At 59.4% G+C, this 115,343-nt stretch carries 101 protein-coding genes and 3 tRNA genes (2 of these 104 cut by a window edge); 42 read left to right on the plus strand and 62 right to left on the minus strand.

Features of this window, described 5'->3' with window-relative positions; genetic code table 11:
- Nucleotides 1-95, minus strand: the start of a protein-coding gene (locus tag H8F23_RS03110; protein WP_194933399.1) for a Nif3-like dinuclear metal center hexameric protein. The gene continues 664 nt to the left of window position 1, outside the view; 95 of the gene's 759 nt are visible here — the first part of the coding sequence; its start codon is at nucleotides 93-95; the stop codon falls past the left edge of the window.
- A gap of 103 nt (nucleotides 96-198) precedes the next feature.
- Here H8F23_RS03110 and algW point away from each other — a divergent pair, with 103 nt between their 5' ends.
- The 3 genes from algW (at nucleotide 199) to H8F23_RS03125 (ending at nucleotide 4,282) form a co-directional block, all read left to right on the plus strand.
- On the plus strand, nucleotides 199-1,356 hold the full coding sequence (algW, locus tag H8F23_RS03115; RefSeq protein WP_093436001.1) for a Do family serine endopeptidase AlgW: 1,158 nt from the start codon (nucleotides 199-201) through the stop codon (nucleotides 1,354-1,356).
- 88 nt (nucleotides 1,357-1,444) lie between these two features.
- Complete coding sequence (locus H8F23_RS03120) at nucleotides 1,445-3,550, plus strand: TonB-dependent siderophore receptor (RefSeq protein WP_194933400.1); 2,106 nt, start codon at nucleotides 1,445-1,447, stop codon at nucleotides 3,548-3,550.
- 12 nt (nucleotides 3,551-3,562) lie between these two features.
- The gene (locus H8F23_RS03125; RefSeq protein ID WP_194933401.1) at nucleotides 3,563-4,282 is read left to right on the plus strand and encodes a DUF4198 domain-containing protein; all 720 of its coding nucleotides are present in this window, start codon (nucleotides 3,563-3,565) and stop codon (nucleotides 4,280-4,282) included.
- Between the two features lie 194 nt (nucleotides 4,283-4,476).
- Here the strand turns inward: H8F23_RS03125 and hisC are convergent, their stop codons facing one another.
- From hisC to H8F23_RS03175, 10 genes are all read right to left on the minus strand, one after another.
- The gene (gene hisC, locus H8F23_RS03130; protein WP_194933402.1) at nucleotides 4,477-5,529 is read right to left on the minus strand and encodes a histidinol-phosphate transaminase; all 1,053 of its coding nucleotides are present in this window, start codon (nucleotides 5,527-5,529) and stop codon (nucleotides 4,477-4,479) included.
- 3 nt (nucleotides 5,530-5,532) lie between these two features.
- Nucleotides 5,533-6,870 (minus strand): histidinol dehydrogenase, encoded by a 1,338-nt coding sequence (hisD, locus tag H8F23_RS03135; RefSeq protein ID WP_194933403.1) that lies wholly within the window; start codon nucleotides 6,868-6,870, stop codon nucleotides 5,533-5,535.
- Between the two features lie 125 nt (nucleotides 6,871-6,995).
- Nucleotides 6,996-7,631: an ATP phosphoribosyltransferase gene (gene hisG, locus H8F23_RS03140; RefSeq protein WP_007912384.1), complete on the minus strand. Its 636-nt coding sequence runs from the start codon at nucleotides 7,629-7,631 to the stop codon at nucleotides 6,996-6,998.
- Between the two features lie 124 nt (nucleotides 7,632-7,755).
- Nucleotides 7,756-9,021, minus strand: coding sequence for a UDP-N-acetylglucosamine 1-carboxyvinyltransferase (gene murA, locus H8F23_RS03145; protein WP_007912385.1), 1,266 nt, complete (start codon nucleotides 9,019-9,021; stop codon nucleotides 7,756-7,758).
- A gap of 22 nt (nucleotides 9,022-9,043) precedes the next feature.
- The gene (locus tag H8F23_RS03150; RefSeq protein WP_008085051.1) at nucleotides 9,044-9,283 is read right to left on the minus strand and encodes a BolA family protein; all 240 of its coding nucleotides are present in this window, start codon (nucleotides 9,281-9,283) and stop codon (nucleotides 9,044-9,046) included.
- 115 nt (nucleotides 9,284-9,398) lie between these two features.
- Nucleotides 9,399-9,704 (minus strand): STAS domain-containing protein, encoded by a 306-nt coding sequence (locus H8F23_RS03155; RefSeq protein WP_194933404.1) that lies wholly within the window; start codon nucleotides 9,702-9,704, stop codon nucleotides 9,399-9,401.
- A complete protein-coding gene (locus H8F23_RS03160) occupies nucleotides 9,701-10,348 on the minus strand; it encodes an MlaC/ttg2D family ABC transporter substrate-binding protein (RefSeq protein WP_007912390.1) in 648 nt (215 codons plus the stop codon). The genes H8F23_RS03155 and H8F23_RS03160 overlap by 4 nt, the downstream gene beginning before the upstream one ends.
- A gap of 11 nt (nucleotides 10,349-10,359) precedes the next feature.
- Nucleotides 10,360-10,827 carry an outer membrane lipid asymmetry maintenance protein MlaD gene (gene mlaD / locus H8F23_RS03165; protein WP_007912400.1) on the minus strand — a complete coding sequence of 156 codons (468 nt, stop codon included), beginning with the start codon at nucleotides 10,825-10,827 and terminating at the stop codon, nucleotides 10,360-10,362.
- Entirely contained in the window at nucleotides 10,827-11,624 is a 798-nt protein-coding gene (gene mlaE, locus H8F23_RS03170; protein ID WP_003221704.1) for a lipid asymmetry maintenance ABC transporter permease subunit MlaE, read from the minus strand. Before mlaE ends, mlaD begins: the two co-directional genes overlap by 1 nt.
- Nucleotides 11,624-12,433 (minus strand): ATP-binding cassette domain-containing protein, encoded by an 810-nt coding sequence (locus H8F23_RS03175; protein ID WP_007912403.1) that lies wholly within the window; start codon nucleotides 12,431-12,433, stop codon nucleotides 11,624-11,626. The genes mlaE and H8F23_RS03175 overlap by 1 nt, the downstream gene beginning before the upstream one ends.
- A gap of 275 nt (nucleotides 12,434-12,708) precedes the next feature.
- On the opposite strand from H8F23_RS03175, the gene H8F23_RS03180 reads away from it, so the two are divergent.
- The 10 genes from H8F23_RS03180 (at nucleotide 12,709) to H8F23_RS03225 (ending at nucleotide 19,734) form a co-directional block, all read left to right on the plus strand.
- Nucleotides 12,709-13,683, plus strand: a complete 975-nt coding sequence (locus H8F23_RS03180; protein ID WP_007912405.1) for a KpsF/GutQ family sugar-phosphate isomerase — start codon at nucleotides 12,709-12,711, stop codon at nucleotides 13,681-13,683.
- Entirely contained in the window at nucleotides 13,683-14,207 is a 525-nt protein-coding gene (locus H8F23_RS03185; RefSeq protein WP_095049755.1) for a KdsC family phosphatase, read from the plus strand. The genes H8F23_RS03180 and H8F23_RS03185 overlap by 1 nt, the downstream gene beginning before the upstream one ends.
- 8 nt (nucleotides 14,208-14,215) lie before the next feature.
- Nucleotides 14,216-14,788, plus strand: coding sequence for an LPS export ABC transporter periplasmic protein LptC (lptC, locus tag H8F23_RS03190; protein ID WP_038357537.1), 573 nt, complete (start codon nucleotides 14,216-14,218; stop codon nucleotides 14,786-14,788).
- Complete coding sequence (gene lptA, locus H8F23_RS03195) at nucleotides 14,775-15,320, plus strand: lipopolysaccharide transport periplasmic protein LptA (RefSeq protein WP_034154485.1); 546 nt, start codon at nucleotides 14,775-14,777, stop codon at nucleotides 15,318-15,320. The genes lptC and lptA overlap by 14 nt, the downstream gene beginning before the upstream one ends.
- Complete coding sequence (gene lptB / locus H8F23_RS03200; protein ID WP_008085069.1) at nucleotides 15,320-16,045, plus strand: LPS export ABC transporter ATP-binding protein; 726 nt, start codon at nucleotides 15,320-15,322, stop codon at nucleotides 16,043-16,045. Before lptA ends, lptB begins: the two co-directional genes overlap by 1 nt.
- 186 nt (nucleotides 16,046-16,231) lie before the next feature.
- Nucleotides 16,232-17,725: an RNA polymerase factor sigma-54 gene (locus H8F23_RS03205; RefSeq protein WP_194933405.1), complete on the plus strand. Its 1,494-nt coding sequence runs from the start codon at nucleotides 16,232-16,234 to the stop codon at nucleotides 17,723-17,725.
- Between the two features lie 73 nt (nucleotides 17,726-17,798).
- A complete protein-coding gene (gene hpf / locus H8F23_RS03210) occupies nucleotides 17,799-18,107 on the plus strand; it encodes a ribosome hibernation-promoting factor, HPF/YfiA family (protein ID WP_008085073.1) in 309 nt (102 codons plus the stop codon).
- Nucleotides 18,108-18,118: 11 nt separating this feature from the next.
- A complete protein-coding gene (gene ptsN / locus H8F23_RS03215) occupies nucleotides 18,119-18,583 on the plus strand; it encodes a PTS IIA-like nitrogen regulatory protein PtsN (RefSeq protein ID WP_095049754.1) in 465 nt (154 codons plus the stop codon).
- 2 nt (nucleotides 18,584-18,585) lie between these two features.
- Complete coding sequence (gene rapZ, locus H8F23_RS03220; RefSeq protein WP_038357533.1) at nucleotides 18,586-19,443, plus strand: RNase adapter RapZ; 858 nt, start codon at nucleotides 18,586-18,588, stop codon at nucleotides 19,441-19,443.
- 15 nt (nucleotides 19,444-19,458) lie between these two features.
- The gene (locus H8F23_RS03225; RefSeq protein WP_134174602.1) at nucleotides 19,459-19,734 is read left to right on the plus strand and encodes an HPr family phosphocarrier protein; all 276 of its coding nucleotides are present in this window, start codon (nucleotides 19,459-19,461) and stop codon (nucleotides 19,732-19,734) included.
- Nucleotides 19,735-19,813: 79 nt separating this feature from the next.
- On the opposite strand, the gene H8F23_RS03230 is transcribed toward H8F23_RS03225, so the two are convergent.
- The 6 genes from H8F23_RS03230 to pmbA all read right to left on the minus strand — a co-directional run bounded on the left by H8F23_RS03230 (nucleotide 19,814) and on the right by pmbA (nucleotide 25,179).
- On the minus strand, nucleotides 19,814-20,707 hold the full coding sequence (locus H8F23_RS03230) for a ZIP family metal transporter (protein ID WP_194933406.1): 894 nt from the start codon (nucleotides 20,705-20,707) through the stop codon (nucleotides 19,814-19,816).
- Between the two features lie 30 nt (nucleotides 20,708-20,737).
- A complete protein-coding gene (locus H8F23_RS03235; RefSeq protein WP_194933407.1) occupies nucleotides 20,738-21,349 on the minus strand; it encodes a superoxide dismutase in 612 nt (203 codons plus the stop codon).
- 1 nt (nucleotide 21,350) lies between these two features.
- Nucleotides 21,351-21,791: a hypothetical protein gene (locus H8F23_RS03240; RefSeq protein WP_016984162.1), complete on the minus strand. Its 441-nt coding sequence runs from the start codon at nucleotides 21,789-21,791 to the stop codon at nucleotides 21,351-21,353.
- A 27-nt stretch (nucleotides 21,792-21,818) separates the two neighbouring features.
- The gene (locus tag H8F23_RS03245) at nucleotides 21,819-23,195 is read right to left on the minus strand and encodes a class II fumarate hydratase (protein WP_194933408.1); all 1,377 of its coding nucleotides are present in this window, start codon (nucleotides 23,193-23,195) and stop codon (nucleotides 21,819-21,821) included.
- Nucleotides 23,176-23,583 carry a FagA protein gene (locus tag H8F23_RS03250; RefSeq protein ID WP_194933409.1) on the minus strand — a complete coding sequence of 136 codons (408 nt, stop codon included), beginning with the start codon at nucleotides 23,581-23,583 and terminating at the stop codon, nucleotides 23,176-23,178. The genes H8F23_RS03245 and H8F23_RS03250 overlap by 20 nt, the downstream gene beginning before the upstream one ends.
- Nucleotides 23,584-23,832: 249 nt before the next feature.
- Nucleotides 23,833-25,179, minus strand: a complete 1,347-nt coding sequence (gene pmbA, locus H8F23_RS03255) for a metalloprotease PmbA (protein ID WP_093435945.1) — start codon at nucleotides 25,177-25,179, stop codon at nucleotides 23,833-23,835.
- A 108-nt stretch (nucleotides 25,180-25,287) separates the two neighbouring features.
- Here pmbA and yjgA point away from each other — a divergent pair, with 108 nt between their 5' ends.
- Nucleotides 25,288-25,812: a ribosome biogenesis factor YjgA gene (gene yjgA, locus H8F23_RS03260; RefSeq protein WP_007915377.1), complete on the plus strand. Its 525-nt coding sequence runs from the start codon at nucleotides 25,288-25,290 to the stop codon at nucleotides 25,810-25,812.
- A gap of 51 nt (nucleotides 25,813-25,863) precedes the next feature.
- On the opposite strand, the gene tldD is transcribed toward yjgA, so the two are convergent.
- The 8 genes from tldD to mreB all read right to left on the minus strand — a co-directional run bounded on the left by tldD (nucleotide 25,864) and on the right by mreB (nucleotide 37,044).
- Complete coding sequence (gene tldD, locus H8F23_RS03265; protein WP_034154473.1) at nucleotides 25,864-27,306, minus strand: metalloprotease TldD; 1,443 nt, start codon at nucleotides 27,304-27,306, stop codon at nucleotides 25,864-25,866.
- Between the two features lie 4 nt (nucleotides 27,307-27,310).
- A complete protein-coding gene (locus H8F23_RS03270) occupies nucleotides 27,311-28,171 on the minus strand; it encodes a carbon-nitrogen hydrolase family protein (protein ID WP_194933410.1) in 861 nt (286 codons plus the stop codon).
- A 58-nt stretch (nucleotides 28,172-28,229) separates the two neighbouring features.
- Complete coding sequence (locus H8F23_RS03275) at nucleotides 28,230-32,036, minus strand: YhdP family protein (RefSeq protein ID WP_194933411.1); 3,807 nt, start codon at nucleotides 32,034-32,036, stop codon at nucleotides 28,230-28,232.
- A gap of 75 nt (nucleotides 32,037-32,111) precedes the next feature.
- Nucleotides 32,112-33,569, minus strand: a complete 1,458-nt coding sequence (rng, locus tag H8F23_RS03280; protein ID WP_007915369.1) for a ribonuclease G — start codon at nucleotides 33,567-33,569, stop codon at nucleotides 32,112-32,114.
- A gap of 58 nt (nucleotides 33,570-33,627) precedes the next feature.
- The gene (locus H8F23_RS03285; protein ID WP_194933412.1) at nucleotides 33,628-34,224 is read right to left on the minus strand and encodes a Maf family protein; all 597 of its coding nucleotides are present in this window, start codon (nucleotides 34,222-34,224) and stop codon (nucleotides 33,628-33,630) included.
- Between the two features lie 37 nt (nucleotides 34,225-34,261).
- A complete protein-coding gene (gene mreD, locus H8F23_RS03290) occupies nucleotides 34,262-34,753 on the minus strand; it encodes a rod shape-determining protein MreD (RefSeq protein WP_034154468.1) in 492 nt (163 codons plus the stop codon).
- Entirely contained in the window at nucleotides 34,753-35,865 is a 1,113-nt protein-coding gene (gene mreC / locus H8F23_RS03295) for a rod shape-determining protein MreC (RefSeq protein WP_194933488.1), read from the minus strand. Before mreC ends, mreD begins: the two co-directional genes overlap by 1 nt.
- Before the next feature lie 141 nt (nucleotides 35,866-36,006).
- A complete protein-coding gene (mreB, locus tag H8F23_RS03300) occupies nucleotides 36,007-37,044 on the minus strand; it encodes a rod shape-determining protein MreB (protein WP_002555108.1) in 1,038 nt (345 codons plus the stop codon).
- A gap of 211 nt (nucleotides 37,045-37,255) precedes the next feature.
- On the opposite strand from mreB, the gene gatC reads away from it, so the two are divergent.
- The 6 genes from gatC to H8F23_RS03330 all read left to right on the plus strand — a co-directional run bounded on the left by gatC (nucleotide 37,256) and on the right by H8F23_RS03330 (nucleotide 42,472).
- Nucleotides 37,256-37,543 carry an Asp-tRNA(Asn)/Glu-tRNA(Gln) amidotransferase subunit GatC gene (gene gatC / locus H8F23_RS03305; protein WP_007901429.1) on the plus strand — a complete coding sequence of 96 codons (288 nt, stop codon included), beginning with the start codon at nucleotides 37,256-37,258 and terminating at the stop codon, nucleotides 37,541-37,543.
- Between the two features lie 16 nt (nucleotides 37,544-37,559).
- On the plus strand, nucleotides 37,560-39,011 hold the full coding sequence (gatA, locus tag H8F23_RS03310) for an Asp-tRNA(Asn)/Glu-tRNA(Gln) amidotransferase subunit GatA (protein ID WP_093435926.1): 1,452 nt from the start codon (nucleotides 37,560-37,562) through the stop codon (nucleotides 39,009-39,011).
- Nucleotides 39,012-39,021: 10 nt separating this feature from the next.
- Nucleotides 39,022-40,467 carry an Asp-tRNA(Asn)/Glu-tRNA(Gln) amidotransferase subunit GatB gene (gene gatB, locus H8F23_RS03315; RefSeq protein WP_123451664.1) on the plus strand — a complete coding sequence of 482 codons (1,446 nt, stop codon included), beginning with the start codon at nucleotides 39,022-39,024 and terminating at the stop codon, nucleotides 40,465-40,467.
- Nucleotides 40,468-40,615: 148 nt separating this feature from the next.
- Nucleotides 40,616-40,990 carry a septal ring lytic transglycosylase RlpA family protein gene (locus tag H8F23_RS03320; protein WP_093435918.1) on the plus strand — a complete coding sequence of 125 codons (375 nt, stop codon included), beginning with the start codon at nucleotides 40,616-40,618 and terminating at the stop codon, nucleotides 40,988-40,990.
- Nucleotides 40,991-41,036: 46 nt separating this feature from the next.
- Nucleotides 41,037-42,098 carry a calcium/sodium antiporter gene (locus tag H8F23_RS03325; protein ID WP_194933413.1) on the plus strand — a complete coding sequence of 354 codons (1,062 nt, stop codon included), beginning with the start codon at nucleotides 41,037-41,039 and terminating at the stop codon, nucleotides 42,096-42,098.
- Entirely contained in the window at nucleotides 42,095-42,472 is a 378-nt protein-coding gene (locus H8F23_RS03330) for a carboxymuconolactone decarboxylase family protein (protein ID WP_007915345.1), read from the plus strand. Before H8F23_RS03325 ends, H8F23_RS03330 begins: the two co-directional genes overlap by 4 nt.
- 84 nt (nucleotides 42,473-42,556) lie before the next feature.
- On the opposite strand, the gene H8F23_RS03335 is transcribed toward H8F23_RS03330, so the two are convergent.
- The 5 genes from H8F23_RS03335 to kdgD all read right to left on the minus strand — a co-directional run bounded on the left by H8F23_RS03335 (nucleotide 42,557) and on the right by kdgD (nucleotide 49,355).
- Entirely contained in the window at nucleotides 42,557-43,498 is a 942-nt protein-coding gene (locus H8F23_RS03335) for an AEC family transporter (RefSeq protein ID WP_194933414.1), read from the minus strand.
- 385 nt (nucleotides 43,499-43,883) lie between these two features.
- Nucleotides 43,884-45,437, minus strand: a complete 1,554-nt coding sequence (gene garD, locus H8F23_RS03340) for a galactarate dehydratase (protein ID WP_034154460.1) — start codon at nucleotides 45,435-45,437, stop codon at nucleotides 43,884-43,886.
- Between the two features lie 11 nt (nucleotides 45,438-45,448).
- Nucleotides 45,449-46,813 carry an MFS transporter gene (locus H8F23_RS03345; RefSeq protein WP_194933415.1) on the minus strand — a complete coding sequence of 455 codons (1,365 nt, stop codon included), beginning with the start codon at nucleotides 46,811-46,813 and terminating at the stop codon, nucleotides 45,449-45,451.
- A gap of 109 nt (nucleotides 46,814-46,922) precedes the next feature.
- Nucleotides 46,923-48,368 carry an aldehyde dehydrogenase family protein gene (locus H8F23_RS03350; RefSeq protein ID WP_108226156.1) on the minus strand — a complete coding sequence of 482 codons (1,446 nt, stop codon included), beginning with the start codon at nucleotides 48,366-48,368 and terminating at the stop codon, nucleotides 46,923-46,925.
- Nucleotides 48,369-48,443: 75 nt separating this feature from the next.
- Entirely contained in the window at nucleotides 48,444-49,355 is a 912-nt protein-coding gene (kdgD, locus tag H8F23_RS03355; RefSeq protein ID WP_016984321.1) for a 5-dehydro-4-deoxyglucarate dehydratase, read from the minus strand.
- Nucleotides 49,356-49,652: 297 nt separating this feature from the next.
- Here kdgD and H8F23_RS03360 point away from each other — a divergent pair, with 297 nt between their 5' ends.
- Both H8F23_RS03360 and H8F23_RS03365 read left to right on the plus strand, forming a co-directional pair.
- Nucleotides 49,653-50,033, plus strand: a complete 381-nt coding sequence (locus H8F23_RS03360) for a hypothetical protein (protein ID WP_194933416.1) — start codon at nucleotides 49,653-49,655, stop codon at nucleotides 50,031-50,033.
- A gap of 152 nt (nucleotides 50,034-50,185) precedes the next feature.
- Complete coding sequence (locus H8F23_RS03365) at nucleotides 50,186-50,542, plus strand: hypothetical protein (protein WP_194933417.1); 357 nt, start codon at nucleotides 50,186-50,188, stop codon at nucleotides 50,540-50,542.
- Between the two features lie 3 nt (nucleotides 50,543-50,545).
- Here the strand turns inward: H8F23_RS03365 and H8F23_RS03370 are convergent, their stop codons facing one another.
- From H8F23_RS03370 to H8F23_RS03385, 4 genes are all read right to left on the minus strand, one after another.
- Entirely contained in the window at nucleotides 50,546-51,295 is a 750-nt protein-coding gene (locus tag H8F23_RS03370) for a FadR/GntR family transcriptional regulator (protein WP_194933418.1), read from the minus strand.
- 186 nt (nucleotides 51,296-51,481) lie between these two features.
- Entirely contained in the window at nucleotides 51,482-53,209 is a 1,728-nt protein-coding gene (locus H8F23_RS03375) for an ABC transporter ATP-binding protein/permease (RefSeq protein ID WP_194933419.1), read from the minus strand.
- Nucleotides 53,210-53,305: 96 nt separating this feature from the next.
- A complete protein-coding gene (locus H8F23_RS03380; RefSeq protein WP_003221630.1) occupies nucleotides 53,306-53,866 on the minus strand; it encodes a response regulator transcription factor in 561 nt (186 codons plus the stop codon).
- A complete protein-coding gene (locus tag H8F23_RS03385) occupies nucleotides 53,859-55,121 on the minus strand; it encodes an ATP-binding protein (protein ID WP_038357512.1) in 1,263 nt (420 codons plus the stop codon). Before H8F23_RS03385 ends, H8F23_RS03380 begins: the two co-directional genes overlap by 8 nt.
- 247 nt (nucleotides 55,122-55,368) lie before the next feature.
- Between H8F23_RS03385 and H8F23_RS03390 the strand changes: the two genes are divergently transcribed.
- Entirely contained in the window at nucleotides 55,369-56,085 is a 717-nt protein-coding gene (locus H8F23_RS03390; RefSeq protein WP_194933420.1) for an SIMPL domain-containing protein, read from the plus strand.
- Between the two features lie 170 nt (nucleotides 56,086-56,255).
- On the opposite strand, the gene H8F23_RS03395 is transcribed toward H8F23_RS03390, so the two are convergent.
- Nucleotides 56,256-56,612, minus strand: a complete 357-nt coding sequence (locus tag H8F23_RS03395) for a DUF6124 family protein (protein ID WP_127925817.1) — start codon at nucleotides 56,610-56,612, stop codon at nucleotides 56,256-56,258.
- 972 nt (nucleotides 56,613-57,584) lie between these two features.
- On the opposite strand from H8F23_RS03395, the gene H8F23_RS03400 reads away from it, so the two are divergent.
- The 9 genes from H8F23_RS03400 (at nucleotide 57,585) to H8F23_RS03440 (ending at nucleotide 70,218) form a co-directional block, all read left to right on the plus strand.
- Nucleotides 57,585-59,186, plus strand: coding sequence for an ABC transporter substrate-binding protein (locus H8F23_RS03400; protein ID WP_194933421.1), 1,602 nt, complete (start codon nucleotides 57,585-57,587; stop codon nucleotides 59,184-59,186).
- Nucleotides 59,187-59,446: 260 nt separating this feature from the next.
- The gene (locus H8F23_RS03405) at nucleotides 59,447-61,072 is read left to right on the plus strand and encodes an ABC transporter substrate-binding protein (protein ID WP_077571094.1); all 1,626 of its coding nucleotides are present in this window, start codon (nucleotides 59,447-59,449) and stop codon (nucleotides 61,070-61,072) included.
- Between the two features lie 301 nt (nucleotides 61,073-61,373).
- Nucleotides 61,374-62,972 (plus strand): ABC transporter substrate-binding protein, encoded by a 1,599-nt coding sequence (locus H8F23_RS03410; protein ID WP_093435865.1) that lies wholly within the window; start codon nucleotides 61,374-61,376, stop codon nucleotides 62,970-62,972.
- Nucleotides 62,973-63,148: 176 nt separating this feature from the next.
- A complete protein-coding gene (locus H8F23_RS03415) occupies nucleotides 63,149-64,564 on the plus strand; it encodes an OprD family porin (protein WP_194933422.1) in 1,416 nt (471 codons plus the stop codon).
- Nucleotides 64,565-64,641: 77 nt separating this feature from the next.
- Nucleotides 64,642-66,237, plus strand: coding sequence for an ABC transporter substrate-binding protein (locus H8F23_RS03420; protein WP_194933423.1), 1,596 nt, complete (start codon nucleotides 64,642-64,644; stop codon nucleotides 66,235-66,237).
- A gap of 73 nt (nucleotides 66,238-66,310) precedes the next feature.
- Entirely contained in the window at nucleotides 66,311-67,321 is a 1,011-nt protein-coding gene (locus tag H8F23_RS03425) for an ABC transporter permease subunit (RefSeq protein ID WP_008085273.1), read from the plus strand.
- A gap of 11 nt (nucleotides 67,322-67,332) precedes the next feature.
- A complete protein-coding gene (locus H8F23_RS03430; RefSeq protein ID WP_194933424.1) occupies nucleotides 67,333-68,259 on the plus strand; it encodes an ABC transporter permease subunit in 927 nt (308 codons plus the stop codon).
- 10 nt (nucleotides 68,260-68,269) lie between these two features.
- Nucleotides 68,270-69,238 carry an ABC transporter ATP-binding protein gene (locus tag H8F23_RS03435; protein ID WP_186623100.1) on the plus strand — a complete coding sequence of 323 codons (969 nt, stop codon included), beginning with the start codon at nucleotides 68,270-68,272 and terminating at the stop codon, nucleotides 69,236-69,238.
- Nucleotides 69,238-70,218: a peptide ABC transporter ATP-binding protein gene (locus H8F23_RS03440; RefSeq protein WP_007917625.1), complete on the plus strand. Its 981-nt coding sequence runs from the start codon at nucleotides 69,238-69,240 to the stop codon at nucleotides 70,216-70,218. Before H8F23_RS03435 ends, H8F23_RS03440 begins: the two co-directional genes overlap by 1 nt.
- 209 nt (nucleotides 70,219-70,427) lie before the next feature.
- On the opposite strand, the gene H8F23_RS03445 is transcribed toward H8F23_RS03440, so the two are convergent.
- The 3 genes from H8F23_RS03445 to H8F23_RS03455 all read right to left on the minus strand — a co-directional run bounded on the left by H8F23_RS03445 (nucleotide 70,428) and on the right by H8F23_RS03455 (nucleotide 74,480).
- The gene (locus H8F23_RS03445; RefSeq protein ID WP_007917627.1) at nucleotides 70,428-70,691 is read right to left on the minus strand and encodes a hypothetical protein; all 264 of its coding nucleotides are present in this window, start codon (nucleotides 70,689-70,691) and stop codon (nucleotides 70,428-70,430) included.
- A 160-nt stretch (nucleotides 70,692-70,851) separates the two neighbouring features.
- Entirely contained in the window at nucleotides 70,852-72,051 is a 1,200-nt protein-coding gene (locus tag H8F23_RS03450) for an MFS transporter (RefSeq protein ID WP_194933425.1), read from the minus strand.
- 845 nt (nucleotides 72,052-72,896) lie between these two features.
- A complete protein-coding gene (locus H8F23_RS03455; RefSeq protein ID WP_007915312.1) occupies nucleotides 72,897-74,480 on the minus strand; it encodes a peptide chain release factor 3 in 1,584 nt (527 codons plus the stop codon).
- A 449-nt stretch (nucleotides 74,481-74,929) separates the two neighbouring features.
- Here H8F23_RS03455 and H8F23_RS03460 point away from each other — a divergent pair, with 449 nt between their 5' ends.
- The 5 genes from H8F23_RS03460 to H8F23_RS03480 all read left to right on the plus strand — a co-directional run bounded on the left by H8F23_RS03460 (nucleotide 74,930) and on the right by H8F23_RS03480 (nucleotide 80,158).
- The gene (locus H8F23_RS03460; RefSeq protein WP_169844036.1) at nucleotides 74,930-75,619 is read left to right on the plus strand and encodes an ABC transporter permease; all 690 of its coding nucleotides are present in this window, start codon (nucleotides 74,930-74,932) and stop codon (nucleotides 75,617-75,619) included.
- A 20-nt stretch (nucleotides 75,620-75,639) separates the two neighbouring features.
- On the plus strand, nucleotides 75,640-76,533 hold the full coding sequence (locus tag H8F23_RS03465) for a glycine betaine ABC transporter substrate-binding protein (protein WP_038357501.1): 894 nt from the start codon (nucleotides 75,640-75,642) through the stop codon (nucleotides 76,531-76,533).
- 12 nt (nucleotides 76,534-76,545) lie between these two features.
- Nucleotides 76,546-77,199, plus strand: coding sequence for an ABC transporter permease (locus tag H8F23_RS03470; protein WP_007915307.1), 654 nt, complete (start codon nucleotides 76,546-76,548; stop codon nucleotides 77,197-77,199).
- The gene (locus H8F23_RS03475; RefSeq protein WP_016986352.1) at nucleotides 77,196-78,353 is read left to right on the plus strand and encodes an osmoprotectant ABC transporter ATP-binding protein OsmV; all 1,158 of its coding nucleotides are present in this window, start codon (nucleotides 77,196-77,198) and stop codon (nucleotides 78,351-78,353) included. Before H8F23_RS03470 ends, H8F23_RS03475 begins: the two co-directional genes overlap by 4 nt.
- 641 nt (nucleotides 78,354-78,994) lie before the next feature.
- Entirely contained in the window at nucleotides 78,995-80,158 is a 1,164-nt protein-coding gene (locus tag H8F23_RS03480) for a type III PLP-dependent enzyme (RefSeq protein WP_007915304.1), read from the plus strand.
- 251 nt (nucleotides 80,159-80,409) lie between these two features.
- Here the strand turns inward: H8F23_RS03480 and H8F23_RS03485 are convergent, their stop codons facing one another.
- Together H8F23_RS03485 and H8F23_RS03490 are read right to left on the minus strand one after the other, a co-directional pair.
- A complete protein-coding gene (locus H8F23_RS03485; protein ID WP_194933426.1) occupies nucleotides 80,410-81,162 on the minus strand; it encodes a tetratricopeptide repeat protein in 753 nt (250 codons plus the stop codon).
- Nucleotides 81,159-81,839 (minus strand): Fe2+-dependent dioxygenase, encoded by a 681-nt coding sequence (locus H8F23_RS03490; RefSeq protein ID WP_194933427.1) that lies wholly within the window; start codon nucleotides 81,837-81,839, stop codon nucleotides 81,159-81,161. The genes H8F23_RS03485 and H8F23_RS03490 overlap by 4 nt, the downstream gene beginning before the upstream one ends.
- Nucleotides 81,840-82,046: 207 nt before the next feature.
- Between H8F23_RS03490 and H8F23_RS03495 the strand changes: the two genes are divergently transcribed.
- Nucleotides 82,047-84,368 (plus strand): TonB-dependent receptor, encoded by a 2,322-nt coding sequence (locus H8F23_RS03495; RefSeq protein WP_194933428.1) that lies wholly within the window; start codon nucleotides 82,047-82,049, stop codon nucleotides 84,366-84,368.
- 149 nt (nucleotides 84,369-84,517) lie between these two features.
- Nucleotides 84,518-87,046: a PepSY domain-containing protein gene (locus H8F23_RS03500; protein ID WP_194933489.1), complete on the plus strand. Its 2,529-nt coding sequence runs from the start codon at nucleotides 84,518-84,520 to the stop codon at nucleotides 87,044-87,046.
- 193 nt (nucleotides 87,047-87,239) lie between these two features.
- Here the strand turns inward: H8F23_RS03500 and H8F23_RS03505 are convergent, their stop codons facing one another.
- The 4 genes from H8F23_RS03505 to ptsP all read right to left on the minus strand — a co-directional run bounded on the left by H8F23_RS03505 (nucleotide 87,240) and on the right by ptsP (nucleotide 94,504).
- Nucleotides 87,240-88,781, minus strand: coding sequence for an alkaline phosphatase D family protein (locus H8F23_RS03505; RefSeq protein WP_194933429.1), 1,542 nt, complete (start codon nucleotides 88,779-88,781; stop codon nucleotides 87,240-87,242).
- Nucleotides 88,782-88,956: 175 nt separating this feature from the next.
- Complete coding sequence (locus H8F23_RS03510) at nucleotides 88,957-90,690, minus strand: PTS fructose-like transporter subunit IIB (RefSeq protein WP_194933430.1); 1,734 nt, start codon at nucleotides 90,688-90,690, stop codon at nucleotides 88,957-88,959.
- A gap of 11 nt (nucleotides 90,691-90,701) precedes the next feature.
- Nucleotides 90,702-91,643, minus strand: coding sequence for a 1-phosphofructokinase (gene pfkB / locus H8F23_RS03515; protein WP_194933431.1), 942 nt, complete (start codon nucleotides 91,641-91,643; stop codon nucleotides 90,702-90,704).
- Nucleotides 91,643-94,504 (minus strand): phosphoenolpyruvate--protein phosphotransferase, encoded by a 2,862-nt coding sequence (ptsP, locus tag H8F23_RS03520; RefSeq protein WP_194933432.1) that lies wholly within the window; start codon nucleotides 94,502-94,504, stop codon nucleotides 91,643-91,645. The genes pfkB and ptsP overlap by 1 nt, the downstream gene beginning before the upstream one ends.
- Nucleotides 94,505-94,812: 308 nt before the next feature.
- On the opposite strand from ptsP, the gene cra reads away from it, so the two are divergent.
- Both cra and H8F23_RS03530 read left to right on the plus strand, forming a co-directional pair.
- Nucleotides 94,813-95,808: a catabolite repressor/activator gene (gene cra / locus H8F23_RS03525; protein ID WP_034154432.1), complete on the plus strand. Its 996-nt coding sequence runs from the start codon at nucleotides 94,813-94,815 to the stop codon at nucleotides 95,806-95,808.
- Nucleotides 95,809-95,811: 3 nt separating this feature from the next.
- Nucleotides 95,812-96,588 carry a TatD family hydrolase gene (locus tag H8F23_RS03530; RefSeq protein ID WP_194933433.1) on the plus strand — a complete coding sequence of 259 codons (777 nt, stop codon included), beginning with the start codon at nucleotides 95,812-95,814 and terminating at the stop codon, nucleotides 96,586-96,588.
- Here H8F23_RS03530 and H8F23_RS03535 read toward each other — a convergent pair whose 3' ends face one another.
- From H8F23_RS03535 to H8F23_RS03555, 5 genes are all read right to left on the minus strand, one after another.
- A complete protein-coding gene (locus tag H8F23_RS03535; protein ID WP_093435799.1) occupies nucleotides 96,589-96,978 on the minus strand; it encodes a hypothetical protein in 390 nt (129 codons plus the stop codon).
- Between the two features lie 247 nt (nucleotides 96,979-97,225).
- Complete coding sequence (locus H8F23_RS03540) at nucleotides 97,226-99,256, minus strand: methyl-accepting chemotaxis protein (protein WP_194933434.1); 2,031 nt, start codon at nucleotides 99,254-99,256, stop codon at nucleotides 97,226-97,228.
- Nucleotides 99,257-99,483: 227 nt separating this feature from the next.
- Entirely contained in the window at nucleotides 99,484-100,323 is an 840-nt protein-coding gene (gene ampE / locus H8F23_RS03545) for a regulatory signaling modulator protein AmpE (RefSeq protein ID WP_194933435.1), read from the minus strand.
- Complete coding sequence (gene ampD / locus H8F23_RS03550; protein ID WP_194933436.1) at nucleotides 100,320-100,880, minus strand: 1,6-anhydro-N-acetylmuramyl-L-alanine amidase AmpD; 561 nt, start codon at nucleotides 100,878-100,880, stop codon at nucleotides 100,320-100,322. The genes ampE and ampD overlap by 4 nt, the downstream gene beginning before the upstream one ends.
- Before the next feature lie 64 nt (nucleotides 100,881-100,944).
- Nucleotides 100,945-103,125, minus strand: coding sequence for a DUF1631 domain-containing protein (locus tag H8F23_RS03555; RefSeq protein ID WP_194933437.1), 2,181 nt, complete (start codon nucleotides 103,123-103,125; stop codon nucleotides 100,945-100,947).
- A gap of 386 nt (nucleotides 103,126-103,511) precedes the next feature.
- Between H8F23_RS03555 and nadC the strand changes: the two genes are divergently transcribed.
- The gene (gene nadC / locus H8F23_RS03560) at nucleotides 103,512-104,360 is read left to right on the plus strand and encodes a carboxylating nicotinate-nucleotide diphosphorylase (protein ID WP_095125372.1); all 849 of its coding nucleotides are present in this window, start codon (nucleotides 103,512-103,514) and stop codon (nucleotides 104,358-104,360) included.
- 51 nt (nucleotides 104,361-104,411) lie between these two features.
- On the opposite strand, the gene H8F23_RS03565 is transcribed toward nadC, so the two are convergent.
- The 13 genes from H8F23_RS03565 to tpiA form a co-directional block, all read right to left on the minus strand.
- Complete coding sequence (locus H8F23_RS03565) at nucleotides 104,412-104,711, minus strand: DUF6388 family protein (RefSeq protein WP_093435776.1); 300 nt, start codon at nucleotides 104,709-104,711, stop codon at nucleotides 104,412-104,414.
- A gap of 242 nt (nucleotides 104,712-104,953) precedes the next feature.
- Nucleotides 104,954-105,029, minus strand: a tRNA-Thr gene (locus tag H8F23_RS03570).
- Nucleotides 105,030-105,157: 128 nt separating this feature from the next.
- Entirely contained in the window at nucleotides 105,158-107,263 is a 2,106-nt protein-coding gene (gene pnp / locus H8F23_RS03575; RefSeq protein ID WP_007915263.1) for a polyribonucleotide nucleotidyltransferase, read from the minus strand.
- Nucleotides 107,264-107,456: 193 nt separating this feature from the next.
- Nucleotides 107,457-107,726, minus strand: coding sequence for a 30S ribosomal protein S15 (gene rpsO / locus H8F23_RS03580; protein WP_011332409.1), 270 nt, complete (start codon nucleotides 107,724-107,726; stop codon nucleotides 107,457-107,459).
- A gap of 142 nt (nucleotides 107,727-107,868) precedes the next feature.
- A complete protein-coding gene (gene truB / locus H8F23_RS03585) occupies nucleotides 107,869-108,786 on the minus strand; it encodes a tRNA pseudouridine(55) synthase TruB (RefSeq protein ID WP_093435771.1) in 918 nt (305 codons plus the stop codon).
- A 4-nt stretch (nucleotides 108,787-108,790) separates the two neighbouring features.
- Nucleotides 108,791-109,192 carry a 30S ribosome-binding factor RbfA gene (gene rbfA, locus H8F23_RS03590; protein ID WP_016986495.1) on the minus strand — a complete coding sequence of 134 codons (402 nt, stop codon included), beginning with the start codon at nucleotides 109,190-109,192 and terminating at the stop codon, nucleotides 108,791-108,793.
- A 159-nt stretch (nucleotides 109,193-109,351) separates the two neighbouring features.
- On the minus strand, nucleotides 109,352-111,883 hold the full coding sequence (gene infB, locus H8F23_RS03595; protein ID WP_095119526.1) for a translation initiation factor IF-2: 2,532 nt from the start codon (nucleotides 111,881-111,883) through the stop codon (nucleotides 109,352-109,354).
- A 27-nt stretch (nucleotides 111,884-111,910) separates the two neighbouring features.
- Nucleotides 111,911-113,392 carry a transcription termination factor NusA gene (nusA, locus tag H8F23_RS03600; protein ID WP_093435760.1) on the minus strand — a complete coding sequence of 494 codons (1,482 nt, stop codon included), beginning with the start codon at nucleotides 113,390-113,392 and terminating at the stop codon, nucleotides 111,911-111,913.
- Nucleotides 113,393-113,439: 47 nt separating this feature from the next.
- Nucleotides 113,440-113,898, minus strand: a complete 459-nt coding sequence (gene rimP / locus H8F23_RS03605) for a ribosome maturation factor RimP (RefSeq protein ID WP_007915250.1) — start codon at nucleotides 113,896-113,898, stop codon at nucleotides 113,440-113,442.
- Between the two features lie 139 nt (nucleotides 113,899-114,037).
- A tRNA-Met gene (locus H8F23_RS03610) sits at nucleotides 114,038-114,114 on the minus strand.
- Between the two features lie 97 nt (nucleotides 114,115-114,211).
- A tRNA-Leu gene (locus H8F23_RS03615) sits at nucleotides 114,212-114,297 on the minus strand.
- Nucleotides 114,298-114,318: 21 nt separating this feature from the next.
- Nucleotides 114,319-114,705: a preprotein translocase subunit SecG gene (gene secG, locus H8F23_RS03620; protein WP_016986497.1), complete on the minus strand. Its 387-nt coding sequence runs from the start codon at nucleotides 114,703-114,705 to the stop codon at nucleotides 114,319-114,321.
- Nucleotides 114,706-114,709: 4 nt separating this feature from the next.
- Nucleotides 114,710-115,343, minus strand: partial view of a triose-phosphate isomerase gene (tpiA, locus tag H8F23_RS03625; RefSeq protein WP_194933438.1) — the 3' portion only. 122 nt of this gene lie beyond the right edge of the window; 634 of the gene's 756 nt are visible here — the last part of the coding sequence; the start codon falls outside the window, past its right edge — the gene reads right to left on this strand; the stop codon is at nucleotides 114,710-114,712.

Genomic DNA, 115,343 nt, shown 5'->3' on the forward strand with positions numbered 1-115,343 from the left:
TCGACCTGCAAACCATTGGGGCAATAATCGGCAATTTTCGAGCTGCTGAGGTAACGGTCGGCTTCTTCGACGAGGGTGCTGAGGGCAACGGCCATGAAAGACTCCTAAATATCCCGTTCAGAGGCGCGCGCGGCCTCGTATAATGCGCGACATTATGGGCGGTCTGACCCCGCCTGCAACTTTTCCAGGACGTGCTTAATGCTCAAGGCGCTGCGTTTTTTCGGCTGGCCGTTGTTGGCCGGTGTGCTTATCGCTCTGTTGATTATTCAGCGTTACCCACAGTGGGTCGGGCTTCCGAGCCTCGACGTCAACCTGCAACAGGCCCCGCAAACCACCAGCGTGCAACAGGGCCCGGTGTCCTATGCCGACGCGGTGACCATTGCCGCGCCTTCGGTGGTCAACCTCTACACCACCAAAGTCATCAACAAACCGGCGCATCCGCTGTTTGAGGATCCGCAGTTTCGGCGCTTCTTCGGTGACAACTCGCCGAAGCAGAAACGCATGGAATCGAGCCTCGGTTCCGGCGTGATCATGAGCCCGGAAGGCTACATTCTGACCAACAATCACGTGACCAGCGGCGCGGACCAGATCGTGGTCGCCCTGAAAGATGGCCGCGAAACCCTCGCCCGCGTCATCGGCAGCGACCCGGAAACCGATCTCGCGGTGTTGAAAATCGATCTGAAAACCCTGCCGGCCATCACTGTCGGCCGCTCCGACAACATTCGCATCGGCGACGTTGCATTGGCCATCGGCAACCCGTTCGGCGTTGGCCAGACCGTGACCATGGGCATCATCAGCGCCACCGGGCGTAACCAGTTGGGCCTGAACAACTACGAAGACTTCATCCAGACCGACGCGGCGATCAACCCGGGTAACTCCGGCGGAGCGCTGGTCGATGCCAACGGCAACCTTACCGGCATCAACACGGCGATCTTTTCCAAGTCCGGTGGCTCGCAGGGCATCGGCTTTGCGATTCCGGTGAAACTGGCAATGGAAGTGATGAAGTCGATCATCGAGCACGGTCAGGTAATTCGTGGCTGGCTCGGCATCGAGGTGCAGCCGCTGACCCAGGAACTGGCCGAGTCGTTCGGCTTGTCCGGGCGTCCGGGGATTGTCGTCGCGGGGATCTTCCGCGATGGCCCGGCGCAGAAGGCCGGCCTGCAACTGGGTGACGTTATTCTGAGCATCGATGGCGAGCCGGCCGGAGATGGTCGCAAGTCGATGAACCAGGTCGCGCGGATCAAGCCGACCGACAAAGTGACGATTCAGGTGATGCGCAACGGCAAAGAACTGAAGCTCACCGCGGAAATCGGCCTGCGTCCGCCACCGGCGCCGGTGAAAGAAAAAGAAGAATAAAACTTCGTTCGCGCCAAGCGCGCTAATAAAAGACACTCTCAACAGGCATGTTATATTGTTTCAATTCTAAGAATTGGAACAACATAACATGTCGTCTCGAACAAAGGCTTCCCTGCTCGGCCTGAGCCTTGGTCTGCTGGTCGATCCAGCCTTCGCCGAAGAACCCAAGCCGCTTGAACTCGACGCCATCAGCGTCATCTCCGACTACGAATCGCCGACCGGCCCGGTCAAAGGCTACCGCGCCACGCGCTCGTCCAGCGCGACCAAAACCGACACGGCGATCCGTGATATCCCGCAGGCGATCAGCGTAATACCCGTCAGCGTGCTCAAGGATCTGGGCAGCAGCAGTGTCGAGCGCGCGCTGGATTTCGCCGGGGGCGTATCCAAGCAAAACAACTTCGGCGGCCTGACGCTTTACGAATACAGCGTGCGCGGCTTCACCACGTCGGAGTTCTACAAGGACGGCTTCAGCGCCAATCGTGGTTATCCGAGCACGCCGGACGCGGCGAATATCGAGCGCATCGAAGTGCTCAAAGGCCCCGCCGCCAGTCTGTATGGTCGAGGCGATCCCGGCGGCACAGTGAACATCGTTACCAAAAAACCGCAGCCGGAAGCCTTCACCACTCTGCAAACCAGCGCCGGCAGTTGGGATCGATATCGCACCGCGCTGGACGTCAACACACCACTGGATGATGAGGGTGATGTGCTGTCGCGGATCAACCTCGCGGTTGAGGACAACCACAGTTTTCGCGATCACGTCGACAGCCAGCGCGTGTTTGTCGCGCCCTCGATCAGTTGGCAATTGAACCCGGACACGTCGCTGCTGGTGGAAAGCGAAATCGTCCGCCACAGCTCGACCTTTGATCGCGGTATCGTCGCGCCCAACAATAAATGGAGCGGTGTTTCGCGCTCGACCTTCCTCGGCGAACCCAACGACGGCAACATCGATAACCACAATAATCTGCTTCAGGCCACGCTGGAACATCACCTCAACGACAGCTGGAAACTGCGTCTGGCCAGTCATTACAAGGAAGGCAAACTCTGGGGCGATGCTTCGGAAAGTCGTCCATTGAACGCCGACGGCCACACCGTCAATCGCCGCTATCGCGAGCGCGACACCAATTGGCACGACAGCATCACCCAACTGGAACTGCGCGGCCTGTTCGATCTTGGCCCGTGGCAACACGAATTGCTGATTGGCACCGAGTACGAAAACTTCCGCAAGAACGAGCGCGTCACCACTATTGCTGGCGGCCCCTACGCCATCGACATCTACAAGCCGATCTACGGCCAACCGAAACCCAACGGCGCGCGCTCGGGCACTGACTTCTTCGAACAGGTCGAAAGTCATGCACTGAACCTGCAGGACCAGATCGTCTTCACCGACAAACTGCGCGGGATGATCGGCGCGCGCTTCGAGCATTTTGATCAGCACATCGACGATCACAGCCGCAACGCCAGCAGCAACCAACGCCACGACGCGCTCACCCAGCGGGTCGGCCTGCTCTATCAACTGACACCGGAAACCGGGTTGTTCGCCAACGCCTCGACCTCGTTCAAACCGAACAATGGCCTCGACGCCACCGGCAAATCCTTCGACCCGGAAGAAGGCGTCGGCTACGAAGTCGGGATCAAGAACGAGCTGTTCGACGAACGCCTGAGCAGCACCCTCGCCTTCTTCCACATCGACAAAGAAAACGTTCTCGCCCTCGACCCGGCCACCGACACCAGCCGCGCCATGGGCAAGGCACGTAGTCGCGGCTTCGATTGGCAGGTCAGCGGGCAAGTCACCGATGCGGTGCGGGTCATCGGCGCCTTAGCCTACATCGACGCTGAAGTCACCAAGGGCGACGCGGTGATTCCCACCGGCAGCCGCATTCTCGGCGTGGCCAAACGCAGCGGCAGTCTGCTCGGGGTTTATGAATTTCAGGATGGCCATTTGCGTGGCTCGGACGTTGGCGCGGCGTTCACCTACGTTGGCGATCGCTCGGGAGAATCCGGCAGCGACTTCGAATTGCCGGCGTATCACACCGTCGACCTGCTGGCGCATTACAAGGCCAGCGACAACGTCACTGTCGGCCTGAACCTGAACAACCTCTTCGACGAGAAGTATTACGAGCGCTCCTACAGCAACTACTGGGTCAACCCCGGTGAGCCGCGCAATTTCACCGTCAGCCTGACTCTCAACCTGTAAAAGGACGTCACCATGCAATACGGCAAATCCCTTGTACTTATCGCCGCGCTGTTCGCCGGTCAGGTCTCGGCCCATGGACTGTGGACTGAGCAACGGCGCGGCAATATCGAAGTGGTCTACGGTCATGGCGCTGAGGACAACGCGTTCAAGGCGCAGAAGATCAGCGGCGCGTGGGCTTACGACGCGAGCGGGAAAATGATCCCGGTCAGCGTCGAGCGCCTGGCCGACCACGCACGACTGAAACCACTGAAGGCCCCCGCTGTGATGGCGGTAGCCCTGAACAATGGCATGTGGTCGCAGACGGCTGACAAAAAGTGGGTCAACGAAGGCCGCAGCAAAGTGCCCGGCGCTGTCGAGGCAACCGAAACGTTCAAGTACAGCCTGGCGATTTATCAGCCGGGGGCGAAGTTGCCCAAGCTTGATCAGATCAAGTTGCTGATTTTACCGGAGGTCGATCCGTTGACGGTGGGACCGGGCAAGTCTTTACCAGTGCGGGTGTTGCTTGATGGCAAACCGGCGGCTGGGGTGAAGTTGATTGGCGACTATCGCAATGCGCCGAACACGTTGAGCACCGAGACTGACAAGGATGGTCGGGCGCAGGTGTTGGTGAGGAATGAAGGGTTGAATGTGATTGCGGCGCAGATTGAAGTGCCGGTGAAGGACAGCGTGGATGTGGATAGTCGTGGGTTGTTTACCTCACTGACGTTCCTCGGCGAACCGCATCACGAATAAGTGGTGTATTCGAGATACTCGTTAAATCCGAAAATCCCCCCTCACCCCAACCCTCTCCCCCAGGGGGGCGAGGGGGAAAGGGGGCAGATTTGTTTACTCTTCAAACCAGAGTTCGACTCGATATCTCAAGTCGGTGTATCTCTAAAGTGCGCCTCGGTCAGTCCCCTCTCACTTTGGGAGAGGGGCTCTTGCCTTTAAAGCTCGCCGAGACCATCGATCAGCGCCTGATTCTGCTCCGGCGTGCCAATCGAAATCCGCAGGAACTGCGCAATCCGTTCCTGCTTGAAGTGCCTGACAATCACGCCCTGCTCACGCAATTTAGCCGCCAGCCCTGCCGCATCATGCTGCGGATGCCGGGCGAAGATGAAGTTCGCCGCCGACGGCAGCACTTCAAAACCCTTGGCCTGCAACTGTGCAATCACCCACTCACGGCTCTCGATGACCAGACGGCAAGTCTTGTCGAAATACTCACGATCCTCAAATGCGGCAGCCGCACCGACAATCGCCAGACGATCCAGCGGATAGGAGTTGAAGCTGTTCTTGATCCGCTCCAGCGCCTCGATGAGATCGGGATGGCCGACCGCCAGACCAACGCGCAAACCCGCCAAAGAGCGCGACTTGGACAAGGTCTGCGTCACCAGCAGGTTCGGATAACGGTCCACCAGACTGATCGCGGTTTCGCCGCCGAAGTCGATATACGCCTCGTCCACCACGACCACCGAATCCGGGCTGGCCTTGAGGATCTGCTCGACCGCATCCAGCGCCAGCAGGCAACCGGTTGGCGCATTCGGATTCGGGAAAATGATTCCGCCATTCGGTTTGGCATAGTCCGCCGGATCAATCTGGAACTGCGCGTCCAGCGGCACCGCGTCGTACTGGATGCCGTACAACCCGCAGTAAACCGGATAGAAGCTGTAACTGATGTCCGGGAACAACAGCGGCTTATCGTGTTGCAGCAAACCGTGGAAAATGTGCGCGAGCACTTCGTCCGAACCGTTGCCAAGGAACACCTGATTGCTCTGCACGCCGTAATACTGGGCGACAGCAGTTTTCAGCAGATCACTGTTCGGGTCCGGGTACAGGCGCAGGTTGTCATTCAGTTCGACCTGCATCGCTGCCAAGGCTTTTGGCGAGGGGCCGTACGGATTTTCGTTGGTGTTGAGCTTGACCAGTTTGGTCAGCTTCGGCTGTTCGCCCGGCACGTACGGCACCAGATCTTTAACGAACGGGCTCCAGAATTTGCTCATCGCTCAGTTCCCCTGCCCTTGTAGAAAGTCTTCGTCTTTGATGCGGTATTCAGCGCTGCGCGCGTGGGCGCTCAGCGATTCGCCACGGGCCAGCACCGATGCAGTTTTCCCCAGTTCGGAAGCTCCGGCCTCCGAGCAGAAGATGATCGACGAACGCTTCTGGAAGTCGTACACGCCCAGCGGCGAAGAAAACCGCGCGGTGCCGGAGGTCGGCAGCACGTGGTTCGGGCCAGCGCAGTAATCGCCCAACGCTTCGGAGGTGTGACGGCCCATGAAGATCGCGCCGGCGTGGCGGATCTGCGGCAGCCAGGCTTGCGGATCGGCGACCGACAGTTCCAGGTGCTCAGGGGCAATGCGATTGGCGACTTCGATGGCTTGGGCCATGTCCTTCACGTGAATCAACGCACCACGACCATTGATCGAGGTTTCGATGATGGTGGAGCGATCCATGGTCGGCAGCAGCTTGTCGATGCTCGCAGCGACCTTGTCGAGGAATTCGGCATCCGGGCTGACCAGAATCGCCTGGGCGTCTTCGTCGTGCTCGGCTTGCGAGAACAGGTCCATGGCAATCCAGTCCGGATCGGTCTGGCCGTCGCAGACCACGAGGATTTCCGAAGGGCCGGCGATCATGTCGATACCGACCTGGCCGAACACGTGGCGCTTGGCGGTGGCGACATAGATATTGCCCGGGCCAACGACTTTGTCTACTTGCGGAACACTTTCGGTGCCGTAGGCCAATGCAGCGACGGCTTGCGCACCACCGATGGTGAACACCCGGTCTACGCCAGCGATGCATGCGGCCGCCAGCACCAGTTCGTTGATTTCACCGCGCGGGGTCGGCACGACCATGACCACTTCGGTCACGCCGGCGACCTTGGCCGGAATCGCGTTCATCAGCACCGACGACGGGTAAGACGCCTTGCCACCCGGCACATACAGGCCTGCGCGATCCAGCGGCGTGACCTTCTGGCCCAGCACGGTGCCGTCGGCTTCGGTGTAGCTCCAGGAATCCTGCTTCTGTTTTTCGTGATAGCTGCGCACACGGGCCGCGGCTGTTTCCAGGGCTTCGCGCTGGGGCACGGTGATGCGGGTCAAAGCCAGTTCCAGACGCTCACGCGGCAGGATCAGGTCAGCCATCGAAGCGACTTCAAGGCCATCAAACTTCTGGGTGAACTCGACCAGCGCCGCGTCGCCGCGTTCGCGCACAGCCTTGATGATGTCCAGCACGCGCTCATTGACCGAGTCGTCAGACACACTTTCCCAGCTCAGCAGATGATCCAGATGATGCGCGAAATCCGGGTCAGCAGCGTTGAGTCGGCGAATTGCAGTCGGTGCGGTCATAGCGAGAGCCTCATAGGAATGGCAAAAACTCAGGCGCCCTAACTTAGCAGTCGTTTCCGCTTGGGCACCTGAGATTCTGGCTATGAGGCGGATAGACGGGCGCGACTTAACGTCGCGCAGGTGAATCAGCCGCGGTGTCGCGATTCCACTGCGTTGCGCAGGGTATCGATCAACGCCTGGATTCGGGCGTGTTGCATTTTCATCGAAGCCTTGTTGACCACCAGGCGCGAGCTGATCGTGGCAATCAGTTCCTGAGGTTCCAGGCCGTTGGCGCGCAGGGTGTTGCCGGTGTCGACCACGTCGATGATCTTGTCAGCGAGACCGATCAGCGGCGCCAGTTCCATCGAGCCGTAGAGCTTGATGATGTCGACCTGACGGCCCTGCTCGGCGTAGTAACGCTTGGCCACATTGACGAATTTGGTCGCCACGCGCAGACGGCCTTTTGGCTCCGGCGCGCCGATCTTGCCGGCGGTCATCAGCTTGCACTGGGCGATCTGCAGATCCAGCGGCTCGTAGAGGCCCTGGCCGGTGTATTCCATCAACACGTCTTTGCCGGCAACGCCGAGGTCGGCCGCGCCATGCTCGACGTAAGTCGGCACATCGGTGGCACGCACGATCAGCAGACGAACGTCGTCCTGGGTCGTGGGAATGATCAGCTTACGGCTCTTGTCCGGATTCTCGGTCGGCACGATGCCCGCTTCGGCAAGAAGCGGCAGGGTGTCGTCAAGGATGCGGCCCTTGGACAGTGCGATGGTCAACATGGGAAACGTCAGTCCTTATCAAGGTACTCATGTCCGGTCGCAATCGGCGCCGGACACACATCGAGCCGGAAACCGGCTCGACTCTTAAAATCAGTGGACACGTCCCTGTGTCCCAATGCAGCAATCAGCCCGGAACGCGACGGATCTTGGCGCCCAGCATCTGCAGTTTTTCTTCGATGCACTCGTAACCACGGTCGATGTGGTAGATGCGGTCGATCAGGGTATCGCCTTCGGCAACCAGAGCCGAGATCACCAGGCTGGCCGAAGCGCGCAGGTCGGTCGCCATGACTGGCGCGCCTTTCAGAACTTCAGTACCGGTGACGATGGCGGTGTTGCCTTCGACCTGGATCTTGGCGCCCATGCGGTGCAGTTCGTACACGTGCATGAAACGGTTTTCGAAGATCGTCTCGATCACGGCACCGGTGCCTTCGGCAATGGCGTTGAGCGAGATGAACTGTGCTTGCATGTCAGTCGGGAACGCCGGGTACGGCGCGGTGCGCACGTTGACCGCTTTCGGACGCTTGCCGTGCATGTTCAGCTCGATCCAGTCTTCACCACAGGTGATTTCTGCGCCGGCTTCACGGAGCTTTTCCAGAACGGCTTCGAGAATGGTCGGATCGGTGTCCTTGACCTTGACGCGGCCACCGGTCACGGCAGCGGCAACGAGGTAGGTGCCGGTTTCGATACGGTCAGGCATGACCTTATAGAAGGCCGACCCCAGACGCTCGACGCCATCAATAGTGATGGTGTCAGTACCAGCGCCGGACACCTTGGCGCCCATGGCGTTGAGGAAGTTCGCCAGGTCAACCACTTCAGGTTCACGGGCGGCGTTCTGCAACACGCTGCGACCCTTGGCCAGAGCAGCGGCCATCATGATGTTCTCGGTACCGGTCACGCTGACGGTATCGAAGAAGAAGTGCGCACCGCGCAGGCCACCTTCAGGCGCCTTGGCCTTGATGTAGCCGCCTTCGACGTCGATCACCGCGCCCATGGCTTCGAGACCACGGATGTGCAGGTCGACCGGACGCGAACCGATGGCGCAACCGCCAGGCAGTGCCACTTCGGCTTCACCGAAACGGGCAACCATCGGGCCCAGTACCAGGATCGACGCACGCATGGTTTTCACCAGTTCGTACGGTGCGATCAGGGTCTTGATGGTGCGCGGGTCGATTTCGACGCTGAGTTTTTCGTCGATCACAGGCTCAATGCCCATGCGACCGAACAACTCGATCATGGTGGTGATGTCGTGCAGGTGCGGCAGGTTGCCAACGGTCACCGGGCCATCGCACAGCAGGGTGGCCGCCAGGATCGGCAGGGCGGAGTTTTTTGCGCCGGAAATGCGGATCTCGCCATCAAGACGAGCGCCACCGGTAATAATCAATTTATCCATAAGAATCTCGACGCCCTTAGGCTCAGGTGCGCTCGGCCCAGGCCGCGCTGCTGAAAAATTTCATAGTGACCGCATGGATGCTGCCATCGGTGATCCATGGGTTCAAATGGGCATAGACCTGCTGCTGACGCTTCACCGGGCTCAACGCCGCCAGTTCATCGCTAATCACGTTCAGCTGGAAATTGCAGCCTTCGCCCTCAACTTCTACCAACGTTCCGGGCAGCTTTCCTTCAAGGAAGCTCTTCACTTCTACGGCCTGCATGCTCAACCTCAATCGGCGCCCTGTGCGCACGGGTCGGACATCATACAAAAAAGCCCCGCGCCTGCGAACCCCGCATGGCAGGACTCTGACGGGGGGCTTCTTTATAGATGTGGGTTCAGGGGTGCGCCAACAGTTCGGTCAGTTCACTGACCTGAGCAATTTCGCGCATGTCTTCGGGCATCGCACGGATGCTGACAGCCTTGCCGGCCGCATTCGCATCGCGCATGAAGCACAGCAGCAACGATAAACCGACGCTGCTGGACTTCTTCACCGCCGAGCAATCGATCACCAGCGAAGAGGCCTTGCTGGACTTGATCAGCGTCTGGCCTTGCTTGCGCAGGTCGGCGCCGGTGCGATAGTCCAGCACTCCGCTGAGCAGTAGCTCGTCGATATCACTCATACGAACTGCGGCCTCATTCATTGCGCGGGGTTCTTTTCGGTGGCTTCTTTGGCCTTGGCCACTTCACCGGCCCAACCATTGATGGTCTTGTCCAGATCGTTGCCATTGCGCTGCATCGCGTCGGCGAACTGATCACGGAACAGTTTGCCGATGTTGATGCCGTTGATGATCACATTGCGCAGTTTCCACTCGCCGTTGATCTTCTCCAGCGTGTACTGCACTGGATAGATTGCACCGCTGCTGCCTTTGACGGTCATGTTGACGCTGGTGCGATCACCCGATTCGTCCTTGGCAGGGTCAACGGTGATGCCCTGGTTGTTGTACTCAAGCAGAGCGTTGCCGTAGAACTGGAACAGGCCTTTCTTGAAGTTTTCCTGGAAGGTCTGCATCTGCGCAGGCGTGGCCTTGCGCGAGTACTTGACCGTCATGATGCTCTTGGAAATACCTTCGGCATCCACCACGGGCCCGACGATGTTGTTGAGCGCCGTGTAGAAATCAGTCGGGTCCTGCTTGTATTTCTCTTTGTTGGCAGCCAGGTCGGCCAGCAACCGGGTGGTCGTGTCCTGAACCAGATCATGGGCCGAAGTCGCAGCAGCCACGGCGTTACCCATCAACGGCAGGGCCGCCAACAGCACCAACAGGCTGCGTCGCAAGATAGAGATCATTCAAAAGCTCCTCATTTGGCGTCTTTGCTAACGGTATTGAGCAGGAATTTACCGATCAGGTCTTCCAGTACCAGTGACGACTGGGTGTCGTGGATGGTTCCGCCATCCTTCAGCGGTTTGTCTTCCCCGCCTACGCTGATACCGATGTACTTCTCGCCCAGCAGACCAGCGGTCAGGATAGACGCTGTGGAGTCGGTCGGCAGGTTGTCGACCTTTTTATCCACTTGCAGAGTGACCCGACCGGTGAAGCTGTCGCGATCCAGATCGATCGCCGTGACCTTGCCGATGGTCACACCGGCCATGGTCACTTTGGCTCTGACCGTCAAACCGGCGATATTGTCAAAGTAGGCATAAAGTTTATACGTGTCGGTGGTCGACGTCGGAGACAGACCACTGACCCGCAAAGCAAGCAGCAACAAGGCCAGGATCCCTGCCAGCAGGAACAGGCCGACACCGATTTCCAGGGTGCGGTTTTGCATCAGAAATCTCCAAACATCAAAGCGGTCAGAATAAAGTCCAGGCCGAGCACTGCCAGCGAGGCAAACACCACGGTCTTGGTGGTAGCACGACTGATGCCCTCGGAAGTGGGCTCACAGTCATAGCCTTGGAATACGGCAATCCAGGTCACTACAAAGGCGAAAACGATACTTTTGATCACGCCATTGAGCACGTCACTGGTGAAATTAACGCTGTTCTGCATGTTCGCCCAATAAGAGCCTTCATACACACCCAGCCAGTCGACAGCCACCCACGAACCGCCCCAGATGCCTACCACGCTGAAAATCATCGCCAGCACTGGCAGGGAAATGAAGCCGGCCCACAGGCGCGGGGCAATGATGTACTTGAGCGGATCGACACCGATCATTTCCAGGCTGGACAGCTGTTCGGTGGACTTCATGTTGCCGATCTCGGCGGTCAGTGCCGAACCGGCACGACCAGCGAACAACAGCGCCGTCACCACCGGGCCGAGTTCACGCAGCAGGGTCAGCGCAACCATCTGCCCCACCGCCTGCTCCGAACCGTAACTCGACAGAATGCTGAAGCCCTGCAGCGCCAGCACCATGCCGATGAAGATCCCGGAAACAACAATGATCACCAGCGACATCACGCCGACCGAATGCAGTTGCTTGACCAGCAGGCCGAAGCCACCGCTGATGCCACCGCGACCCAACAACGCGTGAAACAGAAACAGCGTCGCACGACCGAACACCGCGACGGCATCGATCGCCGCCTCGCCGAACCGGCGTACGCGTTCTATTAATGAAATTCTGCGCATCAGCGCTTCCCCAGAAGATCTGCGCGGTAATCCGTCGCTGGAAAATGGTACGGCACCGGGCCATCGGGATCGCCGGTCATGAACTGACGGATACGCGGCTCGTCCGAGTTCATCAACTCGTCCGGCGTACCCTGCCCCAGCACCTGACCATCACCGACGACATAGATGTAGTCGGCAATGCTCGCGGTTTCGGCCAGATCGTGGGAAACCACGATACTGGTGATCCCCAGTGCATCGTTGAGCAGGCGGATCAGACGGACCAGCACGCCCATGGCGATCGGGTCCTGCCCGACGAACGGTTCGTCGTACATGAGGATCTGCGGATCGAGCGCAATGGCCCGCGCCAGTGCAACGCGGCGCTTCATGCCACCGGACAGCTCATCCGGCATCAACTCGATGGCACCGCGCAGACCGACCGCCTGCAATTTGAGCAGGACGATGTCGCGGATCATTTCTTCCGGCAAATCGGTATGAACACGCAGGGGGAAAGCCACGTTCTCGAAAACATCGAGATCGGTGAACAGCGCGCCGCTTTGAAACAGCACACCCATGTGCTTTCGCGCATCGAACAGATCGCTGCGCGAAAGCGCAGGCAGGTTCTGGCCGTTGACCCAGACTTCGCCGCTGGCAGGGCGCAGTTGTGCACCCATCAATCGCAGCAGCGTGGTCTTGCCACACCCGGAAGGTCCCATGATGCCGGTGACCTTGCCGCGCGGGATGCGAATATCGACGTTATTGAAAATGCTGCGCGCACCGCGCTTGAAGGAGACTCCCTTCAGCTCGACCGCGTAGGCGTTATCGGCACTCATCTAAACTCCTTGCGATGCAGCCTCTCACTCGGACGCCTGTCTTTACTTAAAAAGTACGTACATCCCGGGCAGGCCGAACTGGCGGCGAACTATATCACTGCAAAGGCTACGCGCCCAAGGCTTGTACCAGCCTGTGTTCGGCGATATGACAGGTGCGCGGGCTCTTTTCCCGGGTTTTGGTAACGAGTAATGACAAAGCACGACGAACTTGCGTGAGGCTTTGCTACATAACCGCTATAATCGCCGCCTTTTCATCGGGCTATACGATTTCTGACATGAGCCAATCCAGCGACCTGATTCAATCGGCACAACGCACCATCCAACTCGAAGTGGAAGCCGTACAAGGCTTGTTGCCCCATATCGACGCCGATTTCGTACGCGCTTGCGAGATGATTCTGGCCAGTAAAGGCCGTGTAGTCGTGGTCGGCATGGGCAAGTCCGGGCACATTGGCAACAAGATTGCCGCCACCCTTGCCAGCACCGGCACCCCGGCCTTTTTTGTCCATCCGGCCGAAGCCAGTCATGGCGACATGGGCATGATCACTCGCGACGATGTGATTCTGGCCCTGTCGAACTCCGGCTCGACCAATGAAATCGTAACCCTGCTGCCACTGATCAAACGTCTGGGCATCCAGCTGATCAGCGTCACCGGCAACCCGCAGTCGCCGCTGGCCAAGGCTGCCGAGGTCAATCTCAACGTTCATGTCGAGCATGAAGCTTGCCCGCTGAACCTGGCGCCGACCTCTTCGACTACTGCGGCGCTGGTCATGGGTGACGCGCTGGCCGTGGCACTGCTGGAGGCACGCGGCTTCACCGCCGAAGACTTCGCCTTTTCACACCCCGGTGGCGCCCTCGGACGCCGCCTGCTGCTGAAAGTGGAAAACGTCATGCACGCCGGACAGGAGTTGCCGCAAGTCCAACGCGGTACGCTGCTCAAGGACGCACTGATGGAAATGACCCGTAAAGGTCTGGGCATGACCGTCATCCTTGAAACCGACGGTAAACTGGCCGGGATCTTCACCGACGGCGACTTGCGCCGTACGCTGGACCGCAGCATCGACATTCGCAGCGCCACCATCGACCAGGTAATGACAGCACACGGCAAGACTGCACGGCCTGAGATGTTGGCCGCCGAAGCCCTGAAAATCATGGAAGATCACCGAATCAATGCACTGGTCGTCGTAGACGAGGAAGATCGCCCGGTAGGCGCCTTCAACCTCTCCGACCTGCTGCGCGCAGGAGTCATGTAATGAGCAACGATCTGCTGCAACGCGGCAAAGCGATCAAACTGGCGGTTTTCGATGTCGACGGTGTCCTCACCGACGGGCGCCTGTACTTCCTTGAGGACGGCAGCGAATTCAAGACCTTCAACACCCTCGATGGCCAAGGCATCAAAATGCTGATGAACGCCGGCGTGCAGACCGCTATCATCAGCGGTCGCAAAACCCCGGTAGTCGAGCGTCGCGCGAAAAACCTGGGGATTCCCCACCTGTTTCAGGGCCGTGAAGACAAACTGGTCGTCCTCGACGGCCTGCTTGCGCAACTGGGCCTAAGCTATGAAGAGGTCGCCTATCTCGGTGACGACCTGCCTGACCTGCCGGTGATCCGCCGGGTAGGCTTGGGCATGGCCGTGGCCAACGCTGCCGATTTCGTCCGCGAACACGCCCATGGCGTTACCCGCGCCCGTGGTGGCGAAGGTGCCGCCCGCGAATTCTGCGAATTGATCCTGCGCGCCCAGGGCCGCCTCGATGCGGCCAACGCCGCGTACCTGTGAGCCAAACCATGTTCAGCAAAAAATTTCGTAACTTCCTGCTGTTCGGCTGCATCGCTGCGATTTTCGCAGCGGTCGGCTATTGGAATATCAGCCCGGAACGCTTTCTCGACAAACCACCGGTCACCTCGGTTGAAACGCCTATCGACTGGTATGCAACCAACACGCATACCCTGCAATACCTGCCGGATGGCAAGGTGCAGTATGAAATGACGTCAGAAAAAGCCGAGCACGTGAAGGCAACCGACGTCACGCTCGTGACCAAACCCGACCTGAACATGTATCGCGGAACAGAATTTCCGTGGCACGTGACCAGTGAGCGCGGTGAAGTGAACTCAGGCGGCACCGAAGTCGAACTGATCGACTCGGTGCGCGTTGCGCGCACCGATGAAAAGAAGCGTGACATTCTGATCACGTCCACTCGCATGACCGTGTTCCCGCAGCAGGAATATGCGCAGACCGAGCAACCCGTTAGAATCGACGGCGCTGGCGGCGTATCGACTGGCGTTGGAATGAAAGCGTACCTGAAGGAAAGCAGGATACACCTGCTATCGAACGTAAGAGGACAGTATGAGGCTCGTTAAAACCCTCCCTATTTTGCTCAGTCTGGGCGCAGCACTGGGAAGCGTGAGCGCCTGGGCTCTGCCGAACGATCAGCAGCAACCTATCCGCATTCAGGCCGACGACGCCCAACTGGACGACAAGAACGGCATCGCCACCTATAAAGGTGATGTGATCATCACCCAGGGCTCGATGAAGGTCACCGGCAATACCGTGACCATCACTCGTACCCCTGCCGGCGATATCGACGTGGTGACTTCGGTGGGCAACCTTGCCTACTTCGAACAACTGCAGACCGCTGGCGACACCAAGCCGGTTCAGGGCTGGGGCGTGACGATCCAGTACCACGCCGCGCAAAACCGCGTCGTACTGATCGACAAGGCCAAGGTGGTCGACAAGGACAACAACACGACTCAGGGCGAGAAAATCGTCTATGACACCGTGAAGAAACTGGCCAGCGCCGGTCGCGCTACCGGCAGCAAGGTCACCGAGGCGCGTCCACGCATCGACATGGTGATCCAGCCGAAGAAGAAAACCGACGAGAAAACCCAGTAATGGCAACTCTGAAAGCTCAGCACCTGGCCAAGGCCTATAAAAGCCGCCAGGTCGTGCGTGACGTCAGCCTGTCGATCGACAGCGGCCAGATCGTCGGCCTGCTCGGCCCGAACGGCGCTGGCAAGACCACGTGCTTCTACATGATCGTCGGCCTGGTACAGGCCGATCAGGGTCGCGTGCTGATCGACGATCTGGACGTCAGCCATCAGCCAATGCACGGTCGCGCCAAGGCCGGTATCGGCTATCTGCCGCAAGAAGCGTCGATCTTCCGCAAACTGTCGGTGGCCGATAACATCATGGCCATCCTCGAGACCCGTCAGGAACTCGACAAGGCCGGCCGTCGCAAGGAGCTGGAAAGCCTGCTGCAGGAATTCCACATCAGCCACATCCGCGACAACCTCGGCATGAGCCTGTCCGGTGGTGAACGCCGCCGGGTGGAAATCGCTCGCGCACTGGCGACCGCACCGAAATTCATCCTGCTCGACGAACCGTTCGCCGGTGTCGACCCGATTTCGGTCGGCGACATCAAGCAGATCATCCACCACCTCAAGGCCAAGGGCATCGGTGTATTGATCACCGACCACAACGTCCGTGAGACGCTGGACATCTGCGAAACCGCTTACATCGTCAACGATGGTCAACTGATCGCCGAAGGCGACGCAGAAACCATCCTGGCCAACGATCTGGTCAAGGAAGTGTATCTGGGCCACGAGTTCCGCCTGTAAGCGCAACAGTGCCCGGTGCGCCGCCGGGGCGCTGTATCGATTCAAGCAGGATTAATACGCTTTAATTGTTACAGCGCTCTAGGCAAACACTTCAGTTTCAGGCATATAATTTGCTTAAGTTTGGCGCTTCGGCGCCCTGTAGTGGATGGCGCATAGCGCCGGCGAATAAGGTGTTAAGCCCCTGCCATGAAACCATCGCTAGTCTTGAGAATGGGCCAGCAGCTGACGATGACACCGCAGCTGCAACAGGCCATCCGCCTGCTCCAATTGTCGACCCTGGATCTGCAACAGGAAATCCAGGAGGCTCTGGAATCCAATCCGATGCTCGAACGCCAGGAAGAAGGCGACGACTTCGACAATTCCGACCCCATGGCCGACAACGCCGAACAGAAGCCCAACACCGAGATCCAGGAACCCTCGTATCAGGAAACCGCGCCGACGGTGGACAACCTGGAGGAAGGTGACTGGAGCGAGCGTATCCCCAACGAACTGCCGGTCGATACCGCCTGGGAAGACGTCTATCAGACCAGCGCCAGCAGCCTGCCCAGCAGCGATGACGACGAATGTGACTTCACCACCCGCACGTCCGCCGGCGAGAGCCTGCAAAGCCACCTGTTGTGGCAACTGAACCTGGCACCGATGTCCGACACCGATCGCCTGATCGCCGTCACCCTGATCGATTGCATCAACAATCAGGGCTACCTGGACGAAACCCTCGAAGAAATCCTTGAGGCGTTCGATCCGGAACTCGACATCGAACTCGATGAAATCGAAGCCGTCCTGCACCGCATTCAGCAATTCGAACCCGCTGGTATCGGCGCGCGCAACCTTAGTGAATGCCTGCTGCTGCAATTGCGTCAGCTACCCGCCAAGACGCCTTGGCTGGCTGAAGCGAAACGTTTGGTCAGCGATTACATCGACCTGCTCGGCAGCCGCGATTACAGCCAGTTGATGCGCCGCATGAAGCTCAAGGAAGACGAGCTGCGCCAGGTCATCGAACTGGTGCAAAGCCTCAATCCGCGCCCTGGCTCGCAAATCGAATCCACCGAAGCCGAATACGTTGTCCCTGACGTCATCGTGCGCAAGGACAACGAGCGCTGGCTGGTCGAGCTGAATCAGGAATCGGTGCCGCGTCTGCGCGTCAACGCCCAGTACGCCGGTTTCGTCCGCCGTGCCGACACCAGCGCCGACAACACCTTCATGCGCAATCAGTTGCAGGAAGCCCGCTGGTTCATCAAGAGCCTGCAGAGCCGCAACGAAACCCTGATGAAAGTAGCCACCCAGATCGTCGAGCATCAGCGCGGTTTTCTGGAGTACGGCGACGAGGCCATGAAGCCGTTGGTTCTGCATGACATCGCTGAAGCGGTCGGCATGCACGAATCGACCATTTCCCGGGTGACAACGCAGAAATTCATGCATACCCCGCGCGGTATTTATGAACTGAAATACTTTTTCTCCAGCCACGTCAGCACCTCCGAAGGCGGCGAATGCTCGTCCACGGCGATCCGCGCGATCATCAAAAAACTGGTTGCCGCGGAAAATCAGAAAAAGCCGTTGAGTGACAGCAAGATCGCTGGTTTACTGGAGGCACAAGGCATTCAGGTGGCTCGCCGCACCGTCGCCAAGTACCGCGAATCCCTCGGGATCGCGCCTTCGAGCGAACGCAAGCGGTTGATGTAAGCCACGTTACAGCGTTCCAGTGGCAGGCTATCCAGCCTGCCGCTTTATGCACTGGCAACGAAGGAGAAGCTGTATGCAAGTCAACATCAGTGGACACCAACTGGAAGTGACCCAACCTCTGCGTTCCTACATCGAGGAAAAACTCCAACGACTGGAGCGCCATTTCGACAAGATCACCAACGTGCAAGTCACGATGTGCGTCGAAAAGCTGAAGCAGAAAATCGAAGCCACCTTGCATATACCCGGCAGCGAAGTGGTCGCCAACGCGGAACATACCGATATGTACGCGGCGATCGACGCCTTGACCGACAAGCTGGATAAACAACTCAAAAAGCATAAGGAAAAGACCCAGAGCCTGCTCCAGGGCGCTACCGGTCGATAACCCCCCACCCCATGATCCGACTTGAAAGTATCCTGACCCCCGGCCGTTCCCTCGTGAACGTGCCGGGCGGCAGTAAAAAGAAAGCCCTCGAACAAATTGCCAACCTGATTGCCCGCGAAGTGGCGGATCTGGAGATGCAAGATGTCTTCGAGGCGTTGATTGCCCGTGAAAAACTCGGTTCCACCGGTTTTGGCAACGGCATCGCCATTCCTCACTGCCGCCTCAAGGGTTGCACAGCACCGATCAGTGCGCTGATGCATCTTGATGCTCCGATTGATTTCGACGCCATTGACGGCGCACCGGTTGACCTGCTGTTTGTTTTGCTGGTCCCGGAGGCTGCCACCGATGCGCACCTGGAGCTGCTGCGCCAGATCGCCAGCATGCTCGATCGCAAGGAAGTGCGTGAAAAACTGCGCAGCGCTCCAAGCAATGAAGCGTTGTATCAGGTTGTCCTGGACGAGCAGAACGGGCACTAATCATGCGCTTGATCATCGTCAGTGGCCGTTCCGGCTCGGGTAAAAGTACGGCTCTGGATGTCCTTGAGGACAACGGCTATTACTGCATCGACAACCTGCCCGCAGGCTTGCTGCCGGAACTGGCCGAACGCGCGCTGATTCACACGGAACTGGCGCAGCCGCTGGTAGCCGTGTCCATCGATGCGCGCAACCTGCCGAGCCACCTGACACGCTTTCCCGAACTGCTTGAAGATGTCCGGGCCAAACACATCCAGTGCGACGTCCTGTATCTGGATGCCGACGAGGAAACCCTGCTCAAGCGTTTTTCTGAAACCCGCCGTCGCCATCCCCTGAGCAACGCCAATCGCTCGCTGGCCGAGGCGATCCAGGATGAAACCGCCCTGCTCGGCCCGATCGCCGACCTCGCGGACCTGAAAATCAACACCACCAATCTGAACCTGTACCAGTTGCGCGACTCAATCAAGCTGCGTCTGCTGAACCAGCCGGAGCCGGGGACCGCATTTCTGGTCGAGTCCTTCGGCTTCAAGCGCGGCATGCCGGTGGATGCGGATCTGGTGTTCGATGTGCGCTGCCTGCCTAATCCTTACTGGAAGCCGGAACTGCGTGCGCAATCGGGTCTCGATGCGCCGGTGGCCGAATACCTGGCGGCACAGCCGGAGGTCGAAGAAATGTTTCAGGACATCTTCACCTACCTGCACAAGTGGCTGCCGCGCTTCGCCGCGAGCAACCGCGCCTACGTCACCATTGCCATTGGCTGCACCGGCGGGCATCACCGCTCCGTCTACCTGACCGAACGCCTGGGTCAGGCCCTGCAGAAAACCCTGAAGAACGTCCAGGTTCGCCACCGCGACCTCACTTAAAGGATTCACACCGCGATGCCTGCTCTGGAAATCGAAATCATCAACAAGCTGGGCCTGCATGCCCGCGCATCGGCCAAGTTTGTTGGCGTGGCCGGGCAGTTTCCGGATTGCTCGATCAGAGTGGGCCGTACGCCAGAGACCACAGTCGATGGCAAAAGCATCATGGCGATGATGATGCTGGCTGCAGGCAAGGGCACCAAGATCTATTTGAGTACTGAAGGGCATCAGGAACAGGAAGCGCTGGATGCGCTGGTGGCGTTGATCAACAACTACTTCGACGAAGGTGGCTGACAGCCAAAATCAAAAAGTCGCAGCCCATGTCGCACCAATCCCTTCGTAGGAGCTGCCACAGGCTGCGATCTTTTGATCTTCAACCCAACGCGGTATCCATCACCATCATCAGACAAAACCCGATCAACAGGCCAAGACTGGCCAGTTTGTCATGACCATTGCGTCGCGACTCGGGAATCACTTCATGGGTCACCACCAGCAACATCGCCCCCGCCGCCAGAGCTAGTCCTAATGGCAACAACACCTGCGCCAGACTGACCAGCCACGCACATAACAACGCAAACACCGGTTCGACCAGACCTGACGCCGCACCGATCAGGAAGGCCCTGACCCGCGACATCCCCGCCCCGGCCAACACCAACGCGATCACCAGACCTTCCGGGACATCCTGCAAAGCGATACCCATGGCCAGGCTGTCCGCATCCGGCATGCCGCCGCCAGCAGAAACCCCGACGGCCATGCCTTCAGGGATGTTATGGGCAATGATGGCGAACACGAACAGCCAGATCCGTGGTGGAATCACCGGATGCTCGACGGTGCCGACGAGCATTTCCGGGGACGCGCCGGAAACCTTCCGATCGACCAGATACAGCCCGAACGCACCCAGCATGATGCCGAAGCAGATCAGGCCGCTGGCACCCCACGGTGTCAGTCCGAGGCTTTCGGCGGCAGCAATGCCCGGCACGATCAGCGAAAACGCCGTCGCCGCCAGCATTACCCCGGCGCCAAAACCCAGCAGCGTATCGCTGAGTGCCTGGGGCATGCGCCGGATTACCAGCACCGGCACAGCCCCGAGCGCCGTGCCGAGGGCGCAGATCGCGCCACCCTGCAACGCGCGCAACAGCCTCGGCTCGAGATTCAGCCATTCCAGTCCGTGGGCGACCAGCAAAGTCATGCCCGCCAACAGCAACAGCGATCCCACTGCGTAACGAAACATACGCCCACTTCCGATCGCCAGCGTTTCAGTGCCCATAGTCAGCCTTGGATTGTTTTTATAGAAGACTTAAACCAGCGCAGCCTGATAACGCGCAGCGACTTCAGGCCAATTGATCACGTTGTAAAAGGCGTTGATGTATTCCGGCCGACGGTTCTGGTAGCGCAGGTAGTAGGCGTGCTCCCAGACATCGAGGCCGAGAATCGGCGTGTTGCCGTTCATCAAGGGGCTGTCCTGGTTGCCGCTGCTTTCCACCAGCAGGTTTTTCTCCGGGGTCACGCTCAGCCAGGCCCAGCCACTGCCGAAACGGGTCAGTGCGGCTTTGGTGAAGGCTTCCTTGAAGCTGTCGAGACCGCCCAATTGCTCATCGATGGCTTTGGCCAGCGCGCCGTCCGGTTTGCCGCCGCCGCTTGGCACCATCACTTCCCAGAACAGCGAGTGATTGGCGTGACCGCCACCCTGATTGATCACTGCCGCACGGAGTTTTTCCGGTAGATCCTTGACGCTGGCGACCAGTTTTTCTACCGGCCATTCGGCGTATTCAGTGCCTTCTACGGCGGCGTTGAGGTTGTTGATGTAGGTCTGGTGATGCTTGGTGTAGTGGATCTCCATAGTCTGCGCATCGATGTGCGGTTCGAGCGCGTCGTAGGCGTAAGGCAAGGCAGGCAAGGTAAAAGCCATTTCAATGGACTCCATGGTGATGAGGGGCAGGCGCGCGGCGCGCATTGCCGGTATCCGGATGCAGCAGGCGTTGGGTGCGCGGGTATTCACCGTGCTCGCTGATGAAATTCAACAGCTCGACGTAAGTCTTGCTGCTCTGGCGCAGCGCCGCTTCACGCAAGGCCAGGCGCTGACGTTCGTCCTGCATGGTCTGCAACAAGCGTTGATGAATGGCGCAGAGGTATTCGGCGCTCTCCTCTGGCTGATTCAGGCGCAAGTGCAGATCGGCCAGGTTGTGGTGGGAGATGACGCAAGCCGCCACCGCTTCGTCGGCATCCGCCCAGCGTTCGAACAACACTTGCGCCAGGGCCAGGGCTTGCAGGTAAGCCTCACGGGCGTCGATCAGTTCGCCGAGCATGAAGCAGCGATTGGCCCGTTCGATCGTGCGTTTCCAGTGCTCCATGGTGAGCCTCCAAAGCGGTTGCGGGGTTTACACGCCGCCGGCGGTGAGTTTCTCGGGGTTGAGCAACTCTTCCAGTTGGCTGCGCGACAGGTCGGTGTGTTCCAGGGCGACGTCGATCACCGCACGGCCTTCCTTGTAGGCCTGCTTGGCGATTTCGGCGGCTTTCTGGTAACCGATGATCGGGTTGAGCGCGGTCACCAGAATCGGGTTGCGCGACAACGCTTCTTTAAGGCGCGACTCGTTCACCTTGAAACTGGCGATGGCTTTGTCGCCGAGCAAGCGGCTGGAATTGGCCAGCAGCTCGATGCTGCTCAGCAGGTTCTGCGCGATGATCGGCAGCATCACGTTCAGTTCGAAATTGCCCGACTGACCAGCAATGGTGATCACCGAATCGTTGCCGATCACTTGTGCGGCGACCATGGCGGTGGCTTCCGGGATCACCGGATTGACTTTGCCCGGCATGATCGACGAGCCCGGTTGCAGGGCTTCGAGTTCGATTTCACCGAGGCCGGCAAGCGGGCCGGAGTTCATCCAGCGCAGGTCGTTGGCGATTTTCATCAGCGACACCGCAGTGGCCTTGAGCTGGCCGGAGACGGCGACGGCGGTGTCCTGCGAGCCGATCAGCGCGAACAGATCCTTGCCCGGAGTAAATTCCACGTCGGTCAATTGACTCAACTGGCGGCTGAAACGCGCGGCGAACTCAGGATGCGCGTTGATCCCGGTGCCGACCGCCGTGCCACCCTGCGCTAGGGATTGCAGGCTTGGCAGCAAATCCTGCAGATGACTGATGTTGGCCTTGAGCTGCTGCGCCCAACCGTTCAGTACCTGGCTCATGCGCACCGGCATTGCGTCCATCAAATGCGTGCGGCCGGTTTTGACGTGGCGATGTACGTGCGTGGCTTTGTGCTCGATCACTTGCACCAGGTGCAGCAGCGCCGGCAGCAGTTGTTCGTGCAGGGCCAGCGCAGCGCTGACGTGGATGGTGGTCGGGATGATGTCGTTGCTGCTCTGGCCGCAGTTGACGTGATCGTTGGCGTTGACCGGCTCGCCGAGCAGACGGCTGGCCAGGGTGGCGATCACTTCGTTGGCGTTCATGTTGGAACTGGTGCCGGAACCGGTCTGGAAGATGTCCACCGGGAAATGCTGCATGAAGTCGCCTTCGAGCAGGCCTTGCGCGGCGTCGCTGATGGCTTTGCCTTGGGCGGCGCTGATCTGGTTGAGTTCAACGTTGGCGCGGGCGGCGGCGGCTTTGGCGAGGATCAGCGCGCGGATGAATTGCGTCGGCATCGGTTTGCCGCTAATCGGGAAGTTATCCACCGCGCGCTGGGTTTGCGCGCCGTAGAGAGCGTCCACCGGCACCTGCAGTTCGCCCATGCTGTCGCGCTCAATACGTGTCTTGGTCATCTGAAAATCCTTGCACCAGTTCAATAAGGGGAATCGAGGGCAGCAATTCGCAGGTGGCGAGTTGCCAGGTGTAGCGTTGCCAGCGCTGGAGCCGGCAGTTGCACAGGGACAGGCGCTCCATTTCACGCAGTGGACGCCAGGCTTGATCGAGACAGAAGCTGCGCCAATGCCACGGCAAGGCGATGTCGGTGGCCGTGTCGAGCAGCAGACGGAAGGAGGTTTCAGCGATGGTCCAGGGAGAAGTCGCCGTACAACAGGCCAGATACCGGCCCTCGGCCAGATAGTGTTCGATCAGGCGCGGTTCGTCGGGATCCATCGCGCAACGGATCTGGCGACTCATCCAGCGCCAGCTTTCGAGGTACGGCTGCTCGTGCAAGGCAGAACTCATGATCCGGGGCTCATCCGATAATGAGATTTATTATTAGATGATAATGAGAACCAAAACAAGGGCGCCGAACCATGCAGATTTCATTGTGGGAGCGCGCCTGCTCGCGAAGGTGTCGTGCCGGTCACCACTGCGGTCGGTCGTGAAATCGCTTTCGCGAGCAGGCTCGCTCCCACATTGGTTTTGTATGGAGCCAATAAAAAAGGCGCGCCACCCGATGAGGTGGCGCGCCTTTTGTGTGACGGCCGGGGTTTAGCTGCCCGCGACAGTCATCCGTTCGATCAACACCGAACCGGTGCGAATGTTGCTGCGCAGCTCCAGATCATTACCGACCGCGACGATTTGCTTGAACATATCGCGCATATTGCCGGCGATGGTCACTTCCTGCACGGCGAACTGAATTTCACCGTTTTCGACCCAGAAACCCGCCGCTCCGCGTGAATAGTCGCCGGTGACCATGTTCAAGCCATGGCCCATCAATTCGGTGACCAGCAAGCCACGGCCCATGCGCTTCAACAGTGCAGCCTGGTCTTCATCGCCATGGGTGACGAACAGGTTGTGTACGCCGCCTGCGTTGGCCGTGCTCGGCATACCCAGTTTACGTCCGGAGTACGTGCCGAGGATATACGACACCAACTCGCCCTTTTCGACGAACGGTTTAGCATATGTCGCCAGACCATCACCGTCGTAGGAAGCACTGCCCATCGCGCGCATCAGGTGCGGACGCTCATCGATGGTCAGCCATTCCGGGAACAGCTTCTGCCCCAGGGTGCCTTCAAGGAAGGACGACTTGCGATACAGGCTGCCGCCGGACACTGCCGAGAGGAAACTGCCAAACAGACCACCCGCCAGTTCTGCGGAAAACAGCACCGGCACTTCGCAAGTCGGCACCGGACGCGCGCCCAGACGGCTCGCCGCCCGTTGCGCAGCACGCTGGCCGATGCTTACCGGATCCGCGAGCAAAGTGCCCTGACGGTTTACGTCATACCAGTAATCGCGCTGCATCTGGCCATCGGCCTCGGCAATCATCACGCAACTCAGGCTGTGCCGCGTCGATGCGTAGCCACCAATGAAACCGTGGCTGTTGCCGTACACGCGGCAGCCCTGATGAGTGCTGAGGGTGGTGCCGTCGGCATTCTTGATCCGCGCATCGGCGTCGAATGCTGCCGCTTCACAGAGCAAGGCCTTCTCAATGGCCTGCTCCGGGGTGATGTCCCACTCGTGGAACAGGTCGAAATCGTGCTGTTCCTTGGCCATCAACGCCGCATCGGCCAGGCCCGAGGCCTCGTCTTCGGAAGTGTGTTTAGCAATGGCCAGTGCCGCCGCGACGGTCTCGCGAATCGCATCCGGACCGGTCGCCGACGTGCTGGCCGAGCCTTTGCGCTGGCCCACATACAGGGTGATGCCAAAGCCCTGATCGCGGTTGAACTCGACCGTTTCGACCTCTCGTTGGCGCACCGACGTCGACAATCCCTGCTCCAGCGACACCGCGACTTCGCAGGCACTGGCGCCCTGACGCTTGGCTTCGGCGATGATCTGCTCGACTTGTTCCTGCAGTGCCGGCAATGCCTGCGGGCCGACGCTTTGAACTGCACTCATGCTCATCTCCACTCAAATTCTGCTTTCGGCTGGGGTCATCGAGCGACCGGGCCGGACAAGCGGCCCCCGACTGGTTATCATGGCGGCGTTTCTTTGCGGACTGCCACCATGGTTGATTCTTACGACGACTCCCTCGATACGGGAGAAAAAAGCAAATCTCAGGTCAAACGCGAGCTGCATGCTCTGGTTGACCTCGGCGAGCGCCTGACAACACTCAAGCCAGACTTGATCGCAAAACTGCCGCTGACCGACGCTATGCGCCGGGCGTTGGCCGATGCGCCCAAGCACACCGCGAACATCGCGCGTAAACGGCACTTGCAGTTCATCGGCAAACTGATGCGCGATCAGGACACTGACGCGATTCTCACGCTGCTCGATCAACTCGATGCCTCGACTCGTCAGTACAACGAGCGTTTCCACAATCTCGAACGCTGGCGTGATCGCCTGATCGCAGGCGACGATGCCGTGCTGGAAAAATTCGTCGTCGAGTACCCGGACGCCGATCGCCAGCAACTGCGTTCCCTGATCCGTCAGGCTCAGCACGAGGTTGCGCAAAACAAACCTCCTGCTTCCAGCCGCAAGATCTTCAAGTACATCCGTGAGCTGGACGAGACTCAACGCGGTCTGCGTTGATATTCGCCATCGGGTGGTCGCCCTGCGCGCCACCCGAAGCTCCACCTATTCTTATGCGCCCGTGCCACCCACGGTGATCGCATCGATTTTCAGCGTCGGCTGGCCCACGCCTACCGGCACCGATTGCCCATCCTTGCCGCACGTGCCCACACCGCTGTCCAGCGCCAGATCGTTACCGACCATCGACACCCGGCTCATCGCCTCGGGGCCGTTGCCGATCAACGTCGCGCCTTTGACCGGCGCAGTGATCTTGCCGTCTTCGATCAGATACGCCTCGCTGGTGGAGAACACGAACTTGCCGCTGGTGATATCGACCTGACCGCCGCCGAGGTTGGCGCAGTAGATGCCCTTCTTCACCGACGCGATGATTTCTGCCGGATCGCTTTCGCCACCGAGCATGTAAGTGTTGGTCATGCGTGGCATCGGCAGATGCGCGTAGGATTCACGACGACCGTTACCGGTGCGGGCCACGCCCATCAGACGCGCATTGAGCTTGTCCTGCATGTAGCCCTTGAGTACGCCGTTTTCGATCAGCGTGGTGCACTCGGTCGGGGTGCCCTCGTCGTCGACGCTCAGCGAACCGCGACGGCCGCTCAAGGTGCCGTCATCGACGATAGTGCAAAGTTTCGAGGCAACCATTTCGCCCATGCGGCCGCTGTAGGCCGAACTGCCCTTGCGGTTGAAGTCGCCTTCGAGACCGTGGCCGACGGCTTCGTGCAACAGCACACCGGACCAGCCCGAACCCAACACCACCGGCAACGTACCGGCCGGCGCAGGAATCGCTTCCAGATTTACCAGCGCCTGACGCAGCGCTTCACGGGCATAGCCCATGGCGCGGTCTTCGGCGAGGAAATAACGGTAGTCGGTACGCCCGCCGCCGCCATGCCCGCCACGCTCGCGACGGCCATTCTGTTCGACGATCACACTGACGTTGAAACGCACCAGTGGACGCACATCGGCGGCCAGACCGCCGTCGGTGGACGCCACCAGAATCCGCTCCCACACACCCGCCATGCTGACGCTGACCTGCTGGATACGCGGGTCAAGTGCGCGGGTGGCGACATCGATGCGCTTGAGCAGCTCGACTTTCTCGGCGCGGCTCAACACTTCCAGCGGGTTATCCGGCGCGTATAACTGTGCAACGTCTTGAGTGGTAAACGCCTGGACTGTGCCGTTCTGCCCGGCCCGGGAGATCGAACGCGCGGCACGGGCCGCTGCGCCGAGGGCTTCGAGGGTGATCGCGTTGCTGTAGGCAAAACCGGTTTTCTCACCGGACTGCGCGCGGACGCCGACACCCTGATCAAGGTTGAAGCTGCCTTCCTTGACGATGCCGTCTTCCAGCGCCCAGGATTCGGAAATCTGGCCCTGGAAATACAGGTCGGCGGCGTCGATGCCGGGGCCGGCCAGGTCGCCGAGCACGCCTTGCAGGCTCTCGATCGTCACGCCGCCGGGCGCCAACAGGTGATCACTGACTGAGGACAACAACTCGCTCATAGGTTTACGCCTTAAATTCGTGTTCTGAGGCAGGCCGCTGTGCGCCCTGCGAGAAAAACCGCCGATGACGCGTCACCGGCATTCGCGCCCTGATGGACGCTTGTTCATTGCTATCGCGCTCGGCCAACAACACCGCTTCGCCTTGATCCTGACTCGCCAGCACACGGCCCCACGGGTCGATGATTGCCGCATGGCCGAACGTTTCTCGCGGTCCCGGATGGGTTCCGCCTTGTGCTGCGGCAAGCACATAACACTGTGTCTCGATGGCGCGTGCGCGAATCAGCACATCCCAATGCGCTGCGCCGGTCACCGCAGTAAAGGCTGACGGTGCGGTAATCAACTCGGCACCGGCGGCACGTAATTCGCTGTACAGCTCGGGAAAGCGCAAGTCGTAACACACGGTCAGACCGACTCGCCCCACGGGCGTATCGGCAACGACAACGCCACTGCCATAAGCATAGTCATCGGATTCGCGATAACGGCCGCGATTGTCCGCCACATCCACATCGAACAGATGCAACTTGTCATAGCGGGCAACGATTTCGCCCTGATCATCGAGCAGCAGCGAGCAGGCCTTGGCCTTGGCCGTCGGTTGATCCAGCGGCGGCAACGGCAAAGTACCGGCCACTATCCATAACTTGAGGTCGCGGGCGGTCTGTTTCAACCACGGCAGGATCGGCCCTTCACCCATTGCTTCGGCACGGCCGATGTCAGCGATATCGCGACGGCCCATAGCGGCGAAGTTTTCCGGCAGCACCGCCAGCATCGCGCCGCCGGCAGCAGCCTGTTCGAGCAGGCGCCGGGCCTGGGCCAGATTGGCCAGCACGTCGCTCTGGCTGACCATTTGAATCACCGCTAAAGACATGGCGAACTCCGCAAGAGATATGCGGCCATGCTACTCCATCGGTTCAGTGGCTGGCTGTTCAAAAAGGCTTGTCGAAGGTGATTTTCGGCTCTTTCCATGGGCCTTTGACGGTGTATTTCACACTGGCAAAGCGCGCCACGCGGTCACCGATCAGCTTGTCGATCAGGAACAACGCGCCGCCGACCGCCGGTGCGCCGACGATCAGCGCCGCAATCGGCAGGTTGTTGGTCACCGGCAAGGTCACCAGCAACTTGGCGTCCACCTGATCACCGACCAGATCCAGCGTACCGTCCAGCTCAATGTTGCTCGAAGGACCGGTCAGGCGAATCGGTTCGCGGGTGACATACACACCGTTATTTGCCACCAACAGGCCTTTGACCCGGTCGTAGCTCAAGCCTTTGCCGAACAGATCGGAGAAGTCCAGACGCAGACGCCGGCCGATGGAGTTGAAGTTAAGCAGGCCAAACACTCGCAACGCCTGCGCGCCGCCCTCCACTTCAACGAACTGACCTTTGTTCAACGACGCATCAAGGGTGCCGGAGAAGCGCTTGGTCGCCAGCCAGGCCGGCGAGCCCGGCCAACGGCCATCGACGTCCATATGAAATTCTTCGCTGGTCACGCTCGGCGCAAAGCCCCACCCCTTGAGGACATCGGCGAGATTCTTGCCGCCAATCCGGCCCTTGAACCAGCTATTGGTCGCCCCCGGCGCACCTTCCCAGCCGCCGTTGCCCTGCAACAGGATGCCTTTGAGGCCCATGTCGAGGTTGTTCAGGGCGATGCCTTTCGCGGTCGGTCGCACTTTGAGCGACCATCCGCCGACCAGATCCGGTCCGAGAAACAGTTGATTGATGGTGATGTCCAGCGCCGGAATCTTCGTCGGATCGACCGACGCCAACGGGTCTGGCGAATTTTCGTCAGCCTGTACCGTCGGGTCTGGTGCTGGCAGTTTCACGTATTGCAGATTGACCGCAATCGGCACGCCCTTGGCGTCCGGCAGGCTCGCCGAGCCCTTGGCCTGCTGGCTGTCGAGAGCCAGATTCCATGCGCCCGGTTTGCGATTGACCTGCACTGATGCCTGATCCAGCGTGGTCCCGAGTGCCGTGAGCTTGCCGACTTTGAAATCAGCACTGTTGAGCAATTGCTTGGCGCTGCCGCCCGGATCCTGCCCGGCGTATTTGTTCACCAGATCCTGCCACGGCGCGACGTCCAGTTCCGAGAGCACCCCGCGAACCCGCAAGCCTTTGGCGCCCGGCAGCACCGCTTCGCCGGCACCGAGGAACAATTCGCCACGGCCCTCGGCAAAATTGCTCGGCGGTGCGGCGAAGGTGAAATTGGCCAGTTGGTCGTAGTTGACCCAATAACGCCGCTCCTGCCCCTGCAAAGTCATGCGAAACACGGTATCGCGTCCGACATCTGCCGCCATACCGAACGGTGCCGGCAGATCCACCGCCACACCCTTCATGCTGGAAATGACCATCAACTGGCTGTCGGCGCCGTCCAGATTCAATTGCAACTGATAAGGAATGGTCCCGGAAACCGGCAATGGTTGCGTCACGCCTAGCCAGTCGGTGAGTTTCTTCACTTCGACCTGGCCGGATGCGGCAACCCGGGTCTTGAGCTTGCCGGGGCTGCCATCAGCGAAGATCTGCGCGGTCACCGGTTTGTCGAACGCCCGCGCGGCGATGTTCTGCCCGCTGAGTCCTTTGGCGCTGTCAAAGCGGAAATCACCCTTGAGTTGGGTCAGCTCAAGCTTAGGCTCGGCGAGTTTCAGGCGCGCATTGGCGGTTTTGAAGTCGACCAGAATCTTCGGCAGGTCGCCGCCCTTGTCCAGCGGGATGTCCAGTTTGAGCTTGCCTTGCAGATCACCCGCCCCTTCCCATCCGGCAAAGGTCTCACCGGTGCCGATCGGCGCTTCCTGAAGAATCTTCAAGCCATCCCCCAACCCACCGGCAAAGGCGCCATCGAGGAACATATGCGTATGTTGTCCGGCCGGCACATGGGGAATATTGACGAAGACATCGCTGACTTGAGTGTCGAGCAACTGGCCCTTGTCGGCCACGATCCGCACACCACTGTCTTCGATGAACACGTCGCCACTGACCTTGCTCACGTGCGGCCAGCCCGGCTGGAACGCCAGTTCAGCGTCGTGCACTTTGAAGAACAGACTGATGCTGCGATCGGCCTCCCCGGCATTTTTGCTCAGCGAGCCCTGATACTGGAAGAAGCCCTGATCGACTGCACCTTTGAGGATGGCCGTACGCAGCCACTCGTCGAGCGCCGGGCTCAAGACTTCGGGCAGGTATTTAGCCGTATAGCGACCATCGCCCTCGACCAGACCGACCCGCAGGTCCATGTAATCTTCCTGGCTATGGTCGAAATGCAGGCGTATCAGGAAATCACCGGCAATCTTGCCTTCCTCGCCAAGCACCTTCAGGTACGGAGCGATCAGGGTGAAGCCGTCTTTGTCGAGCTTCCAGGTCAGGCGTGCGTTGGCCTGAATGTACTGCCATGGCTTGGCGAAAATCGGGTCGAGGTGCAGGACAAAATCCTTGCTGTCCATGCGCAACTCGCCACCGTCGAGGTTACCGCTGAGGCTACCACTGACGTTTCGTGCTGCCGGAGCGCCGTGATAGGCATCGAAACCAACATTGTCCAGATTGGTGGCGAAACTGAATTTGTTGCCATCGGTGGCATTGGGGCGAAAATCCAGCAGCACATTGCGCAGTCCACCGGTGACTTTCAGATGATCAACGGCCGTGGCCAAACCTTGCGGCAACGGCCCCAACGCATTGAGCAACGGGGTGATCGGAGTCAGATCGAGACGATCCGCCTGCAAGTGCCAGAGCTCGTCCACCTTGTCGGTTGCGCGCGTCTGCTTCAGTTGGACATGAGACTCCCAACGGTTTTCGCCGAAACTCATCGCCAGCGAATCGAGGGTAACGGTCGCGCCCTCGGCGCTGTTCTCGTAGTAGGCGTTAAGCGCCAGATTATTGATCTGGATCGGCTTGCGCTCGGCGTAAGCGCCGGTCAGTTGCGGCGCGTTCAAACGGAGCGCCGCACTTTGCAGTGTGCCCTTGGCCCAATTGACCCAAAGTTCGCCGCCGGCCTTGATCTCGGAAAAATTCCATTGTTGGGTAAGACGCTCTGGCAGCCACTTCGACCAGTCGCTTTGCGGCAGGCTGGCATAACCGTCCACCACACTGTCCTGCCATTGCTCCGGGCGAATCCGCGTGCGCAGGCTCAGTGCAACGGGCTGGCCATCCGGCAAGGTCAAACGCGCATCGAGCCGTTGACGGCTGGCGCCGGTTTTCAGATTGAGGCCGACATAGGTGAGAGTCAGCGGCGCGTGATCCAGCGGTTGCAAAGTCACCTGACTGTCGAGCACCGACAGTTGCTGAATCATTTGCGAACGATTGAACAGTTGCTGCGGGTCGAGCGGCTGATCGTTCTGCACCGGCAGACCTTCCAGCGCCCAAGTGCCGTCCTCGGCTTCCTTGAGGCTGATTTTCAGGCCGTTGAGTTCAAGATGGGCAATGCGCACTTCGCGCGCCAACAGGCTGGCCCAAAGATCCGGTACCGCGCGCACTCGATCCAGACGCAACGCATTGGCGCCAGCGCCGACCATCACATCATGGGCCAGCAGGATCGGCGCAAAACCGCTCCAGTTGCCTTCAAGTTCGCCGATCTGCAACGGCATGCCGAGGGCGGCACTCCCCTTGTCTTCGATGTCGGCGCGATATTCGGCCACCAGCGGGGTCAGCTCACGACCGAGACTGACGTACAACGCCATCAACACCAGAACCAACGCGCACAGGCCCAGCCCCCAGCGGGTGAGTGTGGCCAGAATGCGTGTCAGACGCTCCATGTCAGTTGGCTCCCATGGCAAAAATACTGCGAAAAGCTGAGGCCAGCCGCGGTGGAATAAAAGTGACGCAGGGGATCAGAGCAGCACCACGTCATATTGTTCCTGGGAATACATGGTTTCCACCTGGAAGCGTATGGTGCGACCGATAAACCCTTCAAGCTCGGCGACGTTACCGGATTCTTCGTCAAGCAAACGATCCACCACTTTCTGGTTCGCCAACACCCGATAACCCTCGGCCTGATAGGCCCGGGCCTCGCGAAGGATCTCGCGGAAGATCTCGTAACAGATGGTTTCCGCAGTCTTGAGCTTGCCGCGCCCCTGACAACTGCTGCACGGTTCACACAGCACTTGCTCGAGACTTTCGCGGGTACGCTTGCGGGTCATCTGCACCAGGCCCAACTCGGTGATGCCGATGATGTTGGTCTTGGCGTGATCACGCTCCAGCTGTTTTTCCAAGGTGCGCAACACTTGGCGTTGGTGCTCTTCATCTTCCATGTCGATGAAGTCGATGATGATGATCCCGCCCAGATTGCGCAGGCGCATTTGCCGGGCGATCGCGGTGGCCGCTTCGAGATTGGTCTTGAAGATGGTTTCTTCGAGGTTGCGATGGCCGACGAAAGCCCCGGTGTTCACATCGATGGTGGTCATGGCTTCCGCCGGATCCACCACCAGATAGCCACCGGATTTCAGCGGCACCTTGCGTTCGAGGGCTTTCTGGATTTCGTCTTCGACGCCATACAGGTCGAAAATCGGTCGTTCACCCGGGTAGTGTTCCAGACGATCGGCGATTTCCGGCATCAATTCGGCGACGAACTGCGTGGTTTTCTGAAAGGTTTCCCGGGAATCGATGCGGATCTTCTCGATCTTCGGGTTGACCAGATCACGCAGCGTACGCAACGCCAGACCGAGGTCTTCGTAAATCACACTCGGCGCGGCAATGGTTTTAATCTGTTCGTTGATCTGATCCCACAGGCGTCGCAGGTATCGGATGTCCATGAGGATTTCATCGGCGCCAGCGCCTTCGGCGGCGGTGCGCAGAATGAAACCACCGGCCTCCTTGATCCCTTCCTTGGCCACGCAATCACTGACCACCTGCTTGAGGCGTTCGCGTTCGGCTTCGTCTTCGATTTTCAAAGAGATGCCGACGTGGGCGGTGCGCGGCATGTAGACCAGATAACGCGAAGGTATCGACAGCTGCGTGGTCAAGCGCGCGCCTTTGGAACCGATCGGGTCCTTGGTGACTTGCACCACCAGGCTTTGGCCTTCGTGGACCAACGCGCTGATACTTTCGACCGCAGGACCTTCACGTAGAGAAATTTCGGCGGCGTGAATGAATGCCGCGCGGTCCAGGCCGATGTCGACAAACGCTGCCTGCATACCCGGCAGCACGCGGACGATCTTGCCTTTATAGATGTTGCCGACAATCCCGCGCTTTTGTGTGCGCTCAACGTGGACTTCTTGCAGCACACCGTTTTCGACCACCGCCACGCGCGACTCCATCGGCGTGATGTTGATCAGAATCTCTTCACTCATGGCAGGATCTCGTTCAGGCATGTTCACGATAATGGCCGCATCTGGATGGGTACGACGCTTATGGCGCGTTCAGGTTTTGCCAACAGGGTATGCCGAAATGGCCTAACAGTTCTGCGGTTTCGCAAACAGGCAACCCGACCACCGCCGAGTAACTGCCATTGAGGCCCGCGACAAACACCGCGCCGAGCCCCTGAATGCCATAACCACCGGCCTTGTCCCGTGGCTCGCCACTGGCCCAGTAAACGGCCGCTTCCTCAATGCTGATCGCGCGAAACCGCACCAGACTGCGCACCACCCGCGACTCGCAGCGCTCGTCTTCAAGCACGGCAATGGCGGTCAGCACTTCATGCTCCCTGCCGGACAACATCATCAGCATGGCGCATGCATCGGCTTCGTCCACCGGTTTGCCCAGAATTTTGCCGTCCAGCACCACGGCAGTGTCAGCACCCAGCACGCAGAATGGCTGAGTGGACACGACCGTGCGGCGTCCGGCCTCGGCTTTGCCGCGCGCCAAGCGTTCGACATAGGCCGAGGGCGACTCTTCGGGTGATGGGGTTTCGTCGATATCCGCACTGATGGCGGAGAACGGAATGCCGACCTGCGTGAGCAATTCACGCCGACGCGGCGATCCGGAGGCGAGGTAAAGCGGCTTCATCAAAACATCTCCCTGTTCAGTGCCCTGCTTCACCGGCTCAATTGATTTTGTAGCGTCGGCGCAATCCGCGTAGGGCAAAGCTGACCCAAGGCCAGAGCAAGGCACTGACCAGCGCTGGAAGTACCAGCGCCAGGGTTGGTTGACGGTTACCGGTCAAGGCACTGAGCCACAGTTGCACCAGTTGCGCGAGGCCGAAGATCACCAGAATCACCAGGCATTGTTGCCACATCGGGAACATCCGCAGGCGTTGCTGCAATGACAATACGAGGAAGGTGATCAGTGTCAGGATCAGCGCGTTCTGACCGAGCAGATCGCCCTGCAGCACGTCTTCGGCCAGGCCCAGGCAAAACGCCGTGACCATGCCCACTGTGTGCGGCATATACAAAGCCCAGAATGTCAGGAGCAAGGCCAGCCATAGCGGGCGCAGGATTTCCATGAAAATCGGCAATGGCGACACGCTCAGGAGTATGCCGACAACAAACGTCAGCCAGACAATCCAGCCGTTACGCGATGCGGTAGCCCCGACCATTATTCTTGTCTCCCGGTTGTCACTGGTGCATTGACGGGCGGTTTGGCCGCAGGTCGCGCAGCAGGCTGGGCAGTTGGAGGCTTGGCCGCTGCTGGCGGTTTGCTTGCCGCAGGTTTGGCCGGTGTGGCGCTAGCGGCGGCGGTCGGTGCGGCAGGCGTCGCGGGCGTCGTAGCCGCTGCGGCAGGCAGGGTCACGGTTTTCGGTACAGTGGCCGGAATAATCGGGCCGCCGCCAAAGGCATCAAGATTTTCCTGCGCTTGCGCCGCATCGTTGGCACGTTCTTCGGCGGTGCGGTTGTCGCTGAACACCAGCAACATGTAACGGCTGCGATTCAGCGCGGCGGTCGGCACGGCGCGGACGATGGCAAACGGCTGACCGGAATCGTGGATCACTTCCTTCACGGTCGCGACCGGATAGCCTGCCGGGAAACGCTGGCCAAGGCCGGAACTGACCAACAGGTCGCCTTCCTTGATATCCGCCGTGTCGGCGACGTGGCGCAATTCCAGGCGCTCAGGGTTGCCGGTGCCGCTGGCAATGGCCCGCAGCCCGTTGCGATTGACCTGTACGGGAATGCTGTGTGTGCTGTCAGTGAGCAGCAAGACACGCGAGGTGTAAGGCATCAACTCGACCACCTGGCCCATCAGGCCACGCGCATCGAGCACCGGCTGACCGAGCACCACGCCGTCGCGCTCACCTTTATTGATGATGATGCGATGGGTGAACGGGTTGGGGTCCATACCGATCAACTCGGCCACTTCGACCTTTTCGTTGACCAGTGCAGAAGAATTGAGCAACTCGCGCAGCCGAACGTTCTGCTCGGTAAGGGCGGCAAGCTTTTGCATGCGGCCCTGCAACAGCAGGTTTTCGGTCTTGAGTTTTTCGTTTTCGGCGACGAGCTCGGTGCGGCTGCCGAACTGGCTGGCGACACCTTCCCACAAGCGACCCGGCAGGTCTGTGATCCAGTAGGCATCCATCAGCACCAGCGACGCTTGTTTGCGCGCAGGCTTGAGCAGGTCAAAGCGGGCATCGACCACCATCAGCGCGATCGATAGCACGGCCAGCACCAACAGGCGCACGCCCAACGAAGGGCCCTTGGCGAAAAGCGGTTTAATAAGCCGCTCCTCCCAGGCAAATGTTCTGTTTATTCATACGGCATCAAACCGGCCTGGATGAAGACTGACAGAAGATAAACGCCAACAGGCAGCACTGCAAAGTGCTGCCTGCGCGCTCACCCACGTATTGCACTCGGCGACTTATTCGCTCGAGAGCAGGTCCATGGTGTGCTTATCCATCATTTCCAATGCACGGCCACCGCCGCGAGCCACACAGGTCAGCGGATCTTCGGCAACGATCACTGGCAGACCGGTTTCCTGGGCCAGCAACTTGTCGAGGTCACGCAGCAGCGCGCCACCACCGGTCAGCACCAGGCCACGCTCGGCGATGTCGGAAGCCAGTTCCGGCGGCGATTGCTCCAGGGCACTTTTCACAGCCTGAACGATGGTTGCCAGGGACTCTTGCAGAGCTTCCAGCACTTCGTTGGAGTTCAGGGTGAATGCGCGTGGAACGCCTTCGGCCAGGTTGCGACCGCGAACGTCGACTTCGCGAACTTCGCCGCCCGGGTAGGCCGTGCCGATTTCCTGTTTGATGCGCTCAGCGGTGGATTCACCGATCAGGCTGCCGTAGTTGCGACGCACGTAAGTGATGATCGCTTCGTCGAAGCGGTCGCCGCCCACGCGGACGGATTCGGCGTAGACCACACCGTTCAGGGAGATCAGCGCGATTTCAGTGGTACCACCACCGATATCCACGACCATCGAACCGCGCGCTTCTTCGACCGGCAGGCCGGCACCGATCGCAGCGGCCATTGGCTCTTCGATCAGGAACACTTCACGGGCACCGGCACCAAGGGCCGATTCACGGATGGCGCGACGCTCAACCTGGGTGGATTTGCATGGAACGCAGATCAGCACACGAGGGCTAGGCTGCAGAAAGCTGTTTTCGTGAACCTTGTTAATAAAGTATTGCAGCATCTTTTCGCAGACGCTGAAGTCGGCGATCACGCCGTCTTTCATCGGACGAATGGCAGCAATGTTGCCCGGCGTACGGCCGAGCATGCGCTTGGCCTCAGTGCCGACAGCAACGACACTTTTCTGGTTACCGTGTGTCCGAATGGCCACAACCGATGGCTCATTCAGGACGATACCGCGCTCGCGCACGTAAATAAGGGTGTTGGCAGTGCCCAGGTCAATGGAAAGATCGCTGGAAAACATGCCACGCAGTTTCTTGAACATGGGAAAGGGACCCTAGGCAACGCGTGGGTAAAAAAGTGCGGCAAACTCTAACAACGACAGGGATTTTGGGCAAGGCGCCAATATGTTAAATTGGCCGCTTTTCTGTGCACCAAGCCCCACAATCGCGGCCTTATGACCGTAGAAGTGCGGTAGTGTTCCGACAATCTAACACACGGACGCCGTCCGTTCTGTTTTCCACAGGAGAATCCCGATGGCGCTAGAACGCTCCGACGTGGAAAAAATCGCTCATCTGGCCTGCCTTGGCCTCAATGATGCCGATCTTCCACACATTACTTCCGCCCTCAACAGCATTCTCGGTCTGGTCGACGAAATGCAGGCTGTTAATACCGACGGAATCGAGCCTCTGGCCCACCCGCTGGAAGCCAGTCAGCGCCTGCGCGCCGACGTTGTGACCGAGACCAATCACCGCGAGGCCTACCAGTCCATCGCACCAGCGGTCGAAAACGGCCTGTATCTGGTTCCGAAAGTCATCGACTAAAGGGAAAGAGCCTGCAATGCATCAAATGACTCTGGCCGAGATCGCCCGCGGTCTCGCCGATAAAAAGTTTTCCTCCGAAGAGCTGACCAAAGTCCTGCTGGCGCGCATCACCCAGCTCGATCCGCAGCTCAACAGTTTCATCAGCCTCACCGAAGAGCTGGCGCTCGAGCAGGCGAAAGCCGCCGATGCACGCCGCGCCAACGGTGAGAGCGGCGCCCTGCTCGGTGCGCCGATCGCTCACAAAGACCTGTTCTGCACCCAGGGCATTCGCACCAGCTGCGGCTCGAAGATGCTCGACAACTTCAAAGCCCCGTACGACGCCACCGTGGTCGCGAAGCTGGCGGCTGCCGGCGCGGTGACTTTGGGCAAGACCAACATGGACGAATTCGCCATGGGGTCGGCCAACGAGTCGAGCTGGTACGGCGCGGTGAAAAACCCGTGGAACCTGGAACACGTGCCGGGCGGTTCGTCCGGTGGTTCGGCAGCCGCCGTTGCCGCTCGTCTGTTGCCAGCGGCCACCGCCACTGACACCGGTGGTTCGATCCGTCAGCCCGCCGCGTTCACCAACCTCACTGGCCTGAAACCGACCTACGGTCGTGTTTCGCGCTGGGGCATGATCGCTTACGCCTCGAGCCTCGATCAGGGCGGGCCGTTGGCACGCACTGCCGAAGACTGCGCAATTTTGTTGCAAGGTATGGCTGGCTTCGATCAGAACGACTCGACCAGCATCGATGAGCCGGTGCCGGATTATTCCGCCAGCCTGGGCGACTCGCTGCAAGGCCTGCGCATCGGCGTGCCGAAGGAATACTTCAGCGCCGGTCTCGACCCACGCATCGCCGAGCTGATCCAGAACAGCATTAAAGAGCTGCAGAAGCTCGGTGCGGTGATCAAGGAAATCAGCCTGCCGAACATGCAGCACGCAATTCCTGCGTACTACGTGATCGCGCCGGCAGAAGCCTCCTCGAACCTGTCGCGTTTCGACGGCGTGCGCTTCGGCCATCGCTGCGAGAACCCGGAAAACCTGATCGACCTGTACAAGCGCTCCCGTGGCGAAGGCTTCGGCGCGGAAGTGCAGCGCCGGATCATGGTCGGTGCCTACGCGCTGTCCGCCGGTTACTACGACGCCTACTACCTGAAAGCGCAGAAGATCCGTCGCCTGGTGAAGAACGACTTCATGGCTGCCTTTAATGAGGTCGACATCATCCTCGGCCCGACCACGCCGAACCCGGCCTGGAAACTCGGCGCCAAGAACAGCGACCCGGTCGCTGCCTATCTGGAAGACGTCTACACCATCACCGCCAACCTCGCGGGCCTGCCGGGCCTGTCGATGCCGGCCGGTTTTGTCGACGGTCTGCCGGTGGGCGTGCAGTTGCTCGCGCCGTATTTCCAGGAAGGTCGCCTGTTGAACGTTGCCCACCAGTATCAGCTCAACACTGACTGGCACACCCGCACCCCAACCGGCTTCTGAGGAGACACACATGCAATGGGAAGTCGTGATCGGGCTGGAGATTCACACTCAGCTCACTACCCGGTCGAAAATCTTTTCCGGTAGTTCCACCACGTTCGGTTCCGAGCCGAACACCCAGGCCAGCCTGATCGACCTGGGCATGCCCGGCGTTCTGCCGGTGCTGAACCAGGAAGCGGTGCGCATGGCGGTGATGTTCGGTCTGGCGATTGACGCCGAGATCGGTCAGCACAACGTGTTCGCCCGCAAGAACTACTTCTACCCGGACTTGCCGAAGGGCTATCAGATCAGCCAGATGGAATTGCCGATCGTCGGCAAGGGTCACCTGGACATCGCCCTGGAAGATGGCACGGTCAAACGTGTCGGCATCACCCGCGCGCACCTGGAAGAAGACGCCGGCAAGAGCCTGCACGAAGAATTCAACGGTGCCACCGGCATCGACCTGAACCGTGCCGGCACACCGCTGCTGGAAATCGTGTCCGAGCCGGACATGCGCAGCGCCAAGGAAGCCGTGGCTTACGTCAAGGCGATCCACGCACTGGTGCGTTACCTGGGTATTTGCGATGGCAACATGGCCGAAGGTTCGCTGCGTTGCGACTGCAACGTATCGGTACGCCCGAAAGGTCAGGTTGAGTTCGGCACGCGCTGCGAGATCAAGAACGTCAACTCGTTCCGCTTCATCGAGAAGGCGATCAACACCGAGATCCAGCGTCAGATCGAGCTGATCGAAGACGGCGGCAAAGTGATCCAGCAGACGCGTCTGTACGATCCAAACAAGGACGAGACCCGTCCGATGCGCTCGAAAGAGGAAGCCAACGACTACCGTTACTTCCCCGATCCGGACCTGCTGCCGGTGGTCATCGAAGAGTCGTTCCTCGGCGAGGTGCGCGCCACCCTGCCGGAACTGCCACCGCAAAAACGCGAGCGCTTCCAGAGCCAGTTCGGTCTGTCGGCCTACGACGCCAACGTGCTGGCCACCAGCCGTGAGCAAGCGGACTACTTCGAGAAAGTTGCAGCCATCGGCGGCGACGCGAAACTGGCGGCGAACTGGGTGATGGTCGAGTTGGGCAGCCTGCTCAACAAGCAAGGCCTGGACATCGACGAATCGCCGGTTTCCGCTGAACTGCTGGGCGGCATGCTGCAACGCATCAAGGACAACACCATCTCCGGCAAGATCGCCAAAGTGGTGTTCGAAGCGATGGCCAACGGTGAAGGCAGCGCGGACGAAATCATCGAGAAACGTGGCCTGAAACAGGTTACCGACAGCGGTGCGATCTCGGCGGTACTGGACGAAATGCTCGCGGCCAACGCCGAGCAGGTTGAACAGTATCGTGCGGCGGATGAAGCCAAACGCGGCAAGATGTTCGGCTTCTTTGTCGGTCAGGCGATGAAAGCGTCGAAAGGCAAAGCCAACCCGCAGCAAGTGAACGAATTGCTGAAAAGCAAGCTCGAAGGCTGATGAAAATGGAGCCAGACAAACAGCCTGGCTCCATCCCCTGTAGGAGTGAGCCTGCTCGCGATAGCGATTTGACAGTCACTTTTCCGGTGTCTGACATTGCGCTATCGCGAGCAGGCTCACTCCTGCATTTGTTTTTGGGAAACCTTGAATGAAGCGTCTGCTCAGCCTTTTCGCCCTGCTCTCCTTGCTGGCCGGTTGCGCCAGCACCGATATCATCGACCCGCACGGTTACGACCAGACCGGTGTCGCCTCTTATTACGGTGCCAAGCACCACGGTAAACGGACCGCCAGTGGCGAGCCGTTCAACCAGAATTCCCTGACCGCCGCCCACCGCCAGCTACCCTTTGGCACGCGGGTGAAGGTCACCAACCTGAAAAACGATGAATCCGTTGTGGTCCGCATCAACGACCGTGGCCCGCATACCCGTGGACGCCTGATCGATGTGTCCCGCGAGGCTGCCGAACAACTCGGCATGCTGCGCAGCGGCACCGCGCGGGTTCGCGTGCAGGCCCTCGACGACTGATGGAGCGCTGACCATTTTCGGATTAGCCGATTTACCCCTGATCAGTGTGATCGAACTGCTCGCTGGCCTATGCCTGCTGATCTTCGGCGCCGAACTGATGGTGCGCGCAGCGGTACGTCTGGCAGCACGCCTGCATGTGCGACCGCTGATCATCGGCCTGACCATCGTCGCCCTCGGCAGCAGCGCACCGCAAATGGCCGTCAGCCTGCAAGCGGCGCTGGCGCATAACCCGGACATCGCCGTCGGCAGTGTGGTCGGCAGCAGCATCTTCAACATCCTTGTCACCCTCGGGCTTTCCGCGCTGATCATTCCTCTGCGCGTCTCGCGGCAACTGGTGCGCCTGGATATTCCGCTGATGATCGGTGCCAGCCTGCTGGTATTCGTGCTGGCATGGAATGAAGAGATCGGGCGCTTCGACGGCATCCTGTTGTTGGCGGCCTTGGCGCTGTATCTCGGTTTACTGCTGCGCCAGTCACGGCATTCGACGCGACCGCATTCGGAACAACCTGAAACGGCGCAAGCCTCGTGGTTCAGCAGCCTGCTGATGATTGTTATCGGTTTGGCGATGCTGGTGTTTGCCGGGCATCTGCTGCTGGGCGCCGCTGTCGTGGTGGCCACCGACCTGGGATTCTCCGAGCGAGTGATTGGCCTGACTGTGGTCGCCGTCGGCACGTCGCTGCCGGAACTGGCTACGTCATTGATCGCAGCCTTGCGCGGACAACGCGACATCGCCGTCGGCAACGTGATCGGCGCCAACCTGTTCAACCTGCTCGGGGTGCTCGGCCTGACCGCATTGATCGCACCGACGCCGCTGTCGGTGTCGCCGAACGCACTGGATTTCGACCTGCCGGTGATGCTCGGCGTCGCCGCACTGTGCCTGCCGGTGTTCTATTCCGGCTACCGCGTGACGCGCGCCGAAGGTTTGCTGTTGCTCGGTTTGTACCTGGCGTACGGACTGCACGTGGTGTCGTTCACCACCGGCATGCCGCTGGCCGGCAAGCTTGAGCGGCTGATGCTGTTTTATGTCTTGCCGACGCTGTTGACGTTTCTGCTGTTCACGTCGATCCGCGCCTGGCACCGCCAACACCACAAAAGGGATATGCCATGACCGAATCGAAGAAGTCCGGGGTTGAAGTCCGCCGCCAGGTAATGGGCGATGCGTTTGTTGATCGCGCGCTGGGCAACGCCACCGAGTTCACCCAACCGTTGCAGGATTTCGTCAATGAACATGCCTGGGGCGGCGTGTGGAATCGCGAAGGTCTGCCGTTGAAAACCCGCAGCCTGATCACCCTCGCCGCGCTGACGGCACTGAAGTGCCCGCAAGAGTTGAAAGGCCACGTGCGCGGTGCGCTGAACAATGGCTGCACGGTCGACGAGATTCGTGAGGCGCTGCTGCATTGCGCAGTGTATGCCGGCGTGCCGGCGGCGATCGATGCGTTTCGCGCGGCGCAGGAAGTGATCGACAGTTACGAGAAAAGCTAAAAGATCGCAGCCTTCGGCAGCTCCTACATGGAAATGCGGTCTCCTGTAGGAGCTGCCGAAGGCTGCGATCTTTTGATCTTGCCTTTATATCCACCCACCCCACTGCAAAACGAAAATCCCGACATTGGTGGTAATCGCCGCCATCAATGTGGTCATCACGATAATCGCCGCCGCCAGTTCATGATTGCCCTGCGCCGCCCGGGCCATGACGAAACTCGCCGCCGCCGTCGGGCTGCCGAAGTACAGAAACAGAATCCCCAGCTCCGCCCCGCGAAAGCCCCACAACCACGCACCCAGCGTCGCCAGCACCGGTAGACCGATCATCTTCACCAGGCTGGAACTGAGGGCCATGCTACCGCTCTTGCGCAATGCCGCCAGCGACAACGTGCCGCCAATGCAGATCAGCGCCAATGGCAAGGTGGTCTGCGCCAGATACTGGCCGGAAGTTTCCAGCCAGCCCGGCAAACCGATCTTGAAATAGGCAAATGGCGCCGCCGCAATCACGCTGATGATCAACGGATTGCTGAACACGCTTTTGCAGATGCTCCACGGATCGGACTTGATCACCGGGCTGTACACCGCCAGCACGATGGTCGACAGCGTGTTGTAAAACAGGATCACCAGCGCCGCGAGAATCGCCCCGAGGGAAATCCCGTAATCGCCATACATGCTCGCCGCCAGTGCCAGACCGATCACGCCGTTGTTGCCGCGAAACGCGCCTTGGGTGTAGATGCCGCGATCGTCACGCGGGCATTTGAAAATCGCCCAGCCCCAGGCCAGGGCAAAACTCACCAGCGTGGCGAGGGAAAAATAGATCAGCAGGGACGGTTGCAACGCGGCGTGCAGGTCGGCGTGCAGAATGCCGAGGAACAGCAGCGCCGGCATGGTCACGTTGAACACCAGCGACGAGGCGGTGTGGATGAAATTGTCGTTGATCCAGTCGATGCGCTTGAGCAGCACACCGAGAAACAGCATGGCAAACACCGGCGCGGTGATGTTCAGGGTTTCGAGGAAGATTGCCAGCATGCCGGGGAGCCTTGGGTGAGCGTCGTTAGTGGCCAATGATAAAGCAAAAGCCCCTCACCCTAGCCCTCTCCCAGAGGGAGAGGGGACCGATCGGGGGATATTGCAGAAATCCATCGACCTGAAATGACTTCGTTGAATCCATAATCAACTCGGTATTTCAAGTCGATGTATAGCGCCAGACAACTCGATCAGCCCCTCACCCTAACCCTCTCCCCGAAGGAGAGGGGACCGATCGGGGGATATTGCAGAAATCCATCGACCTGAAATGACTTCGTTGAATCCATAATCAACTCGGTATTTCAAGTCGATGTATAGCGCCAGACACCTCGGTCGGCCCCCTCTCCCTCTGGGAGAGGGCTGGGGTGAGGGCCAAGCCGATCAAGCATCAAGTAATCGGCGCCGGGTTGAACAACGTAATGTCGTTATGCAGCTTGTGCTTCTCCGCCCATGTCTGCTGCTTGCCGCTCGCCACATCCAGGTAATAGTGGAACAGCTCCCAACCCAATTCCTCGATGGTCGCCCGCCCGGTAGCAATTCGCCCGGCGTCGATGTCGATCAGATCCGGCCAGCGCTGCGCCAATTCCGTACGCGTCGAGACCTTCACCACCGGCGCCATCGCCAACCCATACGGCGTACCACGCCCGGTGGTGAACACATGCAGGTTCATCCCCGCCGCCAACTGCAACGTGCCGCAGACAAAATCACTGGCCGGCGTCGCACAGAAAATCAGCCCCTTCTGCTTGAACCGCTCGCCCGGGCCGAGCACGCCGTTGATCGCGCTGCTGCCGGATTTGACGATCGAACCCAGCGATTTCTCAACGATGTTCGACAGCCCGCCCTTCTTGTTGCCGGGCGTGGTATTGGCGCTGCGATCCGCTTCACCCTTGGCCAGGTATCGGTCGTACCAGTCCATCTCGCGTACCAGTTCCTCGGCAACGGTTTTGCTTTCGGCGCGCGATGTCAGCAGATAAATCGCATCGCGCACTTCGGTGACTTCGGAAAACATCACCGTCGCCCCCGCGCGCAACAACAAGTCCGAGGCATAACCCAACGCCGGGTTGGCGGTGATCCCGGAAAACGCATCGCTGCCGCCGCACTGCATGCCGAGGATCAACTCGGAGGCCGGCACGGTTTCGCGGCGGCGCTGGTCGAGCTTCTTCAAACGGACTTCGGCCAGCGCCATGATCTGCTCGATCATCTCGGTGAAACCGTGACTGGAATCCTGCAGGCGATACAGCCATGGATCGCTGAGATCGACGGAGGCGTCGTCCTCGTGCATCACCTGCCCGGCCTGCAACTTCTCGCAGCCCAGACTGATCACCAGCGCTTCACCACCGAGGTTCGGGTTGCGCGCCAGGTTGCGCACGGTACGAATCGGGATATAGGCGTCAGTGGCAGTGATCGCCACGCCACAGCCATAACTGTGAGTCAGCGCCACCACGTCATCGACATGCGGGTACTTCGGCAGCAGTTCTTCCTTGATGCGTTTCACCGCGTGATCGAGCACGCCGGTGACGCACTGCACCGTGGTGGTAATGCCGAGAATATTGCGCGTGCCGACGGTGCCGTCAGCGTTGCGATACCCCTCGAACGTGAAGCCTTCCAGCGGTGCCTGCGCGTCCGGCACCTCGGTGGACAGCGGCAGGCTGTCCAGCGGCGGCGCGGTCGGCATGCGCAGTTGATCTTCCTTGACCCAACTGCCACGGCGAATCGGCTGCAACGCGTAGCCAATCACCTGACCGTAGCGAATCACCTGGCCGCCCTCGGGAATATCTTCGAGGGTGACCTTGTGACTCTGCGGCACAAATTCCAGCGTCACCAGGCCATCGGCAAACTCAGTGCCGGCCGGTGCGCCCTGGTCGTTGACCACGACCACCACATTGTCCCGCTCGTGCAGGCGGATGTGGCGCGGCGAGTCGGAATGTTCAATCAACTGCATGACGCCGCTCCTCAGGAATGCGCTTGAGACAATTTACCGCTGGCTTCAACACCGCCATTGGTTGGCGGCTCTTTGAGGACCACGCGTTTGATCGGGCCAACGATGACCAGATAGCTGAACACCGCCACCAGTGCGTTGGCACCGACGAACACTAGCGCCCATTTGAACGAACCGGTGGAGCTGATGATGTAGCCAATCACGATCGGCGTGGTGATCGAAGCGATGTTGCCGAAAGTGTTGAACAGGCCACCGCTCAGGCCGGCGATCTGTTTTGGCGAAGTGTCGGAGACCACTGCCCAACCGAGTGCGCCAACGCCTTTGCCGAAGAAGGCCAGAGCCATGAAGCCAACCACCATCCATTCCACATCAACGTAGTTGCAGGCGACGATACTGCTGGAAACCAGCAGACCAGCGATGATCGGTGCCTTGCGGGCGAAGGTCAGCGAGTGGCCTTTGCGCAGCAGGTAATCGGAAATCACCCCGCCGAGCACGCCGCCGATGAAGCCGCAGATGGCCGGCAACGAGGCGATGAAACCGGCCTTGAGAATGGTCATGCCACGCTCTTGTACCAGGTAGACCGGAAACCAGGTCAGGAAGAAATAGGTGATGCCGTTGATGCAGTATTGACCCAGATACACACCGAGCATCATGCGGTTGGTCAGCAGCTGACGGATGTAATCCCATTTCGGGCCATCAGCCTTTTTGCCTTGCTTGACGTCCATGTCGACCATGCCGCCGTTGTCGGCAATGAACTGCACTTCGGCTTCGTTGGCCAGCGGGTGTTGGCGCGGGCTGTGGATAACCTTCAGCCAGACCAGCGAGAAGATGATGCCAAGGATGCCCATGACGATGAACACGTGTTCCCAGCCGAAGCGATACACGATCCAGCCCATCAGCGGTGCGAACAACACGGTGGCAAAGTATTGCGCCGAGTTGAAGATTGCAGAAGCGGTGCCGCGTTCAGCAGTCGGGAACCACGCCGCGACAATGCGCGCGTTGCCCGGAAACGAAGGCGCTTCAGCCAGACCAACGAGGAAGCGCAGCATGAACAGCGCAACAATCGCCGTGGACATGCCGAACTCACCGACAAAGCCTTGCAGCACGGTGAACAGCGACCAGGTGAAAATGCTCAGGGCATAGACTTTTTTCGAGCCGAAGCGATCGAGCAGCCAGCCACCGGGGATTTGCCCGGCCACGTAGGCCCAACCGAATGCGGAGAAGATGTAGCCGAGGGTGACCGCGTCAATGCCCAGATCTTTTTGCAGGCTGGAGCCGGCGATGGCGATCGTGGCGCGGTCGGCGTAGTTGATCGTGGTCACCAGAAACAGCATGAGCAGGATCAAATAGCGGACGTGAGTCGGCTTGGACGATTGCATGTAGATGTACTCCCACTGATTATTTTTATGCGCGGGTGAATCTTCTTTGGTGTTGCTTTTATTCCCTGTAGGAGCTGCCGAAGGCTGCGCCTACAGGGGTATTGCCTTATCAGGAGCCGATGTAACTGGTTTTCACCACGGTGTAGAACTCCTGGGCGTAGCGGCCTTGCTCACGTGAGCCATAGGATGAACCTTTACGCCCACCAAACGGAACGTGGTAATCGACGCCAGCGGTCGGCAAGTTGACCATCACCATCCCGGCCTGCGAGTGCCGTTTAAAGTGGTTGGCGTACTTCAGCGAAGTCGTCGCGATACCCGCCGACAGACCGAACTCGGTGTCGTTGGCCATCGCCAGCGCCGCGTCGTAATCGGCCACGCGAACAATGTTCGCCACCGGGCCGAAGATTTCTTCGCGGCTGATGCGCATCGACGCTTCACTGTCGGCAAACAGCGTGGGCGCGAGGAAGTAGCCTTCGGTGTCGCAGGTCACCAGACCACCGCCGCTGACCAGACGCGCACCTTCGGACTGGCCGATGTCGATGTACTTCATGTCCTGTTCAAGCTGCGCCTGGGAAACCACTGGACCGATGTCGGTGCCGGATTTCAGCGCGTGACCGACCTTGATCGACTTCATGCGCTCGGCCATGGCCTCAACGAATTTGTCGTGGATCCCGGCGGTGACGATCAAGCGGCTGGAGGCAGTGCAACGCTGGCCGGTGGAGTAGAACGCGCTCTGCACCGACAGCTCGACCGCTTGCTTGAGGTCGGCGTCATCGAGAATGATCTGCGGGTTCTTGCCGCCCATTTCCAGCTGAACCTTGGCCTGACGCGAGACGCAGTTGACCGCGATCTGACGACCCACACCGACCGAACCGGTGAAGCTGATGCCATCGACTTTCGGGCTCTGCACCAACGCATCGCCAACCACGCGACCGCTGCCCATCACCAGATTGAACACGCCAGCCGGGAAGCCGGCGCGGGAGATGATTTCCGCCAATGCCCAGGCACAACCCGGCACCAGATCGGCCGGTTTCAACACCACGCAGTTGCCGTAGGCCAGGGCCGGGGCGATTTTCCACGCCGGAATCGCGATCGGGAAGTTCCACGGGGTGATCAGACCGACCACGCCCAGCGCTTCGCGAGTCACTTCAACGTTGACGCCCGGGCGCACCGACGGCACGTAATCGCCGGACAGACGCAGGCATTCACCGGCGAAGAACTTGAAGATGTTGCCGGCGCGGGTCACTTCGCCGATGGCTTCAGGCAGGGTCTTGCCCTCTTCCCGGGCCAGCAGGGTGCCGAGCTCTTCGCGACGGGCGAGAATTTCGCTGCCGACTTTATCCAGCGAATCGTGACGGGCCTGAATGCCCGAAGTCGAATACGCCGGGAATGCCGCGCGGGCGGCGTCGATGGCGGCGTGAACCTGAGTCAGATCAGCCTTGGCGTAATCACCGATGGTGTCACTCAGTTCGGATGGGTTGATGTTGGCCGAGTAGTCGGCACCGGCAACCCATTCGCCGTTGATGTAGTTGTCGTAGCGTTTTGCATTTGTCACAGGGGCAGCCCTCAAAACTAAAAGCCTTTACGCAAAAAGCCGCTGATTACTCAGCGGCCGCGTTTTTGTCGGGTGTTACTGCGCACCTTGCTTGTCGATCAGCGCGGCGAGCATTTCGTACTCTTCGCCAGTCAGATCGGTCAGCGGTGCCCGCACCGGGCCTGCGTCATAGCCGGCGATTTTCGCGCCTGCCTTGACGATGCTCACGGCGTAACCGGCCTTGCGGTTGCGGATGTCCAGGTACGGCAGGAAGAAGTCGTCGATGATCTTGCCGACGGTAGCGTGATCTTCACGAGCGATCGCGTGGTAGAAATCCATCGCGGTTTTCGGGATGAAGTTGAACACCGCCGAGGAGTAAACCGGCACGCCCAGCGCCTTGTAGGCAGCGGCATAAACTTCGGCGGTCGGCAGACCACCCAGGTAGCTGAAGCGATCACCGAGGCGGCGACGGATCGACACCATCAACTCGATATCGCCCAGACCGTCCTTGTAGCCGATCAGGTTCGGGCAGCGCTCGGCCAGACGCTCCAGCAGCGGCGCGGTCAAGCGGCAAACGTTGCGGTTGTACACGACTACGCCGATGTTGACCGATTTACACACGGCTTCAACGTGGGCGGCAACGCCGTCCTGGCTGGCTTCGGTCAGGTAGTGCGGCAGCAGCAGCAAGCCTTTGGCGCCCAGACGCTCGGCTTCTTGAGCGTATTCGATGGCCTGACGGGTCGAACCACCGACACCGGCGAGGATCGGCACGCTGGTTTCACAGGTGTCGACGGCAGTCTTGATGATTTCCGAGTATTCGCTGGCGGCCAGGGAGAAGAACTCACCGGTGCCGCCGGCGGCGAACAATGCTGAAGCGCCATACGGGGCCAGCCATTCCAGACGTTTGATGTAGCCAGCGCGGTTGAAATCGCCCTGCGCGTTGAAATCGGTCACCGGGAAAGACAGCAGGCCGGCAGAGAGGATGGACTTCAGTTCTTGTGGATTCATTATTCGAACACCCTGGTAGCAACGTTTTTTGTGATTGGTCCGTTCAGCCTTCGCTGAAGTTGTAGGTCATCGTACAACTTAAAAGATAACCGTCAACTGCATTTCATCGTTGTGGGTGGTTTTTTGTCGGACAAAGCTGCTCAAAGCTTGGCAAGACTCGTCATGAAAGCCCGTGTTTAAAGGGTTCTAGCGCGGAAATGTCTGGTCAAGATTCGTTTACTGAGCGAAGCAGAGACGCCGGGTAAGGTGTGACGACTGCCACGAAGGATCGTGGCGGACCACTCGAAGGAACCCGAAATGTCGATGAATTACGCTGCCCCTACCCTTTCGCAAATTGCCGCCCCGACCTCCGACACACTCACGCTTCAGCTATCGACTCTGCCCGATGTGATGATCGTCCAGGTCCCCGATTCCAGCGATTTTCCGGCGAACTGGAGCGTCTACCCGATTCTCGGCGACGACCCGGAAGAGCCGGAGTGGGAAGGTGAGGAAGTCAACACTGGCACCTGGGACGATGCCGAGGACGAGATGGAAAAACTGACGGGGATCGAGTTGCAGATCCCTAAAGAAGCGCTGCGTCCGTACCTGAACAGGGAGGTTGAATTGCGCTACAAGTTTTCCGATGAGTCGAGTATGGAGCCGTTTTCGGAGGTGTTGAGGTTGCGGATCGAGGGCTGAACCTGGTCGTGCGGGAGCGGTTACCGTTCGTCGGAACTGGTATTTCTTACAGGTGTGTAAGAGGGCTTCGCGCTTCTTAAATAGAAGCGCGCGGGTGACATCAATGCGCCGGCGCCTTCGATAACCTAAAGTTCAATAGAAGGATCTTGACCATGAACGCACAAACTCAAACCTTGCCAGCCCCGACTCTCAAGCAAGCCGAAAACGGCACAGTCCGCATTAGCCAACTTTCCGACCCGACAGATGCCGAAGTACCTAACGGCCATGGCGCGTTGGCAGGAGACCAAATCGAGTTGTTCCTCGAGAGAGCTCAAGGGACTTCCTGGACTAGTGGAGCAATCGCTATTACTCATCAACATGTCGGGAAGCCCATTGCGTTTGCGATCCCGAAGAGTGCGTTTGCAGTAGGTGTGGTAGCGGGTGAACAAGCCACCTTAACGTACAAAATCACCAAACCGTCTGGTATTGAAGTGATCTCTTCTCAAGCCGAATTCAAACTGGAGCCTTAACCCTCAGCCCCTCTGCGCCTGCGCCTCTTCATGGGCCTGGCGCAGTCTTTCACGGCTGTTGGTCAGGTGCAGACGCATCGCCGCACGCGCCGCATCGGAATCCTGACGAGCAATCGCGTCGTAGATTTCTTCGTGCTCACGGCTCAGGCGACCCATGTAGTGCTGTTGATCATCATGTGCCAGGCGCGCCGAGTTCAGCCGCGTACGTGGAATGATGCTGGTGCCCAGGTGGGTCATGATGTCGGTGAAGTAGCGGTTGCCGGTGGACAGGGCAATTTCCAGGTGGAAAGCAAAGTCTGAAGCCACAGCATCGCTGGCGTGGGCAGCGCTTTCGTTGAGCGCATCAAGGGCGGCGCGCATGGTCGCCAGTTGCTCGGCGCTGCGACGTTGCGCGGCAAGGCCGGCAGACTCGACTTCGAGGCTGATGCGCAATTCGAGAATCGCCAACACGTCACGCAGGGTGACGACGGTGGCCGGGTCAATGCGGAAACCACTCGGGCTCGGTGTGTCGAGCACGAAGGTACCGATGCCGTGGCGGGTTTCCACTTGCCCCGCAGCCTGCAAACGCGAAATCGCTTCGCGCACCACGGTGCGGCTGACGCCATGGGCTTCCATGATCGCCGACTCGGTAGGCAGTTTGTCACCGCGCTTGAGCAGACCATCGCGGATCTGCTCGCTCAGCACCGTCACCAATTCCTGGGCCAGGCTACGGCGCTTGCGCGGGAGACGCGGGGTGTCGATCAGGTTTTCCATGGTGTGCATCTTGTCTCGAAAATTCGGCTTGTGGGCATCATAGCTCAAGCGGGTTGTACGATCACTTTCCGGTTTACATCGCTTTAGGAGTGAGCCTGCTCGCGATGACGTCCGCACATTCAGCATCAATGTGACTGACCCAACGCCATCGCGAGCAGGCTTACTCCTGCAGGGGTTTAACGGTGATCAGGCGGTCACGGTCTGTTCAACCAAATGGCCGCTGTCGATCCGCACGTGCCGTGGATGAAAGCGTTTCAAACTGCTGCGATGGCCGACGCTGACAATGCTCAGCCCCGGCAACTGATCGATCAGCGCCTGATAAAGCGTCGCTTCATCCTCTTCATCCATCGCCGAAGTCGCCTCATCCATGTACAGCCACTGCGGTGCGTAAAGCAACGCACGGGCGAAAGCCAGTCGTTGCTGCTCACCCGGCGAGAGCATGCGTTGCCAGTGATTGGCCTCGTCCAGTCGCGCGACCAGATGCGGCAAGCGGCAGGTTTCCAGCACTTGTGCATAACGCTCCGGCGCGTAACTGTCGCCCGGCTGTGGATAACTCAACGCCTCGCGCAGAGTGCCGATCGGCAGATACGGTTTCTGCGGCAGGAACAGATACCGCGCCGCCGGCAAACGAATATTGCCGTGCCCCGCCGGCCACAAATGCCCCATCGCCCGCAGCAGCGTCGACTTGCCGCTGCCGGAGCGGCCGCTGAGCATCACCCGCTCGCCGGGTTCCACAGTCATGTCGGCACTGGTCAACAGATGACGACCATCGGCCAGATCCAGGCCAAGGTTGTGCACCTTCAATTCGCTGCCCTGATTCTGCACATCGATGGCCGGGGTGCGTTCTTCGTTGTTGCTCATCGCATTGCGGAAACTCAGCAACCGGTCACACGTAGCGCGCCACTCTGCCAGATCCTGATAAGCACTGATGAACCAGCTGAAGTTCTCTTGCACATTGCCGAAGGCCGAGTTGATTTGCATCAGCTCACCGAGTTCGATTTTGCCGCTGAAGTACCGTGGGGCCGCCACCATGAACGGAAAAATGATCGCGATCTGCCCATAACCCGAGGTAAAAAACGTCAGCCGCTTGGACACCCGCATGATGTCCCAGAAATTGTGCCAGACCAGCCCGAAACGGTTACTCAGGCGCCGGTTTTCATTCGGCTCGCCGTTGTACAAGGCGATACTCTCTGCATTCTCGCGAACCCGCACCATCGAGAAACGCAGGTCGGCTTCAAAACGTTGCTGGTTGTTGTTCAAACCGATCAGGCGCCTGCCAATCAAATGCGTCAGCCAACTACCAATCACCGCGTACACCAATGCACACCAGAACATGTAACCGGGAACAGTGAAACCGAACACCTCAATGCTTCCGGAAACGCCCCACAGGATGATCGAGAACGACACCAGACTGACGACTGTGCGGATCAGACCCAAGCCAAGGGCCAGTGTGTTGGCCGTGAATTTATTAAGGTCTTCGGAGATCCGCTGATCCGGGTTATCGGTATAGCCACCCTGCTCCAGCTGGTAGTAGTTCTTGTGCTCCAGCCACCGGGTGAAATGCTTTTCGGTGAGCCAGGCACGCCAGCGGATGGTCAGCATTTGCGTCAGATACTGGCGATACACGGAGCCGAGAATCGCCACCGCCGCGATGCCGCAGAAATACAGGATCAACTGCCAGAAGGCCGCCTCGTCCTTCTTCTGCAAGGCGTTGTAAAAATCCTTGTACCAACTGTTGAGCCACACCGCGATCCATACGCTGAACAGCGTAAGCGCGATCACGGCAATCAGCAGCGTCCAGGCCTTGCCCTTTTCTTCGCTGCGCCAGTAAGGCGTGATCATCGCCCAAACCTTGCGAAAAAACTGCCCGCGCACAGCATCGTTGACCGCGGAATATTCAGCGTTCTGATTCATGGATAAGGCTCGATATAGAAAAGAACAGACACGCACCGATCATAGATGATCGGTGCGTTTTATCGCGAGGGCTGGCGATAGTCGTTCAGCGCAGGTTCAGCGACGAACCGGGCGCTTCTGCAGTTTGCGCTGCAGGGTGCGGCGGTGCATGCCCAGGGCGCGGGCAGTGGCGGAGATGTTGCCTTCATGTTCGGTGAGCACACGCTGGATGTGTTCCCACTGCAGGCGATCGACCGACATCGGGTTTTCCGGCACCAGACTGTCGAGGTCGGCGTGCTCGGAGAGCAGTGCGGCCAGTACGTCGTCGGCATCGGCGGGTTTGCACAGGTAATTGCAGGCGCCGCGCTTGATCGCTTCGACCGCGGTGGCAATGCTCGAATAACCGGTGAGGATCACCACGCGCATTTCCGGGTCCAGCTCCAGCAGTTTGGGCAGCAGCACCAGGCCGGAGTCGCCGTCCATTTTCAGGTCGAGCGCGGCGTAATCAGGCAGGTCTGCCTGGGCGATGGTCAGGCCTTCTTCGGCAGAACCGGCGGTGCTGACGCGAAAGCCACGGCGAGCCATGGCACGGGCCATTACTCGGGTGAACGTTGCGTCGTCATCGACCAGCAGCAAATGCGGCAGCTCTTCGCCTTCGACTTGGATTTCGTCACTCATGTTGGTCTCCTCGGGCGCCGTGGGGCAGGCGCAGCTCGGTGAGCGTGCCGCCTTCCTCATGACTATAGAGTTTCACTGAGCCGCCGGCGCGTGTCACGCTGGCCTTGCTCAAAAACAGGCCCAGGCCGAAACCTTTGCCCTTGGTGGTAAAAAACGGTTTGCCGATCTGTTCGGCGATGGCCAGCGGCACACCGGCGCCGTGGTCACGAATGCTGATGGTCACGGTTTCCGCGTCCCAGTCCAGGGTCACCTTGAGGTTTTCCGGGCAGGCGTCGGCGGCGTTGTTGAGCAGATTCAGCAAGGCCTGGGTCAGATCCGGCGGCGGTGCCATGCGCGGCACGGTGCCTTGGCCGAGGCGGTGGAAGCGATAACTGGCCTCCGGACGCATCAGGTGCCAGCGGTTCAGCGCTTCGTCGAGCCAGTCGGTGACGTCCTGCATCTCGACAGCCAGACGCCGGTTGGCCTCGGCGGCGCGCACCAGTTGCTGCAAGGTTTCCTTGCAGAGTTTGACCTGATCCTGCAGCACTTTAAGATCGTCCTGCAGCATTGGGTCGGGGTGATCCTGCTGCATTTCCTTGAGCAATACGCTCATGGTCGCCAGCGGTGTACCGAGTTCATGGGCAGCGCCAGCGGCCTGGGTGGCGACGGCCAGCAATTGCTGGTCACGCAGGCCTTCTTCGCGGCGGATAGCGCGCAGCTCCTCCTGACGACGCAGCTCTTCAGCCATGCGCGCGGCGAAAAAGGTGATCACCGCCGCGGCGAGCGCGAAGCTCAGCCACATGCCGTAGATCTGCAAGTTCTCACGGGCTACCGGCAATGTTTCCAGCGGATAGAAGCGCGTAAGCATCACGGTGTACAGCGCCAACGCGATACCGGAGAGAATCACCGAATAGCGCCACGGCAACGTCACCGCAGCGATGGTCAGCGGCACCAGATAATAGGAGACAAACGGGTTGGTCGAACCGCCGGAGAAATACAGCAGCGCACTGTGGATCACCAGATCGCAGGCCAGTTGCAGCGCATATTCGAGTTCGGTCACCGGCCACGAAGTGCGCAAACGCACGGCAGTGAACACGCAGAGCAGCGTCGAACAGCCGAGGGTCATCGCCAGTTGCACCCACGGCAACGGCAACAATTGCAGCCAGTAGGCCAGGCCTACGGAGCCGGCCTGCGCGGCAAGCACCAGGGTGCGGATGAACGTCAGCCGCCAGAGGTTCTGGCGAGTGGCGGAAGTCAGTTGTACGGGGGCGAGCATGAGCTCTCCTGATGAGCGCTCCAGGCGGATCGCACGGAGTATAACCAAGCCGCGCCCTTGAGAGGCGAAAGTGCGGCAAACGACCACATGGCGAAAACATTGTCGGCGGCTATAAGAACGCCTTCGCGAGCAGTCCCGGTCATCTGTATAGAAGTTGTAACTGGGCGAACCGGATCATAAAAGCTAGAGTCTGATGGTTTCACGCAGGCCCCCGAACCATCACCTGCGCCCTCATCAAGGAGCTTTCATGCACACATTTCGCCGCAGCGCCGCCCTTCTCGCCCTGACCGTCGGCAGCGTCGCCAGCCTTCCGGCCCTGGCCGCCGATGAGCTGCACTACAACCAGATTTCCCTGCGCGCCGAAGTCAGCACGGAAGTCGCTCGCGACCTGATGATCGTCACCCTCTACACCGAAGAGCAAAACACCGACCCGGCCAAACTCGCCGCCGACGTCAGCACCACCATGAACAAGGCCCTGGCCCAGGCCAAGCAAGTCAAAGACATCACCCTGCGCCAAGGCAGCCGCAACAGCTACCCGATCTACGACACCAAGGGCCAGAAAATCACCGGCTGGCGTGAACGCGCCGAACTGCGTCTGGAAAGCGCCGACTTCGCCGCCCTGTCCAAACTCACCGGCGAACTGTTGGGCGACCTGAAAATGGGCGGCATGGACTTCGCCATCGCCGACCCGACCCGCAAATCCAGTGAAGACCAGTTGCTCAAAGAAGCCGTGACCGCCTTCAAGGCCCGCGCCCAACTGGCCACCGACGCACTGGGCGGCAAGGGCTACAAAATCGTCAACCTGAACCTCAACAGCAACGGTTATCCACAACCGTACCTGCGCGCACCGATGATGATGAAAGCGGCGGCCATGGATTCGGCGCCGGTGACACCGGAAGTTGAAGCGGGCACCAGCCAGGTCAGCATGACCGCCGATGGCTCGATTGAAGTGTTGATGCCGTGATTTGAAGTGGGCTGAATGAAAAACCGCCGATCTGTGAAGGGTCGGCGGTTTTTTTGTGCCTGGATTTTGTGGTGAATGTTCCGTCGCCATCGCGAGCAGGCTCACTCCTACAATTTGGAATGCATTCCCCTGTAGGAGTGAGCCTGCTCGCGATGAAAGATAACGCGGTATCAAGTCTGCGGATCAACCCGATCCAGCGCCCGATTCACCGCCAGCTCGGCCAGCATGATGATCTGCTGAATCGCCAACGCCGTATTACGCTCGGGCCGGCCAAGCTGATCGGCAAAATTACCAGTAAGCGTGTTCGCCGACGCGAGTGACTCACAGGCATGCGCCAGCAGGCTTTCGGTGTCGATGTTCGGCTGAATCAGGAACATTGTGCTGGGTTGCCGGGGTTTGAGGGGTTCGGGGCTGAGGTAGAAATCCAGGGCGCGTTTGATGGCTTCGCGGGTTTTGATCTGGTCGTCGGCGCGGATGGCGTCTTCGAGTGGGGTATCGAGGGGTGGGTCAGGTATCAATTTATCCATGGAAAATTTCCTTATGAACTGACGCCATTCATTTCCGATCTCACTCGAGAAATGAGGTGGCAACTATGTACGGAGTGAGATTACCGGTAAGGAAACCAACCCGGCCGGACAAAGTCCGCCCGTACATAGCCGCCATAAAAACTGCTGACAGCGTGAGCTGGCGGCGATTATGGAGGGGCTTGTGCAGGTTTCCAAATTCAATAACCGGGAATCTCACCTCCCGATCGCTGAGTCTTCAGCGACAGCCAAAGACTAGAGAGCCCACGTCCGACGGACAACCTGAAAACCTTGTGGGAAGGTTCTGGTTCTCTGACACAGATTTAAACAGCCAAAAGCAGACCCTCACCCTAGCCCTCTCCCTGAGGGAGAGGGGACTGACCGTGGTGTTTGGGAGAGCTACGCCGACGTGCGATACCGAGTTGAACGCAAATTTTGAGAGGCCCACAATCGGCTCCCTCTCCCTCGGGAGAGGGCTGGGCGGGCGGCGTTCCGATGAGGGGCAAATCCACCACAAAACTAACGCCGAACACCCGCGCTCTTCACCACTCAATAGGCCGAGTGTCAGCTCGCCTGCTCTTGATCTTGACCCACGGGCGACGTCGGAAGGCTGAGCGGAGGGATTGATCCGGGCGTGGGAGCGCAGCGACCGTTTGGCGCAGCCAAACACAGCGGGAGTAGGTGCAGCGAAGCAAACCGGAGACGCTGCACCCGGATCGATCCCGCAGCGAAGGAACCCCGAGCCCCAGCGAGCGGGCCGCACGCAGGAGCAAGCCTTTTTGGTTACTTTTTCGGGGGAAAAAGTGACCCGCCGTAAGGGCGGAACCCTAAGCCGCCGTTACCGCAGCAACGGATATAAACACAAGTGCTAGATATGCCGAGATAGACACTTCAACAGGAAAAACGATATTTCCGCCAACACCCCCGCCCCAGCTACTCTTCCACGATTACCACCGCCGATTCCCCGGGGACCCCATGCCAAGATCCACCCTAAAACCGCTCTTGATCTCCCTCGCACTAACCGCCATAGCCCCGATCGCCAACGCCGCCACAACACTCGTTTATTGCTCCGAAGCCAGCCCGGCAGGCTTCGACCCCAGCCAATACACCAGCGGCACCGACTTCGACGCCTCCGCCGAAACCGTCTTCAACCGCCTCACCCAATTCAAACGCGGCGGCACCGACATCGAACCCGGCCTGGCGACAAAATGGGACGTCTCCCCGGATGGCCTGCAATACCTCTTCCACCTGCGTCAAAACGTAAAATTCCACACCACCGACTACTTCAAACCCACCCGAGACTTCAACGCCGACGACGTCCTCTTCACCTTCCAGCGCCTGCTCGACCCCGACAACGCCTTCCGCAAGGCCTACCCCGCCGAATCCCCGTACTTCACCGACATGGGCCTGAACACCACAATCAAATCGGTCGAAAAACTCGACGACAACACCGTGCGCTTCAACCTCAACAATGTTGACGCCGCGTTCGTGCAAAACCTCGCCATGAGCTTCGCCTCGGTGCAATCAGCCGAATACGCCGCGCAACTGTTAAAGGAAGGCAAAGCCGCCGACCTCAACCAGAAACCGATCGGCACCGGCCCGTTCGTATTCAAGCGTTACCAAAAGGACTCGCAGATCCGCTACGCCGCCAACACGGCCTACTGGAAACCCGAAGACGTGAAGATCGACAACCTGATTTTCTCGATCACCCCGGACGCCGCCGTACGTCTGCAAAAACTCAAGGCCGGCGAATGCCAGGTCAGCGGCTACCCACGCCCGGCCGACATCGAAGTGATGGAAAAAGACCCGAACCTGCGCGTGCTCAAGCAGGCCGGTTTCAACCTCGGCTTCCTCGCCTATAACACCACCCACGCGCCACTCGACCAGCTCAAGGTGCGGCAGGCGCTGGACATGGCCATCGACAAACCGGCGATCATCAAAGCCGTCTACCAAAGCGCCGGCCAGTTGGCCCAAAACGCCTTGCCGCCGGCGCAATGGTCGTATGACCCGAATATCAAGGACGCGCCCTACGACCCGGCAAAAGCGCGGGTGCTACTGAAAGAAGCAGGGGTTGCGCCGGGTACAACCATCAACCTTTGGGCGATGACAGTGCAACGCGCCTCAAACCCGAATGCGCGGATGTCGGCGCAGATGATCCAGCAGGATTGGGAGAAAATCGGCATCAAGGCCAACATCGTCAGCTACGAATGGGGCGAGTACATCAAACGCGCGAAAAATGGCGAACACGACGCCATGATTTATGGTTGGACGGGTGACAACGGTGACCCGGACAACTGGCTGGGCGTGCTCTACAGCTGCGCGGCGGTAAAAGGCAGCAACTACGCCAAATGGTGCGATCCGGCCTACGACAAACTGGTGCAACAGGCCAAGTTGGCCACCGACAAAGATCAACGGGTAAAACTGTATCAACAGGCGCAACTGATCCTCAAACAGCAGGTGCCGATCACACCGATTGCCAACTCCACGGTGTTCCAGCCGCTGCGCAAGGAAGTCACTGACTTCCGGATCAGCCCGTTCGGTCTTACCCCCTTCTACGGCGTGGGTATAAATAAGTAACACCAAGCCCCAAGGCGGCGCGCACAACGTGACCAATGCACCGTTTTGGGGCTTCATTTGCACCGTAAAAACCACCCGCAAACGGTCAAATGCGTCAGAAGTTACACAGATGCGACATTAAGGTACGTTCGTGCCACGCTTTGTGGCCGGCAGTCGTTCTGGATCTTGCAATGGGTATGGCCCCTGCATAAGTATCCGCAGGCACGACTCACGAGGTCGTACCTCACAACTAAAAAATGACAACAAATCATGAGGCCAACATGCTTAAACACGCGGTCATTCCGTTTTTAGTCGGCGCAGGCTTGTTAGCCTCCGCACCTTTCGCATCCGCTGCGACTAACCTGGTGTTCTGCTCCGAAGGCAGCCCGGCCGGTTTCGACCCAGGCCAGTACACCACCGGAACCGACTTCGACGCCTCAGCCGAAACCATGTTCAACCGCCTGACCCAGTTCGAGCGCGGCGGCACCGCCGTGATTCCTGGTCTGGCGACCAAGTGGGACATCTCCGATGACGGCCTGACTTACACCTTCCACCTGCGTGAAGGCGTCAAGTTCCACACCACTCCGTATTTCAAGCCGACTCGTGAGTTCAACGCCGACGACGTGCTGTTCACCTTCAATCGCATGATTAACAAGGATGACCCGTTCCGTAAGGCGTACCCGACCGAATTCCCGTACTTCACCGACATGGGGATGGACACCAACATCACCAAGATCGATAAAGTCGACGACCACACTGTCAAGTTCACGTTGAAAGAAGTTGATGCCGCGTTCATCCAGAACATGGCGATGAGCTTCGCCTCGGTACAGTCTGCCGAGTACGCTGCCCAGCTGCTCAAGGAAGGCAAGGCTGCCGACATCAACCAGAAGCCGATCGGCACTGGTCCGTTCGTGTTCAAGAGCTATCAGAAAGACTCCAACATCCGTTACACCGGCAACAAGGATTACTGGAAGCCTGAGGATGTGAAGATCGACAACCTGATCTTCGCCATCACCACCGACCCGTCGGTCCGTATTCAGAAGCTGAAAAAGAACGAGTGCCAGGTCACCCTGTTCCCGCGTCCGGCCGACCTGAAAGCGCTGAAAGAAGACAAGACCCTGAAGATGCCTGACCAGGCTGGTTTCAACCTGGGTTACATCGCCTACAACGTGATGGACAAGGTCAAGGGCAGCAACGAAGCCAACCCACTGGCTGACCTGCGCGTGCGTCAGGCGCTGGACATGGCTGTGAACAAACCACAGATCATCGACTCGGTTTACCAGGGCGCCGGCCAACTGGCCGTCAACGCCATGCCGCCGACCCAGTGGTCTTACGACACCACCATCAAGGACGCCAAGTACGATCCTGAGAAAGCCAAGCAACTGCTGAAGGAAGCTGGCGTCAAGGAAGGTACCGAAATCGTTCTGTGGGCGATGCCGGTGCAGCGCCCGTACAACCCGAACGCCAAACTGATGGCTGAAATGCTCCAGTCCGACTGGGCCAAGATCGGCTTGAAAGTGAAGATCACCAGCTACGAGTGGGGCGAGTACATCAAGCGCTCCAAAGGTGGCGAGAACCAGGCCATGATCATTGGCTGGAGCGGTGACAATGGTGATCCGGACAACTGGCTGAACGTGCTGTTCGGCTGCGACTCGCTCAGCGGCAACAACTTCTCCAAGTGGTGCGACAAGAAGTTCGACGGCCTCGTCAAAGAAGCCAAGCGTACAACCGACCAAGGTAAGCGCACCGAACTGTACAAAGAGGCACAACACGTCCTCAAAGATGCAGTCCCGATGACACCTATCGCTCACTCGACGGTGTATCAACCCATGCGCGCCAACGTGCAGGATTTCAAGATCAGCCCATTTGGCTTGAACTCCTTCTACGGCGTCAGCGTCAGCAAATAAGGCACTGCAGCGGCGACGTTTTTAACGTCGCCGTTGTTTTACCTGCCGGGAAGTTAGGAAATTGCCTACAGCCAATTCCACTGTGGATTACCGCAGCGGTATAGGACGCGTCGCCTTTTCCTACGAGATTTAAGGCATTTACGCATTTACTGCCAGAACCGCGGCCCCTACCGTCGGGTACTGACCAGTGTCTGCGTGGGCCACCGGTTTGCCGTACGTACTGGATTGAGCTCGATGCAACCAAAACGTCTCTGGATGAGGTGACGGTGCATTGAACAACACTAAAAAAAGAGGGAGCGTCATGCGCCATACCTTGATTTATTCCGCATTGCTGGGTGCCGGCCTGTTGGCCGCCTCGTCCGCCAGTTTCGCCGCCAGCAAAAGCCTGGTGTTCTGCTCTGAAGGCAGCCCGGCCGGTTTCGATACCGCGCAGTACACAACAGCGACCGATAACGACGCCGCCGAACCGATCTACAACCGTCTCGTCGAGTTCGAAAAAGGCGCGACCAATGTCGTACCCGGTCTGGCGACCAAGTGGGACATTTCCGAGGATGGTCTCAAGTACACCTTTCACCTGCGTGAAGGTGTGAAATTTCATACAACGCCGTACTTCAAGCCAACTCGCGATTTCAACGCCGACGACGTGCTGTTCACGTTTAATCGCATGCTCGATGCGCAACAACCTTTCCGTAAGGCTTATCCAACCGAGTTCCCGTATTTCAACGGGATGAGCCTGAACAAGAACATCGCCAAGGTCGAGAAGACCGGGCCGCTGACCGTGGAGTTCACGCTCAACAGCGTCGACGCCGCGTTCATCCAGAACATCGCCATGAGCTTCGCCGCCATCCTGTCCGCCGAATACGCCGACAAGCTGCTGGCCGAAGGCAAGCCAAGCGACATCAACCAGAAACCGATCGGCACCGGGCCGTTCGTGTTCAAGAGTTATCAGAAAGACTCGAACATTCGTTACACCGGTAATCAACATTACTGGGATCCGAGCCGGGTCAAACTCGATAACCTGATCTTTGCGATCAACACCGACGCCTCGGTGCGCGTGCAGAAGCTCAAGGCCGGCGAGTGCCAGATCACCCTGCACCCGCGCCCTGCCGATGTTGAAGCGCTGAAGGCCGATCCGAAACTGCAATTGATCTCCAAGCCGGGTTTCAACCTCGGCTACATCGCCTACAACGTTCGCCACAAGCCATTCGACCAGCTCGAAGTGCGCCAGGCGCTGGACATGGCGGTGAATAAACAAGGGATTCTCAACGCTGTTTATCAAGGCGCCGGCCAACTGGCCGTGAATGCCATGCCGCCGACCCAGTGGTCCTACGACGACAGCATCAAAGACGCCGCCTACAACCCGGAAAAAGCCAAAGAGCTGCTCAAGGCTGCCGGTGTCAAAGAAGGCACCGAGATCACCCTGTGGGCGATGCCGGTGCAGCGCCCGTACAACCCGAATGCCAAACTGATGGCCGAAATGCTCCAGGCGGACTGGGCCAAGATCGGACTGAAAGTGAAGATCGTCAGCTATGAATGGGGCGAGTACATCAAACGCACCAAGAACGGCGAGCACGACGTCAGCCTGATCGGCTGGACCGGTGACAACGGGGATCCGGACAACTGGCTCGGCACGCTGTACAGCTGCGATGCCATCGGCGGCAACAACTACTCCATGTGGTGCGATCCGGCTTACGACAAGCTGATCAAAGAGGCCAAGGTCGTCACCGACCGCGACCAACGCACCGTACTCTACAAACAGGCTCAGCAATTGCTTAAACAGCAAGTGCCGATCACGCCTGTCGCCCACTCGACGGTCAACCAACCGTTAAGCGCCAGGATCGAGGGCTTCAAAGTCAGCCCGTTCGGTCGCAACGTGTTCTCGGGTGTCGGTATCGATTAAACCAACCGTTTTAGCCGCAACGCTGGGGGGCACTGTCTAGCCCCTCACGCAAGCGCTTTGCCGAAATTCGCCAATCCGGCCTTTGGCAAACGTTTGCGATGTGTGAATGAGTTCTAAACCAATAACCGGCATACCAAAAAAAGCCGGCATAAAAAGAAAGTAAAGGAGCTTCACCCATGAAACTGAGCAGCACCGCGATACTGGCCCTGGCCATCAGCAGCATCACCGCCACGGCTTATGCGGAAACCCAAAGTCAGGCATTCACTCCGGTGACCGTCAACACCAAGAGCGCCCAGGCTGAAGCAACCGGCTTCGTCGAAGGACAGTCGATTTCCGGTACGACGCGTAACTGGTACGCCAATGAGCAATTGAAACGTGGTGCCAAGTTCAAGTACCAAAAAAACGGTACAACCGAACTTACTGATCGCCGGATCAACTGGGTACAAGGCACGATTCTCAAGTACAACTCGGGGTTCACCGAAGGTACTGTCGGCATCAGCACTGAAGTGGCGGTCTACAACGCTGTAGCTCTTGAGCGTGACCGCAAAAACCTCGCTGCAAACGTCGGTGGTGCGCCGATTCCTAACGTCGCCTCCGGTAACAACCGGACCCTGACCCGAGATGGTGGCGATGCGGAGGGACAGTGGAGCAAACTGGGTCTGGCCAACGTCAAGGCGCGGGTTTCAAATACCACTCTGACCGCCGGCCGCCAAAACTTCAGCAGCCCGATGGTCGATGTGATCGGCAACCGCGCTCTTCCTTCGAGCTTCCAAGGTGTCAGCCTGCACAGCGAAGAGTTGGAGAACCTGACCTTCGACATCGCCACGTTCGACAAGAACTCGCCACGTATGGAAGAAAGCCAGCGCAAGTTCCGCTCCGAATATGCTGACACGCTCATTGAAATTGATCACGTCAACACCGCTGGTATTTCCTACCAGCCGTTTGCCAGTCTGAAAACCAGCCTGTGGGCAACTCAGGCTGAAGACATGTGGAAACAGTACTACTTCGGCGCTACCCACGAACTGGGCGACAGCCAGATCCTCAGCCTGACTACCGGTCTGAACTACTACAAGACCGTAGATGAAGGCAAAAAGAAGCTGGGCGAAATCGACAACGATACCTACTCGCTGTCGCTGGGTCTGACTCACCAGGCCCATAGCCTGACCTTCTCGTACCAGGAAATTAACGGTAACGAGTACTTCGACTACCTGCACGAAACCAACGGTATTTACCTGGCCAACTCCCTGCTCTCGGACTTCAACGGCCCGAACGAGAAATCCTTCCAGGTCGCTTACGGTCTGAACATGGCTGAATATGGCGTGCCAGGCCTGAAGTTCAACATCTACAGCGCTCGTGGCTGGGGCATCGACGGTACTCACTACAAAGGCGGCGCTTACGACAGCGTGCTGGCAATGGATGGCGAACACCACTACGAATACGGGATCGGTGCTGCCTATGCCGTTCAAAGTGGTCCGCTCAAAGCTACGGCAATCCGCGCAACCTACACTGCGCACCGTGCCAGTGATAATCAGCTGGATGGCAGCATCAACGAGTTCCGTCTCGTAACCACCATCCCGTTCAACATCCTGTAAAAACGCCAACCGACGGTTGACTCATGATGAGTCGGCCGTTCGGTTTTTTGTCTTCAACCGATTGCAGAGGGTTATCGATGAAAATGCTTCCCCTACGTGCGGCCATCGCGGCTGCGTTGCTGAGTGTCGCTGTTGGCGTCTCGGCCAAACCCTTGGTGGTCTGCACCGAAGCCAGCCCGGAAGGCTTCGATATGGTCCAGTACACAACTGCAGTCACGGCGGACGCTGTGGCCGAAACCATCTTCAACCGCCTGGCCGACTTCAAGCCCGGCACCACTGAAGTGATCCCGGCTCTCGCCGAGTCCTGGGACATCAGCGAAGACGGCCTGACCTACACGTTCCACCTGCGCAAAGGCGTCAAGTTTCACACCACTGAATATTTCAAGCCGACCCGCGACATGAACGCCGACGACGTGGTCTGGAGCTTCCAGCGTCAGCTGGACCCGAATCACCCATGGCACAAACTGTCGAGCGTGGGCTTCCCGTACTTTGAAAGCATGGGCTTCAAGGAACTGCTGAAAAACGTCGAAAAAGTCGACGACAACACCGTCAAGTTCACCCTGACCCGCCGCGAAGCGCCGTTCCTGGCCGATATCGCGATGGCGTTCTCCTCGATCTACCCGGCCGAATACGCCGACCAGTTGCTCAAAGCCAACAAGACCGGCGACCTCAACAACAAGCCGATCGGCACCGGCCCGTTCATCTTCCAGCGCTACGCAAAAGACGCTCAGGTGCGCTTCAAGGCCAACCCGGATTACTTCCGAGGCAAGGCGCCGGCTGACGCGTTGATCCTGGCCATCGCCACCGACAACAACGTGCGCCTGCAAAAGCTCAAGGCCAACGAGTGTCAGATCGCCCTGTATCCAAAACCGGACGACATCCCGAGCATCAAGAAAGACAGCAACCTGAAAGTCGATGAACTGGACGCGATGACCGTCTCGTACATCGCCATGAACACCCAGCACAAGTACATGAGCGACGTGCGCGTGCGCAAAGCCATCGACATCGCGTTCGACAAGGAAGCCTATGTCAACGCGCTGTTCGGCAAAGGCAATGCGTCGGTCGCGGTCAACCCGTACCCGCCGACCCTGCTCGGCTACAACCACGACCTGAAGAACCCGCCACGTGACCTCGACGCCGCCCGCAAGCTGCTCAAGGAAGCCGGAGTTCCAGAAGGCACCACGTTTACCCTGTTTACCCGCAACGGTGGCGGTCCGACCAACCCCAACCCGATGCTCGGCGCGCAAATGATGCAGGCTGACCTGGCGAAAGTCGGGATCAAGATCGACATTCGCGTGATGGAATGGGGCGAAATGCTCAAACGCGCCAAGGCCGGTGAGCACGACATGGTGTCTGCCGGATGGGCGGGCGACAACGGCGACCCGGATAACTTCCTGACGCCTATGCTCAGTTGCGAAGCGGCAAAAAATGGCGAGAACTATGCTCGCTGGTGCAACGAAAAATTCCAGGCACTGCTGGATGAAGCACGGGCTAAAGTAGATCCGGCCGAACGCGCCAAGCTCTACGAACAGGCGCAAGTGCTGTTTAATCAGGATCAGCCATGGATCAGCATGGCCCACACCAGGATGTTTACTGCAATGCGTAACAACGTAGAGGGCTATCACATCAGCCCTCTCACCACTAATAACTTCGCCACTACCCAGGTGAAGTAGATAAGAAACTCCCGGCGTCCCTGACCCCAGGGATGCCGGGCACGCCTAACCGGCTGATGAGGTACCACACACGATGTTTAGTTTTATTGCCCGCCGACTGGGGTTGTTGATCCCCACGTTTTTCGGCATCACCTTGCTGACTTTCGCGTTGATTCGCATGATTCCGGGCGACCCCGTGGAAGTGATGATGGGCGAACGTCGGGTCGACCCCGAAATGCACGCTCAGGCAATGGAACGCCTAGGTCTGAACAAGCCGCTGTATGCCCAGTACCTGGACTACATCGGCAAACTGGCTCACGGCGATCTCGGCGAATCCCTGCGCACGCGTGAAAGCGTATGGACCGAGTTCACCTCCCTCTTCCCGGCGACCCTGGAACTGTCCATGGCCGCCCTGCTGTTCGCCGGCATTCTCGGGCTTCTGGCCGGGGTGATCGCGGCACTCAAGCGAGGATCTCTGTTCGACCACGGGGTGATGGGCATCTCCCTCGCGGGGTATTCGATGCCGATCTTCTGGTGGGGCCTGATCCTGATCATGTTCTTCTCGGTGAGCCTGGGCTGGACGCCGGTTTCCGGGCGGATCGACTTGCTCTATGACATCGAGCCGCGCACCGGTTTCATGCTGATCGACACGCTGCTGGCCGATGACGTCGGTGCCTTCTTCGACGCCCTGCATCACCTGATCCTGCCGGCCATCGTCCTCGGTACCATTCCGCTGGCGGTGATCGCGCGGATGACCCGTTCGTCGATGCTCGAAGTGCTGCGTGAAGACTACATCCGCACCGCCAAGGCCAAAGGCCTGTCGCCATCGCGCGTGGTGTTCGTGCACGGTCTGCGTAACGCACTGATTCCGGTACTCACCGTGGTCGGCCTGCAAGTCGGCACCCTGCTGGCCGGTGCGGTTCTGACCGAAACGATTTTCTCCTGGCCCGGCATCGGTAAATGGCTGATCGAAGCCATCGGCGCCCGGGACTACCCGGTTGTGCAAAACGGCATCCTGTTAATCGCCTGCCTGGTGATTCTGGTCAACTTCGTAGTGGACATCCTCTACGGCTTTGCCAACCCACGCATCCGTCATCAGCGCTGAGGTCAATAACCATGAGCACTCCAACATCCTCAGTAGCGACTTCCGCCACCAACGCGGATCAAAGCCTGCTGTACCCGTCACCGTACAAAGAATTCTGGCAAGCCTTCTCCAAGAACAAGGGCGCAGTTGCCGGCCTGCTGTTCATGCTGTTGATCATCTTCTGCGCGCTGTTCGCGCCGTGGGTCGCGCCGCACAACCCGAGCGAGCAATACCGTGATTTCCTGCTGACGCCACCGGCGTGGCTGGAAGGCGGCCAGATGCAATTCCTGCTCGGCACCGATGAACTCGGTCGTGACCTGCTGTCGCGTCTGATCCAGGGTTCGCGCCTGTCGCTGCTGATCGGTTTGTCGTCGGTGGTGATGTCGCTGATTCCGGGGATCCTCCTCGGTCTGTTCGCCGGTTTCTTCCCGAAGATGATCGGCCCGACCATCATGCGTCTGATGGACATCATGCTGGCCCTGCCGTCGCTGCTGCTGGCTGTGGCGATCGTCGCCATCCTCGGCCCTGGCCTGATCAACACCGTGATCGCCATTGCTGTGGTTTCGCTGCCGTCCTACGTGCGTCTGACCCGTGCTGCCGTGATGGGTGAACTGAACCGCGACTACGTGACCGCCGCCCGCCTGGCCGGTGCCGGTCTGCCACGTCTGATGTTCATCACCGTGCTGCCGAACTGCATGGCGCCGCTGATCGTTCAGGCAACTCTGAGCTTCTCTTCGGCGATTCTCGATGCCGCTGCGTTGGGCTTCCTCGGCCTTGGCGTACAACCGCCAACCCCTGAGTGGGGCACCATGCTGGCCTCGGCCCGCGACTACATCGAACGCGCCTGGTGGGTGGTGAGCCTGCCTGGTTTGACCATTTTGCTCAGCGTGCTGGCAATCAACTTGATGGGCGACGGTCTGCGCGATGCGCTGGACCCGAAACTCAAGAACGCCGCCTGAGGAGATTCCCATGTCACTGCTAGAAATCAAGAATCTCAACGTTCGCTTCGGCGACAAGACCGCGACCCCAGTGGTCGATGGCCTCGACCTGAAAGTCGACAAAGGCGAAGTACTGGCCATCGTTGGCGAGTCGGGTTCGGGTAAATCCGTGACCATGATGGCGCTGATGGGCCTGATCGAGCATCCCGGCATCGTCACCGCCGACTCGCTCAGCTTTGACGGCAAAGACATGCTCAAGCTGAGCAATCGTCAGCGTCGGCAGATCGTCGGTAAAGACCTGTCGATGGTTTTCCAGGACCCGATGACCGCACTGAACCCAAGCTACACCGTCGGTTTCCAGATCGAAGAAGTGCTGCGTCTGCACCTGAAAATGTCCGGCAAGCAAGCGCGCAAACGTGCGATCGAGTTGCTGGAAAAAGTCGAAATCCCGGGCGCTGCCAGCCGTATGGACGCCTACCCGCATCAACTCTCCGGCGGTATGAGCCAGCGTGTCGCGATCGCCATGGCGATTGCCGGCGAGCCAAAACTGTTGATTGCCGACGAACCGACCACGGCACTCGACGTGACGATTCAGGCGCAGATCATGGATCTGCTGCTGGCATTACAGAAAGAACAGAACATGGGCCTGGTGCTGATCACTCACGACCTCGCGGTCGTGGCCGAAACCGCCCAGCGCGTCTGCGTGATGTACGCAGGTCAAGCCGTTGAAGTCGGTCAGGTGCCGCAACTGTTCGACATCCCGGCGCACCCGTACAGCGAAGCGCTGCTCAAGGCGATTCCCGAGCACAGCCTCGGCGCCGCACGCCTGTCGACCCTGCCGGGCATCGTCCCGGGCCGCTACGACCGTCCGCAGGGCTGCCTGCTGTCGCCGCGCTGCCCGTACGTGCAGGACAGCTGCCGCGAGCAGCGTCCAGGCCTTGATCCGAAAAGCCACAGCCTCGCCCGCTGCTTCTTCCCGCTGAACCAGGAGGTGGCGTAATGGCCGTCGTACTTACCGCCCGCGACCTGACCCGTCACTACGAAGTCTCCCGTGGCCTGTTCAAGGGCCATGCGACCGTGCGCGCCCTGAACGGCGTGTCGTTCGAACTGGAAGCCGGCAAGACCCTCGCCGTAGTCGGCGAGTCGGGCTGCGGCAAATCCACCCTCGCCCGTGCGTTGACGCTGATTGAAGATCCATCTTCCGGCTCCTTGAAAATCGCCGGCCAGGAAGTCGCCGGTGCCGACAAGGCCCAGCGCAAGCAACTGCGCAAAGACGTGCAGATGGTCTTTCAAAGCCCGTATGCCTCGTTGAACCCACGGCAGAAAGTCGGTGACCAGCTCGGCGAACCGCTGCTGATCAACACCAACCTCTCCGCCGCCGAGCGTCGGGAGAAAGTCCAGGCGATGATGAAGCAGGTCGGCTTGCGCCCTGAGCACTACCAGCGTTATCCGCACATGTTCTCCGGCGGTCAACGTCAGCGTATCGCCCTGGCTCGCGCGATGATGCTGCAACCGAAAGTGCTGGTGGCGGATGAACCGACCTCGGCATTGGACGTGTCGATTCAGGCGCAGGTGCTCAACCTGTTCATGGATCTGCAGCAGGAGTTCAACACTGCGTATGTGTTCATCTCGCACAACCTTGCGGTGGTGCAGCACGTGGCCGACGACGTGATGGTGATGTACCTCGGTCGCCCGGTGGAACTGGGCCCGAAAAACGACATCTACGAACGCCCGCTGCACCCGTACACCCAGGCGCTGCTGTCGGCGACCCCGACCATTCACCCGGACCCGAACAAGCCGAAAATCAAGATCGTCGGCGAACTGCCTAACCCGCTGAACCCGCCTCCGGGCTGCGCTTTCCACAAGCGCTGCCCGTACGCGACCGAGCGTTGCAGCACGGAAGAGCCAGCGTTGCGCCAGCTCGACAGCCGGCAGGTGGCTTGCCACTACGCCGAGCAGTTCCTCGACGGCGCGGCATAAGCAAATCTGGAGAGCGACACGAAACCTGTAGGAGCTGTCGAGTGAAACGAGGCTGCGATCTTTTGATTGTCAGAATCAGAATCAAAAGATCGCAGCGTGCCGCAGCTCCTACAGGGATCATGTTTATTCAGGGATAAAGTGTTGAGCAAACCCCTTCCACCTCGATTGCGCATCAGTCGAGGCCGAAGGGGTTTTCTTTTGCCTGCGATTTACGTTTGGCTATCGCCTTCGTCGTCCGGATCATCAGAGTCCGGCTCATCGGTGGTCGAGTCGTCGTCATCGGCGCTGCCACCCTGCCCCTGATCGCCTGGCTCTGACTCGGACTTGGCGAGCATCAAACCGCTATGCCCCACCTGTCCGTTGAACGCCTGGGAATCATGATCCTCGCACTCGGCCCAGGCCGTCGCGGTGCCGAGGGACAGCATGACCATCACTTTCAACAGTAATAAAACCCGTAGCAACCTGCTTTTCATAGCCGACTCCATCCATTTTCAGGTGAGACATTCGTGCCTGACTGGCGCTGTGTGAAATCTAGTTCCGATCCATCGGGTTCACCAGATAGGACGCCAACGGGCAGGCAGAAATGCCGCTCATGGAAAGACAGTTTTCGAATAATGCTCATAGCCGCAACAGCTAAGCGCCACCGCGTGATCGCGTGGCCTGCCAAGTCAACGGCATGGAAATCAACACCATCAGCGCACTCGCCAGCCACACACTGTGGCCGCCGAAATGACCGTACAACTGGCCACTGAGTACCGGTGACAACAGCGCACTGGCGCTCCAGCTCATAAAGAACAGGCCGAAGTACTGACCGCTTTTGCCACTCTGGGCAAACTGCATCGCCAGCACATTCAGCGGCGGCATGAACAACGCCTCGCCCAACGTCCAGATCACCGTCGACAGACAGACGAAAGCCAGCCCGGAACCGAACGGCAACATGCCCAGCCCGCAGGCCAGTAACGCACTGCCGAGCAGCATTTGTCGACGCATGCCCCATCGCTCGCCCCAATGCGACAGCGGAATCTGCAGAGCGATCACCAACAACGCATTGAGGCCGAACTGCCAACCGATCGCCTCGGTGCTCAACTGATAGTAATCACGCAGATAATTGCCCAGGGTGCTGTAGACCGTGTCGAACGCGATGCCGAGCACGGCGGTCGCCGCCAGCAACCACAGGAATGGTTTGTCGAGATACGGCACACCCGATCCACCGGCAGCAGTCTCGGAGGACTCATCAATGATCAACACCGGCCGCTGCCACGTGGTGCGGACAAACCACAGCAAGGCCAGCAACGTCATCGCCGCGCTGCCGAAAAACACCCAGCGAAAATCGGTCTGCGCCAACACCCCGCCCGCCACACCTGCGGCGGCCATCCCAAGGTTGCGCGCAACCCGACTCAACGCCTGCGCACGCGAGCGCTGCGTCACCTCGCAATATTCCATGATCAGCCGCTGATGCAGCGTGCGAATAGCCCCATCGATGGTTCCGCTGAGCAACAGCAAAGCCGCCAGCAACGGCACCTGCGTCACCAGTCCCAGCAGGATCAGCACCCACACCGAAACAAAGAACAGCGCCGCCGTCAGCCGCGCCGTGCGCACATGATCACTGAGCCAGCCACCGAGCATCGAACCGACCAGCAAACCCGCACCGTACGCCGACAACAGCCAGCCGACGGTCTCGATCGCCAGCCCCAGCTCCTGACGCAGGTACAAGGCCATGAACAGCTTGACCATGCTGCTCAAGCGATTGATGAACAACAGCGCCGCGAGCACCCAGGCCATCACGCTGAAATAGCCGCCGAGGCGTAGCAGGTGAGTCAGTCGACTCGTCATTCCATTGACCTCTCAAAGCGACTTGGGTGGAGCTGAAACACTAACGGTCAGCACGCGGGTTGTCGCGTTCAAGTACTTCGAGATCACAAAAAACCGAGACGGCCTACAGCTATTGCGCGCGATAAAACCGTGCCGAAGATCAAAAGCCCCTCACCCTAGCCCTCTCCCAAAGGGAGAGGGGACTGATCGAGGTGTTTGGATGAGCTACACCGAAGTGAAATACCGAGTTGAACTCAGATGCTGAATCAGATCAAAAGCCCCTCACCCTAGCCCTCTCCCAGAGGGAGAGGGGACTGATTGCGGTGATTGCAAGAGATACGCCGACGTGAAATACCGAGTTGAACGCAATTTTTGAGAGGTCCGCCATCGGCCCCCTCTCCCTCCGGGAGAGGGCTGGGGTGAGGGGCAGCAACAACGCAAATCAAAAGCCAAACACCCGCGCTCTTCACCACTCAATAGGCCGAGTGTCAGCTCGCCTGCTCTTGATCTTGATCCACGGGCGACGTCGGCAGGCTGAGTGGAGGGATTGATCCGGGGGTGGGAGCGCAGCGACCGTTTGGCGAAGCCAAACACAGCGAGAGGAGGTGCAGCGAAGCAAACCGTAGGCGCTGCGCCCGGATCGATCCCGGAGCGAAGGAACCCCGAGCCCCAGCGAGCGGGCCGCACGTAGGAGCAAGCGTTTTTTTGCTTACTTTTTTGAGGCGTTTGTCAAAAAAGTGAGTCGCCGTAAGGGCGAAACCGTAATCAGCAACACCCGCAGAAACGGATATACCCCCAAAACCAACCAAACAAAAAAAGCCCCCTAGGCATACACCTAGGGGGCTTCGAACAAACCAACTAAAAGCTTAGTGATGCTCACGCGTCGCACGGAATTTCACATCCGGCCAACGCTCTTCCATCAACGCCAGGTTAACCCGAGTCGGCGCAAGGTAAGTCAGGTGACCACCGCCGTCGACCGCCAGGTTCTCCACAGCCTTGTTGGAAAACTCCTCAAGCTTCTTCTTGTCGCTGCATTCAATCCAGCGCGCGGAATACACAGTGATCGGCTCGTAAGAGCACTCAACCTTGTATTCCTCCTTCAAACGACTGGCGACCACATCGAACTGCAGCACACCCACGGCGCCCAGAATGATGTCGTTGCTGCGTTCAGGGAAAAACACCTGCGTCGCGCCCTCTTCAGCCAGTTGCTGCAGCCCCTGACGCAACTGCTTGGACTTCAGCGGATCACGCAGACGCACACGACGGAACAGCTCCGGCGCAAAGTGCGGAATGCCGGTAAAGCCCAGGGTTTCACCTTCACTGAAGGTGTCGCCAATCTGGATCGTGCCGTGGTTGTGCAAACCGATGATGTCGCCGGCAAAGGCTTCTTCAAGCTGCTCCCGCTCGGAAGAGAAGAACGTCAGGGCGTCGCCGATGCGCACGTCCTTGCCAGTGCGCACGTGGCGCATCTTCATGCCTTTCTCGTACTTGCCGGAGCAAATGCGCATGAAGGCGATGCGGTCGCGGTGTTTCGGGTCCATGTTCGCCTGGATCTTGAAGATGAAGCCCGAGAACTTTTCTTCGACCGGCTCGACGGTGCGCTCGTTGGCGACACGGGCCAATGGACGCGGCGCCCAATCAACGACGGCGTCGAGTACGTGGTCAACACCAAAGTTGCCCAAAGCCGTACCGAAGAACACCGGGGTCAGCTGACCGTCGAGGAATTCCTGCTGGTTGAATTCGTGGCAGGCGCCCTGCACCAGTTCCAGCTGCTCGATGAACCGCTCGTACTCGTCGCCCAGATGCGCGCGGGCTTCGTCGGAATCGAGCTTCTCGATGATCTTGGTTTCGGTGCGTTCGTGACCGTGACCGGCGGTGTAGACAATGATGTAGTCGTCAGCCAGGTGGTACACGCCCTTGAAGTCACGGTAGCAACCGATCGGCCAGGTGATCGGCGCCGCTTTGATCTTCAGAACGGCTTCGATTTCGTCGAGCAGTTCGATCGGGTCGCGGATGTCACGGTCGAGTTTGTTGATGAAGCTGACGATCGGCGTGTCACGCAGACGGCAGACGTCCATCAGCGCAATCGTCCGTGGCTCGACACCTTTACCGCCGTCGAGGACCATCAATGCCGAGTCCACCGCGGTCAGGGTGCGGTAGGTGTCTTCGGAGAAGTCTTCGTGGCCCGGGGTGTCGAGCAGGTTGATCATGTGTTCGCGATACGGGAACTGCATGACCGACGTGGTAATGGAAATACCCCGTTGTTTCTCCATCTCCATCCAGTCGGATGTCGCATGGCGATCGGATTTACGGGATTTCACCGTACCGGCCACTGCAATCGCCTTGCCCATCAACAGGAGCTTTTCGGTGATCGTGGTTTTACCGGCATCGGGGTGGGAAATAATGGCGAAAGTGCGGCGTTTCGCGACTTCGGCGGCCTGGTTGGTCATGGGAAATCGCCTGGCGGTGATTCAAAAAAGGGCGGCGAGTATAGCTTAAAAAGTAACCGCCGAACCACCGTCCCTCGGGCCCGCAAAACCCTGTAGGAGCTGCCGCAGGCTGCGATCTTTTGCTCTGTTGCGCTAGAACAAAGTCAAAAGATCGCAGCCTTCGGCAGCTCCTACAGGTGGCCAGATGGCATCTTATGTGGGAACCTTTCAGCGCTCGGAGACGTCCATCCCCTGTTACGAATTTTCGTCAGGGGCTGAAAAATCAGCAAGTTAGCCTGACGAGGCTGCGCTCATGGCTCGCTTTCAGACCGCTTTTTGCCGGTGCTGAGGGAGCTGCTTCTCGCGAACGTTTATTCCCGGCAGCCATGTACGGCATGCCACACGGGAGAGCGTTCGCCGACTACAAAAAAAGGAGTCCGCCTGTGGCTATCCGCTATGGCAAAGGGCTGATGGGAGGTGCGGTGGTGATCGCACTCCTGGCCCTGCTGGTCCACTGGATCGGCATCAACACGATCGAACACTACCGCGACGATTTGTTGTTTTACCTGCAAGCTCATCTGATTCTCGTCCTCGCTTCAATGCTGGCCGCCCTTGTCGTGGGCATCCCCGCCGGCATCTTCCTCAGTCGCCCGACCATGGTCGGCCGTGCTGAACGCTTCATGCAAATCTTCAATATCGGTAACACCGTGCCGCCGCTGGCCGTGCTTGCGATCGCCCTGGGTGTCCTCGGCATCGGCAGTGGCCCGGCGATCTTCGCTTTGTTCCTCGCTTCCTTGTTGCCGATTGTGCGCAACACCTACGAAGGCCTGAAAAATGTGCAGGGCTCGCTGAAAGAAGCGGCCGTCGGCATCGGCATGACCCCGCGCCAGGTGCTGTGGAAAGTCGAATTGCCCAACGCCGTGCCGATCATCGTCGGAGGTGTGCGCGTGGCGTTGGCGATCAACGTCGGCACCGCGCCGTTGGCGTTCCTGATCGGCGCTAACAGCCTCGGCAGCCTGATCTTCCCTGGCATCGCCCTGAACAATCAGCCGCAACTGCTGCTCGGCGCCGCGTGCACCGCGCTGCTGGCCTTGCTGCTCGATGGCGTCGTCACCCTCGCCAGCCGTCTCTGGCTGGAACGCGGTTTGCGCCCGTCTTAAGGCTATGTGAAGGAATACCTATGAAACGATTGAGCTTGATTCTGGGCTGTATCCTGCTGTTCGCAGGTGTCGCCCAAGCCGCTGAAAAACCGGTTATCCGCCTCGGCGCCCGAGTCTTCACTGAGCAGACTCTGCTCGCCGAAATCACCGCGCAATACCTGCGCAGCAAAGGTTACGACGCGCAGATTACCGGCGGTCTGGGCAGCAACCTCGCCCGCAGCGCCCACGAAAGCGGACAACTGGACATGCTCTGGGAATACACCGGCGTGTCGCTGGTGGCCTACAACCATGTCACCGAAAAACTCGACAGCGCCCAGTCCTACGCCCGGGTGAAAGAACTCGACGCGAAAAAAGGCCTGGTCTGGCTGACGCCGTCGAAATTCAGCAACACCTACGCTCTCGCCTTGCCGAAGAAAGTCGCCGAGGAGTATCCGCAGATCAACAACATCAGCCAGTTGAACGAAGTGCTGCGCGCCGAGGCCAAGACCAATCATCTGGTGGCGCTGGACACCGAGTTTGCCAACCGCTCCGACGGTCTGATCGGCATGGTCGATCTCTACGGCATGAACCTGACCCGCAAGAACATCCGCCAGATGGATGCCGGGCTGGTTTACACGGCATTGCGCAACGGTCAGGTGTTTGCCGGTCTGGTCTACACCACCGACGGTCGCCTCAACGCCTTCGGCCTGAAACTGCTGGAAGACGACAAGCACTACTTCCCCGACTACACCGCCGCGCCGGTGGTGCGTCAGGCCTACCTCGACGCGCACCCGCAATTGGCCGAGCAACTCAAACCACTGGCCGAACTGTTCGACGACGAAACCATGCGCCAGCTCAACGCGCGGGTCGACGTCGATCACGAAAGCCCATCGAAAGTGGCCGCCGATTTCCTGCGCCAGCACCCACTCAACTAAGGAGGAAAAGTCATGGAATTTCTGAACGCCTTTTCCCACCTCGACTGGCAGCAGGTGATGCACCTGACCTGGCAGCACATCACTTTGGTCGGCATTGCCGTGACCCTGGCAATTGTCGTTGGCGTGCCGCTGGGCATTCTGATGACCCGCTTTCCGACCCTTGCCGGGCCGTTGCAGGCCAGCGCCACGGTGCTGCTGACCGTGCCGTCGATTGCCCTGTTCGGCCTGCTGTTGCCGTTCTACTCCAAGTTCGGTCAGGGCCTCGGGCCGATGCCGGCGATCACCGCAGTATTTCTCTATTCATTGCTGCCGATCATGCGTAACACCTACCTCGCCCTGACTGGCGTCGAACCGGGCATCCGTGAAGCCGCACGCGGCATCGGCATGACCTTCGGCCAGCGCCTGCGCATGGTCGAGTTGCCGATCGCCGTGCCGGTGATCCTCGCTGGTGTGCGCACCGCCGTGGTGATGAACATCGGCGTGATGACCATCGCCGCGACCATCGGCGCCGGTGGCCTCGGTGTGTTGATCCTCGCTTCCATCAGCCGCAGTGATATGTCGATGCTGATCGTCGGCGCACTGCTGGTCAGTCTTCTGGCGATCTTCGCCGACCTGTTTTTGCAGTGGCTGCAACGCTCTTTGACTCCAAAAGGATTACTCAAATGATCGAACTTCAAAACCTCAGCAAAACTTTCCAAAGCAACGGCAAAGACGTCAAAGCCGTGGACTCGGTAAGCCTGACCGTCAATGAAGGCGAAATCTGTGTGTTCCTCGGGCCATCGGGCTGCGGCAAAAGCACCACGCTGAAGATGATCAATCGCCTGATCAAACCGACCTCGGGCAAAATCCTCATCAACGGCGAAGACACCACCGATCTCGACGAAGTAACCCTGCGTCGCAACATCGGCTACGTGATCCAGCAGATCGGCCTGTTCCCCAACATGACCATCGAAGAGAACATCGTGGTCGTGCCGAAACTGCTCGGCTGGGACAAACAGAAATGCCACGACCGCGCCCGCGAGTTGATGAGCATGATCAAGCTGGAGCCCAAGCAGTATTTGCATCGCTACCCGCGTGAATTGTCCGGTGGCCAGCAACAGCGCATCGGCGTGATCCGCGCACTGGCGGCGGATGCGCCGCTGCTGCTGATGGACGAGCCGTTCGGTGCGGTCGACCCGATCAACCGCGAGATGATCCAGAACGAGTTCTTCGAGATGCAGCGCGCGCTGAACAAGACCGTGATCATGGTCAGCCACGACATCGATGAAGCGATCAAACTCGGCGACAAGATTGCGATCTTCCGCGCCGGCAAACTGCTGCAGATCGATCACCCGGACACGCTGCTGGCGCACCCGGCGGATGACTTCGTGAGCAGCTTCGTTGGCCAGGACAGCACGCTCAAGCGTCTGTTGTTGGTGAAGGCAGAAGATGCGGCGGACAACGCGCCGTCGGTGAGCCCGGAAACGCCGGTGGCCGATGCACTGGAATTGATGGACGAGCATGACCGTCGTTACGTGGTGGTCACCTGTGCCGAGAACAAGGCACTGGGCTATGTGCGTCGTCGCGATCTGCACCGCCAGACCGGCACGTGCGCGCAGTTCCTGCGTGAGTTCAACGCCACCGCCGCGTACGACGAGCATTTGCGCATCCTGCTGTCGCGGATGTACGAGTTCAATCGCGCATGGTTACCGGTGATGGACGCCGAGCGGGTGTTCCTCGGCGAGGTGACGCAGGAGTCGATTGCGGCCTATCTGAGCTCGGGACGTTCGCGCGGGATGAAGACCAGTATCGTCTCGCCGGCTGAAGCCGTAGTCGCCTAAAAAATACACAACCTGTGGGAGCGAGCTTGCTCGCGAAAGCGGAATATCAGTCAACAACGATGTCGACTGGGAAAATGCATTCGCGAGCAAGCTCGCTCCCACAGGATCCGGGTGATTTTTTCTTCACTCATCAGGCGGAAAAGAATCTCAACACCGAATAAGCCCGCAGCCTGTCTAAAGCGACCTGCGAAACAGCCAAAATCCCTCTCATACCCCTCTCTCGCCGCCAACGTCGCCGATGTTGCGCCCATCACACTTACCCACGACTTCGCCGACATAATCCGCGAACGTGCAGGTATTTTTAACACTGGAAAATTCCCGGGGAACATCTGCCCGTCATCTCGGTCGGCTACAAAGAGTGATGAACGCGACGCACGTCAGAAGCGTGCAAAAACGCGACATTTTTAGTTGATCTCACGCCCCTCACGCCCTAAAGTTCGCGCCGAACGTCCATGCTGGAAACGATCCATCCGGCTCAAGTACTGACGACGAGACAGCAAGGCCAAGGGAATAGCTGCACATCCCATGGCCTTTTTGCTTTCGGCGACATGCCTTGGGAAGTAGGCGAACCAAAGTGGGGATACGGAGGACGTTCATTTGCACCCATTGTTAATTTCAGTTTGCCAGTAGGAGCTCCCAGCATGTCGATCCAGGTCGAAGACTATTTCGCGCGCGCTACATTCGACAAAATGAAGGCGTTCGCCGACAAACAGGAAACCCCGTTCGTGGTGATCGACACCGCGATGATCGCCCAGGCCTACGATGACCTGCGCGCCGGTTTCGAATTCGCCAAGGTCTACTACGCGGTCAAGGCCAACCCGGCCGTCGAGATCATCGACCTGCTCAAAGAAAAAGGTTCGAGCTTCGACATCGCCTCGATCTACGAGCTGGACAAGGTAATGGATCGTGGCGTCAGCCCGGACCGTATCAGCTACGGCAACACCATCAAGAAATCCAAGGACATCCGCTACTTCTACGAGAAGGGCGTGCGACTGTTTTCCACCGACTCCGAAGCTGACCTGCGCAACATCGCCAAGGCTGCACCGGGTTCGAAAGTCTATGTGCGCATCCTCACCGAAGGCTCGACCACGGCTGACTGGCCACTGTCGCGCAAATTCGGCTGCCAGACCGACATGGCCATGGACCTGCTGATTCTCGCTCGCGACCTCGGTCTGGTGCCTTACGGCATCTCGTTCCACGTCGGCTCGCAGCAACGCGACATCAGCGTCTGGGACGCAGCGATCGCCAAGGTCAAAGTGATCTTCGAACGTCTGAAGGAAGAAGACGGCATCCACCTGAAGCTGATCAACATGGGCGGTGGCTTCCCGGCCAACTACATCACCCGCACCAACAGCCTGGAAACCTACGCCGAAGAAATCATCCGCTTCCTGAAAGAAGACTTCGGTGATGATCTGCCGGAAATCATTCTTGAGCCGGGCCGTTCGTTGATCGCCAACGCCGGTATTCTGGTCAGCGAAGTGGTACTGGTTGCACGCAAGTCGCGCACCGCCGTCGAGCGTTGGGTGTATACCGATGTGGGCAAGTTCTCCGGCCTGATCGAAACCATGGACGAAGCGATCAAGTTCCCGATCTGGACCGAGAAGAAAGGCGAGATGGAAGAAGTCGTCATCGCCGGCCCGACTTGTGACAGCGCCGACATCATGTACGAGAACTACAAGTACGGTCTGCCGTTGAACCTGGCGATCGGTGATCGTCTGTACTGGCTGTCGACCGGGGCGTACACCACCAGTTACAGCGCGGTAGAGTTCAATGGCTTCCCGCCGTTGAAGTCGTTTTACGTGTAAGAGCAGCTGCGAGTTTCAAGCTGCTGGCTGCAAGTGAAAAGCCCATGACGTGTCATGGGCTTTTTTGTGTCTGGCTTTGAGATGTGGTGTGCTTTCGATCTATCCCCCTCACCCCAGCCCTCTCCCCCAAGGGGGCGAGGGGGAAAGGGAGCAGATCGGGGGCCTTTCAAAAGCTGAGTTCGACCGGATATCTCAGGTCGGAGTATCCGGAACATCCAACTCGGTCAGTCCCCTCTCCCTCTGGGAGAGGGTTAGGGTGAGGGCTCTTGGCACCGAAGCGCATACCGCTCAGCCAACGCCTGAATCCTCAGATCAACAGCACTCGCCAACGCCTGACTCGCCACCCGCAAGAAATTCAGATTGCCGCCGACCAAAGCTTTCTCAAGCCAATCGACCGCCTCATCAATCCGCCCCTCATCCGCTAAAACTGCAGCAAAACTGAACTGCCCGCGAAAATCCCCTCCCTCAGCCGAACGCCGATACCAATCGCGCGCCGCAGCAGGATCCGCCGGGCACACCTGCCCTTCTTCCAGATACCGCCCCAGCAGATTCATTGATTTCGCATGGCCCAATTCAGCTGCGCGCTGATACAGCGCCAGCGCCTGCCGATGATCCACCGCCACCCCACGCCCGGTCGCCAACAGATTGGCCAGGTTGTACATCGCCCAATCCAGCCCGGCCTCCGCTGCAATCCGGTAATGCTGCGCGGCAATCGCCGCATCCGCCGCGCAACCCCAACCATGCTCATGACAACGCCCGAGCATATTGCGCGCCATCAAATGCCCACGCCCGGCGGCGATGCCAAACCAGCGCAGCGCCAGCGCTTGATCCTGGGCGATGCCTTGGCCATCCAGCAGGATCTGGCCTAGCAGCGCCTGCGCTTCAACCTCGCCCTGACCCGCCGCGAGCAAAATCGCTTGCGCGGCACGGGCAGGGCTTTCGCCGAGCATGACGCTGAGTTGTTCGCCGCTGAGGATTTCCTCGCGACGTATTTGAAAAGTCATACCTCGACCCAGCGCCGCAGCAAGTTGTGATACGTACCGGTGAGGCGGATCAGCGATGGATGATCTGGCAGGTCTTGAGTCAGTTGCTGAATCGCCCCGTCCATCTCGAACAGCAGCGCCCGCTGGCTGTCTTCGCGCACCAGGCTTTGCGTCCAGAAGAACGATGCATAGCGAGCACCCCGCGTGACCGCATTGACCTTGTGCAGACTGGTGCCGGGGTACAAAACCATGTCGCCGGCCGGCAACTTCACCTGTTGCGTGCCGAAGGTGTCCTGGATTTCCAGCTCGCCGCCGTCGTAATCCTCCGGCTCGCTGAAAAACAGCGTCGCCGACACATCGGTGCGCACCCGCTCGATGCTGCCCTTGGGTTGACGCACGGCGTTGTCAATGTGGAAATCGAAACTGCCGCCGGCCGTGTAACAGTTCACTAACGGCGGGAAGACTTTGTGCGGCAACGCGGCGGACATGAACAGTGGATTTTTCCACAAACGTTCCAGCATCGCTGCGCCGATTTCCTTGGCCAGCGGATGGCCTTCGGGCAGCTGCAAATTGTGCTTTGCCTTGGCCGACTGAAAGCCGGCGGTGATCTTGCCATCAGCCCAATCGGCCTGCTCCAGCGCCTCACGGATACGCTGCACTTCGTCTTTCGTGAACAGTCCGGGGATGTGCAGCAGCATGGCGATGTCACCTGATGGCAAAGAGGCGGCAATGGTATTGATTCTTATTGACTGTGTAAAACCCGGGAGACGAACGAACTGGCAAAAACCGTAAGGTTAAATTGTAAAGAATGTAAATTCAGTGCGAATAACAATGTTTCGCAATTGATACGAATACCTGTTTACCCTATATTCCGCCGCCTCAAATCCTTGGGGAGGGGAATAAAAATGGCACGTCAACACGCACAATTACCGGTCAGTTCACCACGTCTGCTCGCCTCTGCAATTGGTGTAGCGATTACCGCAGGCTCCGCTGGCCATGTGGTCTTCGCCGCGGAAAAAACCGACAGCAAAGCCGCCGGCAATGCCATCGCCCTGGACGCCACCGCCATCACCGGCGAAGCGCAGGACTCAACGTCCTACCAGGTCGAAAAAGCCTCCTCGCCCAAGTACACCGCACCGCTGGTCGACACGCCGCGCTCGGTCACCGTTATTCCGCAACAAGTACTCAAAGACACCGGCGCCCTGAACATGCAGGACGCGCTGCGCACCGTGCCGGGCATCACCTTCGGCGCCGGTGAAGGCGGTAACCCGCAGGGCGATCGTCCGTTCATTCGCGGTTTCGACGCCCAGGGCGACACCTACCTCGACGGCGTGCGCGACACCGGTTCGCAAAGCCGCGAAATCTTCGCCGTGGAAAACATTGAAGTCAGCAAGGGTCCGAACTCCGCCATCGGCGGTCGTGGCGCGGCAGGCGGCAGCATTAACCTTGTGAGCAAGAAAGCCCACCTGGGCAACTCGTTCGATGGCGGCTTCACCTGGGGCTCCGACCAGACCCAGCGTTACACCCTCGACGGCAACTACCAGTTCAGCGACACCGCCGCTGGCCGTCTGAACCTGATGAGCCACGAGAGCAACGTCGCCGGTCGCGACAAGGTCGACTACGACCGCTGGGGCATCGCGCCCTCCCTGGCGTTTGGCCTGGGCACCGACACCCGCGTCAACCTCGACTACTACCATCTCGAAAGCAACGACACCCCGGACTCGGGCATCCCTTACACCATCCCGGCCGGCGGCTCCGCTGCACGCACCAAGTCCAATCCGGACAAACCTTACGCCGGCGGTGACCACAGCAATTTCTACGGTCTGGATCGCGACTTCCGCAAGGGCCGCACCGACACCGCGACCTTCGCCATCGAGCATGACCTGAGCGACTCGCTGACGATCAAGAACACCCTGCGCCACGGCACCAGCATGCAGGATTACATCCTGACCCAGCCGGACGACAGCAAGGGCAACGTCAACAATGGCAGCCTCTGGCGTCGTGCCAATACTCGGGTAAGCAACACCGAGACCACCACCAACCAGACTGACCTGTTCGGCAATTTCTACGTCGCCGGCTTCAAGAACAGCTTCTCCACCGGTGTCGAGTACACCCGTGAGGAAAGCCAGAAGTCTTCGTACAACGTCAACACCGACACCACCCCGCGCACCACCAACGTGCCAGCGAGCAGCAACTGCACGCCGTCGATGATCGGCGCGTCGAGTAACTACAACTGCACGTCGCTGTCGAACCCGAACCCGAACGATCCGTGGAACGGCGCGATTTCGCGCAACTATGCCGGCACCGACACCCAGGCCAACACCTACGCGCTGTATGTGTTCGATACGCTGGAGCTGAACGAGCAGTGGCTGGTGAACATGGGGCTGCGTTACGACCACTTCGACACTGACTACAAGACCTACAACGCCGCTGGCACCACCACGTCCAAGGGCGATGACACCAGCGAGTTCGTCACCGGTCAGTTCGGCGTGGTCTACAAGCCTGCGGAAAACGGCAGCATCTACGCCTCCTACGCCACCTCGGCCACGCCACCGGGCAACACCTTGGGCGAAGGTCAGGAAGGCAACCCGTTGGGCGGCACCCCAGATCGCAGCGGCAACCTGCTGAGCAGCGACATGGAGCCGGAAACCACCAAGAACTATGAAATCGGCACCAAGTGGGATCTGCTCAACGATCGCCTGTCGCTGACCGCTGACATCTTCCGCACCGAGAAAGAAAACGCCCGCGTACAAGTCGACACCACCTCGTACGAAAACGCCGGCAAGACCCGCGTGCAAGGTGTCGAACTGTCCGCCAGCGGCAAGATCACCGACAAGTGGCAAGTGTTCGCCGGTTACGCCTTCATGGACAGCGAACAAGTCGACGGCGGCCCGATGGGCAAGGCCAACGATGGCAACGAACTGCCTAACACGCCGAAAAACAGCGCCAGCCTGTGGACCACTTACCAGGTCACGCCGAAGCTGACCATCGGTGGCGGCGCGTTCTACGTCGACGACGTGTACGGCAGCGTGGCCAACACCACCATGGTTGACTCGTATGTTCGCTACGACGCGATGGCTGCGTACAAGCTGACCAAGAACGTCGACCTGCAACTCAACGTGCAGAACCTGACCAACGAAACCTACTACGACAAAGCCTTCTCGACCCACTTCGCCAACCAGGCGGCGGGCCGTACGGCACTGTTGAGCACCAACTTCCACTTCTAAGCAAGCTCGCTCCCACAGGTGATGTGATCAAAAGGTTTGCCCCGTTCATTCAATTGAACGGGGCTTTTGTGCGTAATAAAGAACGCTTCTCGATAACCCACGGCATAATGCGCGCCGTGAAGACAATTTCCGAATGGACGGCGAGTGACGTGTTGAAGAAAACCCTGTTCCAGTTGCACTGGTTTTTTGGCATCACCGCAGGCCTGGTGCTGGCGTTGATGGGCATCACCGGCGCGGCCTATTCATTTCAGGACGAAATCCTGCGGGCGCTGAATCCCTCCGTCCTGCAGGTGGAAAAACAAGTGGCCGGTGTCTTGCCGCCCGTCGAACTGGTCGAGCGCATAGAAGCCACGTCGGGGAAAAAAGTCTCGATGCTCTGGGTCGAAACCGACAGCGGCAACGCGGCGAAAGTCTTCTTCACCCCGCCCAAGGGTGAACGTCGCGGCGAGATGCGCTACTTCGACCCGTACACCGCCGAGTTCATGGGCGACGCGGTCGGCCAGGATTTCTTCGGCCTGATGCTGCAACTGCACCGTTTCCTCGCCATGGGCGACACCGGGCGCAATATCACCGGCGCCTGCACATTGATCCTGCTGTTTTTCTGCCTCTCTGGTTTGTATCTGCGCTGGCCACGGCAGTGGAACAGCTGGCGCGTGTGGCTAACGCTGGACTGGAAGAAAAAGGGCCGCGCCTTCAACTGGGACCTGCATTCGGTAGCCGGTACATGGTGCTTGTTGGTGTATCTGCTGCTGGCATTGACCGGGTTGTCGTGGTCGTACGAGTGGTACAACAAAGGCCTCACCCGACTGCTTTCCGACTCGCCACAAAACGAACGCGTGCGCGGTGGTCGCGGCCCCGCGCCGGAAGGCCCGGCACCGACCGCCGATTACGCGGCGATGTGGAGCAGCATTTACAGCGCGGCCGGTCCGGGCCTGGCGGCGTACAACATCCGTATGCCGGCCGTCGCTGGCCAACCGGCGACCGTGTTCTACCTGCTCGACAGCTCGCCGCATGATCGCGCGCTGAACCAGATCACCCTCGACCCGACCACCGGCATCGTCAAACGCGTCGACCGCTACGCCGAAAAGAGCTTCAAGGCGCAACTGCTGACCAGCATTTATGCGCTGCACGTCGGCAGCTATTTCGGTCTGGTCGGGCGGATCATCATCACCCTCGCAGCGGTGTGCATGCCGCTGTTCTTCATCACCGGCTGGCTGCTGTACCTCGATCGTCGCCGCAAGAAAAAGCAGATCAAGGATGCACGTAAAGGCCTCGCTCAACCGGCCGGCGATGCGTCGGCATGGCTGATCGGCTTCGCCAGCCAGAGCGGGTTTGCCGAGCAACTGGCATGGCAGACCGCCGGCCAATTGCAGGCTGCGGGACTGCCGGTGAAAGTGCAGCCGCTGGCGAATGTCAGCGAACAGGATCTGCGTGAATCGAACAACGCGCTGTTCGTGGTCAGCACGTTCGGCGACGGCGAAGCGCCGGACAGCGCGCGCGGATTCGAGCGCAAAGTGCTAGGCAAAGCGGCAACCCTCGACAGCCTGAATTACTCGGTGCTCGGTCTCGGCGATCGTCAATATCAGCACTTCTGTGGTTTCGCCAAACGCCTGCATCAGTGGCTGAGCGAACACGGCGGCAAGACCCTGTTCGCGCCAGTGGAAGTCGACAGCGGCGATCCGTATGCCCTGCGCCATTGGCAAACCCAACTTGGCCTGCTCACCGGGCAAGCGCCCGTCGATACCTGGCAAGCACCGAGTTACGACAACTGGACGCTGGTACGCCGCGAACTGATGAACCCGGACAGCAGCGGTGCGCCGGTTTACTTGTTGGGCCTGAGCGCACCGAACACCAGCAGTTGGCTGGCCGGTGATCTGGTCGAAGTGCTGCCGCGCAACTGCCCGTGGGCCATCGAGCACTTCCTCGACGGCCTCGGCATTCGTGGCGAAACCACCGTGAAAATCAACGGCCTCGACGAGCCGCTGGAAGTCGCGCTGGCCTCGCGGCAATTGCCCGAGCACCGCGCACATCTGGTTGGTCTGCATGCGCAATCGCTGGTCGACGCGATGGTGCCGCTGGCCATGCGCGAATACTCGATCGCCTCGATTGCCGCCGACGGCGTGCTGGAGTTGATCGTGCGCCAGGAACAGCATGCCGACGGCACCCTTGGCATCGGTTCCGGCTGGCTGACTGAGCACGCGCCCGTGGGCGGCAGCATCAGCCTGCGGGTGCGGCGCAACAGTGGCTTCCATCTGCCGAACGAACCGCTGCCGATGATTCTGCTGGGCAACGGCACGGGTCTGGCGGGGCTGCGCAGTTTGCTCAAGGCACGGATTGCCGATGGTCAGCAGCGCCAGTGGTTGCTGTTTGGCGAACGCAATCGTGAACACGATTTCCTCTGCCGTGCGGAGCTGGAAGAGTGGTTAATCAATGGTGATCTGGAACGGCTGGATCTGGCGTTCTCGCGGGATCAGGCCGAGAAGGTTTATGTACAGGATCGTTTGCGTGAATCGGCTGATGAGCTGAAGAAATGGCTGGCGGATGGTGCCGTTATTTATATCTGCGGCAGCTTGCAGGGGATGGCTTCGGGCGTTGATCAAGTGCTTAACGACATTCTCGGGGCCGCCGAAGTGGAGCGGTTGATTGAGCAGGGCCGCTACCGTCGCGACGTCTATTAAAAGCCCCTCACCCTAACCCTCTCCCGGAGGGAGAGGGGACTGACCTTGCGAGATTCACGCAATACGCCGACCTGAACGTCCTCTGCCGAATCCATAATCGACACGGTCTTCCAGGTCGACGTACCTCTTTAGACACCTCCGTCGGCCCCCTCTCCCTCCGGGAGAGGGCTGGGGTGAGGGTCGCTCTTGATCTTCAAACCGGCTGCAACTTCTTCTCAAAAACCGCCACCCCATTCAAATCCCGCAACACCACACTCATCTCCCCGCTCTGCCCTTCAATATTCACCTCGCCAAAAAACTGAAACCCGGCAAACGGCGAAGTGTTCTGCGCCGGCGGCGCCTTCTCGAAAACAACCTCCGGGCCAAAGGTTTTATCCAGCGGATTGGGCCCGAAACTCCCGGCGTTCAGCGGCCCGGCGACAAACTCCCAGAACGGCTCGAAATCCTGAAACGCCGCGCGATCCGGGTGATAGTGATGCGCCGCGCAGTAATGCACATCTGCCGTGAGGAAGACAAAATTGCGCACCTGCTGCGCACGCAGATAGCCGAGCAACTCGGCGATTTCCACCTCGCGCCCCTGCGCCGGTCCCGGGTCACCGTTAGCCACCGCTTCCCAACGCGCCACACCCGGACTGACCTCACCATCCGGCACGCCCAGACCGATCGGCATGTCGGCGGCAATGACCTTCCACTGGGCTTTGGATTTCTTCAAGCCGCGCTTGAGCCAGTTCAGTTGCTCACGCCCCAGAAACGGTTTCGCCGCGCCGAGGTTGTCGTCATTGGCGCCGCGATAACTGCGCATGTCGAGCACGAACACATCGAGCATCGGCCCATAGCTCAACTTGCGATAAATCCTTCCGCCAGCATCGGCAGCCTGCAAACGCATCGGCGAGTATTCCAGCCACGCCTTGCGTGCGCGCCCGACCAGGGTGTGGATATCTTTCTCCTGGTAGCGCTCATCAAGCTGCTTGCCGGGCGACCAGTTGTTGACCACTTCATGGTCGTCCCACTGCCAGATCTGCGGCACCTCGGCGTTGAAGCGGCGGATGTTTTCGTCCATCAGGTTGTAGCGGTAGTTGCCGCGATAATCGTCGAGGGTCTGCGCGACTTTGCTCTTCGCTTCGGTAGTGAGGTTGCGCCAGATGCGACCGTTTTCCGTGGTGAGCTGCGCGGGCACCGGGCCGTCGGCGTAGATGGTGTCGCCGCTGTGGATAAAGAAGTCCGGCAGGCGCAGACGCATGGCTTCGTAGATGCGCATGCCGCCGATGTCCGGGTTGATGCCGAAGCCCTGGCCGACGGTGTCGCCGCTCCAGACGAAACGAATATTGCGCCGCGCCGTCGGTGCGCTGCGCAGGTGGCCGAGCCACGGTTCGCTGGCGACGCCGGTGCGGGCGTCCTTGAAATACACGCGATAGAAAATCGCCTGATCGGCGGGCAGCCCGGTCAGTTCAACGCGGGCGGTGAAGTCGCTGCGGGCATCGGCGAGGGCCGAGACCACCCGGCGCGGGTGACGAAACTGGCTGCGGGTGTCCCACTCGACCACCATATGCGCCGGGCGATCGCTGCGGCTCCAGATCATCGCGCGGTCGCCTTGCAGATCGCCGGACTGCACGCCGTCGGTCAACTGCGGGCGATCCTTGACCGACGCAATCACCGCCGGCGCCAGGCTTGGCATCAGCAGACCGGCACCAACGACTTGTATGACACGCCGGCGACCGGGGTTGAAATCGCTCATGGTGTTCTCCCTGTAAAAAGGAAAACTTAAGCACGCGATCATGAAACAGACATGACACCAGACACTCCACAGCACCAATTGTAGGAGTGAGCCTGCTCGCGATATCGGTATATCTGCCAACATTCATGTCACTGACAGACCGCTATCGCGAGCAGGCTCACTCCTACAGGGCCAGTCAGGCCTTGGCGGGTTCCAGCGCCAGCTCAACGGCCTCCGGGCGTTTGACCGTCGCGTAGACAACGGCGGTCAAGAGGCTCCCCGCGACAATCGCCAGCAAATACAGCAACGCATGATTGATCGCATTCGGAATCGCCAGCACAAACAAGCCACCGTGCGGCGCCATCAATTTGCAGCCGAAGTACATCGACAACGCACCGGTCAATGCACCGCCGGCGATGCTCGCCGGGATCACCCGCAACGGGTCTTTCGCGGCAAACGGAATCGCCCCTTCGGAGATAAAGCACAGCCCCAGCACGAAGGCAGCCTTGCCGGCCTCGCGCTCAGTCTGGGCGAACTTGCGTCGCGCAATGAATGTGGCGATGCCCAGACCAATCGGCGGCACCATGCCCGCTGCCATGGTCGCGGCCATCGGTGCATAACTCTGCGACGCCAACAGACCTACCGAGAACGCGTACGCGGCTTTGTTGATCGGCCCGCCGAGGTCGACGCACATCATGCCACCGAGCAGCACACCGAGCAGAATCGCGTTGGTGGTGCCCATGCTGTCGAGGAAATGCGTGAGCGCCCCGAGCATGCCGGCGACCGGTTTACCGACCACGTAAATCATCACCAGACCGGTGATCAGGCTGGCGAACAACGGGATGATCAGAATCGGTTTCAGCGCTTCGAGACTTTGCGGCAAGGCGACATATCGACTGATAGCCTTGGCCGCATAACCGGCGATAAACCCGGCGATGATGCCGCCGATAAACCCGGCGCCCAGCGTACTGGCAAGCAAACCACCAATCATCCCCGGCGCCAGGCCCGGTCGGTCGGCGATCGAATAAGCGATGTAACCGGCCAACAACGGCACCATCAACTTGAACGCCGTCTCACCGCCGATCTGCATCAGCGCAGCGGCCAACGTGCCTTCTTCCTTGAATGCGGTGATACCGAACACGAACGACAAGGCGATCATCAAACCACCGGCCACGACCATCGGCAGCATGAACGACACGCCCGTCAGCAGGTGTTTATAGATGCCGGTTTTCTCTTGCCTGGCCGGTGCCTTGCCGTCACTCGCGGCGCTTTCCACAGCGCCTTCGGCCAAGGCTTTTTTCAGCGTGGCTTCGGACTGTTTCAAGGCAATCCCGGTGCTGCAGCGATAGATTTTCTTGCCGGCGAAACGCTCGGTGGCGACTTCGATATCCGCCGCCAGCAACACCACGTCCGCGTCGGCAATCGCCGCTGCGCTCAACGGGGTTTTCGCGCCCACCGAGCCTTGGGTTTCGACCTGCAATTCATAGCCCAGACGCTTGGCGGTCTGCTGCAGGGCTTCGGCCGCCATGAAGGTGTGGGCGACACCGGTCGGGCACGCGGTGATGGCGACAATGCGCGGTGCACGCGACGCATCAGTCGCCGGTTCAGCCTCACTGGCAACGTAAACTTCTGCCTCTTCAGCACCACGACGCAGCACCGCCTCGACATCCTGCAACGCCTGCGCCGGGGCGATCTGGAACACCCGTTTGCCGACAAAGCGGCTCATGTCCACCGCGCCGGTGGCGACCAGCAACACCCACTCCGCCGCCGCAATCGTCGCTGCCGACAATTCGCGCTCAGGGTGCGCTGCATCGACCACTTCAACGCTGGTGCTCCAGCCCTGACGCTGCGCCGCCGCATCGAGCAAACGCGCGCACAGCACACTGGTGACCATGCCGTTCGGGCAAGCCGTAACAATGGCTAATTTCATGACAAACCCTCTTATTGTTCTGTCAGGGGACGCACGCGCACGCCCTGTTCGAGCTGCGCCAGTTGCGCCGCGTCGTTGATGCCAAAACCGATCTGGGTCACCGCCATCGCCGCAATGGCGGTGGCCGTGCGCAGGGTTTGCTCGGGCGTATCGGCGCTGAGCAAACCGTGAAGCATGCCGGCCAGCAACGAATCACCGGCACCGACCGTGCTGGCGACGCTGACCTTGGGCGGCGTGGCATGCAGTGCTGAGCCAACGCTGAACCAGTTCACGCCATCAGCACCGTGAGAAATCACCACGTGCTCGATGCCTTGCGCATGCAAGCGCGCCGCTGCCTGAGCCTCGGCCGCGTGAGAAACCACGTCGCAACCGAGTGCGTCGGCGAGTTCTTCAGTGTTCGGTTTGATCAGCCACGGACTGGCTTTCAAAGCTTCGCGCAACGCTTCGCCGCTGCTGTCGAGAGCGACTTTCAGGCCAAGTTGATTGAGCCGTTCGATCAACTCGCGCAACCACTGCGCCGTCACACCACGCGGCAAACTGCCAGCTACCACCACCGCATCGTGACCCGGTGCAATCTGCACCAGTCGATCGAGCAACGCTTGTTGCGCGGCGGCATCGACCACCGGCCCCGGGCCGTTGATGTCGGTGATGCGGCCATCCTGTTCGGCGACCTTGATGTTGCTGCGAGTCTCACCCGGCACGCGGATAAACGCGTCGACAAAACCGCGCTTGGCGAACAGGGTTTCGAACGCTTGCAGGTTGTCTTCACCGAGAAAACCGCTGACCGTCAGTTGATGGCCGAGGTCGGCCAGCACCTGCGCGACGTTCACACCTTTGCCGGCAGCGTGGGTGTGCATCGCGTCGCTGCGATTGACCTGACCGGCCTCCAGGCGTGGCAGTTCGACGGTGAGGTCGAGCGCCGGATTGAGGGTCAGGGTAAGAATCTTGGCCATTACAGGGCCTCCACTAGTGCGCGCACTTCGTTGGCGCTGCCCACGGCCAGGGCGTGTTGAGCAAGGGTTTGCGCCTGGGTCAGGCTGAGTTCGCGAATGCGTGCCTTGACTTCGGCAATGCTGCGTCCGGAGACGCTGAGTTCATCGACACCGAGGCCAACCAGCACCGGCACCGCCAGCGGGTCCGCCGCCAGTTCGCCGCAGACGCCGACCCATTTGCCATGGGCATGGGCCGCGCGCACGGTGATGTCGATCAGTTGCAGCACCGCCGGGTGCAAGCCGTCCGCCTGCGCCGACAGGGTCGGGTGACCACGGTCGATGGCCAGGGTGTATTGCGTGAGATCGTTGGTGCCGACACTGAAGAAGTCGACTTCCTTGGCCAGTACCGGCGCGAGCAGAGCGGCGGACGGTACTTCGATCATGATCCCCAGTTGCAGATCGGCGACCGGGATTTCCAGGCGCAGACGTTCGGTCATGTCGCGGGCCTGACGCCACTCTTCGACGCTGCCAACCATCGGGAACATGATCCGCAGCGGACGGTTGTCCGCCGAACGCAGCAGGGCGCGCAATTGCGCTTCCATGATCTGCGGACGTTGCAGGGTCAGGCGAATGCCGCGCACACCGAGGAACGGATTTTCTTCCTTAGCGATCGGCCAATACGGCAGCGGTTTGTCGCCGCCGACATCCAGCGTGCGCACCACCAGCGGACGACCGGCGAGGCCATCGAGGACGCGGCGGTATTCGGCTTCTTGCGTGGCTTCGTCGGGCGCTTGCGGATGGGCCATGAAAATCAGTTCGGTACGCAGCAGGCCGATGCCTTCGGCGCCCTGCTCCACCGCGCTGATCACGCCCGCACTTTCGCCGATGTTGGCGAACACTTCGACCGCATGACCGTCGGTAGTGTGTGCCGGTTGATGGCGTTGTTCGGCGGCAATTTTCAGACGTTGTTCGCGGGTGTCGCGCTCTTCGGCGGCGCGTTGCAGGGTCGCCGCATCGGCGTCGACGTGCAGGCGACCGCGTTGGCCGTCGAGCAGCAACGGTGTGCCCGGCGCCAGCAACAACACCGCTGCGCCAGCGCCGACCAGCGCTGGAATCCCGAGAGCACGCGCAACGATTGCACTGTGCGCCGTGGCGCCGCCGCGCGCGGTGAGAATCCCCGCCACGCGCACCGGATCCAGCCGCGCGACATCGGACGGACCGACCTCGTCCATCACCAGAATGTACGGTTGCTCAGGCTCGCTCGGAGTTTGCACGCCACACAGTTGCGCCAACACGCGACGACCGACGTCACGCAGGTCCGCCGCCCGTTCGGCGAGCAACGCGTCCTGTAGCGATTCCTGTTGTTTGGCCGCCGCTTCGATCACCGCCATCCACGCCGCTTCGGCGCTTTCGCCTTGCTTAAGGCGGGTATCGACTTCATCGGTGAGTTCCGGATCGTCGAGCATTTCCTGATGGGTGATAAAGATCTCGCGGATGGCTTTGGCTTTGCTGCGTTCGATCAGGCCCTGAATGTCACCGCGCACGTCGCCGAGCGCTTGCTTGAGACGTTCGCGCTCAACGGCGGCAGACTCGCCGCGCAGCGGGTAATCGATGGTTTGCTGAACCTGAAAATGCGCAGGCCCGATGGCAATGCCAGGGGCTGCCGGGATCGCCTGCAACTGAGCGCCGGACGCCGGGGCAATCAGCACTTCGGCGATGTCGGCAATGACCTCGCGCTGCTGGCTTACGGCTGGCAGCGGCTCGACTTCTTCGCCAAGGCCTTCTTCGATCGCGGCCAAGAGTGCCGGCAAGGCGTCAGCGGCGATGCTCGGTTCCGCGATCAACTCCAGCACCTGACCGCGACGGGCGCCGAGGCTGAGCAGCTTGCTCAGGCTCTTCACCGACACGGCGCTGTCCTGGCCGTCGACGATGCGCACACGAATTTCGCCATCAAAACTCTTCGCCAGCTGCGCAAGGATCTTCGCCGGGCGCGCGTGCAAACCATGGGCGTTGGCCAGGGCAATGCGTGCGCTCGGCCAGTCGGCGGGCAATTCACCGCCGAGCACTTCGAGGACTTTTCGGCTGCTGGTGGCGCGGCCCAGCTCATGGCCGCGACCTTCAATCAGCAACGCGCAAAGACGCTCAAGCAAAGCTTGATGCGCCTCGCCAAGACTGGCCAGACAGAACAGACCGCTGAGCGGTTGACCGAAGTAGCGCATCGGTTTGTCCGGCGTCACGAACGCCAGCCCCGGACGCTTCACGGTCTGCTCGCTGTGCAGCCACCACAGGCCATCGCCCAGCGGCAGCGCTTCGACTTGTTGCAACACACCGGCAAAACCGTTGCTCACACAATCGGCCTGACGCAACAGACGCGCGCCACGCCAGACCAGTTCTTCGAAATCGTCAGCCGACACGCCGAGTCCGATCATCTGCGCATCCAGCGCCAGTTCCTGTGGCGCGCCTTGCAGCAATTTCAGCAGCGCTTCGGGGGAATTGGCACGACGCAGGGCCTGGCCCAGATCGGTCTCGCCGAGGGCGCGGGTCAGCAGTTGCAGCAGGCGCAGGTGTTCGTCGGATTTGGCGGCAATGCCAATCGCCAGATAAACGATCTGGCCATCGCCCCAATCCACGCCTTCCGGGAACTGCATCAGGCGCACGCCGGTGGCGAACACCTGATCGCGGGTTTGCGGCGTTCCGTGAGGAATGGCAATACCTTGACCGAGAAAGGTCGAGCCCTGGGCTTCCCGTGCCTGCAATCCGGCGAGGTAACCGTCGGCAACCAGACCATCGGCCACCAGGTGATTGGCGAGCAGTTGCAGCGCAGCGGGTTTATCCACAGCCGATTGGCCCATGGATATCTGCTCTATAGTGAGCTCGAGCATGCGATCTCCTTTTTGGCGCTTTATGAGTGCCAGGTATTGTTTTGAATGGTTTGCAGCTTAGGCGTTTTACCGCTTTGCTTTTCAGCGGCAGTTTTGGCGGTTTCACGGCAGAACCGGCCAAAGACGTCTAAAACGTAGAAAATACGCTTGCTGAAACGTTTAATCTAGATTGATCGGCACGTTACTCGATAATGTCCCATCCTTGAAGTCCAACTTGTCGGATGCGCTGCGACAATAGTCGCCTGCCCTAATCGGGTAGGATTGGCGAAAATGTCGCGGCAAGCTCGAAAAAACAAGGAAATCCCGGGTTGAAACTCAGTGATATCGCGCGGTTGGCCGGAGTGTCCGTGACCACCGCCAGCTACGTCATCAACGGCAAGGCCGAACAGCAACGCATCAGCACCGCCACCGTCGAGCGGGTGCGCGCAGTGGTCGATCTGCACGGCTTCACGCCAAACCCACAAGCGGCCGGGCTGCGCAGTCGGCACACGCGCACGCTGGGCTTTATTCTGCCGGATCTGGAAAACCCCAGTTACGCGCGGATCGCCAAGCTGCTCGAGCAAGGTGCACGGGCGCGCGGTTATCAATTGCTGATCGCCAGCTCCGACGATGCGCCAGACAGCGAGCGGCAGTTGCTGCAACTGTTCCGTGCGCGCCGTTGCGATGCGCTGATCGTTGCCAGTTGCCTGCCGGCCGGCGATGACAGTTATCGGCAGTTGCAGGCCAAAGGTCTGCCGATCATCGCCATCGACCGGGTCATGGAACCCGAGCACTTCTGCTCGGTGATCAGCGACGACCGCGAAGCCAGCCTGCACCTGACCCAGAGTCTGCTTGACCCGCAACCGAAGCAGATCGTACTGCTCGGCGCCCGTCCGGAACTGAGCATCAGCCAGGAACGTGCCGCCGGTTTCAAAGAGGCACTGGTCGACTTCAAAGGCGAAGTGCTGGTCGAACATGCCGAATCCTTCAGCCGCGAATGCGGCAAGCAATTGATGGAAGAACTCCTGCAGCGTTTGGGACATTTGCCGGATGCGCTGGTGACAACGTCCTACGTGCTGCTGCAAGGCGTGTTCGATGCGCTGCATGACTTCCCGCTGAAATCGCGGCCGCTGCGCCTCGGCACCTTCGGTGATACGCAGTTGCTGGATTTCCTGCCGCTGCCGGTCAATGCCATGGCCCAGCAGCACCAGTTGATCGCCGACAAGGCGCTGGAACTGGCCCTGGCGGCGGTCGAGCAGTCGGAGTACAAGCCCGGCGTGCAGGCCATCGCGCGGACCTTCAAGCAGCGTATTCACCGGGACTGAACCGTGGAGCTGATCGACAGCCACACCCACCTCGACTTCCCCGACTTCGACGCCGATCGCTTAGCGTTGCTCGCCGAAAGCCGCGCCCTCGGGGTGCGGCGGATGGTGGTATTGGGCGTCCATGAGGGCAATTGGCAACGGGTGTGGGATCTGGTGCAGAGCGATGTCGATTTGTACGCGGCATTCGGCCTGCATCCGGTGTATCTCGATCAGCATCGACCCGAAGATTTATCGGCGCTCGGTGATTGGCTGACGCGATTGCGCGGTCGTCGGCAATTGTGTGCGGTGGGCGAGATCGGTCTGGATTACTTCATCGAAACCCTCGACCGCGAGCGGCAACAGGCGCTGTTCGAGGCGCAACTGCAACTGGCCGCAGACTTTCAGTTGCCGGCGCTGATCCATGTGCGACGCAGCCACGCGGCGGTGATCGCAACGCTCAAGCGCTTCAAGCTCAAACGCGCGGGGATCATCCACGCCTTTGCCGGCAGCCGTGAAGAAGCGCGGGAATACATCAAACTCGGTTTCAAACTGGGCCTCGGCGGCGCTCCGACCTGGCCGCAAGCGTTGCGCATGCATCGGGTGCTGGCGGAACTGCCACTGGATTCGATTGTGCTGGAAACCGATTCACCGGACATGGCACCTGCGATGTTTCCCGGTCAGCGCAACAGCCCGGCGCACTTGCCGGCGATCTGCGAGTCGCTGGCCGGACTGATGAATATCAGCCCGCAACAACTGGCCACGGCCAGTACCGCCAACAGCTGCGAAGTATTTGGCTGGTAATCAGTCGGCGTGCGCCTTGGCCGCCTCCAGAATCAGCGTCAGGTGTTGCCGCTGGCGCGCATAACGGACGACCACGAAGTACACAAAGATCGTGATCAGTGACGCGTTCAGTTGCTCAGTGACGCTAAGCAGTCCCACCCATTCCATCACCAGCGCCACCAGCAGCGCGGTGCACACCGTCAACGAAGCACTGAAACGCAGCAACGCCAGTGAGTCGAGCGACTTGAAGCGCTTGATCTGTTGCGGGCATCGCAGCTCCAGCGCTTTCTGGCAATGCTCGCAGGTAAACGGTTCATTGATCGAGATGGCATTGAGCTGCCAGGGTTTGAGCAGCAGCGTGGTCTGGCAATGAGCGCAACGGCCCAGAACCCCCAAGGTTGCGGCAGACATGAGCGCCATCCTCTATGCGAACGATTGGGTATGGATACTGGCCCATTGATGGGGAAATACCAGAGTCTGAAGGGAAACAGGATTGGGCTTACGGCCGGAAGTGAAGAAGTACTACAAAGGGTTCTGACAAAACCCAAAACCCTGTGGGAGCGAGCCTGCTCGCGAAGGCGGTGTATCAGGTGACAGAGATGTCACTGACCGATCGCATTCGCGAGCAGGCTCGCTCCCACAGTTTTTCGTGCGTGCCTCAGACGCGAAACGCGCTGATCAGCTGTTTAAGCTCCACCACTTGGGCTGACAGCGCCCGGCTGGCGTCTTCGGTCTGGTGCGCACCTTGCGCCGTACGCTCGCCGGCACGGTTGATCTCGACGATGTTCTGATCGATGTCGTGGGCCACCGCCGTTTGCTGTTCAACTGCAGCAGCGATCTGCTGGTTCTGATCGACGATCATACCGACCGCACCAAGGATGTTTTCCAGCGCCTGCTGGACTTTTTCCGACTGCCCCACCGTGCCATTGGCCATCTGATGGCTGACGCCCATGGCTTTCACGGCCGCCCCGACGCCGCCGTGCAGCTTGGCGATCATCTGTTCGATTTCTTCAGTTGATTGCTGGGTGCGTTTGGCCAAGGTGCGTACTTCATCGGCCACCACAGCAAAACCGCGCCCCTGCTCACCGGCACGGGCGGCTTCGATCGCGGCGTTGAGCGCCAGCAGGTTGGTTTGTTCGGCAATACTCTTGATCACTTCCAGTACGCGGCTGATCGACTGGCTGTCGCTGGCTAACTGGTTGATCACCAACACCGACTGGTCGATTTCGCTGGCCAGCGCGGCAATGCTGCCTTGCTGCGACTCGACCAGGCCACGGCCACTGATGGTCTCGTCATTGACGCTGTGGGCGCTGCTCACCGCTGCCGCCGCACTGCGCGCCACCTCCAGTGAAGTCGCCGACATCTGGTTCATCGCCGTCGCCACTTGCTCGATCTGCGTGCGTTGCCCGGCGACCGCCTGATTGCTCTGCGCAGAGACGTTTTCAACCTGCCCGGCCTGGCGCTCGACCTCAGCGACAGTCTGACCTACGCGCTCGATCAAGTCGTGAATCTTCCTCACCGTGCCATTGAAGACTTCGCCCAACTCGCCCAGCTCATCGCGGCTATTGGCTTTGAAGTTGACCGTCATGTCGCCGGCCGCGACCTTGTCCATCATCGCCCCGAGGCGTTTCAGTGTGGTGCGGGTCGAGGCGTAGAAACCGCCGTAGAGATAGAAAATCAGCACGAACACCACCGACAGCGCCACCGCCTGCAAGACCATGTGTGTGCGGTTCTGCGCCAGACGCTGCTGCAATTGCGTGTCGAGGAATTTGAGGGTGGCTTCGTTGAGCTGGTAAGTCCTGTCGATCAGCGTGGTGATCTGATCGTAAAACGCCTGCCAAGGCGCATCGAGGGTGTCGGCCATCACCACCTGTTCCTCGAACAGTTCGCTAGCCTGTTTCAGCGAGGCCTTGCTGCTGTCGGCCGCCGTGCTGAGGTTTTCCCGCGCGGCTTTGCTCGAGCCGAGGGCGTCCTGCAGCTTCAGACCGTACTCGGCCTGGAGTTTTTCGATCTGCACCAGCAACTCATCAAAACGCGTACTCGATGAACTGTTGAGAAAACCCTGGCCCAGCGAATACGAGCCCATGGCCCGGCCTTCGCCGAGTGTTTGCGTGACGCTCGGCGTGATCAGGGTGACCAGTTCGCTGAGCTGACGGATATCGCTCTGGTTGTCGCGGCTCAGGCCGGCCTGACTGGTGATGATCTGGCTGAAAATCTGCGCACTGGCGAGCACTTTGCTGATCAACGCGCTTTTGCTCTGCAGTGAGTTTTCCGCTTGCTGGGCCTTGAACGCGGCAATCATTTCATCGCGTTTACCGTCGAAGACCTGAATCTGCTCGGGATCCTCGGTCATCGCCGTCAGCCCTTGCAGGCGTGCCAGAACCGCTTGTTCGAGCGTAGTGATTTGCGCCTCGATATTCCCGGCCTTACCGGACTGGCCGAGGGTGACGTTGATCTGTACCAGATTGTTGAGCGTTTCCAGATCCCGACGCAGGGCCAGGCTACTGCCCAGCAGATCAAGGCTTTGCAGCTCGACCCGAGTGCCCTGGAATTCCCGATAGGAATCGCGCACCAGATAAAAATTGGTCACCAGCATCGGCACCAGAAACAGCACGCTGATCAGGCTGAACTTCATGCCGAAGCTCAGACGGTTCATCAGCGAGACGGCGGGATAGAGCAAGCTCTTCACTGGAAGTCTCCCTTGGTTTTTCTTGTTTTTATTGGCAGGCGCGGGGCGACAGCAGATAGCCACTATCGAGCGCCATCTCTGTATAGCTCAAATCGGAGGGAGGTTTTGTAACTTAAGGTTAACGAAAAAACATCGCAGCCTGCGGCAGCTCCTTCAGGAAATACACAATCCCTGTGTAGGAGCGGCCGCAGGCTGCGATCTTCGGATCTTTGTTTAAATCAATGAAATCAGTGGATCAAGACGGTCCACAAGGCAAACCCGGCGTACCACAGCACCGCCGCGCGCAAGAGCAATTCCCACAGGCAATCGAGGGTGTTGATGCCGTCCGGACCGACCACGGGAGGTGGAATCTCCCCCGCCGCCAGACCGACCCGGTTGATCAATTGCGCAGCGCTGATGTTCCAGTTCAGCAGTTCATGCAGCATCACCCGACTGACCGCGACAAAATTGCCGACCAGCGCCAGACTCGCCGCCAGCAAGCGTACCGGCAGCCAGTCAAAGGCATGCCGCAGTTGCGCCGCGCGCTCGACCAGCGCCGGGTTCTGGCCGTGCTCCTGCGCCAGCGCCAACAGGCGATACGCCAAAGCCGCCACCGGGCCGAGCACGAAATACCAGAAGATCACCGCAAAAAAGCTCTGATAGGCCTGCCACAGCAGATGCCCCTGCACGCTTTCAAGCAACTGCTCGCCGCTGTCGGCGCAGATATCCAGATCGCGCTTGGCCACATGCGCTGCGGCTTGCAGATCTTCACGCCGCCAGGCATCACGGAATGGTCCGAGACCGCCGAGCAAATCGCCGCGCCCCAAGCTGTAAATCACCACCAGCAAATGCACCGGCAAGGCCAGCAAGCCGTAGGCCACCGGTTCCAGCACCACTAGCAACAGCGCCAGCAACGCCACCGGAAACAGCACCAGAATCGTCAGCACCAACCAGGGCTGTCTGGCCAGCCGCGCGCTGGTCTCGAGTTTGTTCAGTTCGCGGATCCATCCGCCATCGCGTTGAACCCGATGACGCAGGGCCGAAAACTTCTCGATCCACAACGCCAGCAGTAACACCAGAAAACTCATTGTCCTTCCTCTTGTGCCAGGGCCGCGCGGTAACGCGCCCAGTCGAATGCCGGGCCAGGATCGGTCTTACGCCCGGGTGCTATGTCGCTGTGCCCACAAATGCGGGCGCCGGTGATGGCCGGAAATGCGCTTTGCAACTGGCGGGTCAACGCCGTCAACGCCTGATACTGCTCGTCGGTGAACGGCAGATCATCAGTGCCTTCGAGCTCGATGCCCACGGAAAAATCGTTACAGGTTTCCCGTCCATCGAAGACCGACACGCCGGCATGCCACGCCCGCTCAAGACAGGAGACAAACTGGGTGACCTTGCCGTCACGTTCAATCAGAAAGTGCGCCGAGACGCGCAGGTCGGCAATCCCTGCAAAATAGGGATGTTCGGTGACATCCAGACGATTCTGGAAAAATTCCTGCACCTTGCCCGTGGCGAACTGCGCCGGCGGCAGGCTGATGTTGTGGATGACCAACAGGGAAATTTCGCCCGCCGGGCGCTCATTGAAGTTGGGCGATGGGCAGACCTGCACCCCGTGACACCACCCGCTAGCGGGATCCAACTGCATACCGATTCCTTCAACGCCGACTGTGTTGGCGCCCAGTATGCCGTGATCGGCCCCCGGCGCGCGATCACTTGCCGCGATTGAGTCGTCGCAGATTGCCCAGCACCGACTCCAGCGCGCGATCGAACAACAAGGTGTCGTCCAGCGTACGCACCGCACCCCGCTCGAATTCCAAGGCCAGCGCAATGCGGCTGCGCTCCAGCACCTTCATCCCGGTGCGATCGACAAATACGTACTTGCCGGTGACTTCGATGATGGCCGCGAGTTTGCAGCGCAGACTGTTTTCATCGTCTTCCTGAAACGCCACCCAACTGCCAAGACGCAGTTGCTCGACCTGGCGCAGACCGGCGGCGTCGTGAGGCAAACGTACCGAGGTCAACGCCGCGCTGCCTTCATCAGCGGTTTGCAGGATGATCTGTTGCGACACCTCGACCATGGGCAAAGCCTGATCGGCCTGCTCGGAGCGCTCCAGCACCCGCACATGCAGGGCTTCCAGCTCACTGAAAAACTCGCTGGTGGCGAATGGATCGAACGCCGAACTGCTCAGACCATCACGCAGTGCCTTTAGCAAGCCCGGCACCAGCGCCAGCAAGCGCAGGCTGGATTCAGCGTCGTCATGGCGCTGCACACTCCAGATCAGCTGCTCCATGGTCTGCACATCGGCCTGCCATTCAGCGGACTGATCGCCATGCTTGAGACAGGTCAGCAGCAATACTTTGCTCCAGGCGTCCTGAACGAAGGTGACCACGGTCGGCGGCAGGGTCTTGCCCAGCAGCGCTTGATTCAACGCGCGTTCGACCCGGCGCCGCGCCAGTTCGGTTTTCGCTCGCCCCTCTTCGGCGTCACGCAGGCGCTGTTCAAGCAGTTCGCTGCGGCGGCGTTCATCGCTGGTGAAGGCGAGAAAGTCAGCCAGCAACTCGGAGAAAATCGCCGGGTCGTCGACGAAATCGTTGAGCAGGCGCTGCACCACTTGTTCGATACGCAGGTACAAGCTGTCGCGTGCCTCACCGTCGCAATCGCCCCAGCCCATGGCCGCCGCGGCGATTTCGTTGAGCAGGCGCCGCGCCGGATGGGTGCTGCGGCTGAAGAAACTCTTGTCGAGTACCGCGACCTTGAGCATCGGGATCTGCAACCGGGCAATCAGGGCCTTAAGCGAATCAGGCACATTACGGTCTTCAAGAATGCAGTCAAAGACCATCGCGATCAGGTTGATCACGTCTTCGTCCGCATCGCCGACGATCCGCGATTTGCCGCTTCTGACACTGACTCGGGTCAACAGTTGTTCGAGCTGATTGCGCAGATCAAAGTCATCCTGCGCCGCCAGCGCCGGCACGTATTGTTGCAAATGCGAGAGCAGGCGGAGCAGGTCGCGGGAGGAAATCGGTTGCGCCGCGACGCTGGGTTCCAGCGTCGGCGCGACACTGCCGCGCACCTGCGCGAGCAACTTCTGCAACGCGGCGAAAACCTCCTGCACGCCTTCGTCGACGGGCGGCGTGTCGTCGCGTTCCTCACTGTGCACATTGGCGATCGCACGATCAATTGAGCGACGTGCAGGGGCCGCTTTCAACTCGGGCAACACACCGGTGGCGAGCAACAATTGATTGGCTTCGGCGTAAAGCTGTTCGGTGTCGGCCAATACATAGCGCTCGAACAGTTTGAGCAGGATCAGCTTGACCTTGATCTCCACGCCCAGATTACGCCCGGCCTGGAGGAAAAACTCGCAGAGCTGCGCCGGGCCGAGCGGGTTGTGCTGATCGTCGAGGGTGTTGCCGAGCAGCGCGTTAAGGCGCGCGGTCAGTTGATCGAGGGCGAAGCCGTCACGCTTGAGCACGCGACCGACCATGGTCTCGACCGCCACGCTGCGCTCCATGTCGTCGCTGCGCGGTGCCAGCTCGTCGTAGATCAGGGCGTGCGGCAGCGTGTTGTGCGTGGGGTCGTATTGCGTCAGGCCGACGAAGGCTTCGAAAAATTGCTCAAGGAAGCCACGCTCGATGTTTTTGCGCTTGAGGCGCAGGTCGCGCATGGCTTCGAAGAAGATGTTCTGTTCGACGTCGTTGCGCGCCCGGTCGGCCATTTCAAACAGCGTGTCGTCAGCGTTATCGAACAGCTCCTGTAAACCGTGGCGCAGTTGCTGGGCAGCCTTGTCGCGAACCTGAAGCAGAATCACAGGCAGGCGGGCGAGCGGCGAGTGATTCGCCTGATCGATAGCGCCCTTGTGCAAAGGCACCACTTTCCCGTCGTTGTGCATCCAAGCCTCCTGAAACGGTGATTCGTTCGGTCACTTGCAACATAAGCCTCCTGTGGGAGCGAGCTTGCTCGCGAAGGCGATCTGTCAGTGACATGGTTGGTGACTGACACTGCGCTTTCGCGAGCAAGCTCGCTCCCACAGGTCTCAACAACTTCGGCCGCATTGCACGTCAAAGCTATGACGTCAAATGCAAGGCGGATTATCTTTCATAACTTGCCCACGGCGCCATAGTCGTCAGGGTTTCCCCTATGCCCTCTCAATGACCCTGTCCGGGCGAGTTTTGCTCAAAGAAAATCGACCGGATGCAGGCAAGCACGCGCTTTCTCGCCTTGGGTTGGCTCGCGCCATGCCCCTATAATCGAACCACTTTGTTTGTGGAGCCCGTTATGCCGAATCTACGTCTCGCCGATTTGACCGCCGAAATCGAAGCCAACGTGCGCCGTGCGTTGCTCGAAGACATCGGCAGCGGCGACATCACCGCGCAACTGATCCCGGCCGAACGTCTGGCCAAAGCCACCATCATCACCCGCGATGCCGCCGTCATCTGCGGCACGGCGTGGGTCGATGCCGTGTTTCGTCAACTGGATCCACGGGTCGCGGTGCATTGGCAAGTGGTCGATGGTGAGCGGGTAAAACCCAATCAGCCGTTGTTTCATCTGGAAGGCCCGGCCCGTTCGCTGCTGACCGGGGAACGCAGTGCGCTGAACTTCTTGCAACTGCTATCGGGTGTGGCGACTCGCGCGCAGTACCTGGCGGATTTCGTCGGCGCTACTCAGGTCAAGTTGCTCGACACCCGCAAAACCCTACCGGGCCTGCGTCTGGCGCAGAAATACGCGGTGACCTGCGGTGGCTGCCATAACCATCGCATCGGTCTGTACGACGCGTTCCTGATCAAGGAAAACCACATCGCCGCCAGCGGTGGCATTCCACAAGCCATTGCCGCCGCGCACAAGATTGCGCCGGGCAAACCGGTGGAAGTCGAAGTGGAAAGTCTGGATGAGCTGAAAGAAGCACTGACCGCCGGCGCCGACATCATCATGCTCGACGAACTGAGTCTGGACGATATGCGCGAAGCTGTGCGCCTGAATGGCGGCAAGGCAAAGCTGGAGGCCAGCGGTGGCATCAACGAAAGCACGCTGCTGCCGATCGCCGAAACCGGGGTGGACTACATCTCGATTGGTGCGATGACCAAGGATGTGAAAGCGGTGGATCTGTCGATGCGCCTCAGCCTCTGAAGACTTCGCGCAATAAAAAACGCCAGCCCGGTTGAGGCTGGCGTTTTTGTTTCAGACCACCAGATTATTCATCTCGCAGTACTCTTCCCACTCGACACCCAGCACTTCGGCCGCCTCTTTGTGCAGCACAAGGCGCTGCGCCTCGAACTCCTCCGGCGTACTCGTGTACTTGAGCGTCAGTTCCCACGGCTGCAGGCCCTGGGCTTCAGCCTCGTCTTCGAAGGCCCACTGAATCTGATCTTTCTGATCATCGGGACTGAGATCCTTGATCTCTTCCAACAGCTGCGGGGCGTCGAGTTTGTACTTTTCCAGCGCCTGTACGTGACGTTGCTCTTGAGTTAATTCGGTCATGGCGTTCTCGCTGATCGTAAGAATGGAGGATGGATCTGGATCATCAAGGATCTCTCTGACGCGGATTTGTCCGGCCTTCGGAACCATTCGGGATCATCTGAAAACTGCTAAGCGATGCTCATGCAGGCACCGAATATAGGACGTTTGCATGACGAATTACACGGGTCTTTACATCTCTCCCACAAAAAGCTGACCTGCGGAACATAAATCCACATGGGGATAAGTGAGAGTGATGAAGAAGGTGGTGCCCGAGACAGGAATCGAACCTGCGACCTTCGCGTTACGAGTGCGCTGCTCTACCGGCTGAGCTACACGGGCGGTGGGCTAAACCTAGCACCGGTCTTGAAGTCCGGCAACTTCACAGAATGTCCGATATTTCGCAGACAAAAAAATGCCCCGCCGTTTTCACGGCGGGGCATTTTCATTGCGCTAAAGCCTGGGGGTGATTAAACGCCCGAAGCCTTGGCCGCTGCCACGTCTTTGATGGACAGCTTGATACGGCCGCGGTTGTCCACGTCCAGTACCAGCACTTCCACTTCCTGGCCTTCTTTCAGGATGTCGGTCACTTTCTCTACGCGAGCGTCGCTCAGCATCGAGATGTGCACCAGACCGTCCTTGCCCGGCAGGATGTTGACGAATGCGCCGAAGTCGACGATGCGCTCAACCTTGCCGACGTAGATCTTGCCGATCTCGGCTTCAGCGGTGATACCCAGAACGCGCTGACGTGCTGCTTCAGCCGCTTCCTTGGTTTCGCCGAAGATCTTGATCGAACCGTCGTCTTCGATGTCGATCGAAGCCTTGGTTTCTTCGCAGATCGCACGGATGGTCGCGCCACCTTTACCGATAACGTCACGGATCTTGTCGGTGTCGATTTTCATCGCGATCATGGTCGGAGCGTTGGCCGACAGTTCGGTACGCGACTGGCCGATGATCTGGTTCATCTGACCGAGGATGTTCAGGCGCGCTTCCAGGGCTTGGCCCAGAGCGATTTCCATGATCTCTTCGGTGATGCCCTTGATCTTGATGTCCATCTGCAGCGCAGTAACGCCTTTGGCGGTACCGGCTACTTTGAAGTCCATGTCGCCCAGGTGGTCTTCGTCACCGAGGATGTCGGTCAGGACGGCAAATTTCTCGCCTTCTTTAACCAGACCCATCGCGATACCGGCAACCGGCGCCTTCATCGGCACACCAGCATCCATCAGGGCCAGGGAAGCGCCGCAAACGGAAGCCATCGAGCTCGAACCGTTGGATTCGGTGATTTCCGAAACGACACGGATGGTGTACGGGAACACGTCAGCGGCCGGCAGCATGGCCGAAACCGAACGACGGGCCAGACGGCCGTGACCGATTTCACGACGACCAGCGCCACCCATGCGACCACACTCGCCCACCGAGAACGGAGGGAAGTTGTAGTGCAGCATGAACGGGTCTTTTTTCTCGCCTTCCAGGGTGTCCAGCAGTTGTGCGTCACGGGCAGTACCCAGTGTTGCAACGACCAGAGCCTGGGTTTCACCACGGGTGAACAGCGCCGAACCGTGAGTCTTCGGCAGAACGCCGACTTCGATGTTCAGCGGACGTACGGTTTTGGTGTCGCGGCCGTCGATACGTGGCTTGCCGTTAACGATGTTTTCGCGAACGGTGCGGTATTCGATTTCGCCGAAAGCGGCTTTGACTTCGCTGGACGAAGGCTGGCCTTCTTCACCGGACAGCTTGGCAACGACTTGATCCTTCAGCTCGCCCAGACGCGCGTAACGGTCGGCCTTGACGGTGATGGTGTAAGCCTGGGAGATCGCTTCGCCGAACTCGGCACGGATAGCGCCCAGCAGTTCGGTGGCTTCTGGCGCAGGCGCCCAGGTCCAGGTCGGCTTGGCAGCTTCGGCAGCCAGTTCTTTAACGGCGTTGATCACCACCTGGAACTCGTCGTGAGCAAACAGTACCGCGCCCAGCATCTGGTCTTCGGTCAGCTCTTTGGCTTCCGATTCAACCATCAGTACGGCGTCGGAAGTACCGGCAACGACCATGTCCAGGCTCGAAGCAGCTTGCTGCTCGTAAGTCGGGTTCAGCAGGTAGCCGGTGCTTTCGTGGAAAGCTACACGAGCGGCGCCGATCGGGCCGTCGAACGGAATGCCCGAGATGGCCAGGGCAGCCGAGGTACCGATCATCGCAGCGATGTCCGGATCGGTTTTCTTGCTGGTGGAAACGACGGTGCAGACAACCTGCACTTCGTTCATGAAGCCTTCTGGGAACAGCGGACGGATCGGACGGTCGATCAGTCGGGAAGTCAGGGTTTCTTTCTCGGAAGGACGGCCTTCACGCTTGAAGAAACCACCAGGGATCTTACCGGCAGCGTAAGTCTTTTCCTGGTAGTGAACGGACAGAGGGAAGAAGCCCTTGCCCGGATCGGCTTGTTTTGCACCGACTACAGTCACCAATACGCTGACGTCGTCGTCAACGGTGACCAATACTGCGCCGGAGGCCTGACGGGCGATACGGCCAGTCTCGAGGGTAACGGTCGATTGACCGAACTGGAATTTTTTGATTACCGGGTTCACGGTGTCCTACCTTCTTTGTGGCTCTTGGGGGAACTGGTTTCTTGCGAATTCTTGGGCAATGTCGGGAATCGGCCCAACCCTTGTCCGGGGTAAAACGTGTATCCAGATAAAACTTGAGGCTGGGAGCCTGCAAGGCGACCGCGGTAAACCGCGGACGTCTTGCAGACCACCAACCTCATAGCGCAATCGCTGATTAGCGACGCAGACCCAGGCGAGCGATCAGAGCGCTGTAACGGCTCACGTCCTTGCCTTTCAGGTAGTCCAGCAGCTTGCGACGCTGGTTTACCATGCGGATCAGACCACGACGGGAGTGGTGATCTTTACCGTTGGCCTTGAAGTGACCTTGCAGTTTGTTGATGTTGGCGGTCAGCAGTGCAACTTGCACTTCTGGCGAACCAGTGTCACCAACAGCTTGCTGGTAGTCAGCAACGATTTGAGCTTTTTCTTGAACGTCGAGAGCCATGAGGCAATCCTTTTATCAGGAAACTGTTTCAGGGAAACAGCTTCAACAGGCCAGGGACAAATCCCTGTATCTATAAATGAGTCGTGACCGTGCCTGTTAACAGCCACACTCGCCGACCTGCTGTTACACAGGCCGGTTCCGGTCATTCTGACCGAATCAAACGACGTGGCGCGATGCGCCCGTCTTCGCTCACTTCACCGATACCGATGAAGCGACCATTGTGATCCTGTACCCGTACCATGCCGAACTTCGGAGCATCCGGGGCACGTACCGGCTGGCCGTTGAGCCAGTAGAACGCGCTCGCTTCCGAGAAGTGCAGCAACGGCCAATCCAGCAGGCCGCTGTCCGATGGCATCAGGAAGCGATCAACCGCTTCGTTGCCGCCTTCGGCATGTACCGCTTCAAGCTCTTCGAGGGTAACCGTCTGCGCCAGGGTGAAAGGCCCGGCCTGGGTACGACGCAATTCAGCGACGTACGCACCACAACCGAGTTGCTCACCGATATCCTCCACCAGGGTGCGAATATAGGTGCCCTTGCTGCAATCCACCGCAAGACGCGCAGTATCGCCTTCGAAGGCCAGTAATTCCAAGCGCGCAATAGTAACAGAACGCGGTTCGCGCTCCACTACTTCGCCTGCACGAGCCAGCTTGTACAGCGGCTGGCCATCACGCTTGAGCGCCGAGTACATCGGCGGTATCTGACTGATTTGCCCGCGAAATTTCGGCAGAACTGCTTCGACATCGGCGCGACCAACGGTCACCGGGCGCTCCTGCAAAACCTCACCTTCGGCGTCTGCCGTGGTGGTGGTCTTGCCCAGTTGCGCCAGGGTTTCATAACCCTTGTCGGAATCGAGCAGGTATTGCGAGAACTTGGTGGCCTCACCGAAGCACAACGGCAAAACGCCGGTGGCCAGTGGGTCGAGGCTACCGGTGTGACCGGCCTTCTCGGCATTGAGCAGCCAGCGGACCTTCTGCAACGCGGCATTGGAGGTGAACCCCAACGGTTTGTCGAGCAGGATGATGCCGCTGACGTTACGACGGATACGTTTGACCTGAGCCACCGAATTACTCCTTGGTGTCTTCAGGTTCAGCAACCACCGGATGCTGATTGTCTTCAGCCACGGCACGCTCGATCAGCGCCGACAGGTGCGCACCACGGACAACGGATTCGTCGTAGTGGAAGTGCAATTGCGGCACGCTGCGCAGTTTCATTTCACGGGCCAATTGCATACGCAGGAAGCCTGCGGCGGAATTGAGCACCTTGATGCTTTGCGCGATGTCTTCAGCGTTGTCCTGCCCCATCACGGTAATGAAAATCTTGGCGTGACCGACGTCACGGCTGACTTCAACTGCGGTAATGGTGACCAGACCCACACGTGGATCTTTGACTTCGCGACGGATCAGTTGGGCCAGCTCACGCTGCATCTGATCGCCGATACGTTGGGTACGGCTGTATTCTTTTGCCATGATTTGTTACCTGTTACTGCCCTGCGGTGAAACCCGCAAGGTCTGAAAGCGGCAAACGCCCGGCCTGACAAAAGCCAGACCGGGCGTTGCGTTTAGAGTCCGGGTGATGCGCCGCACCGTTGAGTGCGGCAGCCCATCACGGCTCCTGAAGTGCGCGAGTTAGAGGCTGCGAGCAACCTGAACCTTCTCGAAGACTTCGATCTTGTCGCCGACTTTGACGTCGTTGTAGCTCTTCACGCCGATACCGCATTCCATGCCGGCACGTACTTCGGAAGCGTCATCCTTGAAGCGGCGCAGGGATTCCAGCTCGCCTTCGAAGATAACGATGTCTTCACGCAGTACACGGATCGGACGGTTACGGTGCACAACACCTTCGATCACCATGCAGCCTGCGATCGCGCCAAACTTCGGCGAACGGAACACGTCACGCACTTCAGCCACACCCAGAATGTTCTCGCGAACATCGCTGCCGAGCATGCCGGTCAGGGCTTTCTTGACGTCTTCGATGATGTCGTAGATCACGTTGTAGTAACGCATGTCCAGACCTTCCTGCTCGACGATCTTCCGTGCGCCAGCATCGGCACGCACGTTGAAGCCGAACAGTACAGCGTTGGAAGCCAGTGCCAGGTTAGCGTCGGACTCGGTGATACCACCGACGCCGCCGCCGACTACGCGCACTTGAACTTCGTCGTTGCCCAGGCCATTCAAGGCACCGTTCAACGCTTCCAGCGAACCACGGACGTCGGATTTGAGGACGATGTTGAGCGTCTTCTTCTCGGCCTGACCCATGTTTTCGAAGATGTTTTCCAGCTTGCCGGCGTGAGCGCGAGCCAGTTTGACTTCGCGGAACTTGCCTTGACGGAACAGAGCCACTTCACGGGCTTTCTTCTCGTCAGCAACCACGCTCATCTCGTCGCCAGCGTCCGGGGTACCGTCCAGGCCGAGGATCTCGACAGGAATGGATGGACCGGCTTCTTTGATTGGCTTGCCGTTCTCGTCGAGCATGGCACGCACGCGGCCATAGTTCGAACCGACCAGAACCATGTCGCCTTGGCGCAGGGTACCGTCTTGAACCAGAACGGTTGCCACCGGGCCACGACCTTTGTCGAGACGCGATTCAACCACAACGCCGCGGCCAGGAGCCGATGGAGTTGCTTTCAGTTCGAGAACTTCAGCTTGCAGCAGAACGGCTTCCAGCAACTCGTCCACGCCAGTACCGACTTTCGCCGAAACCGGAACGAACGGCGTATCACCGCCCCACTCTTCGGAAGTTACGCCGTGAACCGACAGTTCGCTACGGATGCGATCGAGATCGGCGCCCGGCTTGTCGATTTTGTTCACTGCTACAACCAGTGGAACGCCAGCCGCTACAGCGTGCTGAACAGCTTCAATGGTCTGCGGCATCACGCCGTCGTCCGCCGCAACCACCAGGATCACGATGTCGGTCGCCTTGGCACCACGAGCACGCATTGCGGTAAACGCGGCGTGACCCGGGGTGTCGAGGAAGGTGACCATGCCGCGTTCGGTTTCAACGTGGTATGCACCGATGTGCTGAGTAATACCGCCGGCTTCGCCAGCAGCTACCTTGGCACGACGGATGTAGTCGAGCAGGGACGTTTTACCGTGGTCAACGTGGCCCATTACGGTCACGACTGGCGCACGGGAGAACGACTCACCTTCAAACTTCAGGGACTCGGCCAGGGAATCTTCCAGGGCGGTGTCGCTGACCAGGGTCACTTTGTGGCCCAGTTCTTCAGCTACCAGTTGAGCAGTTTCCTGATCAAGCACCTGGTTGATGGTCGCTGGAGTACCCAGTTTGAACATGAACTTGATGATTTCAGCAGCCTTGACCGACATCTGATTGGCGAGATCGCCAACAGTGATGGTCTCGCCGATCTGCACATCACGCACGACAGGGCCGGTTGGGCTCTGGAAACCGTGAGCGTTGCGCTTCTTCAGCTTGGCCTTGCCGCGACCACCACGACGGAAGCCATCGCTTTCTTCGTCGGTAGTGCGTGGTGCCACGCGTGGAGCCGGCGCTTTTTCTTTGACCGAGGCGCGATGCGGAGCGTTTTTGCGCTCGCCATCACCGCCACCGCTGCGACGATTGTTATCGTCAGCACGTGGCTTGTCCGGACGGCGCTGTTCGTTCTGCTTGTTGCGAACGTCAGCAGACGGAGCTGGAGCAGCGGCAACCACCGGTGCGCTTTCGCGAACAGGTTCGGCCACTGCAGCCGGCGCCGCAACGGCGTCGCTGGTAGCGTTCTGCGCAGCAGCAGGCTGATTACGCGCTTCTACTTCGGCGCGTTGCTTGGCTTCTTCTTCAGCCTTCTGACGGGCAGCATTTTCTACTGCGCGACGCTCATCCAGTTCACGCTTGCGCTCGGCTTCGATTTCTTCCGGGCTACGCTGTACGAAAACTTTCTTCTTGCGGACTTCAACGCTGATGCTTTTGCTGCCAGCAACACGCAGGGTGCTGGTGGTTTTACGCTGCAGCGTGATCTTGCGTGGTTCTTCCACTTTCGCCTTGTGGCTGCTTTTCAAGTGAGTCAGCAGGGACTGCTTCTCACTGTCAGTCACATTTTCTTCGGCGGCGGTGTGCGGCAGACCTGCCTCACGCATCTGCTGCAACAGGCGCTCTACCGGTGTTTTGACCTCATCGGCCAGTTGTTTCACCGTGACTTGCGTCATGCACTTCTCTCCTCAGGCCGCGCCTAATTACTCGAACCAGTGGGCTCGGGCGGCCATGATCAACTTGCCGGCACGATCATCGTCAATGCCGTCGATGTCGAGCAGGTCGTCAATAGACTGCTCGGCCAGGTCTTCGCGGGTAATTACGCCGCGCACCGCCAGTTCCATCGCCAAATCCTTGTCCATACCCTCAAGCGAGAGCAGGTCTTCGGCCGGATGGGCGTCTGCCAGCTTTTCCTCAGTAGCGATGGCTTTGGTCAACAAACGATCCTTGGCACGAGCGCGAAGCTCGTTGACGATGTCCTCGTCAAAGCCGTCGATGTTGAGCATTTCTTCCAACGGTACGTAGGCAATCTCTTCCAGGCTGGTGAAGCCTTCATCTACCAGCACCTGAGCCAGTTCTTCGTCGACTTCCAGCTCGTCGATGAAGTTGCGCAGGATGTCGCCGGTTTCTGCTTGCTGCTTAGCCTGGATGTCCGATTCGGTCATCACGTTCAGGGTCCAGCCAGTCAACTGGCTGGCCAGACGCACGTTCTGACCACCACGACCGATGGCCTGAGCCAGATTGTCTGCGCCAACGGCGATGTCCATTGCATGGGCATCTTCGTCAACGATAATTGCCGCAACCTCAGCCGGGGACATGGCGTTGATCACGAACTGAGCCGGGTTGTCGTCCCACAGGACGATATCCACACGCTCACCGCCCAACTCGCCCGACACTGCCTGGACGCGCGAACCGCGCATACCGATGCAAGCGCCCTGCGGGTCGATGCGTTTGTCCTTGGAGCGGACGGCGATCTTGGCGCGCGAACCCGGATCACGGGACGCTGCCATTACTTCGATCAAGCCTTCGGCAATTTCCGGCACTTCGATGCGGAACAGCTCGATCAGCATTTCCGGCGCGGTACGCGACAGGATCAACTGCGGGCCGCGGTTCTCGGTGCGGATTTCCTTGAGCAGCGCACGCAGGCGCACGCCGACACGGAAAGTTTCGCGAGAAATGATGTCTTCACGGGCCAGCAACGCTTCAGCGTTGTTACCCAGATCGACGATCACGTTGTCGCGGGTGACTTTTTTCACGGTGCCGGAGATGATTTCTCCCAGGCGCTCGCGATAGGCGTCGACCACTTGAGCGCGCTCGGCTTCGCGAACTTTCTGCACGATGACCTGCTTGGCAGTCTGTGCAGCGATGCGGCCGAACTCGATGGATTCGATCTTTTCTTCAACGACGTCGCCAACCTTGGCGCCAGGATGCGTTTCAGCAACCTTGGTTGGCCAGGTTTCGATGGCCGGATCGTCGAGATCATTCTCTTCAACGACCGTCCAGCGACGGAAAGTTTCGTAAGAACCGGTGTGGCGATTAATTTCCACACGCAGGTCTACTTCGTCTTCAAAACGCTTTTTGGTAGCAGTGGCCAGAGCCAGCTCCAGCGCTTCAAAAATTACGCTTGCCGGTACGCCCTTTTCATTGGATACCGACTCAACAACCAGCAGTACTTCTTTGCTCATCGTACGCCTCGCCTTTCGCAAGCCATTGGATCCGCGGGATCCGCGTCTCAGTCAAAACTGGGAATAATGTTGGCCTTGTCGATCATATCGATCGGCAACAGGAACTCATGGTCATCTACCTGCACCACAACATCCTGTTCTTCTACACCGCGCAGAAGGCCCTGAAAGTTGCGTCGACCTTCAAAAGGCGAGCGCAGCTTGATCTTCACTTGTTCACCGGCAAATTTTGCAAACTGCTCAAGAGTGAACAGTGGGCGCTCCATGCCAGGCGAGGAAACTTCGAGGGTGTATTCAACGGAAATTGGATCTTCAACATCCAGTACACCGCTGATCTGACGGCTGACAATGGCGCAATCGTCCACCAGCACGCCACCCTCTTTATCGATATAAACGCGCAACATCGAGTGACGACCCTGAGCCGAAAACTCGATACCCCAGCATTCATAGCCCAGGGCCACGACCACCGGGGCCAGCAAGGCCTGCAACTCTTCTAGCTTGCTCGACACCTGAACCCCCTAGTGCATGATATGTGCATGCTTTGCAAAATAAAAAAATGGGCTTAACGCCCATCCTTGAAACGCCGTCGAACAGCGGCGTTGAAAGTGTCCAGCTAACAAAAAGCCCCTTAAAAGGGGCTCCTTAAACTGGTTGCGGGGGCCGGATTTGAACCGACGACCTTCGGGTTATGAGCCCGACGAGCTACCAGACTGCTCCACCCCGCGACAAAGCTGGGGCGGAAGTATACGACCGATCCCTTATAGGGTCAATGTAACCTTCCACCTGCAAGAAAGCCCGCAACAGCGGGCTCTCCTGACTAATTGGTACCGAGAAGGGGACTCGAACCCCTACACCCTATGGGCACAACCACCTCAAGGTTGCGTGTCTACCAATTCCACCACCTCGGCAAAACTACGTTGAAACCCTTCTTACTTCTGCTCTTGAGCTGGAGGTACGTCAGTCGCTGGAGTAGCCGACTTTTGCTCTTGAAGCACCGGGACATCATCAGAAGCCGGTTGTTGTTGCTTAGGCACTTCCAACACTGCTGGATTTGGGAGACCTGCCTGAGTCAGCTGATGAGCCTTCTCTTTAGCAAAGTAACCTAACCCCAAGCTGGTTATGAAGAAACCGGCGGCAAGTATAGCAGTAAACTTACTAAGAAAGGTAGAGGAACCTTGGCTTCCGAACACAGTATTTGAAGCACCTGCTCCGAAAGACGCGCCAGCGTCCGCACCCTTACCCTGCTGCAGCAAAACCAGAGCAACTACGCCCAATGCACCCAGCAGATGAAAAACGACTACGACTGTTTCCAGCATTTTTTCAGTTTCCCGCGGCGCGACAGATCGCACCGAACTCATCTGCATTCAGGGAAGCTCCACCAATGAGCCCCCCATCGATATCCGGCATGCCGAACAGTTCGACCGCATTGGCCGCCTTCACGCTGCCGCCGTATAGAAGGCGCACACCTCGTGCGACTTCAGAATTCTCTGCCGCCAACTGCTCGCGAATGGCTTTATGCACATCCTGAGCCTGTTGCGGCGTTGCAGTCAGTCCGGTACCAATGGCCCAGACAGGCTCGTAAGCGATGACTGCCTTGGCAAAAGCACCTACACCCAGCTCCTCGATGATGCTGCCCAGCTGACGCCCGACAACCTCAAGAGTTTTTCCAGCTTCGCGTTGCTCGAGGGTTTCCCCTATACACAACACCGGAATCAAGCCACATGCCTGTGCCGATGCGAACTTGCGATTCAGCATCCCGTCTCGCTCGCCCATTATCTGGCGGCGTTCGGAGTGCCCGACAAGCACAAGGGAACAACCTGCATCCACCAACTGACTCGGTGCAATCTCACCGGTCAATGCACCTTGCATGGATTCCACCGCAGAATTCTGCGCACCGACCGAAATCGATTTACCTTTCAAGCCATCAATCACCTGATTGATATACAAGCAAGGC

The organism is Pseudomonas neuropathica (assembly GCF_015461835.1).
GTDB lineage: Bacteria > Pseudomonadota > Gammaproteobacteria > Pseudomonadales > Pseudomonadaceae > Aquipseudomonas > Aquipseudomonas neuropathica.

Bases quoted from the DNA above. Each gene is read 5' to 3' on its own strand.
- algW (WP_093436001.1), top strand. From the start codon at position 199: ATGCTCAAGGCGCTGCGTTTTTTCGGCTGGCCGTTGTTGGCCGGTGTG.
- H8F23_RS03120 (WP_194933400.1), top strand. From the start codon at position 1,445: ATGTCGTCTCGAACAAAGGCTTCCCTGCTCGGCCTGAGCCTTGGTCTG.
- H8F23_RS03125 (WP_194933401.1), top strand. From the start codon at position 3,563: ATGCAATACGGCAAATCCCTTGTACTTATCGCCGCGCTGTTCGCCGGT.
- hisC (WP_194933402.1), bottom strand. From the start codon at position 5,529: ATGAGCAAATTCTGGAGCCCGTTCGTTAAAGATCTGGTGCCGTACGTG.
- hisD (WP_194933403.1), bottom strand. From the start codon at position 6,870: ATGACCGCACCGACTGCAATTCGCCGACTCAACGCTGCTGACCCGGAT.
- hisG (WP_007912384.1), bottom strand. From the start codon at position 7,631: ATGTTGACCATCGCACTGTCCAAGGGCCGCATCCTTGACGACACCCTG.
- murA (WP_007912385.1), bottom strand. From the start codon at position 9,021: ATGGATAAATTGATTATTACCGGTGGCGCTCGTCTTGATGGCGAGATC.
- H8F23_RS03150 (WP_008085051.1), bottom strand. From the start codon at position 9,283: ATGCAGGCCGTAGAAGTGAAGAGCTTCCTTGAAGGAAAGCTGCCCGGA.
- H8F23_RS03155 (WP_194933404.1), bottom strand. From the start codon at position 9,704: ATGAATGAGGCCGCAGTTCGTATGAGTGATATCGACGAGCTACTGCTC.
- H8F23_RS03160 (WP_007912390.1), bottom strand. From the start codon at position 10,348: ATGATCTCTATCTTGCGACGCAGCCTGTTGGTGCTGTTGGCGGCCCTG.
- mlaD (WP_007912400.1), bottom strand. From the start codon at position 10,827: ATGCAAAACCGCACCCTGGAAATCGGTGTCGGCCTGTTCCTGCTGGCA.
- mlaE (WP_003221704.1), bottom strand. From the start codon at position 11,624: ATGCGCAGAATTTCATTAATAGAACGCGTACGCCGGTTCGGCGAGGCG.
- H8F23_RS03175 (WP_007912403.1), bottom strand. From the start codon at position 12,433: ATGAGTGCCGATAACGCCTACGCGGTCGAGCTGAAGGGAGTCTCCTTC.
- H8F23_RS03180 (WP_007912405.1), top strand. From the start codon at position 12,709: ATGAGCCAATCCAGCGACCTGATTCAATCGGCACAACGCACCATCCAA.
- H8F23_RS03185 (WP_095049755.1), top strand. From the start codon at position 13,683: ATGAGCAACGATCTGCTGCAACGCGGCAAAGCGATCAAACTGGCGGTT.
- lptC (WP_038357537.1), top strand. From the start codon at position 14,216: ATGTTCAGCAAAAAATTTCGTAACTTCCTGCTGTTCGGCTGCATCGCT.
- lptA (WP_034154485.1), top strand. From the start codon at position 14,775: ATGAGGCTCGTTAAAACCCTCCCTATTTTGCTCAGTCTGGGCGCAGCA.
- lptB (WP_008085069.1), top strand. From the start codon at position 15,320: ATGGCAACTCTGAAAGCTCAGCACCTGGCCAAGGCCTATAAAAGCCGC.
- H8F23_RS03205 (WP_194933405.1), top strand. From the start codon at position 16,232: ATGAAACCATCGCTAGTCTTGAGAATGGGCCAGCAGCTGACGATGACA.
- hpf (WP_008085073.1), top strand. From the start codon at position 17,799: ATGCAAGTCAACATCAGTGGACACCAACTGGAAGTGACCCAACCTCTG.
- ptsN (WP_095049754.1), top strand. From the start codon at position 18,119: ATGATCCGACTTGAAAGTATCCTGACCCCCGGCCGTTCCCTCGTGAAC.
- rapZ (WP_038357533.1), top strand. From the start codon at position 18,586: ATGCGCTTGATCATCGTCAGTGGCCGTTCCGGCTCGGGTAAAAGTACG.
- H8F23_RS03225 (WP_134174602.1), top strand. From the start codon at position 19,459: ATGCCTGCTCTGGAAATCGAAATCATCAACAAGCTGGGCCTGCATGCC.
- H8F23_RS03230 (WP_194933406.1), bottom strand. From the start codon at position 20,707: ATGGGCACTGAAACGCTGGCGATCGGAAGTGGGCGTATGTTTCGTTAC.
- H8F23_RS03235 (WP_194933407.1), bottom strand. From the start codon at position 21,349: ATGGCTTTTACCTTGCCTGCCTTGCCTTACGCCTACGACGCGCTCGAA.
- H8F23_RS03240 (WP_016984162.1), bottom strand. From the start codon at position 21,791: ATGGAGCACTGGAAACGCACGATCGAACGGGCCAATCGCTGCTTCATG.
- H8F23_RS03245 (WP_194933408.1), bottom strand. From the start codon at position 23,195: ATGACCAAGACACGTATTGAGCGCGACAGCATGGGCGAACTGCAGGTG.
- H8F23_RS03250 (WP_194933409.1), bottom strand. From the start codon at position 23,583: ATGAGTTCTGCCTTGCACGAGCAGCCGTACCTCGAAAGCTGGCGCTGG.
- pmbA (WP_093435945.1), bottom strand. From the start codon at position 25,179: ATGAGTGCAGTTCAAAGCGTCGGCCCGCAGGCATTGCCGGCACTGCAG.
- yjgA (WP_007915377.1), top strand. From the start codon at position 25,288: ATGGTTGATTCTTACGACGACTCCCTCGATACGGGAGAAAAAAGCAAA.
- tldD (WP_034154473.1), bottom strand. From the start codon at position 27,306: ATGAGCGAGTTGTTGTCCTCAGTCAGTGATCACCTGTTGGCGCCCGGC.
- H8F23_RS03270 (WP_194933410.1), bottom strand. From the start codon at position 28,171: ATGTCTTTAGCGGTGATTCAAATGGTCAGCCAGAGCGACGTGCTGGCC.
- H8F23_RS03275 (WP_194933411.1), bottom strand. From the start codon at position 32,036: ATGGAGCGTCTGACACGCATTCTGGCCACACTCACCCGCTGGGGGCTG.
- rng (WP_007915369.1), bottom strand. From the start codon at position 33,569: ATGAGTGAAGAGATTCTGATCAACATCACGCCGATGGAGTCGCGCGTG.
- H8F23_RS03285 (WP_194933412.1), bottom strand. From the start codon at position 34,224: ATGAAGCCGCTTTACCTCGCCTCCGGATCGCCGCGTCGGCGTGAATTG.
- mreD (WP_034154468.1), bottom strand. From the start codon at position 34,753: ATGGTCGGGGCTACCGCATCGCGTAACGGCTGGATTGTCTGGCTGACG.
- mreB (WP_002555108.1), bottom strand. From the start codon at position 37,044: ATGTTCAAGAAACTGCGTGGCATGTTTTCCAGCGATCTTTCCATTGAC.
- gatC (WP_007901429.1), top strand. From the start codon at position 37,256: ATGGCGCTAGAACGCTCCGACGTGGAAAAAATCGCTCATCTGGCCTGC.
- gatA (WP_093435926.1), top strand. From the start codon at position 37,560: ATGCATCAAATGACTCTGGCCGAGATCGCCCGCGGTCTCGCCGATAAA.
- gatB (WP_123451664.1), top strand. From the start codon at position 39,022: ATGCAATGGGAAGTCGTGATCGGGCTGGAGATTCACACTCAGCTCACT.
- H8F23_RS03320 (WP_093435918.1), top strand. From the start codon at position 40,616: ATGAAGCGTCTGCTCAGCCTTTTCGCCCTGCTCTCCTTGCTGGCCGGT.
- H8F23_RS03330 (WP_007915345.1), top strand. From the start codon at position 42,095: ATGACCGAATCGAAGAAGTCCGGGGTTGAAGTCCGCCGCCAGGTAATG.
- H8F23_RS03335 (WP_194933414.1), bottom strand. From the start codon at position 43,498: ATGCTGGCAATCTTCCTCGAAACCCTGAACATCACCGCGCCGGTGTTT.
- garD (WP_034154460.1), bottom strand. From the start codon at position 45,437: ATGCAGTTGATTGAACATTCCGACTCGCCGCGCCACATCCGCCTGCAC.
- H8F23_RS03345 (WP_194933415.1), bottom strand. From the start codon at position 46,813: ATGCAATCGTCCAAGCCGACTCACGTCCGCTATTTGATCCTGCTCATG.
- kdgD (WP_016984321.1), bottom strand. From the start codon at position 49,355: ATGAATCCACAAGAACTGAAGTCCATCCTCTCTGCCGGCCTGCTGTCT.
- H8F23_RS03360 (WP_194933416.1), top strand. From the start codon at position 49,653: ATGTCGATGAATTACGCTGCCCCTACCCTTTCGCAAATTGCCGCCCCG.
- H8F23_RS03365 (WP_194933417.1), top strand. From the start codon at position 50,186: ATGAACGCACAAACTCAAACCTTGCCAGCCCCGACTCTCAAGCAAGCC.
- H8F23_RS03370 (WP_194933418.1), bottom strand. From the start codon at position 51,295: ATGGAAAACCTGATCGACACCCCGCGTCTCCCGCGCAAGCGCCGTAGC.
- H8F23_RS03375 (WP_194933419.1), bottom strand. From the start codon at position 53,209: ATGAATCAGAACGCTGAATATTCCGCGGTCAACGATGCTGTGCGCGGG.
- H8F23_RS03380 (WP_003221630.1), bottom strand. From the start codon at position 53,866: ATGAGTGACGAAATCCAAGTCGAAGGCGAAGAGCTGCCGCATTTGCTG.
- H8F23_RS03385 (WP_038357512.1), bottom strand. From the start codon at position 55,121: ATGCTCGCCCCCGTACAACTGACTTCCGCCACTCGCCAGAACCTCTGG.
- H8F23_RS03390 (WP_194933420.1), top strand. From the start codon at position 55,369: ATGCACACATTTCGCCGCAGCGCCGCCCTTCTCGCCCTGACCGTCGGC.
- H8F23_RS03395 (WP_127925817.1), bottom strand. From the start codon at position 56,612: ATGGATAAATTGATACCTGACCCACCCCTCGATACCCCACTCGAAGAC.
- H8F23_RS03400 (WP_194933421.1), top strand. From the start codon at position 57,585: ATGCCAAGATCCACCCTAAAACCGCTCTTGATCTCCCTCGCACTAACC.
- H8F23_RS03405 (WP_077571094.1), top strand. From the start codon at position 59,447: ATGCTTAAACACGCGGTCATTCCGTTTTTAGTCGGCGCAGGCTTGTTA.
- H8F23_RS03410 (WP_093435865.1), top strand. From the start codon at position 61,374: ATGCGCCATACCTTGATTTATTCCGCATTGCTGGGTGCCGGCCTGTTG.
- H8F23_RS03415 (WP_194933422.1), top strand. From the start codon at position 63,149: ATGAAACTGAGCAGCACCGCGATACTGGCCCTGGCCATCAGCAGCATC.
- H8F23_RS03420 (WP_194933423.1), top strand. From the start codon at position 64,642: ATGAAAATGCTTCCCCTACGTGCGGCCATCGCGGCTGCGTTGCTGAGT.
- H8F23_RS03425 (WP_008085273.1), top strand. From the start codon at position 66,311: ATGTTTAGTTTTATTGCCCGCCGACTGGGGTTGTTGATCCCCACGTTT.
- H8F23_RS03430 (WP_194933424.1), top strand. From the start codon at position 67,333: ATGAGCACTCCAACATCCTCAGTAGCGACTTCCGCCACCAACGCGGAT.
- H8F23_RS03435 (WP_186623100.1), top strand. From the start codon at position 68,270: ATGTCACTGCTAGAAATCAAGAATCTCAACGTTCGCTTCGGCGACAAG.
- H8F23_RS03440 (WP_007917625.1), top strand. From the start codon at position 69,238: ATGGCCGTCGTACTTACCGCCCGCGACCTGACCCGTCACTACGAAGTC.
- H8F23_RS03445 (WP_007917627.1), bottom strand. From the start codon at position 70,691: ATGAAAAGCAGGTTGCTACGGGTTTTATTACTGTTGAAAGTGATGGTC.
- H8F23_RS03450 (WP_194933425.1), bottom strand. From the start codon at position 72,051: ATGACGAGTCGACTGACTCACCTGCTACGCCTCGGCGGCTATTTCAGC.
- H8F23_RS03455 (WP_007915312.1), bottom strand. From the start codon at position 74,480: ATGACCAACCAGGCCGCCGAAGTCGCGAAACGCCGCACTTTCGCCATT.
- H8F23_RS03460 (WP_169844036.1), top strand. From the start codon at position 74,930: ATGGGAGGTGCGGTGGTGATCGCACTCCTGGCCCTGCTGGTCCACTGG.
- H8F23_RS03465 (WP_038357501.1), top strand. From the start codon at position 75,640: ATGAAACGATTGAGCTTGATTCTGGGCTGTATCCTGCTGTTCGCAGGT.
- H8F23_RS03470 (WP_007915307.1), top strand. From the start codon at position 76,546: ATGGAATTTCTGAACGCCTTTTCCCACCTCGACTGGCAGCAGGTGATG.
- H8F23_RS03475 (WP_016986352.1), top strand. From the start codon at position 77,196: ATGATCGAACTTCAAAACCTCAGCAAAACTTTCCAAAGCAACGGCAAA.
- H8F23_RS03480 (WP_007915304.1), top strand. From the start codon at position 78,995: ATGTCGATCCAGGTCGAAGACTATTTCGCGCGCGCTACATTCGACAAA.
- H8F23_RS03485 (WP_194933426.1), bottom strand. From the start codon at position 81,162: ATGACTTTTCAAATACGTCGCGAGGAAATCCTCAGCGGCGAACAACTC.
- H8F23_RS03490 (WP_194933427.1), bottom strand. From the start codon at position 81,839: ATGCTGCTGCACATCCCCGGACTGTTCACGAAAGACGAAGTGCAGCGT.
- H8F23_RS03495 (WP_194933428.1), top strand. From the start codon at position 82,047: ATGGCACGTCAACACGCACAATTACCGGTCAGTTCACCACGTCTGCTC.
- H8F23_RS03505 (WP_194933429.1), bottom strand. From the start codon at position 88,781: ATGAGCGATTTCAACCCCGGTCGCCGGCGTGTCATACAAGTCGTTGGT.
- H8F23_RS03510 (WP_194933430.1), bottom strand. From the start codon at position 90,690: ATGAAATTAGCCATTGTTACGGCTTGCCCGAACGGCATGGTCACCAGT.
- pfkB (WP_194933431.1), bottom strand. From the start codon at position 91,643: ATGGCCAAGATTCTTACCCTGACCCTCAATCCGGCGCTCGACCTCACC.
- ptsP (WP_194933432.1), bottom strand. From the start codon at position 94,504: ATGCTCGAGCTCACTATAGAGCAGATATCCATGGGCCAATCGGCTGTG.
- H8F23_RS03535 (WP_093435799.1), bottom strand. From the start codon at position 96,978: ATGTCTGCCGCAACCTTGGGGGTTCTGGGCCGTTGCGCTCATTGCCAG.
- ampE (WP_194933435.1), bottom strand. From the start codon at position 100,323: ATGAGTTTTCTGGTGTTACTGCTGGCGTTGTGGATCGAGAAGTTTTCG.
- ampD (WP_194933436.1), bottom strand. From the start codon at position 100,880: ATGCAGTTGGATCCCGCTAGCGGGTGGTGTCACGGGGTGCAGGTCTGC.
- H8F23_RS03555 (WP_194933437.1), bottom strand. From the start codon at position 103,125: ATGCACAACGACGGGAAAGTGGTGCCTTTGCACAAGGGCGCTATCGAT.
- nadC (WP_095125372.1), top strand. From the start codon at position 103,512: ATGCCGAATCTACGTCTCGCCGATTTGACCGCCGAAATCGAAGCCAAC.
- H8F23_RS03565 (WP_093435776.1), bottom strand. From the start codon at position 104,711: ATGACCGAATTAACTCAAGAGCAACGTCACGTACAGGCGCTGGAAAAG.
- rpsO (WP_011332409.1), bottom strand. From the start codon at position 107,726: ATGGCTCTCGACGTTCAAGAAAAAGCTCAAATCGTTGCTGACTACCAG.
- rbfA (WP_016986495.1), bottom strand. From the start codon at position 109,192: ATGGCAAAAGAATACAGCCGTACCCAACGTATCGGCGATCAGATGCAG.
- infB (WP_095119526.1), bottom strand. From the start codon at position 111,883: ATGACGCAAGTCACGGTGAAACAACTGGCCGATGAGGTCAAAACACCG.
- nusA (WP_093435760.1), bottom strand. From the start codon at position 113,392: ATGAGCAAAGAAGTACTGCTGGTTGTTGAGTCGGTATCCAATGAAAAG.
- secG (WP_016986497.1), bottom strand. From the start codon at position 114,705: ATGCTGGAAACAGTCGTAGTCGTTTTTCATCTGCTGGGTGCATTGGGC.